Origin of the sequence: Thiomonas sp. FB-Cd (assembly GCF_000733775.1) — a bacterium.
In the GTDB taxonomy this organism is placed as follows: Bacteria; Pseudomonadota; Gammaproteobacteria; order Burkholderiales; family Burkholderiaceae_C; genus Thiomonas_A.
Genome location: NZ_JPOE01000002.1, coordinates 1,418,856 through 1,532,708 on the forward strand (window position 1 = coordinate 1,418,856; position 113,853 = coordinate 1,532,708).

108 protein-coding genes, 2 tRNA genes, 3 pseudogenes and 1 riboswitch (2 of these 114 running past the window's edge) are annotated in these 113,853 nt (G+C 63.4%); of the genes and pseudogenes, 60 read left to right on the forward strand and 53 right to left on the reverse strand.

Annotation, left to right across the window (positions count from 1 at the left end):
• Positions 1-127, reverse strand: partial view of a crotonase/enoyl-CoA hydratase family protein gene (locus CD04_RS0106920; RefSeq protein WP_051849237.1) — the 5' end (the start) only. It extends 686 nt beyond the left edge of the window; only the first 127 of its 813 coding nucleotides appear in the window; its start codon is at positions 125-127; its stop codon lies off the left edge, out of view.
• A 5-nt stretch (positions 128-132) separates the two neighbouring features.
• A complete protein-coding gene (locus tag CD04_RS0106925) occupies positions 133-1,935 on the reverse strand; it encodes a feruloyl-CoA synthase (RefSeq protein WP_031405349.1) in 1,803 nt (600 codons plus the stop codon).
• 114 nt (positions 1,936-2,049) lie between these two features.
• Here CD04_RS0106925 and CD04_RS21530 point away from each other — a divergent pair, with 114 nt between their 5' ends.
• On the forward strand, positions 2,050-2,694 hold the full coding sequence (locus tag CD04_RS21530; RefSeq protein ID WP_031405351.1) for a TetR/AcrR family transcriptional regulator: 645 nt from the start codon (positions 2,050-2,052) through the stop codon (positions 2,692-2,694).
• Here CD04_RS21530 and maiA read toward each other — a convergent pair.
• Both maiA and CD04_RS0106940 read right to left on the reverse strand, forming a co-directional pair.
• A complete protein-coding gene (maiA, locus tag CD04_RS0106935) occupies positions 2,682-3,323 on the reverse strand; it encodes a maleylacetoacetate isomerase (RefSeq protein ID WP_031405353.1) in 642 nt (213 codons plus the stop codon). The two genes, CD04_RS21530 and maiA, sit on opposite strands and share 13 nt — an antisense overlap.
• 4 nt (positions 3,324-3,327) lie before the next feature.
• Positions 3,328-4,038 carry a fumarylacetoacetate hydrolase family protein gene (locus CD04_RS0106940; protein ID WP_031405355.1) on the reverse strand — a complete coding sequence of 237 codons (711 nt, stop codon included), beginning with the start codon at positions 4,036-4,038 and terminating at the stop codon, positions 3,328-3,330.
• A gap of 133 nt (positions 4,039-4,171) precedes the next feature.
• On the opposite strand from CD04_RS0106940, the gene CD04_RS0106945 reads away from it, so the two are divergent.
• On the forward strand, positions 4,172-5,083 hold the full coding sequence (locus tag CD04_RS0106945) for a LysR family transcriptional regulator (RefSeq protein WP_031405357.1): 912 nt from the start codon (positions 4,172-4,174) through the stop codon (positions 5,081-5,083).
• A 241-nt stretch (positions 5,084-5,324) separates the two neighbouring features.
• Here the strand turns inward: CD04_RS0106945 and CD04_RS21535 are convergent, their stop codons facing one another.
• From CD04_RS21535 to CD04_RS24470, 4 genes are all read right to left on the reverse strand, one after another.
• The gene (locus CD04_RS21535; RefSeq protein WP_038167556.1) at positions 5,325-6,398 is read right to left on the reverse strand and encodes a copper resistance protein B; all 1,074 of its coding nucleotides are present in this window, start codon (positions 6,396-6,398) and stop codon (positions 5,325-5,327) included.
• Between the two features lie 10 nt (positions 6,399-6,408).
• Positions 6,409-8,130: a copper resistance system multicopper oxidase gene (locus CD04_RS0106955; RefSeq protein ID WP_031405361.1), complete on the reverse strand. Its 1,722-nt coding sequence runs from the start codon at positions 8,128-8,130 to the stop codon at positions 6,409-6,411.
• A 411-nt stretch (positions 8,131-8,541) separates the two neighbouring features.
• On the reverse strand, positions 8,542-9,456 hold the full coding sequence (locus CD04_RS21540; RefSeq protein ID WP_038167558.1) for an RNA-guided endonuclease TnpB family protein: 915 nt from the start codon (positions 9,454-9,456) through the stop codon (positions 8,542-8,544).
• A 60-nt stretch (positions 9,457-9,516) separates the two neighbouring features.
• Entirely contained in the window at positions 9,517-9,837 is a 321-nt protein-coding gene (locus tag CD04_RS24470; RefSeq protein WP_038167560.1) for a transposase, read from the reverse strand.
• Between CD04_RS24470 and CD04_RS23655 the strand changes: the two genes are divergently transcribed.
• On the forward strand, positions 9,836-10,012 hold the full coding sequence (locus tag CD04_RS23655; protein ID WP_156030148.1) for a hypothetical protein: 177 nt from the start codon (positions 9,836-9,838) through the stop codon (positions 10,010-10,012). The two genes, CD04_RS24470 and CD04_RS23655, sit on opposite strands and share 2 nt — an antisense overlap.
• Positions 10,013-10,017: 5 nt before the next feature.
• Here the strand turns inward: CD04_RS23655 and CD04_RS24475 are convergent, their stop codons facing one another.
• Together CD04_RS24475 and CD04_RS24480 are read right to left on the reverse strand one after the other, a co-directional pair.
• The gene (locus tag CD04_RS24475; protein ID WP_231480490.1) at positions 10,018-10,326 is read right to left on the reverse strand and encodes a hypothetical protein; all 309 of its coding nucleotides are present in this window, start codon (positions 10,324-10,326) and stop codon (positions 10,018-10,020) included.
• Positions 10,305-10,610, reverse strand: a complete 306-nt coding sequence (locus CD04_RS24480) for a hypothetical protein (protein ID WP_231480491.1) — start codon at positions 10,608-10,610, stop codon at positions 10,305-10,307. Before CD04_RS24480 ends, CD04_RS24475 begins: the two co-directional genes overlap by 22 nt.
• Positions 10,611-12,110: 1,500 nt before the next feature.
• Here CD04_RS24480 and CD04_RS21555 point away from each other — a divergent pair.
• Complete coding sequence (locus CD04_RS21555) at positions 12,111-12,317, forward strand: DUF3563 family protein (protein WP_038167562.1); 207 nt, start codon at positions 12,111-12,113, stop codon at positions 12,315-12,317.
• A gap of 275 nt (positions 12,318-12,592) precedes the next feature.
• On the opposite strand, the gene CD04_RS22520 is transcribed toward CD04_RS21555, so the two are convergent.
• Positions 12,593-12,952 carry a hypothetical protein gene (locus tag CD04_RS22520; RefSeq protein WP_156030150.1) on the reverse strand — a complete coding sequence of 120 codons (360 nt, stop codon included), beginning with the start codon at positions 12,950-12,952 and terminating at the stop codon, positions 12,593-12,595.
• Positions 12,953-13,357: 405 nt separating this feature from the next.
• Between CD04_RS22520 and CD04_RS0107005 the strand changes: the two genes are divergently transcribed.
• From CD04_RS0107005 to CD04_RS0107015, 3 genes are all read left to right on the forward strand, one after another.
• Complete coding sequence (locus CD04_RS0107005; protein WP_197033046.1) at positions 13,358-13,606, forward strand: AbrB/MazE/SpoVT family DNA-binding domain-containing protein; 249 nt, start codon at positions 13,358-13,360, stop codon at positions 13,604-13,606.
• The gene (locus CD04_RS0107010; protein ID WP_031405369.1) at positions 13,606-13,953 is read left to right on the forward strand and encodes a type II toxin-antitoxin system PemK/MazF family toxin; all 348 of its coding nucleotides are present in this window, start codon (positions 13,606-13,608) and stop codon (positions 13,951-13,953) included. Before CD04_RS0107005 ends, CD04_RS0107010 begins: the two co-directional genes overlap by 1 nt.
• A 71-nt stretch (positions 13,954-14,024) precedes the next feature.
• A complete protein-coding gene (locus tag CD04_RS0107015) occupies positions 14,025-14,282 on the forward strand; it encodes a YciI family protein (RefSeq protein WP_051849000.1) in 258 nt (85 codons plus the stop codon).
• On the opposite strand, the gene CD04_RS0107020 is transcribed toward CD04_RS0107015, so the two are convergent.
• The 13 genes from CD04_RS0107020 to CD04_RS0107090 all read right to left on the reverse strand — a co-directional run bounded on the left by CD04_RS0107020 (position 14,260) and on the right by CD04_RS0107090 (position 24,983).
• On the reverse strand, positions 14,260-15,546 hold the full coding sequence (locus CD04_RS0107020) for an RNA-guided endonuclease TnpB family protein (protein WP_031405371.1): 1,287 nt from the start codon (positions 15,544-15,546) through the stop codon (positions 14,260-14,262). The genes CD04_RS0107015 and CD04_RS0107020 overlap by 23 nt on opposite strands.
• Positions 15,547-15,852: 306 nt before the next feature.
• Positions 15,853-16,293 carry a hypothetical protein gene (locus CD04_RS0107025; protein WP_031405373.1) on the reverse strand — a complete coding sequence of 147 codons (441 nt, stop codon included), beginning with the start codon at positions 16,291-16,293 and terminating at the stop codon, positions 15,853-15,855.
• Between the two features lie 703 nt (positions 16,294-16,996).
• Positions 16,997-18,112, reverse strand: a complete 1,116-nt coding sequence (locus CD04_RS23090; protein ID WP_156030152.1) for an acyltransferase — start codon at positions 18,110-18,112, stop codon at positions 16,997-16,999.
• An 85-nt stretch (positions 18,113-18,197) separates the two neighbouring features.
• On the reverse strand, positions 18,198-18,740 hold the full coding sequence (locus CD04_RS0107040) for a hypothetical protein (protein ID WP_156030154.1): 543 nt from the start codon (positions 18,738-18,740) through the stop codon (positions 18,198-18,200).
• A 3-nt stretch (positions 18,741-18,743) separates the two neighbouring features.
• Positions 18,744-19,025 carry a hypothetical protein gene (locus CD04_RS0107045; RefSeq protein WP_031405376.1) on the reverse strand — a complete coding sequence of 94 codons (282 nt, stop codon included), beginning with the start codon at positions 19,023-19,025 and terminating at the stop codon, positions 18,744-18,746.
• Positions 19,022-19,516, reverse strand: coding sequence for a hypothetical protein (locus tag CD04_RS0107050; protein ID WP_156030156.1), 495 nt, complete (start codon positions 19,514-19,516; stop codon positions 19,022-19,024). The genes CD04_RS0107045 and CD04_RS0107050 overlap by 4 nt, the downstream gene beginning before the upstream one ends.
• Positions 19,517-19,524: 8 nt before the next feature.
• A complete protein-coding gene (locus tag CD04_RS0107055) occupies positions 19,525-19,905 on the reverse strand; it encodes a hypothetical protein (RefSeq protein WP_031405381.1) in 381 nt (126 codons plus the stop codon).
• Positions 19,902-22,067 carry a DUF3987 domain-containing protein gene (locus CD04_RS0107060; RefSeq protein ID WP_051849001.1) on the reverse strand — a complete coding sequence of 722 codons (2,166 nt, stop codon included), beginning with the start codon at positions 22,065-22,067 and terminating at the stop codon, positions 19,902-19,904. The genes CD04_RS0107055 and CD04_RS0107060 overlap by 4 nt, the downstream gene beginning before the upstream one ends.
• The gene (locus CD04_RS0107065; protein ID WP_081857842.1) at positions 22,058-22,390 is read right to left on the reverse strand and encodes a CHC2 zinc finger domain-containing protein; all 333 of its coding nucleotides are present in this window, start codon (positions 22,388-22,390) and stop codon (positions 22,058-22,060) included. Before CD04_RS0107065 ends, CD04_RS0107060 begins: the two co-directional genes overlap by 10 nt.
• A gap of 109 nt (positions 22,391-22,499) precedes the next feature.
• Positions 22,500-22,757, reverse strand: a complete 258-nt coding sequence (locus CD04_RS0107075; protein WP_031405387.1) for a hypothetical protein — start codon at positions 22,755-22,757, stop codon at positions 22,500-22,502.
• A 1-nt stretch (position 22,758) separates the two neighbouring features.
• Positions 22,759-22,998 carry a hypothetical protein gene (locus CD04_RS0107080; protein WP_051849238.1) on the reverse strand — a complete coding sequence of 80 codons (240 nt, stop codon included), beginning with the start codon at positions 22,996-22,998 and terminating at the stop codon, positions 22,759-22,761.
• 534 nt (positions 22,999-23,532) lie between these two features.
• Positions 23,533-24,585: a site-specific integrase gene (locus CD04_RS0107085; RefSeq protein ID WP_031405392.1), complete on the reverse strand. Its 1,053-nt coding sequence runs from the start codon at positions 24,583-24,585 to the stop codon at positions 23,533-23,535.
• A gap of 322 nt (positions 24,586-24,907) precedes the next feature.
• Positions 24,908-24,983 (reverse strand) — tRNA-Asn (locus CD04_RS0107090).
• A 244-nt stretch (positions 24,984-25,227) separates the two neighbouring features.
• Between CD04_RS0107090 and CD04_RS23660 the strand changes: the two genes are divergently transcribed.
• The 9 genes from CD04_RS23660 (at position 25,228) to CD04_RS0107135 (ending at position 30,956) form a co-directional block, all read left to right on the forward strand.
• Complete coding sequence (locus CD04_RS23660) at positions 25,228-25,380, forward strand: hypothetical protein (protein ID WP_156030158.1); 153 nt, start codon at positions 25,228-25,230, stop codon at positions 25,378-25,380.
• Positions 25,381-25,751: 371 nt separating this feature from the next.
• A complete protein-coding gene (locus CD04_RS0107100; RefSeq protein ID WP_031405393.1) occupies positions 25,752-26,327 on the forward strand; it encodes an RNA polymerase sigma factor in 576 nt (191 codons plus the stop codon).
• The gene (locus tag CD04_RS0107105; protein ID WP_038167569.1) at positions 26,314-26,745 is read left to right on the forward strand and encodes a DUF3619 family protein; all 432 of its coding nucleotides are present in this window, start codon (positions 26,314-26,316) and stop codon (positions 26,743-26,745) included. The genes CD04_RS0107100 and CD04_RS0107105 overlap by 14 nt, the downstream gene beginning before the upstream one ends.
• The gene (locus CD04_RS0107110; RefSeq protein WP_051849003.1) at positions 26,745-27,431 is read left to right on the forward strand and encodes a DUF3106 domain-containing protein; all 687 of its coding nucleotides are present in this window, start codon (positions 26,745-26,747) and stop codon (positions 27,429-27,431) included. The genes CD04_RS0107105 and CD04_RS0107110 overlap by 1 nt, the downstream gene beginning before the upstream one ends.
• Positions 27,432-27,483: 52 nt before the next feature.
• Positions 27,484-27,966: an RDD family protein gene (locus tag CD04_RS0107115; protein WP_031405399.1), complete on the forward strand. Its 483-nt coding sequence runs from the start codon at positions 27,484-27,486 to the stop codon at positions 27,964-27,966.
• Positions 27,967-28,038: 72 nt separating this feature from the next.
• The gene (locus tag CD04_RS0107120; RefSeq protein ID WP_081857843.1) at positions 28,039-28,971 is read left to right on the forward strand and encodes a UDP-2,3-diacylglucosamine diphosphatase; all 933 of its coding nucleotides are present in this window, start codon (positions 28,039-28,041) and stop codon (positions 28,969-28,971) included.
• Positions 28,959-29,981 (forward strand): glycosyltransferase family 1 protein, encoded by a 1,023-nt coding sequence (locus CD04_RS0107125; protein ID WP_031405403.1) that lies wholly within the window; start codon positions 28,959-28,961, stop codon positions 29,979-29,981. Before CD04_RS0107120 ends, CD04_RS0107125 begins: the two co-directional genes overlap by 13 nt.
• Complete coding sequence (locus tag CD04_RS0107130) at positions 29,978-30,358, forward strand: diacylglycerol kinase (RefSeq protein ID WP_031405405.1); 381 nt, start codon at positions 29,978-29,980, stop codon at positions 30,356-30,358. The genes CD04_RS0107125 and CD04_RS0107130 overlap by 4 nt, the downstream gene beginning before the upstream one ends.
• Positions 30,359-30,371: 13 nt before the next feature.
• Positions 30,372-30,956, forward strand: coding sequence for a TIGR00730 family Rossman fold protein (locus tag CD04_RS0107135; RefSeq protein ID WP_038167570.1), 585 nt, complete (start codon positions 30,372-30,374; stop codon positions 30,954-30,956).
• A 21-nt stretch (positions 30,957-30,977) separates the two neighbouring features.
• On the opposite strand, the gene CD04_RS0107140 is transcribed toward CD04_RS0107135, so the two are convergent.
• Together CD04_RS0107140 and CD04_RS0107145 are read right to left on the reverse strand one after the other, a co-directional pair.
• Positions 30,978-31,316, reverse strand: coding sequence for a P-II family nitrogen regulator (locus tag CD04_RS0107140; RefSeq protein ID WP_031405408.1), 339 nt, complete (start codon positions 31,314-31,316; stop codon positions 30,978-30,980).
• 53 nt (positions 31,317-31,369) lie between these two features.
• Positions 31,370-33,091: an NAD+ synthase gene (locus CD04_RS0107145; protein WP_051849004.1), complete on the reverse strand. Its 1,722-nt coding sequence runs from the start codon at positions 33,089-33,091 to the stop codon at positions 31,370-31,372.
• On the opposite strand from CD04_RS0107145, the gene CD04_RS0107150 reads away from it, so the two are divergent.
• Complete coding sequence (locus CD04_RS0107150) at positions 33,090-34,271, forward strand: GNAT family N-acetyltransferase (RefSeq protein WP_031405413.1); 1,182 nt, start codon at positions 33,090-33,092, stop codon at positions 34,269-34,271. The genes CD04_RS0107145 and CD04_RS0107150 overlap by 2 nt on opposite strands.
• Positions 34,272-34,302: 31 nt before the next feature.
• Here CD04_RS0107150 and CD04_RS0107155 read toward each other — a convergent pair whose 3' ends face one another.
• From CD04_RS0107155 to uvrB, 3 genes are all read right to left on the reverse strand, one after another.
• Positions 34,303-34,809 (reverse strand): low molecular weight protein-tyrosine-phosphatase, encoded by a 507-nt coding sequence (locus CD04_RS0107155; RefSeq protein WP_031405415.1) that lies wholly within the window; start codon positions 34,807-34,809, stop codon positions 34,303-34,305.
• Between the two features lie 278 nt (positions 34,810-35,087).
• Positions 35,088-36,320, reverse strand: a complete 1,233-nt coding sequence (locus CD04_RS0107160) for a PQQ-dependent sugar dehydrogenase (protein ID WP_038167573.1) — start codon at positions 36,318-36,320, stop codon at positions 35,088-35,090.
• Positions 36,321-36,349: 29 nt separating this feature from the next.
• Complete coding sequence (uvrB, locus tag CD04_RS0107165; protein ID WP_031405419.1) at positions 36,350-38,443, reverse strand: excinuclease ABC subunit UvrB; 2,094 nt, start codon at positions 38,441-38,443, stop codon at positions 36,350-36,352.
• Positions 38,444-38,627: 184 nt separating this feature from the next.
• On the opposite strand from uvrB, the gene CD04_RS0107170 reads away from it, so the two are divergent.
• The 5 genes from CD04_RS0107170 (at position 38,628) to CD04_RS0107190 (ending at position 43,629) form a co-directional block, all read left to right on the forward strand.
• Positions 38,628-39,833 (forward strand): amino acid aminotransferase, encoded by a 1,206-nt coding sequence (locus CD04_RS0107170; RefSeq protein WP_031405421.1) that lies wholly within the window; start codon positions 38,628-38,630, stop codon positions 39,831-39,833.
• A gap of 71 nt (positions 39,834-39,904) precedes the next feature.
• The gene (locus tag CD04_RS0107175) at positions 39,905-41,185 is read left to right on the forward strand and encodes a polyhydroxyalkanoate depolymerase (protein ID WP_031405422.1); all 1,281 of its coding nucleotides are present in this window, start codon (positions 39,905-39,907) and stop codon (positions 41,183-41,185) included.
• A gap of 54 nt (positions 41,186-41,239) precedes the next feature.
• A complete protein-coding gene (rsxB, locus tag CD04_RS0107180) occupies positions 41,240-41,944 on the forward strand; it encodes an electron transport complex subunit RsxB (protein WP_031405424.1) in 705 nt (234 codons plus the stop codon).
• Between the two features lie 57 nt (positions 41,945-42,001).
• Complete coding sequence (nth, locus tag CD04_RS0107185) at positions 42,002-42,646, forward strand: endonuclease III (RefSeq protein WP_031405426.1); 645 nt, start codon at positions 42,002-42,004, stop codon at positions 42,644-42,646.
• Between the two features lie 65 nt (positions 42,647-42,711).
• Positions 42,712-43,629, forward strand: a complete 918-nt coding sequence (locus CD04_RS0107190; protein WP_051849005.1) for a cobalamin-binding protein — start codon at positions 42,712-42,714, stop codon at positions 43,627-43,629.
• On the opposite strand, the gene CD04_RS0107195 is transcribed toward CD04_RS0107190, so the two are convergent.
• The 3 genes from CD04_RS0107195 to CD04_RS0107205 are packed head-to-tail and all read right to left on the reverse strand — an operon-like array spanning position 43,618 to position 47,339.
• Complete coding sequence (locus CD04_RS0107195) at positions 43,618-44,358, reverse strand: ABC transporter ATP-binding protein (RefSeq protein WP_038167575.1); 741 nt, start codon at positions 44,356-44,358, stop codon at positions 43,618-43,620. The two genes, CD04_RS0107190 and CD04_RS0107195, sit on opposite strands and share 12 nt — an antisense overlap.
• Positions 44,355-45,335, reverse strand: a complete 981-nt coding sequence (locus CD04_RS0107200) for an iron chelate uptake ABC transporter family permease subunit (RefSeq protein ID WP_081857844.1) — start codon at positions 45,333-45,335, stop codon at positions 44,355-44,357. The genes CD04_RS0107195 and CD04_RS0107200 overlap by 4 nt, the downstream gene beginning before the upstream one ends.
• A 39-nt stretch (positions 45,336-45,374) precedes the next feature.
• Positions 45,375-47,339 (reverse strand): TonB-dependent receptor domain-containing protein, encoded by a 1,965-nt coding sequence (locus CD04_RS0107205; protein WP_231480492.1) that lies wholly within the window; start codon positions 47,337-47,339, stop codon positions 45,375-45,377.
• A gap of 151 nt (positions 47,340-47,490) precedes the next feature.
• Positions 47,491-47,730, reverse strand: a riboswitch (cobalamin riboswitch).
• 25 nt (positions 47,731-47,755) lie between these two features.
• Between CD04_RS0107205 and CD04_RS21565 the strand changes: the two genes are divergently transcribed.
• The 4 genes from CD04_RS21565 to CD04_RS0107225 all read left to right on the forward strand — a co-directional run bounded on the left by CD04_RS21565 (position 47,756) and on the right by CD04_RS0107225 (position 50,083).
• Positions 47,756-48,025, forward strand: coding sequence for a cell division protein ZapB (locus tag CD04_RS21565; RefSeq protein WP_231480493.1), 270 nt, complete (start codon positions 47,756-47,758; stop codon positions 48,023-48,025).
• A 40-nt stretch (positions 48,026-48,065) separates the two neighbouring features.
• Positions 48,066-48,389: a cell division protein ZapA gene (locus CD04_RS0107215; RefSeq protein ID WP_038167579.1), complete on the forward strand. Its 324-nt coding sequence runs from the start codon at positions 48,066-48,068 to the stop codon at positions 48,387-48,389.
• Positions 48,390-48,675: 286 nt separating this feature from the next.
• A complete protein-coding gene (locus CD04_RS0107220; protein WP_031405439.1) occupies positions 48,676-49,509 on the forward strand; it encodes a sulfite exporter TauE/SafE family protein in 834 nt (277 codons plus the stop codon).
• A complete protein-coding gene (locus CD04_RS0107225; RefSeq protein WP_156030162.1) occupies positions 49,499-50,083 on the forward strand; it encodes a putative toxin-antitoxin system toxin component, PIN family in 585 nt (194 codons plus the stop codon). Before CD04_RS0107220 ends, CD04_RS0107225 begins: the two co-directional genes overlap by 11 nt.
• Here CD04_RS0107225 and lgt read toward each other — a convergent pair.
• Positions 49,994-50,815 carry a prolipoprotein diacylglyceryl transferase gene (lgt, locus tag CD04_RS0107230; protein ID WP_031405442.1) on the reverse strand — a complete coding sequence of 274 codons (822 nt, stop codon included), beginning with the start codon at positions 50,813-50,815 and terminating at the stop codon, positions 49,994-49,996. The genes CD04_RS0107225 and lgt overlap by 90 nt on opposite strands.
• A gap of 146 nt (positions 50,816-50,961) precedes the next feature.
• Between lgt and ilvD the strand changes: the two genes are divergently transcribed.
• Positions 50,962-52,647, forward strand: coding sequence for a dihydroxy-acid dehydratase (gene ilvD, locus CD04_RS0107235; RefSeq protein WP_031405445.1), 1,686 nt, complete (start codon positions 50,962-50,964; stop codon positions 52,645-52,647).
• Between the two features lie 78 nt (positions 52,648-52,725).
• On the opposite strand, the gene clpA is transcribed toward ilvD, so the two are convergent.
• The 6 genes from clpA to CD04_RS0107265 all read right to left on the reverse strand — a co-directional run bounded on the left by clpA (position 52,726) and on the right by CD04_RS0107265 (position 61,737).
• The gene (gene clpA, locus CD04_RS0107240; protein ID WP_031405447.1) at positions 52,726-55,023 is read right to left on the reverse strand and encodes an ATP-dependent Clp protease ATP-binding subunit ClpA; all 2,298 of its coding nucleotides are present in this window, start codon (positions 55,021-55,023) and stop codon (positions 52,726-52,728) included.
• Positions 55,024-55,032: 9 nt separating this feature from the next.
• Positions 55,033-55,362, reverse strand: a complete 330-nt coding sequence (clpS, locus tag CD04_RS0107245) for an ATP-dependent Clp protease adapter ClpS (protein WP_031405448.1) — start codon at positions 55,360-55,362, stop codon at positions 55,033-55,035.
• A gap of 285 nt (positions 55,363-55,647) precedes the next feature.
• A complete protein-coding gene (locus CD04_RS0107250; RefSeq protein WP_031405450.1) occupies positions 55,648-57,330 on the reverse strand; it encodes an electron transfer flavoprotein-ubiquinone oxidoreductase in 1,683 nt (560 codons plus the stop codon).
• Positions 57,331-57,362: 32 nt separating this feature from the next.
• Positions 57,363-58,565 (reverse strand): 3-oxoadipyl-CoA thiolase, encoded by a 1,203-nt coding sequence (gene pcaF, locus CD04_RS0107255; protein WP_031405452.1) that lies wholly within the window; start codon positions 58,563-58,565, stop codon positions 57,363-57,365.
• A gap of 17 nt (positions 58,566-58,582) precedes the next feature.
• Positions 58,583-60,625 carry a 3-hydroxyacyl-CoA dehydrogenase NAD-binding domain-containing protein gene (locus CD04_RS0107260; RefSeq protein WP_031405454.1) on the reverse strand — a complete coding sequence of 681 codons (2,043 nt, stop codon included), beginning with the start codon at positions 60,623-60,625 and terminating at the stop codon, positions 58,583-58,585.
• A 23-nt stretch (positions 60,626-60,648) separates the two neighbouring features.
• A complete protein-coding gene (locus tag CD04_RS0107265) occupies positions 60,649-61,737 on the reverse strand; it encodes a zinc-binding dehydrogenase (RefSeq protein ID WP_369792781.1) in 1,089 nt (362 codons plus the stop codon).
• 104 nt (positions 61,738-61,841) lie between these two features.
• Here CD04_RS0107265 and CD04_RS0107270 point away from each other — a divergent pair, with 104 nt between their 5' ends.
• The gene (locus CD04_RS0107270; protein WP_031405457.1) at positions 61,842-62,360 is read left to right on the forward strand and encodes a MarR family winged helix-turn-helix transcriptional regulator; all 519 of its coding nucleotides are present in this window, start codon (positions 61,842-61,844) and stop codon (positions 62,358-62,360) included.
• 306 nt (positions 62,361-62,666) lie between these two features.
• On the opposite strand, the gene CD04_RS0107275 is transcribed toward CD04_RS0107270, so the two are convergent.
• The 8 genes and pseudogenes from CD04_RS0107275 to CD04_RS21580 all read right to left on the reverse strand — a co-directional run bounded on the left by CD04_RS0107275 (position 62,667) and on the right by CD04_RS21580 (position 72,314).
• Complete coding sequence (locus CD04_RS0107275) at positions 62,667-63,599, reverse strand: electron transfer flavoprotein subunit alpha/FixB family protein (RefSeq protein WP_031405458.1); 933 nt, start codon at positions 63,597-63,599, stop codon at positions 62,667-62,669.
• A 34-nt stretch (positions 63,600-63,633) separates the two neighbouring features.
• On the reverse strand, positions 63,634-64,383 hold the full coding sequence (locus CD04_RS0107280; protein ID WP_031405459.1) for an electron transfer flavoprotein subunit beta/FixA family protein: 750 nt from the start codon (positions 64,381-64,383) through the stop codon (positions 63,634-63,636).
• A gap of 14 nt (positions 64,384-64,397) precedes the next feature.
• Entirely contained in the window at positions 64,398-65,591 is a 1,194-nt protein-coding gene (locus CD04_RS0107285; RefSeq protein WP_031405460.1) for an acyl-CoA dehydrogenase, read from the reverse strand.
• 48 nt (positions 65,592-65,639) lie between these two features.
• Complete coding sequence (locus CD04_RS0107290; RefSeq protein WP_031405463.1) at positions 65,640-66,800, reverse strand: acyl-CoA dehydrogenase family protein; 1,161 nt, start codon at positions 66,798-66,800, stop codon at positions 65,640-65,642.
• A gap of 141 nt (positions 66,801-66,941) precedes the next feature.
• Positions 66,942-68,921 (reverse strand): AMP-binding protein, encoded by a 1,980-nt coding sequence (locus CD04_RS0107295; protein ID WP_031405465.1) that lies wholly within the window; start codon positions 68,919-68,921, stop codon positions 66,942-66,944.
• Positions 68,922-68,944: 23 nt separating this feature from the next.
• A pseudogene (gene badI / locus CD04_RS21570) lies at positions 68,945-69,726 on the reverse strand (2-ketocyclohexanecarboxyl-CoA hydrolase).
• A 40-nt stretch (positions 69,727-69,766) separates the two neighbouring features.
• A pseudogene (gene badH, locus CD04_RS21575) lies at positions 69,767-70,533 on the reverse strand (2-hydroxycyclohexanecarboxyl-CoA dehydrogenase).
• Positions 70,534-71,045: 512 nt separating this feature from the next.
• Positions 71,046-72,314, reverse strand: coding sequence for an RNA-guided endonuclease TnpB family protein (locus CD04_RS21580; RefSeq protein ID WP_038167583.1), 1,269 nt, complete (start codon positions 72,312-72,314; stop codon positions 71,046-71,048).
• A gap of 91 nt (positions 72,315-72,405) precedes the next feature.
• Here CD04_RS21580 and tnpA point away from each other — a divergent pair, with 91 nt between their 5' ends.
• Positions 72,406-72,975, forward strand: a complete 570-nt coding sequence (gene tnpA / locus CD04_RS23095; RefSeq protein ID WP_255333630.1) for an IS200/IS605 family transposase — start codon at positions 72,406-72,408, stop codon at positions 72,973-72,975.
• 56 nt (positions 72,976-73,031) lie between these two features.
• Here the strand turns inward: tnpA and icd are convergent, their stop codons facing one another.
• Positions 73,032-74,285, reverse strand: a complete 1,254-nt coding sequence (gene icd / locus CD04_RS0107320; protein WP_031405469.1) for an NADP-dependent isocitrate dehydrogenase — start codon at positions 74,283-74,285, stop codon at positions 73,032-73,034.
• A gap of 256 nt (positions 74,286-74,541) precedes the next feature.
• On the opposite strand from icd, the gene CD04_RS0107325 reads away from it, so the two are divergent.
• Both CD04_RS0107325 and CD04_RS0107330 read left to right on the forward strand, forming a co-directional pair.
• Positions 74,542-74,757, forward strand: a complete 216-nt coding sequence (locus CD04_RS0107325) for a hypothetical protein (RefSeq protein WP_031405471.1) — start codon at positions 74,542-74,544, stop codon at positions 74,755-74,757.
• A gap of 161 nt (positions 74,758-74,918) precedes the next feature.
• Positions 74,919-75,386: a DUF192 domain-containing protein gene (locus tag CD04_RS0107330; RefSeq protein ID WP_031405472.1), complete on the forward strand. Its 468-nt coding sequence runs from the start codon at positions 74,919-74,921 to the stop codon at positions 75,384-75,386.
• Between the two features lie 346 nt (positions 75,387-75,732).
• Here the strand turns inward: CD04_RS0107330 and CD04_RS24485 are convergent, their stop codons facing one another.
• Both CD04_RS24485 and xseA read right to left on the reverse strand, forming a co-directional pair.
• Positions 75,733-76,317 carry a superoxide dismutase gene (locus tag CD04_RS24485; RefSeq protein ID WP_031405474.1) on the reverse strand — a complete coding sequence of 195 codons (585 nt, stop codon included), beginning with the start codon at positions 76,315-76,317 and terminating at the stop codon, positions 75,733-75,735.
• A 45-nt stretch (positions 76,318-76,362) separates the two neighbouring features.
• Positions 76,363-77,751 (reverse strand): exodeoxyribonuclease VII large subunit, encoded by a 1,389-nt coding sequence (gene xseA, locus CD04_RS0107340; protein ID WP_051849006.1) that lies wholly within the window; start codon positions 77,749-77,751, stop codon positions 76,363-76,365.
• A 405-nt stretch (positions 77,752-78,156) separates the two neighbouring features.
• Between xseA and CD04_RS0107350 the strand changes: the two genes are divergently transcribed.
• From CD04_RS0107350 to CD04_RS0107455, 21 genes are all read left to right on the forward strand, one after another.
• Positions 78,157-78,792, forward strand: coding sequence for a MotA/TolQ/ExbB proton channel family protein (locus CD04_RS0107350; RefSeq protein WP_038168101.1), 636 nt, complete (start codon positions 78,157-78,159; stop codon positions 78,790-78,792).
• Positions 78,793-78,810: 18 nt separating this feature from the next.
• The gene (locus CD04_RS0107355) at positions 78,811-79,230 is read left to right on the forward strand and encodes a biopolymer transporter ExbD (RefSeq protein ID WP_031405479.1); all 420 of its coding nucleotides are present in this window, start codon (positions 78,811-78,813) and stop codon (positions 79,228-79,230) included.
• Positions 79,231-79,328: 98 nt separating this feature from the next.
• Positions 79,329-80,330 carry a tetraacyldisaccharide 4'-kinase gene (gene lpxK, locus CD04_RS0107360; RefSeq protein ID WP_369792822.1) on the forward strand — a complete coding sequence of 334 codons (1,002 nt, stop codon included), beginning with the start codon at positions 79,329-79,331 and terminating at the stop codon, positions 80,328-80,330.
• A complete protein-coding gene (locus CD04_RS0107365; RefSeq protein WP_031405484.1) occupies positions 80,311-80,535 on the forward strand; it encodes a Trm112 family protein in 225 nt (74 codons plus the stop codon). The genes lpxK and CD04_RS0107365 overlap by 20 nt, the downstream gene beginning before the upstream one ends.
• Entirely contained in the window at positions 80,532-81,341 is an 810-nt protein-coding gene (gene kdsB / locus CD04_RS0107370; RefSeq protein WP_031405486.1) for a 3-deoxy-manno-octulosonate cytidylyltransferase, read from the forward strand. The genes CD04_RS0107365 and kdsB overlap by 4 nt, the downstream gene beginning before the upstream one ends.
• A gap of 142 nt (positions 81,342-81,483) precedes the next feature.
• A complete protein-coding gene (gene adk / locus CD04_RS0107375; RefSeq protein ID WP_031405488.1) occupies positions 81,484-82,137 on the forward strand; it encodes an adenylate kinase in 654 nt (217 codons plus the stop codon).
• A gap of 41 nt (positions 82,138-82,178) precedes the next feature.
• The gene (locus CD04_RS0107380) at positions 82,179-82,937 is read left to right on the forward strand and encodes a 3-hydroxyacyl-CoA dehydrogenase (RefSeq protein ID WP_031405490.1); all 759 of its coding nucleotides are present in this window, start codon (positions 82,179-82,181) and stop codon (positions 82,935-82,937) included.
• A gap of 50 nt (positions 82,938-82,987) precedes the next feature.
• The gene (gene dnaG / locus CD04_RS0107385; protein WP_081857846.1) at positions 82,988-84,514 is read left to right on the forward strand and encodes a DNA primase; all 1,527 of its coding nucleotides are present in this window, start codon (positions 82,988-82,990) and stop codon (positions 84,512-84,514) included.
• Positions 84,514-84,852, forward strand: coding sequence for a hypothetical protein (locus CD04_RS23100; RefSeq protein ID WP_031405493.1), 339 nt, complete (start codon positions 84,514-84,516; stop codon positions 84,850-84,852). Before dnaG ends, CD04_RS23100 begins: the two co-directional genes overlap by 1 nt.
• Positions 84,853-85,055: 203 nt before the next feature.
• A complete protein-coding gene (gene rpoD, locus CD04_RS0107395) occupies positions 85,056-87,350 on the forward strand; it encodes an RNA polymerase sigma factor RpoD (protein WP_197033050.1) in 2,295 nt (764 codons plus the stop codon).
• A gap of 290 nt (positions 87,351-87,640) precedes the next feature.
• Positions 87,641-88,555, forward strand: a complete 915-nt coding sequence (locus CD04_RS0107400) for an adenylate/guanylate cyclase domain-containing protein (RefSeq protein WP_031405496.1) — start codon at positions 87,641-87,643, stop codon at positions 88,553-88,555.
• A 15-nt stretch (positions 88,556-88,570) separates the two neighbouring features.
• Positions 88,571-89,668 carry a ferrochelatase gene (hemH, locus tag CD04_RS0107405; RefSeq protein ID WP_031405499.1) on the forward strand — a complete coding sequence of 366 codons (1,098 nt, stop codon included), beginning with the start codon at positions 88,571-88,573 and terminating at the stop codon, positions 89,666-89,668.
• A 322-nt stretch (positions 89,669-89,990) separates the two neighbouring features.
• Entirely contained in the window at positions 89,991-91,748 is a 1,758-nt protein-coding gene (locus CD04_RS0107410) for a glycosyltransferase family 39 protein (protein ID WP_051849240.1), read from the forward strand.
• 77 nt (positions 91,749-91,825) lie between these two features.
• Complete coding sequence (gene grpE / locus CD04_RS0107415; protein WP_051849007.1) at positions 91,826-92,392, forward strand: nucleotide exchange factor GrpE; 567 nt, start codon at positions 91,826-91,828, stop codon at positions 92,390-92,392.
• 105 nt (positions 92,393-92,497) lie between these two features.
• Complete coding sequence (gene dnaK, locus CD04_RS0107420) at positions 92,498-94,429, forward strand: molecular chaperone DnaK (protein WP_031405505.1); 1,932 nt, start codon at positions 92,498-92,500, stop codon at positions 94,427-94,429.
• 75 nt (positions 94,430-94,504) lie between these two features.
• A complete protein-coding gene (dnaJ, locus tag CD04_RS0107425; protein ID WP_031405507.1) occupies positions 94,505-95,623 on the forward strand; it encodes a molecular chaperone DnaJ in 1,119 nt (372 codons plus the stop codon).
• A gap of 62 nt (positions 95,624-95,685) precedes the next feature.
• Positions 95,686-96,790 (forward strand): peptide chain release factor 2 gene (prfB, locus tag CD04_RS0107435; protein ID WP_156030168.1). Its coding sequence is split into 2 segments (ribosomal slippage): positions 95,686-95,766 and positions 95,768-96,790, totalling 1,104 coding nucleotides; the frame shifts between segments, so codons are not numbered across the junction.
• A gap of 52 nt (positions 96,791-96,842) precedes the next feature.
• Positions 96,843-99,494 (forward strand): aminopeptidase N, encoded by a 2,652-nt coding sequence (gene pepN, locus CD04_RS0107440; protein WP_031405510.1) that lies wholly within the window; start codon positions 96,843-96,845, stop codon positions 99,492-99,494.
• Positions 99,495-99,524: 30 nt separating this feature from the next.
• A complete protein-coding gene (locus tag CD04_RS0107445; protein WP_031405512.1) occupies positions 99,525-100,538 on the forward strand; it encodes a class 1 fructose-bisphosphatase in 1,014 nt (337 codons plus the stop codon).
• Between the two features lie 89 nt (positions 100,539-100,627).
• Positions 100,628-100,703: transfer RNA gene (locus CD04_RS0107450), tRNA-Thr, on the forward strand.
• A gap of 213 nt (positions 100,704-100,916) precedes the next feature.
• The gene (locus CD04_RS0107455) at positions 100,917-101,894 is read left to right on the forward strand and encodes a serine/threonine protein kinase (RefSeq protein WP_031405514.1); all 978 of its coding nucleotides are present in this window, start codon (positions 100,917-100,919) and stop codon (positions 101,892-101,894) included.
• Positions 101,895-101,994: 100 nt separating this feature from the next.
• Here CD04_RS0107455 and CD04_RS0107460 read toward each other — a convergent pair whose 3' ends face one another.
• Positions 101,995-102,306 carry a hypothetical protein gene (locus tag CD04_RS0107460; RefSeq protein ID WP_231480496.1) on the reverse strand — a complete coding sequence of 104 codons (312 nt, stop codon included), beginning with the start codon at positions 102,304-102,306 and terminating at the stop codon, positions 101,995-101,997.
• Positions 102,294-103,265 (reverse strand): annotated as a pseudogene (locus CD04_RS21585) (RNA-guided endonuclease InsQ/TnpB family protein); the annotation flags it as partial. The pseudogene CD04_RS21585 and the gene CD04_RS0107460, both read right to left, overlap by 13 nt.
• A 386-nt stretch (positions 103,266-103,651) precedes the next feature.
• On the opposite strand from CD04_RS21585, the gene CD04_RS0107470 reads away from it, so the two are divergent.
• Genes CD04_RS0107470 through CD04_RS0107500 form a run of 7 tightly spaced genes read left to right on the forward strand, consistent with a single transcriptional unit; the run spans position 103,652 to position 111,005 of the window.
• The gene (locus CD04_RS0107470) at positions 103,652-105,520 is read left to right on the forward strand and encodes a glycosyltransferase family 39 protein (RefSeq protein WP_231480497.1); all 1,869 of its coding nucleotides are present in this window, start codon (positions 103,652-103,654) and stop codon (positions 105,518-105,520) included.
• Entirely contained in the window at positions 105,517-105,888 is a 372-nt protein-coding gene (locus CD04_RS0107475) for an SMR family transporter (RefSeq protein WP_031405521.1), read from the forward strand. The genes CD04_RS0107470 and CD04_RS0107475 overlap by 4 nt, the downstream gene beginning before the upstream one ends.
• A 10-nt stretch (positions 105,889-105,898) precedes the next feature.
• Entirely contained in the window at positions 105,899-107,035 is a 1,137-nt protein-coding gene (locus CD04_RS0107480) for a DegT/DnrJ/EryC1/StrS aminotransferase family protein (RefSeq protein ID WP_031405523.1), read from the forward strand.
• Positions 107,032-108,063 carry a glycosyltransferase gene (locus tag CD04_RS0107485; RefSeq protein WP_038167587.1) on the forward strand — a complete coding sequence of 344 codons (1,032 nt, stop codon included), beginning with the start codon at positions 107,032-107,034 and terminating at the stop codon, positions 108,061-108,063. Before CD04_RS0107480 ends, CD04_RS0107485 begins: the two co-directional genes overlap by 4 nt.
• A 6-nt stretch (positions 108,064-108,069) precedes the next feature.
• Positions 108,070-108,999, forward strand: a complete 930-nt coding sequence (locus CD04_RS0107490; protein WP_031405527.1) for a formyltransferase — start codon at positions 108,070-108,072, stop codon at positions 108,997-108,999.
• Positions 108,996-110,051 carry a bifunctional UDP-4-keto-pentose/UDP-xylose synthase gene (locus tag CD04_RS0107495; RefSeq protein ID WP_051849009.1) on the forward strand — a complete coding sequence of 352 codons (1,056 nt, stop codon included), beginning with the start codon at positions 108,996-108,998 and terminating at the stop codon, positions 110,049-110,051. The genes CD04_RS0107490 and CD04_RS0107495 overlap by 4 nt, the downstream gene beginning before the upstream one ends.
• Before the next feature lie 27 nt (positions 110,052-110,078).
• On the forward strand, positions 110,079-111,005 hold the full coding sequence (locus CD04_RS0107500; RefSeq protein WP_051849010.1) for a polysaccharide deacetylase family protein: 927 nt from the start codon (positions 110,079-110,081) through the stop codon (positions 111,003-111,005).
• Between the two features lie 93 nt (positions 111,006-111,098).
• Here CD04_RS0107500 and acs read toward each other — a convergent pair whose 3' ends face one another.
• Entirely contained in the window at positions 111,099-113,081 is a 1,983-nt protein-coding gene (gene acs / locus CD04_RS0107505; protein ID WP_031405532.1) for an acetate--CoA ligase, read from the reverse strand.
• 213 nt (positions 113,082-113,294) lie between these two features.
• On the opposite strand from acs, the gene CD04_RS0107510 reads away from it, so the two are divergent.
• Positions 113,295-113,853, forward strand: partial view of a YqhA family protein gene (locus tag CD04_RS0107510; RefSeq protein ID WP_031405534.1) — the 5' portion only. It continues 107 nt past the right edge of the window; 559 of the gene's 666 nt are visible here — the first part of the coding sequence; the start codon lies at positions 113,295-113,297; its stop codon lies beyond the right edge, outside the window.

Genomic DNA, 113,853 nt, shown 5'->3' on the forward strand with positions numbered 1-113,853 from the left:
CATCGCTCACCGAATTGCGCTTGGCCGGGCGGTTCAGCCGTACGTGCAAAAGCGCCCCGCGGCGCTCCACCCGTAGCAGGTCAAGGGTGGCGAACACGCCACCTGCGGGTTGAAAGTCTTTGAACATCGTCATCATTCCGGAAAGATGGTTTCGGGACAGTCGGCATAGAGCGCATCGACCAGAGCGCTGCGCGCCCTGAGCACCGCGCCTTGGTTGATGTATCCCTTGTCGGTGATTTCGCCAGCTGCGCTGTTGGGCGGCTCGTCGAGCACGAGTGCGCGGGTGGGTGTTTGCGACGAGCCGCCACCCTGCTCCTCAAGGCAACGCAACACCGCTGCCACCTTGGCGCGCAACTCGCCCGGTGGCAGCGCCGCGGCCTGCGCCGACGGGAAAATGAAAAGCCCGACTTCGCTGCGGTCGTGGCCGGTGATGACAACGTCCTGCGCCCAGGGCGCCAGCGCCGACACCAGCCGCACCCGAAGGGTGCCAACCGACACCCAAGTGCCGGAGTTGAGCTTGAAATCCTCCGCGACCCGGCCATCAAACACGATGCCCTGCTCGGCATGCTCCGGGTCGGCCAGATAGCCCGCGTCGCCGATGCAGTAGTAGCCCTCGGCGTCGAAGGCCTGGGCGGTGAGCTGCGGCGCATCGCGGTAGCCGGGAAAGATGTTGACGCCGCGCACGCGCATTTCCAGCTTTTCGCCGTTGGGCACGAACTTCACTTCCACCCCCGGCAGGGGCAGGCCGATGTTGCCGGCCTTCTCCAGCCACCAGTGCGCGCTGGTGATGGCCGGCGACGTCTCGGTGGAGCCCCAGGAGGTGGTGAGCCAGATGGGCTCGCCGCGAATGCGCAGGGCCAGTGCCTGTAACCGGTCCCAGGTGGATTGCGGGATGCCCGCACCGGCATAAAACACGCCGCGCAGCCGCGAGAAAAAGGCTTGCGCCAGCTTGTCGTCGCCCTCCAGGAAGGGCAGCAACATGTCCACCCCGCGCGGCACGTTGAAGTGGATGGTCGGGCGCACCTCGCAGAGGTTGCGCACCGAGCGCTCGATCTGCCCCGGCAGCGGACGCCCGTCATCGATCGCGAGGAACCCGCCGTTGCGCAGCACCATGTTCAGATTGTTGTTCGCGCCAAAGGTGTGGCTCCACGGCAACCAGTCAGCCAGCACCGGCTTCTCCTCGTCGAGGAAGCGCCACACCTGCGCGATCATCTGCTGGTTGGCGCAGAGCATGCGATGGGTGTTGATCACCACCTTGGGATGGCCCGTGGAGCCGGAGGTCAGCAGGTACTTGGCGTGGGTGTCGGGGGTGATCGCGTTGAACGCGTCCATCACAGCCGGACCCTCTGCCGTCTGCGCGAGGCTTTCAAAACGCAGCGCGCCGGGGTAGGAATCCGCCCCGTGGCTGAACACCACCACGGCATGCTGCCCGGAACTGGCGAGGGCCGGGCCGTAGACCGCGGCGTCGGAGGCATAGATCAGCGCTGCCCCCAGGGTGTTGAGGATGCCGTGAATCTTGGAGTAGTTGCCGTCCTTGACCATGCGGCAGTAGGCGCTCGACACGGTGCACACCGCGCGGCCGATATGCATGCCGGCCAGCAGCAGGAGCAGGTGGTCCAGCGCGTTGTCTGACAGCACCACGATCGGTGCCTGTGGCGCGAGCTTGAGGCCGAGCAGGCTCTGCGCGATGCGCCCCACCCGCTCGCGCGTCTGCGCCCAGGTCAGGGTGCGCCAGCCGCCGTCCGGTGCGCGTTCAGCGAACGCAAACGCGTCTGGCGTGTCGCGCGCCCATGTTTCGAGCCATTCGCCGATGCAGCGCGCATAGGGCCGCAGCGGTTGGGGCGAGCGCAACACGAAGCTACCGTCATCGAATTGCACCCGCACCACGCGCTGCGGCGCCAGCCCCAGGCGGCTGGCTTGGACCATCGCGTCCATTCATCCCTCCATGTATTCGACCATACACATACACATGTGTATGGTCGAATACTAAGCCTACAATGGCGCTCTAAAATCAGTGCAAACCCGGGTGCCAGAGCATAGGCCCACCGCATGCCAGCCACCACCACAACCCGCCAGCGTCCCCCTCCGCGCTCCAGCAAGGACACGGCTCGCCGCGACACGCTGACGCCCCAGCGATGGATCGAGGCGGCCACCGAGGTGTTGGTCGATCGCGGTATCGACAACGTGCGTGTGGATGTTCTGGCCACCGAACTGTCGGTGACACGCGGCAGTTTCTACTGGCATTTCCGCGACCGGGAGGACCTGCTGCGTCAGGTTCTGCAAAGCTGGCGCGGCAGTGCGACCGAGCAACTCACTGCCCGGTTGCAGCGGACGAGCGGCGATCCAAAGGCCCAGTTGCGCGACGTGCTCTCCCTGCCCTTTCGCGGCCGTGCCGCGGTCCGCGCCGCGCGCATCGAACTCGCCCTGCGTGCATGGGCACGGCACGATGTGATTGCCCGCCAGGCGGTGGATGAGGCGGATGCCAGCCGCATCGACTTCATCAGCCACTTGATCGAGTCGATCGGTTTCGCGCAACCCGAGGCGCGGCAGCGCGCCTTCCTGCTCTACAGCTACCTCATCGCCGAGTCACAGCTTGGCCCGGTGGGTACCGTTGCCGAGCGGGCAGCACGGCGACGCTTTGTCGAATGCCTGCTGCAGGAGCCGCTCACGCCGGCTGCCAGTCAGCCCACGTAGTCGGGCTGCCGCACTGGCGCAGCGGCTTGGAAGGCCTTATGCATGCTGCAGTGCGCCGCCACTGCGCGCAACGTCGGGTAGGGTTCCAGATCGCACTTCATGCGCTCGGCGTTGGCGATCTGCGGCACCAGACAAATGTCTGCCAGGGTCGGGGCGTCACCGAAGCAGTATGGGCCTCGGCCATGACGTACAAGTTGCGCCTCGGCTGCGCGCAGGCCCTCGGCGATCCAGTGCGCATACCAGCGGTTCCTGGCCGTCTCGTCCGCACCCAGCTCCTCCTGCAGATAGCGCAACACCCGCAGGTTGTTGATGGGGTGGATGTCGCAGGCGATGCCATGGGCGAATTCCAGCACGCGGGCACGGATCGTCGCCTCAGCCGGGATCAGCTGCGGCTGCGGATGGGTCTGGTCCAGATAGTCGATGATGGCCAGCGACTGGGTCAGCTCGAAGCCATCATCGTCGCGCAGCAGCGGCACACCGGCGGATGGATTGAGCGCCATGTAGGCCGCGCTGCGCTGTTCGCGCCCGCGCAGGTTGACCGGCAGCACCTCGAAGGCCAGGCCCTTGAGCTCCAGGGCAATGCGGACCCGGTAGGAGGTCGAGCTGTTGAAAAAGCTGTAGAGCTGCAACGCATCACTCCTTCGCCGTGATGCGAACCTTCAGGCTGCCCAGAGCGTCGATGCGGCCCTCCATCAGGTCGCCCGGCACCACAGCACCAACGCCCTCGGGCGTGCCCGTGAAGATCAGGTCGCCCGGCTGGAGTTCAAAGTAGCGCGACAGATAGGCGATGGTTTCCGGCACCGACCAGATCAGCTGGGCGATGCTGCTGTCCTGCCGGGTTTCCCCGTTGACGGTGAGGTCGATGCGAGCCTGCGCCAGCGCACCCATGTTGCCGGCAGCCGGATGGATCGGCCCCATCGGCGCGCTCGCGTCGTAAGCCTTGCCAATCTCCCAAGGCCGGCCTGCCTTGCGCATGTCAAGCTGCAGGTCGCGCCGGGTCATGTCCAGGCCCACGGCATAGCCGAACACATGCTCCAGTGCCTTGTCCTCCGGAATGTCGCGCCCACCCTTGCCGATGGCTGCAACCAGTTCGATCTCGTGATGCAGGTTCTGGGTCATTGCCGGATACGGTGAATCGAGCGTCTGCCCCTCCGCAACCGGCACCACCGCGTCGGCCGGCTTGCAGAAGAAGAACGGCGGCTCGCGGTCGGGGTCGAAGCCCATCTCGCGGGCGTGCGCGGCGTAGTTGCGCCCAACGCAATACACGCGGTGTACCGGGAATTGCGCATCACGGCCAACGACAGGCACGCCGACCGGCGGCGGCGGGGCAAAGACAAAATCCATGAAGTTCTCCTTTGGGTGTGCGGAATGCGGCAACACGCGCGGCGTGCCAAACGGGTCAATTATCCGACCGCATCCATTTCAATAACAATAAAATATTTGCATCACCCATATCGACTTGAATATACCTTGAGCGATGGACTGGACCGAACGCCTGCGGCCACGGCAACTTCGCCTGCTTGACGTGCTGGGCCAAACCCACAATCTGAGCCACGCGGCCGACCGCCTGCACACCACGCAGCCCGCGCTGTCGAAGCAACTCAAGGAGCTTGAGGACGCTGTGGGTCTGCCGCTTTTCGCCCGCCATGCCCGCGGCCTGCGACCGACCGCCTACGGCGAGGCGTTGCTGGTGCATGCTCGACGCATCCTGGCGCAGATCGACCGGGCCGGCGCCGAGATGGCCGCCCTTCGTGCCGGAAGCGCCGGGCGGGTCGTGCTTGGCGCCTCTGGGGCGGCCGTGTCGGACACCGCACCGCGTGCGGTGCTGGCGCTGCTCGCGCGCATGCCGCAGGCACGCGTGCGGTTGGTGGAAGGCACCATGGACCAACTCGTTGGACAACTGCTGCAAGGCACCCTGGACGTGGTCATCGGCCGCTCAGCGCCCGAGTTGCACGAACCCGGCCTGCAGACCGAGACGCTGTACAGCGAGCCGCTGCACTTTGTCGCAAGGCCCGGCCACTCGCTGTTTGCGGGCGAGCCGAACTGGCCCGCCGTGCTCGCCTGCCGCTGGATCGTGTGGCCTCGCGGCACCCCCATCCGCGAAGCGCTGGAGGCAGCCTTGGCCGCCGCGGACCAGCAACTGCCAGAGAATTGCGTGGAGTCGAATTCCCTCAGCGCCAACCTCGCCCTGCTGGCCGACAGCGACATGATCGGCACCGCTTCGCACCGTGCGGCGCGGCGCTTTGAGCAGGCGGGTGCGCTGCGCATCCTGCCACTGACGCTGCACAGTGCGGGCTCGGTGGCCATGATGTGGCGGCAAGACGTGGGGCAGCCACGGGCCCTTCAAAACATGCTGAACTGCCTGCGCGAGGTGGCCGCCGCGAGCTGAACCCTTCCGGGATCAGCAGCCAGCGGGGATTTCTCGACTTGCCTGCGTCGGCGCCGCGGGCCACTCACGATGTGAGCGCTGGCGGCTCGTCGCGCAGCCAGGCGCTTGCCTTGGCAATGAACTGCGCGCCGGGCTGGACTGGTAAGGGGAATGCGCGCGCATGTGTTCAATCGACAAAGGATGTCTGTGGCATCCGCGCAATCCTTTCCCGCCAAGAATGCCGAGCTTGGCATGCATCTGGTCAGAACCAAAAATGCAGGCCGACGACGACGTCGGTCGTGCTTTTGCGCTCGCCCGCTGCCCGTGCGAAGTCGGCGGTGCGGCCGAAGCGGCCGCTCCACTCCACCCCGATGTAGGGTGCGAACTGGCGCGAAAATTCGTAGCGCAGGCGCAGCCCCGCGGTGGCGTCGGAAAGCCCGCTGCCAAGGCTCCGCTCGGGATCGTCCTTTCCGTACACGTTCACCTCTGCCCGGGGCTGCAGCACCCAGCGCTGGGTGAGCAGCAGCTCATAACTGGAAGCCAGGCGCAAGGCGCTGCGGCCCTGATCGCCGACATAGGCGGTGGCCTCGATGTCGAACCAATAGGGGGCAATCCCCTGCACGCCGAAGGCTAGCCAGTTGCGGTCGGGGCCACCGCCGTTGTCGTGGCGTACGCCGGTCTGCAGGTCCCAGTAAGGTGCGATGGCGTGACCCCACAAGAGTTCGGTGCGCGCGTCCTGCACACGACCCTGGGAGGCCTGCCCCTCGGCCTTGAGCACCAGACGATTGAAATCGCGCCCGAACCAGGCCTGCACGTCGTACGCCGTCCAGTTGCCGGCGTCGTGGCCGTAAGCCCGCTCCAGGCGGTCCACGAGCACCGAGCCGAAGGTCTCCCGGTCCGCCAGGCGCGGGGGTTTGACCCCGGACGGGATATACGGGCCGGTGGTGAGCGTGTAGCCGCCAGAATAGGCATCAGCGCTGCGCGGGCTGACGGCGGCCGCGGGCGCGGGCGACCCCATGCCCGGCATCTCCGCCATGCCCTTTTGCGAGTCCGGCTTCGCGGGACTCGTCCCCGGCACCGCCGTCGCCCCCATTCCCTGCATCGTCATGCCAGGCGCCGACATCGATGGCACGGGAGCCTTGCCTGCGTCAACTGGCGCGGATGCTCCGGCCGACGGCATGCTCATGCCATGCATATCCGTCTCTGGCAGCGAGGGTGCCGGCGCCGAAGCCGCGGGCATTGGCATGTCCATGCCCGGCATGTTCATCGCCTGTCCCCAAGCCGGGAACGCAGCAGCGACGGCCGCGCCGAAAATCGTGATCTTGATTGCGTGCATGGTCGTTTCCTCAAACCACCAGGATTTCGCGGAACATGCCCGCATCCATGTGCATCATCAGGTGGCAATGCCACGCCCAGCGCCCCACGGCATCGGCGCTGACGCGGTAGCTCACTTGCTGCGCCGGTTGCACGGGCACGGTGTGCTTGCGCACGAGGAACTTGCCGTCGGCGTCCTCCACCTCGCTCCACATGCCGTGCATGTGCATCGGGTGGGTCATCATGGTGTCGTTGACCAGGGTCACGCGCAGGCGCTCGCCGTGGTGGAACAGCACCGGGGTCGACTCGCCGAAGCTCACGCCGTCGATCGACCAGACATAGCGGCTCATGTTGCCGGTTAGGTGGAACTCCAGGGTGCGACTTGGTTCGCGCGCATCGAGCGGGCCACCCACGGTGTGCAGGTCGGCCAGAGTGAGCACGCGCCGCCCGTTGCCGCGCAGGCCGACGCCGGGATCGTCAAGGCTGGTGCGCGGATGGTCCACGCGCGCATCCACCCCGGGCCCGTACTCGGTCGGCGCATGACGCACCGCAGGCGCGCCGCCCATGTCCATGCCGGTCATGCCCGGCATGGAAGACATGTCGTCGCCCATCATGTCGCTCATGCGCAGGTTCTGGCGCGCATCCAGAGCCGGCACAGGGGCGGCCAACCCGGGACGCGCGGCCAGGGTTCCGCGCGCATAGCCGGTGCGGTCCATGCTCTGCGCGAAAATCGTGTACGCATCGTCCTGCGGGCGAACTACGGCGTCGTAGGTCTCCCCCGGGCCGAAGCGGAACTCGTGCACCGTCACCGGCTCGACGTCCTGGCCGTCGGCGGCCACGACCGTAAGCTTCAGACCCGGAATGCGCACGTCGTAGAAGGTGTCGCCCGAGCCGTTGATGAAGCGCAGGCGCGCCGTCTTGCCCGGCTCGATCGGCGCAGTCCAGTTGCCTGCCGGGGTCGTGCCATTCATCAAGTAGCTCAACGTCGCGCCGGAAAGATCCGACAGGTCGCCCCAGCTCATGCGCATGCGCTGCCACATCGCACGCTTGTCCAGTGCGGCGCGCAGGCCATTGCGCTCGACATCGCGAAAAAAGTCCACCGCGGTAGGTTGGTGGTAGTTGTCGAAATCGCTGCTGTCCTTGAGCTTGGCCAGCACGCGCATGGGATCCGCATCCATCCAGTCGGACAGCAGCACCACGTGGTCGCTGTCGGCCTGCACGGAGTGGCCGCGCGCGGGGTCGATGATGATCGCCCCGTACATGCCCGTCTGTTCCTGCATCCCCGAGTGCGAGTGGTACCAGAAGGTGCCCGCCTGGCGGACCTGAAAGCGGTAGACGAACGTTTCGCCCGGAGGGATTCCGGCGAAGCTCAGGCCGGGCACGCCATCCATCTGAAACGGCACGAGCATGCCGTGCCAGTGGATGGACGTGCTGTGCGGCATGCGGTTGGTCACGCGCAGGGTGACCGTGTCACCCTCCTTCCAGCGCAGCGTGGGGCCGGGAATGGAGCCGTTGATGGTGGTGGCCATGCGCGGCCGGCCGGTGAAATTCACCGGGGTTTCGGCCACCACCAGATCGAATTCAGTGCCGCGCAGTTCGGGGGCGGTCCCGGTGCGCGTGCGCCGGGACGGGCCCTGGGCGCGTGCCGCCAGCGGCGGCAGCCCGAGCAGCACGCCACCGGCGGCCAGCCCCTGCATGAAGCGGCGCCGCGCCATGCGGTGCGGGACGAGTAAGTCTGGGGAGGTGTGTTGCATGGATTCCTCTTGCCTTCCAGGAAATGGCCGCGCAGCCGGGACGAACTGCGTGAACCGTCGGGTGATGGGGCGCCCCATCACGAGCAACGCATGCTAAAAATGGCATGCTTTCCGGGGCATGACCGAAAAATGACGCTTCTGTCATCTTCGTCTCATGCCACGCCGGCCTGAACTCGCCAAAAGCGATAGATAGGCCGGCTTGACCGCTCAGGCTCAGGCGTTGGCGCGTCGTTCTGTGATCGTTGCCGGCGGCAAGCACAGGTCGGAGTCCTTGCAGGCTTGCACGCGCACCTGCACTTGCACACCCTGCAGGAGCGCGAGACCGCGCAGGCCAACACGCGTGCCGTCTTTGTAGACCCCGATGGTCCTCCCGCCGACGCGCAAGCCAGTGTTCTATGAACTCTCCCCCCACTAAACTGCTTGTGCGGTTGTCGTGGGGGTTTCGCGGGTCACAGACTTGGACTTGCCACGTTGCCGTGGCAGAGGTTTCGGCCTCGCCGCCACGCCCGTTCCAGGCGTGTTCGCGTCGACGAGCACCACCAACGCGCTGTTTTGGTCGCGTTGCATGACATGCCCGCAGTGCGGGCATGTCATGCATGCGCTCTGCGAGCGTCTTGGGCACGATCTCCCAACACGCCGAGCAGCGCTGCGACGGTTTGAGTTGGCGCGTGTTGGCGTGTTGCTCAGGTGCAGGCGCGTACCAGCTTCTTCCGCTTTGTACGCGAGCATCGGATGCGCCATGCCGAACCCTGCCGAGAGGTTCTCCCGGTTGAGTCCGGCCTTTTGCCGCACGCGACGGCCCGGTGTCTCCACCGTGCCCTTCGCGCTGCGGCTCATGTTCTTGGGTGCGAGTTCTTCGGTCGCCAGCACCGCGCATTGCCGCACCATCCTGGTCGTTTCCTTGTGCACGAAGTCCCGGCGCAGGTTGCCGATGCGATCATGCAGCCGGGCGATGGCACTGCCAAGCCGCTTGTGCCGAATGGAGCCCCGGCGCTTGCGTGCGCGCTGACGTTGCAGCGCGGCAAGGCGCGGCAGTTCCTCGCGCACCCAGCGCGGGTTGTCGATGTTCCGTCCATCATCGAACGTCGCCCAGTCGGTGACGCCGAAGTCCACGCCACGGCGTAGATCATCGGTGCGCTGCCGCGCGCAGGCTTCTTCGGGCACGCGCAGCGTCACCGACACGAACCACTGACCGTTCCTGCGCGTGAGGGTGATGTCGTTAGGCTTCGCGTCAGCGCCGAAGCGATGCTGCCCACGCGCCCGGATGGACATGGCGGATGGACCACTGCCAAGCCGCAGCGTGGCGCCGCGGTGGCCGTTCTGCATGAGCTTCCAGCCAGCCGGGTCGGGGTATGAGAAGCCGGAGAACCGCTTGGCCGCTTTGAATCACGGGAATCCAGGCGTTTGACCAGCGTTGACCCGGCGAAAGAACGACTGGAAGGCGAGATCCAGCCGCCGCAGCGTCTGCTGCAGCGCGTGGCTACCGAGTTCCATGAACTCGGGGCGATCGGCCTTGATCGCGGGCAGCGCGTTTTGCTGCTCGTAGTAACTGATGGACTTCTTGGCTTTGCGCCAGGCGTCGATGCGCTCTTCGAGCGCCGCGTTGTACAGCTCGCAGTGCAGTCGCGTCCACGCATCCAGCTGCGCCATCTGCGCCATCTGCACGGCATTGGGATACAGCTTGAGCGTGACTTTGCGCCGTTGCATGCTGGTATTTTATCCAGCTAAAGACGGGGCAACAAGCGCAAACTGCCCGCTTGACCCCTTCCTGCCCGGACGGCTTCGCCTGAGTGACGCTGAGCGTCAGGCCGGGCGAGGAACGGGAATGCGCGGGCATGTGTTCATCGACAACGCCGAGCTGACGGCGGTCGACACGTACTAGCTCTACTACTTCACGCTGGCGAGGATTTCCTTGAGCTGCTGTGAGTCTGGCGGCCCCACCATCATCATCGCGTCGCCCTGCTTGTTGCGGTAGAGCAAGGTGGGCACACCCGGAGACTTTGTGGCTTCGAGCAAGGCATTGTTGGCATTGAGAATGGCGCTGCTGCTGGGCGACACCTTGGTCGTCGGAGTGATGCCGCCACCTTTTCCGTTGGAACCTTTGCCATAGGTGTTCTCGTTCTCGTAGAACGCCGCAAGGCGGTTGGGCGCCTGCAGAATGGCGGCCCCCTTGGTCACGCTGGTGGGGGTGAGCACGGCCACCGGCACCCAGCGGAATTCGAGACCATCCTTTCGACCGCAGAGCGCAGCGCGGTGTACAGCTCATGGCAATACGGGCAGTTGGCGTCGAAGAAGATGTACAGCACACGCGCCCCCTTGCCTTCGGTAATGGCTGTGGCCTTCCCCATATTGGCGAGCACCTTCACGGCATCGGGATTTTGCGTTTGCTGCGCAATGGCCGGTGGAGCAATGCCGACGAGGCTGGCGCCAAGGGCAGCGGCGCATGCGGCGCGCAACAGGGTGCGTCGATAGGGATCCATCGGTGTAGTTCCTCGTTGTCAGAAAGCCATTTGCACCGCAGTATGCCGCAAGCCTTGGGGGTTTGCTCGGCGCCGGCCTCGGTCGTGCATCCCATTGACGCGGTCTTGGCCCGGCCGAGGCATGGCTGTCATAGCGGCAGCTTCATGCTCCGCCTTTTCTTCGACCATCGTGACGTTGCCGCAGTTCGATAGCAGCGCTCGAGGATTCGCAGCATGAACTGACCCAAACCGCGGGCGCAATGCCCGCAGACCTCGCTTACGGACTGCACGACAGGAGTCGTGCGTCCGCACAAGATGAGGTCAACATGAAAAGCCCCAGGCTTGTGGACTGAGGCTTCGAATCGTGGCTCCCCGACCTGGGCTCGAACCAGGGACCTGCGGATCGACGCGCTGCGCCCCCCGATCCCAGCCTGCTCCAAGCTCATACCTGATTTGGAAAAGACTGCCAGGCCTCGGCGCCCCACGCGCGACAGGGTGGGGCTTCGCCTGAAAAAAGGGCGACCCAGCGGGCCGCCCAGGAACAAATTTTCACGTGCAGAACCTATCGCGTCCAGCGCGCGTTATCAGTGCAGCGCCACCGCCCCCGCCCCCTTCACCGCCCCAACCGGCGCCTGGTAGTCGAGGAAGGTCAGGCCAATCCAGCTCTCGGTGTGTTGCATGCACGTCGAGCAAGAATCGCTTGAAGTCCAGGCTTGGCTCATCACAGGCATCAGGGATGAGTGCCCGCAGCTGCGGGTTCGCACAGAACCGCGCGAACTCTCTCTCGATGACCACGTCTTCTGGCTCCGTAATGGTCGCGAAGTCGCGCATAGTGATGTCGCCAGTGAGCAAGCGGACGGTGATGGGCGGGATGCCGAGGTATCGAGCTGCCTTTGCGACGAACGATTGGTCGCGGAGCAGTTAGGGCGCTTGGCCGCGCTCGAGCATTCGCAGCTCCCGAGCGCTCACACCGAGCTCCTCCGCCAGCCTCCCTGCGCTGTGAAGGCGAAGACGCGCATCATCGAGCAGCCAAGCGAGGAGCGGGCCTCCGGGATGTCGGTAGCGCCTGCGCATTCGTGCCGAAGGTGCTTCGGACCGTTCTGCGGCCTGGTCAAGCGCGGCCAACGCCGAATCTTCGCGGTCTGTCGTCATAAGTGTCCTAGGGAATGCACGAAAAGTCATGCACCTCGTGTAGCGACCGCTCTCCAGCGGTCGGTCATCACGGGACGTCCTCGAAACCAAAATTTGGGCGGTGGGAACCGTGCACCTGGCTTGGCGAACCTGGCTTTGGTGCCTGCCGCCGAGACAACGCAATCGTCCCAAATACGCCGCGCAATGGTGCAACGCGACAATTTGTGAGGCTAACGCTCGCACTGACATTCCAAGGCGATGGCGGCATCCCGATGCTGCAATTGCTGCAAAGCAACACCGGCAGTGTGGATTCTTGAATCCTGACGAGAACCTGCTAGATTAGGGTTAACCCTAGTTTCAACGAGAGGCTCCTCACAAGGGAGACACATCATGAGCACGCTCACACAATTTCTGAACAAGATTTTTCCAGGCCTCGAGTCGCAAGAGGAACTGAACGAGGATTACCTCGCGCAGTCTGTCGACACGGCAGACCTTGAGCGCCGCATGCACGACATCGAATACAGCGGCATCGAGGATGCGCCTTTCCCCCTGAGCACGTCAGTGCCCGGTGCTTCAGGCTGGAGGCCGATGTGGTAACCAGCGGCGCTCCTGACTGTGCGCCAGCTTTCGGCGCGGAGCGGGCATTGGGCGTCGCGAGCGCTTGCGACCCGACGCCCTTCGTTTCCGCGGCCAAAACGCTGCTGCGCGTGCCGTTTGATGCGATGCGTGAGCACTACGCGAGCGCGGTTCGAGCAGGACTCATCGAGTGCTCCCAGATTGCCTCAGCGAATTTTGAGCGCAAGCTGGCCGCCTTGGAGCGCGCAACGCTTGGGCCTTGGGCGCGGCGGGTTTGAGTTTCACCATGCGCGGTCTTAACGGCCGCGGCGTTTGACGAATCCTCGCTCCTGCAGGGTTCTGAGCAAGCTGCCCTCGGCTTCGCCTTGGACGGCGTCAAAGAGCTGCGCCCAGAGCCTGTACGCGCGTGTGTTGCGCACCCCTTCGGCGGGCGCTTTGCCATAGCGCCCATTCGCCACTGCCTGAGTGGCGCTACGAACCGCCGACAGCGCCTCGGCCAGCGGGTCAGGTGCCGTTGCAGATTCAGCCGCCTGAGGATTTCCCGTAACGCGTAACCGCCCCACCGCCTCCATCAGTCGCTCAGCGGTTACGGCGGTTACAGGCTGCTCGCCACTGCGCTCAGCAGCCTCCGCGACCAGCCGCTGCGCTTCAACCAAGCGCCATCCAGGGTCGCGCTCCCGTCGCTCTTCGTCTCGTCGCTGCCGTTCCGCTGCATCCCTTGCTGGCGCGCAAATCCTGGCATCAACAAAGGCGCGCTCGTCCTCCGAGAGTTTAGGGAGACTGCGGACGGTGAGGGGACGGAGGAGTAACGAACGCGGTTTTTTGTGATTGTGAGCCACCCTGCGGGGTGGCTCAATTTCTTGAGTCGATGTCATCGGTGAACCGCTCCCAAAATTCCTTCGGCGCGGAAAGAATTGAGCAGGACCCTCTCGACACGATTTCACACGCCCAGACCAATGGCTCCGCCAGTCAACGTACCGCACGCCAAGCGACCGGACAATGTCCTACTGGAATAACATATAAAGTGCTACTAAAATAGCACTTCCGCAGAATAGGAGGCGATGATGCTTCAGACCCTACGCAAAGCCGGCGGCTCTCTCGTGATGACTGTGCCCAAGGCGTTTATCGACCAAAATGGACTGGGTGACGGGTCCCAGGTGGAGCTCCATCTCCTGGGCAAGAAGATGACCGTGGAAGCGCCGACCCGCCCGCGTTACAAGCTGGCCGACTTGATGGCTGAGATGCCAGAGGGACTGCCGCGTGTCACAGGTTGGGATGAGATGCCCTCGGTTGGACTGGAGAGTGGCTGATGGCGTATCTGCCGAACCGTGGCGACATCGTGCACCTCGATTTCGACCCATCTTCCGGTCGAGAGATGAACGGCCCGCACTTCGGCCTTATCCTGAGCGGCAAGGTCTTCAACCAGCAAGGTCTGGCGATGATTTGCCCGATTTCGCAAGGGGCGGCTGCAGTGGCGCGCACCTATGGAACGGTCGTCACCTTGATGGGCACGGGAACGGATACCCAAGGTGCGATTCACTGTCATCAACTCAAGTCGCTGGACTGGCGGGCGCGGAATGCGCGCTTCAAGGAAAGCGTGCCTCAGTTCATCATTGAAGAAGTCCAAGCCCGAGTCGAAGCCATCCTGTTTGACTGACGGCCATGGCTACGGGATGGGGACTTCCGGGGGCGCAAGCACAAAATCAACGCACCGCGTGAACAGAGGAAATGCTCTTCGCCGTCATCCTCCACGACAAACCGGGCCAAGGCGCGCTGAGGGCCGAGCTACTGCCCCAGGATCTCGAGTGGCTGGACCATCACTCCACCGAGATAATCGGTGCTGGCTCATTGCGGCATGAGCCCGGAGACGTCCCGCTTGGCGGGCTTTGGCTCGTCGAGGCCGAACACAAAGAGCAGGTCGTTGCACTCCTGCAATCAGACCCGTTTATGAACTCTCCCGCCACTAAACCGCTTGCGCGGTTGTAGTGGGGGTTTCGCGGGTCACAGACTTGGACTTGCCCTGTTGCCGGGGCAGAGGTTTGGGTCTCGCCGCCACGCCCGTCCCAGGCGTGTGTTGCGTATTGAATGCGTCGATGAGCACCACCAACGCGCTGTTGCGGTCGCGCGGGGCCGTGTGCCCGCACGGGCACACATGCATGCGTTGGCTCAGCGTCTTGGGCACAATCTCCCAGCACGCCGCGCAGCGCTGCGACGGTTTGAGCTGGCGCGTGTTGCTCAGATGCAGTCGCGTACCAGCTTCTTCCGCTTTGTACGCCAGCATCGGATGCGCCATGCCGAACGCGGCCGAGAGGATCTCCCGGTTGAGTCCGGCCTTTTGCCGCACGCGACGGCCCGGTGCATCCACCGTGCCGCGTGCGCTGCGGCTCATGGTCTTCGGGGCCAATTGCTCGGTCGCCAGGACGGCGCATTGCCGCACCAGCTTGGTTGTTTCCTTGTGCACGAAGTCCCGGCGCCGATTGCCGATACGCTCGTGCAGCCGGGCGATGCGACGCCCGAGCCGTTTGAAGCGCAACGATCCGTTCTTCTTCCTGCCGCGCTGCCGCTGCAGCGCGGCAAGGCGCGGCAGTTCCTCGCGCAGCCAGCGCGGGTTATCGATGGTCCGTCCATCATCGAACGTCGCCCAGTCGTTGATCCCGAAATCCACCCCGCGGCGCTGATCGCCCGTGCGCTGCCGCGCACAGGCCGACTCGGGCACGCGCAGCGTCACCGACACGAACCACCCATCACCTTTGCGCGTGAGGGTGATGTCGTTGGGTTTGGCCTCAACCCCAAAGCGGTGACGCCCGCGCGCCCGGATAGACAGGGCCGCATCGCCGCTTCCCAACCGAAGCGTGGCACCACGGCCGCCGTGCTGCATGAGCTTCCAGCCAGCCGGGTCGCGATAGGCAAAGCCCGAGAACCGCTTCGCGGCCTTGAACCGCGGGAATCCAGGCGTTTGACCAGCTTTGACCCGGCGAAAGAACGACTGGAAGGCGAGATCCAGCCGCCGCAGCGTCTGCTGCAAGGCATGACTGCCGAGCGCGATGAACTCAGGCCGATCCGCCTTGATCTGTGGCAGCGCGTTTTGCTGGTCGAAGTAGCTGATCGACTTGCCGGCCTTGTGCCAGGCGTCGATGCGCTCTTCCAGTGCCGCGTTGTACAACTCGCAGTGCAGCTGCGTCCACGCCTCCAGCCGCGCAGCTTGCGCGGCATTGGGATACAGCTTGAGCGTGACTTTGCGCCGTTGCATACTGGTATTTTATCCAGCCTGGAGAGGAACAACAAGCGAAAACCGCCCGCTTGATCCCCTCCTGCCCGGACGGCTTCGCCTGAGCGACGCTGTGCGTCGGGCCGGGCGAGGAAGGGGAATGCGCGGGCATTTGTTCATCTCGGGCCTGCGGGCGTCATACGACGTGTTGCACTGGTCGAAGGCATTCCCGGACCGTAGAGTGCCAGTCTGACCAAGTGTCGGTGTGCCGCCCAACTCCGACTGATTGCCCCTGCTTACACCCAGGGCGAGTGAAGCCCCTCACTGCCGAAGCAGGAGGGGCTCGAATCAACCTTGTTGCCTGCGCACCTTGAGCATCGCACCGTCGCGCGCAATCTGCGCGTGCATAGCCGCCATCTGATTGGCAACATCCCGTGCATTCAGCTCATCTGCGAGCAATTTCCGCCCCGTCGCCTTCTCGTACATCTTGACCACGCAGTACTTCGACTGCGCTGACGCGGACCGCAGCTGAGCTGTCAGCATGCCGGACCATTCCGGGTCATTGGCGATGTACTGGATCGCCGGCTCCAGCATCTTGGCACCGAACCGGCCCATTTCAAAAAAATCGTCCGGCTTCAACCGCCCCGCCATCATCAAAACTGCCAGCCGCGGCACGCGTAAATAGACCGCGCACGCTCCGGCAAAGTCATCAGAAATCTGGTCAACCTTGCGCAACCCGGACATCAGCAAATTGATATACGGATAGCTGTAGCCCAGCGCCTCGGCCACCCGTGGCGCTGTGGCCCGCGCGCGACATCGCGCGACGCCCGGCGACCGGATGGCACTGACAGAGTCACTGACATCCACCCGGCGTCGGGCCTGAAAAGCATCAAGGCCTGACAGCTTGCGCTGTAAGGCCTTGATTTTACTCTGGTTTTCTTGGCTCCCCGACCTGGGCTCGAACCAGGGACCTGCGGATTAACAGTTCCCCGAATGCTATATTTGGCAGCACATCGCAACACGAAACAATAGGAAAATCCGGCACATAGGCGATTCTCTGTTTTGTGGCGTGCTGTGGATAACTGCCATTTTTTGCCCCTGAGTGTCCCGCCAGTGTCCCGCAGCTCGGCGGCTTCGCTTGGATCGCCATTGCACGGGCGATTGAGGAGAGGTTGAAAGGCCGCGTCGGAAACCCCGCGCTGACTCCAATTAGGGAAAAATTTCCACAATTGGACACTGGCAGGTCCCGCGACCTCGCTGTCGAGAAGTCCGGCTTTGGCTCGAGCAAAACCTACGAGGCAGCCAACCGCGCCGTGGACACGCTTCCTGCGACGCTGGTAAACGCCTTGGATGATGGGCGGCTCGATTGCATGGGGTTGGTTTCCCCAGCAGCCCGATAGCTGGCGCATCAATGCGTTGGTGCTGCGGGGCGAACTTGCCAATGTCACATCCGTCGCCGCTGGTCTTAGCGTATGACTCAAGTTCGGCGAAATCAGGCTGGCTCGACGACAGTCTCTCCAGCAGGCGAACTCTCTTCTTTGCGTTCAGATGTCCGAAACCCAAAGTGGCGTTTGATCTTGAGAAACGGCAACTCGATAAAACGAAAGGAGAACATCGCTGAAAGATATGAAAAAACAAAAATCGCGGCATCAAGAGCAATAACTTGCGGGCGCCCGTGCGCAGACACATGTGCCTTGGCTAAAAGAAGAATCGGGTAATGCCAAAGATACCAACCGTACGATATCCGTCCTGTATAAACGAGAAGTTTTAACGATAAAAATCGTTTGATCCATGAATCGCCTTGAAGTGCAATGACGATCCACGCCGCAAAAAATGCAGCAATGCTGAGTCCTATCGTCTCTGTAAATCGTGCATCGTAGGGCAATAAAAGGAAAATCGCAAGGATGGCGATCGCTGGAACAGTGACCGTTTTTCTTGCTAGTTCTTTGACGTTAGTCCAGGGCATAAAGGCTATAAAACATCCCATGAGCAAGCCATCGGAATGTGTATCAAAGCCGTTGTAGGTTCGCTCTGCGCTTGCGCCGGAAATAGCAAGAAGCGATCTCCACGCAATAATGGAAATGATTCCAATAAATAAAAATCGTTTTGAATTTTTATTTCTCAGAAATAAAAATAATAATGGCCAAAGAAGATAAAATTGCTCTTCCATTGATAAAGACCATGTATGCCCTAGGAGCCCTTCTGAAAACCAGCCAAATGCTCGGTTCCAATTCATCAGATAAAAGCCCGAAAGCACGGCTGCACGAAGGTAATCTACCCTGTGCGCAGGGTTCGGGGAAGCGATCGCTACAGCAACTTGAAATGCCAGCAAGCAAACGAGCGCAGGTGCGAGTCGCAAAAGACGCCGAAGGTAAAAATTGCGAAAATTTATTGTCCCTTGTTGAGACTCTTCATCGATTAGAAGGCTTGTAATTAAATAGCCGCTAAGAACGAAAAAAATATCAACTCCCGCCCACCCGCCGGGTACATAAGTGTTAGATATGTGAAAAAGTACGACGGCAAGGATGGCGATCGCCCTTAACCCATCAAGAGATGGCTCATATTTCATAATGTTCAATGCACGATTTGGTTTTTGAGTTGTAGGCAAGTCTACCTTGGGTACACTTGCCTTTGGCGTCCGGTATCAGCGTCTCCGCCTGGATCACCAGACCTTGCGCATCATGCGACGGCCTTTAGGGAGTGACAAAACTCACTCGGCCTGAATTTCCGGCGAGCTGGCGCATCAGATCGCTGGCGCTGGTGAGCAATTCTGGGTCCGGCTCCACGTCCTTAGCGGTCAGCACTCGCGCATGGCTGGACAGCTCTGCGCCGACTCCGCGCAGCAGCTCGTCAGGGTCAAGGCCGATGCTGGCGCAGGCGTCGGCGTAGGCGATCCAATACGCCTTGATGCTGGCGGCGACTTCCTCGATGCGCTCGGTCAGGCGGTCGAACTCGTCGGGGTCGCACTCGTCGCCAGTGGTCATGTGGACCAGCAACCCCAGGTGCGCGACGTAGCGGATAACCTCCGGCTCGATCAGCAGCGCGGCATGCAGCGCCATGCGCTCGGCGCAGTTCAGCAGCCTGCGGAACTCCAGATCGTGCGCGCGGTAGGTATGCACCGGGGCGGTGTCGCCCAGGCGGTCGGCCTCGGCTTCGTCGCGCCGACCCAGTGCCGCGATCATGGCGACGACGCGCTGCTGCGGCGTCAGGGTCGAATACATCTTGTCGGTCAGCATGGGTCAGTCCTTCGTCAGTTGCGCCCGTAGAGCGCGCTCCAGCGCCTCGGTGCGCTGCTCCAGCTCGCGGGTCTCGAAGATGCGGACCATCTGACCCAGGACGTAGGCAAACTTGGTGCCGTCCGAAGGGTCCAGGCTGCCGTCGCGCATGTCGTTGTAGACCCGGCCCAGCTCTAGCCGGATGTCGTCGATGGAGTGCAGGCGGACACGATCACGCCGGGGGGTAGGGTCCAGCACCTCGCCAGTAACGACGCGCAGCGCGGCGGTTTTCGGTTTCGTGCTCATGTCGTCGTCCTCCCTTGCAACGCGAGCAATAGAGCCTCGGCGCGGCCATCGTCTTTGACGCGGGTCAGGTGGTCGGCGGCGCCGGGGATCAGCCGCTTGCAGATCGCAACCGATGCCCTCTTGTCGGCGCCTGCGGGTATCCCTGCACGACGCTTCCAGACTGCCGGCTGGATCAGGTCATGCGGCAACCCGAGCGCGGCCAGCACGGCGGTAATGCTGCCGAAGGTGTGCCCGAATGAGAATGCGCCGGTCGGCCCCTCGCCAAGACGTGCGCCGACCCTCTCCGCCATCGTGAACGCGGGTAGATGCTGGCGCAGGATGCCCGCGAGCGCAGCGGCGTCGATCTGCCGGCGCCCGGTCGTCGTCGGCAGTGTCGGCATGTCGTAGACCGCGATGAACTCGCCGCCGTCGCCGATGAATCCCACGGCGCCAGCCAGGCCGGGGTCGATTCCACAGATTACGGCCATGATTGATTTCCAGTTGATTAACAATCAAGTTTTCAAGCGGCGGCGCGCTGGATCGTCTCGACGGCCTGCCGCTCGGCCTCGATGTCGTCCTCGATGTCCGGCCACGGTGCGGCACGCTCGACTGGCCACGCCTGCGCATAGCTCCGGGGCTTAGGGATCGGCGCGACGGTCAGCAGTAGCGTTAGCCCTCGGGCGGTGACGACAGCCCAGGTCGCCGAGCTGGTCGCCGTGGTCAGGCGCCACGCGGACCAGTCCACCCCCTGCGCCGATCCATCGCCGTGCGCGGCCAGTAGTGCGGCCAGGTCGTCGCCGTTATTCGCTGGCACTGTTGCGACTGCGACTGTTGCGACTTTTGCGACCGTTGGCGCAGGGGATCGCGCCACGCCTTGGCGGATCAGGTCGGACAGGCTCACGATTCGCCCTCCTTGCGACTGCGACTGTTGCGACTTTCCCCTGCGTCGGTCGCATGGGTCGCAAGAGTCGCAGTCGCATGGCCTAGCAGTTGCGGATTCAGCTCGATGGTTCGCCGGTTGCCTTCTTTGACGACGCGAACCCGATCCAGCCCTGTGAGCGCGTGCAGTGCGGCATCCAGGGTCGCGCCGTCGCGCAGCGGCCCGCACCGCTGAGCCGTCTTTCTCGAAACCTCGCGCGTCGCATGCTGCGTGCAGTAGGCCAGCACCCAAGCATCCAGCCGCGCGGCGTCGGCGACATCCGGGGATAGTGAAAACTCCCCAAGGAAGCGGCGCGCTTCGCTCAGGTGCCATGCAACGATGCGCGCGGCGCCGTTGAAAGCTTCCAGGGAGACAGCGCCGGGCGTGCCCTCGAACACATGGAACAGCAGCGCCAAGCGCGCCGCGTTGTCCGCCGTCTTGGATGCCACGTCGCGCACATCGGACAGTTCACCCCCGATGCACAGCATGCCCTCGATTCCATCATGAAAGGCCCGCCACGCCTCGAATGCGTCCGGCGCGAACCCGAGTAGGACAGGCTCCAGCTCGCCCGCGTCGTTCATCGGCAGCGCGGCCCGAAGAATCTCTGCCATGCGCCGGTTGAAGGTTGCCAGTGCCGGCCACTGCTCGGGTGCAGCTTGGAAAAAGCGCGTGCCCTGCGTCGATGCCGGCCATGCGACCAGGAAGCGGGCAAGGAACCCGATCCCACGCGCAAGGCCAGCAGTGCGGTCGAAGAATTGCCGTAGGGTCAGCTCTTGCACTTGCAGCGCCATCGTCAGCCGAGCGCCGCGTACCGTGAACGATCCGCCCTCCTTGCGTCGATCAATCGGAATGTCTCGACCGTCCCACAGTTGATTCAGGATCGAGAAATTGCGGGTCATGCTCTCGGCGCCCATGCCATGCGATCCGAGTACGGTTCCGGCCTCGGAGCTGATAACGGCGGCGGTCGGCCACGCCTTGGACAGTCCCCAGGTCAGCGCCTCGGGGGTGGCGTCGCCGTACAGCAGTCGGGGAACTCGGGGCGGCTGCGGCTCGTCGTTGACCAGATCGCGCAGCTTCGCGGCCAGGTCGGCGGCGGATTTCCCATTGCGCGCGGCGGTTCGGATTGCATCCTGTAGGCCGGATTTCTCGGCCTCCCATGCGGCCATCTCCGACTTGTACGCCTTGATCGCCGGCTTCGCGGCCTCGACCTGCTCAGCCTCGAAGTCGCGCAGCGCCTTGGTAAAAAATCCGTCCGCCGTGGTCTTGCGCTCGCCGGATTCCGCGATGGTCAGCATGAACAGCGAACACGGCCCCGTCAGCCGGTCGGCGCGCTTGATGTCGTGCAGCCCTTGCACAGCCACACTCACAGCCGACAGCGCGGCGGATGCGACCAGTGGAAGCGGCGCGCGGGTGAACCCTTGCACCTCTTGGACTGCGGCCAGGATTCGCGCCGGCAGCGCGTCCAGGGGGTAGTCGTCCGGCTGCACCTCGGCGACCAGTTCCTGCGGCTCCGGCCACTGGTCGGCGACCTCGGACTGGATCACGGGCAGCGCCAGCACATGCTCGGCAGTGGCCTCGGGATGCGCCTCCAGCCATTCCGCTGCGTCGCCCTTCGGGGGTAGATTCAGCCTCACCACGTCGATGATGCGAACCTCGGCAGCGATGCCTTGCAGCTTGGCGGCGACGGTCTGCGCGTACTTGGCGCCTGCGGCGTCGAAGTCCGGCCAGATCAGCACGCGCCGGCCTTGCAGCGGCGCCCAGTCGGCGGTGTCTGCGCTGCTGGCGCCGCCCGATGTGGTGGCGATGACGCCCAGCTTCACAAGCGCATCGGCGGCCTTCTCCCCCTCTGTCACGATCACCGCAGCATCGGGGTTTTGCGCCAGATCGTGCAAGCGATACAGCGGCTTGCCGGTCGGCGGCGCAGGCGGCTCGCTCAAGTTGTATTCGCCGGCAGCGTTGCGCACCATCGGTCGAATCCATTTCGGCTCGCTCGGATGTTCGGCACGGATGCGCCAGTAAATCGGCTCGCCGCTGGCGCTGGTGTATTCGTGCAGCCCGGTCGGCTTGAACCCTTTGCGCAGCACAGGCGCGGCCAGGCGGCGCGCGGCCTGTTGCGGGGTCTCGATGCGGTCGATTACTTCCATGCGACCCCCTCGACCCAGCAGCCCAAGCGCCGGCAGGCATCACGGAAACTGAGACCATCGCGGCGGCGCAGGAAGGCGATCAGGTCCGATCCGCCCTCGCCACAGGCCATGCACCTGTACGCGCCGGTGTGCACGTTCACGCGCAGGCTCGGGCGCTTGTCGCCGTGGAAGGGGCACAGCGCATCGCGCCAGGTGCCGGCGCCCTTGAGCGAATCCAACTCGTCGCCGTAGAACTCGGCAGGGCTTGGCAGCCGGGCGCGGTCCAGGTGCCCGAGCGGATTGCGCTGCTGGCGCTGGGGTGAGTAATGGCGCGCGGGCATCATGGCCGGACCCCGAGCAACAGCGCCACGTCTGCGGCAAGCAAGCCGATGCAAAGCCCGATGTACACGGGCAGCGCCAGCCGGTTGATGACGGCATACAGGCGGGCGCGCATTACTTGCTCCCGGCGATGTTGCGTGCCCCACCCTGCGAAACCCACTCGCGGAATTTTGGCAGGTCGATCAGGATCTTTCGACCGAAGCGACAGAGAATCCCGGTCCTTTCAAGCTCCTCGCCACGGTGAAAAATGAGGTGCCGCAGACCGCCTTGTGTGAGTGCTGGTTCATGCTTAGGCATATCGCCCACTGTGACAAAACGCGCAGACAGGTGCGAGCCGTCCTCGCCAACCGGCGATGCGATGGGGTGGCTCATGTCAGACCTCCCCGTTCAGCAGTTTTTGAAGATCAGCAACGGCCCAATGCAGGCGGCCATTAATTCGGATCGGCGTGATGGGGCCTGAGCCTTCGCAAGCCCAGCGTCGAAGGGTTTGCGGCTGTCGCCCTAGAGCCTGCGCAGCTTCAGGCGTCGGCAGAATTTTCGCCAAGGTGTCGCGCAGTTGGGAGACGTGGTGTGGTGTGATGCGCGTGGGGCGCTGATGCGGCTTGTCGTTCATGGTGGCATTTCCAATCAAAAAGATCGTCAATGCCGAAGCCTGTGTGCGGCGAAAATCTCGCTTATTGCGTAGGGGCGTCTAAATTTTCTTGACGCTTTGTTCGCAAGTCGCATACGCTACACACTGCATTAGGTTTTCCTAATGCGTTCCCAGGCACTCAAATCTGGAAACAGGGGCTCCGGCTCCGGCATCGCCTCCACAGTTGACGCTGCGGGGGCGATGTTTTTTGTGCTGCTCAAAAGCACAGCACAACACACTGTATCTAGCGTTGAGGTGCAAAGCAAGACCCCATAGCTAGTTCACATCTTGTGCGCAGTGCATCCATCTAAAACAACAGACAGGCGAAGAATACAGCGCCAATGCGGAACAACTTTGCACGCGCGGCAAGAAAAGCAAACTATGCCCGAGAGGTGCGCGTTTGCGGCCTGTTTAATGTCGCCATGCAACTCGTCAAACGCCATCCTGAACCGGCGAACGGGTCAGCGATTCGCCACTGCGGAGCTGGCAATAAGTGCAGGCAATTTATGCCACGCCTCACCCCTGAAAGTATTTGGCGGCCATGCGTTCCGCGACTGATGCCACATGGTCATGCGACAAATGGCTGTATCGCTTGACCATCGCAAGCGTCTTGTGTCCGAGAATCTCCGCGATTTCGGCCAGACTCGCGCCACTCATTGCGAGATAGGACGCGGCGGTATGTCTGAGGTCGTGCCAGTGAAAATCTGTGATGCCTGCACGCTGCAATGCGGTCTCCCACGGCGTGCGCAGGTCGATGGGATTCTTCGGATTCTTGGCGGGGAAAATCAGATCGGTGTCGATCCTGCGCACGCGCGCTTGCAGCACGGCGATTGCTGGCGCTGCTAAGGGCAGTGCGCGCCGTTCGCCGTTTTTGGTTTTTTGAAGGATCAGCACGCGCCGCTGTAGATCAACCTGCGCCCACGTCGCGCTCATGATTTCGGCCTGACGTGCGCCGGTGGTCAGGGCCAGGATCACGGCAGGGTAGAGGTCTGCGCTGTTCGATTCCTTGCAGGCGGCCAGCAGCGCCTCGCGTTCGGTGTCGCTGAGATAGCGCACGCGCCCGCCGGGTAACTTCGGCTTGCTCACGCGCTTCATGGGGGAGACCTCGATCAGCTCCCACTCACGCTCACACAGCGCCAGCACGCGGGACAGGGCCTGCCTGTATTGGCCAAGCGTTGCCGCGCTGCGCGGCTTGTGGGTGCGCTCGCTGGGCGTCGATGCCAAGGTGTGCATGGCCTCGTTGATGCGCGCCGGGGTCACATCTGCGAGCGTGTATGCACCCAGCGACTGAGACCAAAAATCGAGATAGCGCAGGCGGTCAGCTTTCCCGTTCATGCTGGGCAGCTTCTCGCGCTTGAAGCGGTCGATCACATCGGCCAAGGTGGTGCGCCGGGCTTCGGTGCCTGCGAAGTGACGGCCCTCACGGATTGCGGCCTCAGTTTGCTGCGCCCAGCGTCTTGCATCGGTCAACCGCTCGAATGTTGCCGTCTGCGCAGGCTTGCCCTTCAAGCGAACCTTCACCCGGTAAGTGGTGCCTTGTTCGTTTTCGCGCTTCTCGATGCTCGCCATGATTACCGCCTTGTGTTGCTGTGGTTCACAGCGTACAAAAGGACGCGATAAAAGGCAACATCTAATAGTCTATCCGTTGCTCTGCACGATAAATCACAATAAAAACAACGTCTTGCTGTCCGCTACTTTTGATGCGGGACACTACGGGGGCAGTTGCTCGGAAAAATGGGGCAGTGGCAGGCGGAAAAAAGCCGGGATCAGGTCTTCACCCTCCCGGCTCTTGTGCTGCGCTTTGTTGCGTGCTTTTGTCTCTGAGTGCCCCGCCAGTGTCCCAGAAAGCACAAAGCCCACCGGTAAAAGTGGGCTAAGTGGTTGAATCTATTGGCTCCCCGACCTGGGCTCGAACCAGGGACCTGCGGATTAACAGTCCGTCGCTCTACCGACTGAGCTATCGGGGAATAGCCTGTCAGTATATCCTTGTTTTTTCATCTCGCGCAAGCACTCCGAGGCGATTCGCGTCTTAAGGAGGCGTTAGGCGCCGACTCTGAAAGCTGCTGCCAATTCATAAAGTGTGGCACGACCTCGAAAACGGCGGAGCAACACCAACGTCTCACCCAGCGCGCACCGCAGTGCACAAAAAGCCTTCCCAAAGTAGAATTAGGGTATTCCCTAATTCCGAAGGGACAAACTTAGCGCTCCATCATGAACATCCTAAAAGTCCTTCTGAACTACATTTTCGGCAGCCGTAATGACGATTCGGAGGAAGTCAAACGCCTCGCGGTGCGCGCAACGAGCCTCTCCGAATTGGAGCGCATGCTCCAAGACTGGGAGCGGCGCGCCGTGCGGCCTCTCTGAAACCAGGGGGTTTCTCCCCCTATCAAACGGCTGGTTCGCTTCGCCGCAGCCGCAACGAGGCTCCATGCCCAAAGCGTGGGGCCGTTTTTTTGCCCTATACACGGGTGAGCATTGCGCATTCACACGCCCTGACTGTGAGTGCGACCTCGACCCTCAAGGGCATTGCGCTTGTTGCGCAGTTTGGAATGGGCGCGGCGTCGTCCGACGCACTGCCCCGAAATGGCACACACCCTCCTTCCAGCCCAGCTGCGAGGCCAGCCCGAATCAAGCTAAGCTTGACCTACGCCTGCTCAGCTGGACTGGGTGTGCAAGCGACGCCTCGGCATAATTAGGGGCTTGCTCCACTTTGCTCTACCGGCAATCCATCGGCTGTGGCCACAGAAAAAGAACTTTCGGATTTTTTGCGCAGCGTCGAAAAGCGTGCATTCAAGCGCGCGCAATTCGCAACCCAAAGCACAGATGCGGCTCTGGACGTGGTGCAGGACTCCATGATCCGTCTTGCCGAGAAGTATGCGGACCATGACCCCGCCGAGTGGCCCATGCTGTTCCAGCGTATCCTGACCAACGCCCTCCTCGATTGGCACCGCAGACACAAGGTGCGCTCGACGTGGATGAGCAATCTTTCGGACTTCCAGAGCAGCGCAGAAGGCGACGACTTTGATCTGCTGGAAACGCTGGCACTTGAGGCGGGCTCGGAGCATCTCGAAGGCCCTGATCAGCAGATGGAGCGGTCCCAGACCTTGGCCATTCTCGATGTCGAAATCCAGAAACTTCCTGATCGTCAACGCGAAGCTTTCCTCATGCGTTATTGGGAAGGGCTGGACGTTGCTGAGACAGCGGCGGCGATGGAGTGTTCAGAAGGTAGTGTAAAAACGCATTGTTCCCGCGCTACGCACGCTCTAGCCAAGGCGCTTAAGGCACAGGGTTTTGATCATGAACACAGATAACAACAAACTGAGATTAAGGGCGGCGGAGGCGCGTTTCGGCTATCAAGTCGCAGCGCGCTTGACTGAAGACACCGAGCATTTGCCCGACGAGGTGGTACAGCGGCTCAAAGGCATTCGGCATATGGTGGTGGACCGCCAGCGCGCGCGGCGCCAAGCCTTGGCGCGTTCGCCGGTGCTGATCCATGGGCATACCGCCACCCTTGGAGGGCCCGGGGAGTCTTCGTCCTGGCGGCTGCGTCTGGGACTGCTGCTTGCCATTCCGACGTTACTGTTTGGCTTGTATGCGCTGCAGCATTACCAGCAAGAACGCTTCGTGCGGAAGATCGCCGACATCGACACCGCACTGCTTCTCGACAATCTGCCCCCGCAGGCCTACGTCGACCCGGGGTTTACCAACTACCTGCAGCAGGGCGGCTGATGACGACGCTACGCGGTCGCCGCTCAAGTTCGGTCTCGTTCATCCTGCGCTTGCTGTTCGCCACAATCTTGCTCGCCATGGCATCCACGCGCGTGGATGCCACCGAGCCCACGCATTCGCTGCCTTCCTGGGAGCAACTCAGTCCCATGCAGAAGGAGGCATTGGGTCCGCTACAGGCTGAGTGGCCGCATTTCGATGCGGACAGGAAACGCAAATGGCTCAACATCGCCTCACGCTATCCAGCCATGAGCGTGCCGCAACGCGCGACCTTGCATCACCGCATGGCCGAATGGGTACAGATGACTCCGCAGCAGCGCCGCCTCGCCCGGGAGAATTTTCTGGCAACCGGCAAGGCCCCGCTCGACACGCGAAAAAAAGCCTGGGAGCGCTACCAAAAGCTCCCAGAAGCTCGCAAGCACGAACTGGCACGCGAGGCCAAGAGTCCGCCCCACGCGCCAGGCCATGTCGGACGCTACGAATCCGAGCAGCGCCTGAAGCGGCCTGCTGCGCCGCTTCACTCTGCGCCTGCGGGCTCGCCCCAAGCCGGCAAAGCCTTGCCCAACGTGACCGTGCCAGCTCCTTTGACCGCGAAACCTGCTGTGGCGCCTCGCCTGGCATCGGCGGCCTCTCGCCAGGGCGTTGCCCCTGCGCCAGCCGCCGCTGCGTCGGCCAGCGTCCATCCCTGAGCCGTTGCCTTGGCGCCAGACTTTCGATGAGGCGCCGCGCGCTGCACCGGCCATGACGATACAGGCACCCACCTTGTTTCGCAGACTGGCGGCGCTGCTCTATGAGTCCGTCGTGCTGTTCGGTGTGCTGTGGGTGGCGGCCCTGATCTATGGGCTGCTCGTTGACCAGCGCAGTGGCATCATGGACCGGCATGGTCTGCAAGCGTCTGCCTTCCTCGCCTTGGCCGCGTATTTCATCGGCTTCTGGACAATCGGGGGGCAAACCGTCGCGATGCGCGCGTGGCGCCTGCGCGTTGTCGACGCAAACGGCTTGCCCCTTTCGCTGTGGCGCGCCGTGTTGCGCTTCGCGCTCGGGTGGCTTTGGGTGCTGCCCCCTCTTGCCGTCGCGTGGGCGCTGGGGTTGGAGCACGCGGCGGCGCTCCTGATGCTTGTCGCATGGATCGCGCTGTGGGCGACAGCCTCGCAGCTGCGCGCTGATCGGCAGTTCTGGCATGACGTGTGGGCAGGCACGCGGTTGATTGACACGCTAGCCTGATCTTCCCCCGCGCGACCGATGACGCCTCCGCAGCGTCATCCTCCTGTCACAAGCTGGCGCTGCAATGACACTATGCAGACCAGCGGACTCACCAGCTCAGCCCCTCACGCCGCCCTCCTCGCTCAGGCGCTGGCGCCACCAAGCGAGCATGACGCGGTCGATGATGTCCACGCGCCACACCAGTTCCGGACCTTGTGGCTCTCGGATATCCACCTCGGCACGCGGGACTGCAAAGCGAAAGCTCTGCTGGAGCTCTTGCGTCATTGCCACGCGGGAACCATCTATCTGGTGGGGGACATCATTGACGGCTGGCAGTTGCGAAAGGGCTGGTATTGGCCACAGGCGCACAACGACGTGGTGCAAAAGCTCTTGCGCAAGACACGCAAAGGTTGCCGGGTCGTGTTCATCCCTGGCAATCACGACGAATTTGCCCGCCACTACTCGGGGCTGCACTTCGGTGGTGTGGAGGTGCAATCCGACGCTGTGCACGTCACCGCGGACGGGACCCGGCTTTGGATCGTGCATGGCGATTGGTTCGACGGCGTGGTGATGCACGCAAAGTGGCTGGCCCACCTGGGCGACGCCCTGTACGTGTTCACCCTCAAGCTCAACCGCTGGCTCAACCATGTGCGCCATCGCATGGGGTTTTCCTATTGGTCACTGTCGCAGTACCTCAAAGGCAAGGTGAAAAACGCCGTGCGCTTCATCTCCAGCTTCGAGCAACTGCTGGCTGAGGAAGCGGCCCGGCGCGGATGCGAGGGCGTGGTGTGCGGGCATATCCACCGCGCCGAGCTGCGCCGCATCGGTCGCACCATCTATGCCAATTGCGGAGATTGGGTCGAAAGCCTCACGGCCGTGGCCGAGCAAGACGATGGAAACCTGCAGTTGCTGATGTGGAAATCGGCGACGGCCAGCCCACAGGTGCTGGCCGAACTGCGTCCAGCCAGCACGGTGGCCGCCACTCAAAGCGCAGCCATGGAGGGCACTGTGTCATGCGCATCCTGATCGTGACAGACGCGTGGAGCCCACAGGTCAATGGTGTGGTGCGCACGCTCAAAACCACCATTGAGCAGCTTCGCGCGCAAGGCGAAGAGGTCGCGGTCATTGAACCCAGTCTGTTTCGCACGGTGTCGTGTCCGACCTACCCGGAAATCCGCTTGAGCTGGCGTCCCTACCGCAGTTTGATCCAGCGCCTTACCGCGTTCAGCCCGGACGTTGTGCATATTGCCACTGAAGGCCCGTTGGGCTTGGCCGCGCGGCGCGCTGCGCTGAGGCTCGACATTCCCCTGACGACGGCCTATCACACCCGGTTTCCGGAATACGTCAAGGCACGCTTCGCCATTCCTCTCGCCTGGACCTATGCCTACTTGCGCTGGTTTCACAACGCCGCGAGCGTCACGCTTGTGCCAACGCTCGTCGTTCGCAGTGACCTGACCGCGCGCGGATTGTCACGCCTGGCGATCTGGTCGCGAGGCGTGGACGCGCACGTGTTCTACCCACGCGCTGGCCAGCGCCTGGAAGGCGACCCGCCCGTTTTCCTATACGTGGGCCGCGTGGCTGTCGAGAAGAACATCGATGCCTTTCTCGAGCTCGATCTGCCTGGCACCAAATGGGTCGTCGGTGAAGGCCCGGAGCTCCCGCGCATTCAGCGCCAGTATCCGGACGTGCGCTTTCTTGGCGTGCTCACGCAGGACAAGCTTGCCGAGGTGTATTCGGGGGCCGACGTCTTCGTCTTCCCCAGCCGCACGGATACGTTCGGTCTGGTGCTGATTGAGGCACTGGCGTGCGGCTGTCCGGTCGCTGCGTATCCGGTCACCGGCCCCGTGGACGTGATCGGCGATGCCCCGGCCGGGGTCCTCGATGAAGACCTGCGCGCCGCCTGCCTGCGCGCGCTGCGCATCCCTCGCCAGAACGCCGTGGCCCATGCCCGACAGTTCACGTGGCAGCGCGCCACCAGCCAGTTCATCCAACATCTGCGACGTGCCGCGGATCGCCCCAACCCGCAACCCGATTGACCCCCCACCCCTACAAGAACAAGACCGGGCTGGCGCGCCTGGTCCAGGCCCTGCGCAACTCAACCAGTGGCATGCGCGCTGCATGGCGCACCGAGTCAGCCTTCCGGCAGGAGGGGACCTTGATCCTGGCACTTGTCCCTTTGGCCTTCTGGCTGGGGCACGATGGCATGCAGCGCGCAGCGCTGGCTGGGTCGGCGCTGCTCGTGCCGGTGGTGGAGTTGCTCAATACCGCAATCGAATACACGGTGGACCGCGTATCGCTGGAGCCCCATGAACTGAGCAAAACCGCGAAAGACATGGGTAGTGCCGCAGTCTTGCTAACCTTGGTGCTTTGCGCCGTCGTGTGGTTGGCTATCCTGCTGCCACGCCTTGCCTGAAAGTCCAGTCAACATGCATGCTGTTTGCGTCTATTGCGGCTCCAGCGCCGGAACCGATCCCCTCTATGCCCAGGCCGCCGTGGCCACGGGTCACGCCATCGCCTCACGCGCCATGACGCTGATCTATGGTGGCGGTAGCGTCGGGTTGATGAATGTCACAGCGGATGCCGCGCTGGCGTCTGGCGGGCGCGTGGTGGGGGTGATCACCGAACTCCTGATGGAGCGCGAGGTCGGCCACATGGGCCTCAGCGAGTTGCATATCGTGGAGAACATGCACCAGCGCAAGAAGATGATGGCCGACTATGCCGATGCCTTCATCGCCCTGCCGGGCGGGCTGGGCACCCTGGAGGAATTGTTCGAGGTCTGGACTTGGCGCCAACTCGGCTATCACAACAAGCCGATCGGGCTGCTCAACGTGCAGGGGTATTACGACCCGTTGCTGGACTTTCTCGCCCAAAGCCACGAGCAGGGTTTCGTACGAACGGAGGTCCTTGCCCCGCTTGTTGTCGACACCGACCCCGCCCGGCTTCTGGAACGCATGGCGGGCAGCCAAGTCATGCAGGATGACCCGTGGTGGCGCATGCGAGAAGCAATCTGATGGTGTTGCCGCAGGTGCCGCTCAGACGGCCGCCTCACCCGTTTCGCTGGTGCGGATGCGGATGACCTGTTCAATGCTGGTGACAAAAATCTTGCCGTCGCCGATCTTTCCGGTGCGCGCCGCTTTGACAATGGCATCGATCGCGGGTTCGACTTCGCCTTCCTTGACGACGACCTCGATTTTCACTTTCGGCAGGAAGTCCACCACGTACTCCGCCCCCCGGTACAGCTCGGTGTGACCCTTTTGCCGGCCGAAACCCTTGACCTCAGTCACGGTCAGGCCCGTCACGCCCACCTCGGCAAGTGCCTCACGCACTTCGTCGAGTTTAAACGGCTTGATAATGGCGGTGATCTGTTTCATGGATGTCCTCGTCGCAGTCGTTGATGGATTTCGTTTCGGTCTTCGCTCCGAGCTTAACCGATCCGGCCTGCATCCTGCTGACCCTGCGGCGCCACCGCCGACACGCTTTCGAGCCAGTGTGACGTGATGGGGTAGCGCCAGTCGCGCCCAAACGCCCGGTGTGTGATGCGCACCCCGGGCGGGGCCTGCCGGCGCTTGTATTCATTCATCTTGATCAGACGCAGAACTTGCGCCACGGCATCAGCGGGAAGCCCCGCGGCGAGCATCTCCTGCGGGCTTTGATCGTTCTCCATATAGCGCTCCAGAATCGCGTCGAGCAGCGCATACGGCGGAAGACTGTCCTGGTCGGTCTGGTCCGGGCGCAGTTCGGCCGAGGGTGGCCGGGTGATGATGCGCTCGGGAATCACAGGCGCCAGCCCTTGTTGCGCGGCCACCGCGTTACGCCAGCTCGCCAGTTCCCAGACCAGCGTCTTACGCACGTCCTTGATCACGGCGAAGCCTCCGGCCATGTCGCCATACAGCGTGGCGTAACCGGTCGCCATCTCGCTTTTGTTACCCGTCGTCAGCACCATCCAGCCGGTGTTGTTCGAAAGCGCCATCATCAGCGTGCCCCGGATGCGCGCCTGCAGGTTCTCCTCCGTTGTATCGTCCTTGCGCACAGTCAGCAGCGGATGCAGCGTCGTGCGGAAGGCGTCGAACATCGGCGTGATCGGCATCTCGTCGTATCGCACACCCAGGCCTTGCGCCATTTCCCGGGCATCAATCCAGGAAATGTCTGCGGTATATGGCGAGGGCATCATGACTGTGCGCACGCGTTGTGGCCCCAGGGCGTCCACGGCGATGGCCAACACCAGGGCCGAGTCCACCCCGCCGGACAAACCGATCAGCACGCCAGGAAATCCGTTCTTCTGCACGTAATCGCGCGTGCCGGTCACGAGCGCGCCCCAGGCCTGAGCGTGCAGGCACTGCACGGTCGCCAAGCTCCCCGGCTGGGGCAAGCCGGCGTCGTCGAGGGTAACGCTCAACAGCGCCTCATCGAACTGCGGTGCACGCGCCTGGACGCGACCGTCTGCGTCCATCACGAAGGATCCGCCGTCAAACACCAGCTCGTCCTGCCCACCAACACCATGGGCGAATGCCAAGGCCATGCCGGTTTCTTGACAACGTGTGCGCATGATGGCCTCGCGCTCGCCGCTTTTGCCCAAATGGAACGGCGATGCGTTCAGTACAAGCAGGACCTGCGCACCGGCCTCGCGTGCCCGACGCGGGGCTTCCGCAAACCAGGCGTCCTCGCAAATGTTCACGCCGAAGCGCACGCCGCCGGCCTCAAACACCACCGGCTCGCCAGCACGCGCGAAATAGCGCCTCTCGTCGAACACCTGGTAGTTGGGCAGCTCGAGCTTGCCGTAGGTGGCCTCGACATGCCCGCGGCGCAGCACGGAAGCGGCATTCCAGCGCAGCGGTTGCTGCGTGGATGGCGTGCGGACATCGGCCTGATGACCGGGCACGTGAGGGTGCCCCACGACGACGGTCAAATCCGGATACTGCGCCAGGCTATGCGCCAGCTGGTGCAATGCAGCATTGCAAGCCTGTAAAAAGGCGGGGCGCAAGAGCAAATCCTCGGGCGGATAGCCGGTCAGCGCAAGCTCCGGGGTGAGCAACACGGTTGCACCCTGGGCATGCGCACGATCTGCCATGGCCACGATGGCCTTGCAGTTGCCGGCCAAGTCGCCCACGGTACCGTTGAACTGAGCAATAGCGATGGATAGGGACATGGAAGAGGATTTTCGCATTGAGATGGTCCAAGGCATCGCCAAGGTCGTTGGCGCCGAGTGGGACGCACTGGTTGCGGCCACGCCCGACAGTACGGTTTTTCAGCGTCATGCGTGGCTGGCAGCCCTCGAGACGCACGGCTGCGCGACCGCGCAGACGGGGTGGCAGCCGCTGGTCCTGCAGCTGCGTGACCCCCAGGGCCGGCTCGCCGCTGCGTGCATGCTGTATGCCAAAAGCCATTCGATGGGCGAGTATGTTTTTGACTGGGCCTGGGCCGACGCCTACGCGCGCCACGGCCTGCACTACTACCCCAAATTGCTGTCGGCCACGCCTTTTACGCCCGTCACGGGCGCACGGCTGCTGGGACGTGACACGCCCGCGCGAAGGGCCCTCTTGCAAGCGATGCTTGATCTGGCCCGCCACGGTGGTCTGTCCTCGCTTCATCTGCTGTTCCTGACGGATGCCGAGCGTGAGCTGTGCGCCGAGGCCGGATTGCTGCTGCGGCACGCCGTGCAATTCCACTGGCATGAGGCCGCCCCACCCTGGCCGGATTTCGGCGCCTTTCTCGGTTCGATGAGCCACGACAAGCGCAAGAAGGTGCGGCAGGAACGACGCAAGGTGGTTGAAGCCGGGGTGCGCTTTCGGCGCCTGACCGGTTACGACGCCACACCCGAAGACTGGGCGCACTTCGCGCGCTGTTACGACGCGACCTATGCTGCGCATGGCTCGCCACCATATTTGAACCTGAGCTTTTTCCGCGCCATCGGCGAGCAGCTGCCCGATCACGTGCTGCTTTTGATTGCCGAGCAGGCCGGGCAAGACATCGCCGCCTCGCTCATCCTTCTCGATCCTGAACAGCGCCGTGCGTATGGGCGCTACTGGGGCGCGCTGCGCCACGTTCCCAATCTGCACTTTGAGGCGTGCTACTACCAGCCAATCGAGTTTTGCATCGAGCGCGGATATACAGTCTTCGAAGGTGGCGCCCAAGGCGCGCACAAGATGGCCCGCGGCCTGCTGCCGGTAACCTGCACCTCGGCGCACTGGCTTGCGGATGCACGCTTTCACACGGCCATCGACGAGTACCTGCAGAGGGAAAATCTGGCAATCGATTCGCAACTGGACGAACTGCGCGAGCATGCCCCGTTCCGGGGTCAGACCGCTTTGAAGGCGACAGCCACTTGATGCCTGGCGCCGAGCCGTCACCGCTGCAGCCTCAGGTGGGCTCGCTTTGCGCGTCACGTTCGCGCAAGCGTTGCTGCACGTGAGCCAGCAGACCCTGGCTGGCCCTTTCCACCAAGTCCAGCACGCGCTCAAACCCGTCCGCACCGCTGTAGTACGGGTCGGGCACCACCGCGCTCCCGGCATCAGGCGCGAAGCTCATGAACAGGCGCAGCTTGTGGAGGTGTTCATTCGGGCAGAGCTGCTCAAGCAGCGCAAGGTTGTCCCAGTCCATCGCCAAGACCAAGTCGAACGTTTCAAAATCCGCATCGCAAACCTGGCGCGCGCGCTGGCGACTCAGGTCGTAGCCACGCGTGCGAGCATGGCGTTGGCTGCGCGCATCCGGCTGCTCGCCGACATGGTATGCGTGGGTCCCGGCCGAGTCGACCCGCACCTCCGAGCCTAGCCCGGCCTGTGCAACCAACGCCTCGAAGACGCCTTCGGCCGTGGGTGAACGGCAGATATTGCCCATGCAGCAGAACAACACGCAAAATTGGCTCATGCAAAGTCGAATGGTTAATTTTGACATCCTCCCCGGCTTAAAGGACGGGGATTCCTACGGCGCTCATCCCGGATTTGAGACGGAATGAGTCGCTTCGGCGGGTTCCTGCTGCTGTCGGCATTGCTGCACCACTCACTTCACAGGCGATTCGGGCGTGTCTCGCCCTTGATTGCAGGATAAATATACAGCATCCAGAGAACCAATCACAAGCCCCACAAGAATGCCCGTGGCATCCGCACTATCCTTCCCCGCCCTGAACGGCGCTTGTCGCGCGCCGGTCAGGTGTGGATGCGCACGATTCGCCCGACTTCATCGTCGGTCAGCAGGTAAAGCGCACCATCGGGGCCCTGCCGCACATCGCGGATGCGTTCACCGAGTTCCGCGAATAGGGCTTCGCGTGCGACGAGGCCATCGCCGTCCAGGCTCAAGCGCCACAGCGCGCGTCCGGCAAGCGCACCGATAAACAGGTTACCCCTCCACTGGGGGAACAGCGCTCCAGTGTAAAACGCCATGCCGCTGGGGGCGATGGGCGCGGGCGCCCAGTACGTGAGGGGCTGCTCCAGCCCGGGCGCCGCCGTCTGCCCGCCCACCGGAATGCACGCTCCCACGGGCGCGCGCTCCTCGCACCCGTAGGAGACGCGCGGCCAGCCGAAGTTGCGCCCGGCGCGCGTGATGTTCACCTCGTCCCCTCCTTGCGGGCCATGTTCGCTCGTCCAGAGCTCGCCACTTGCCGGGTGCACGGCCGCACCCTGCACATTGCAATGGCCCAAGCTCCAGATTTCGGCTGCGGCGCCCGCCTGCCCGACGAAGGGGTTATCCGGGGGCACGCTGCCGTCACTGCGGATGCGGACCACCTTCCCCAGGTGATTGGCCAGGTTCTGTGCATCCTCGCGCCTGCTCAGGCGCTCGCCGAGCGTGACAAACAGCGTGCCGTCAGGAGCAAAGGTCAGGCGCGAACCGAAATGCGCAGTGCTGTCGACCTTGGGAACTTGCCGAAACAGCACCTGCACCTCGCTTAGCGCCGAGCCGTCCGGACTCAACACTCCGCGCGCCACCGCCGTGCCGTTGCGCCCGACATCCACACCCGTGCCTGCTTCCGCATAGCTCCAATACACCAGCCGGTTGAGGGAAAAATTGGGGTCAAGCGCCACATCGAGCAGCCCCCCTTCCCCGCGCGCATCCACAGCTGGCAGACCCGAGACCGGCGCGGACAACTGACCATCCATGCCCACCAGGCGCATTCGCCCGGGCCGCTCGGTGACCAACGCCGTGCCGTCGGGGAGAAAAGCCAGGCTCCAGGGATGGACCAGGTCGCGCGCGTAGGTGGTGGCAAGGGGACGAGGCGCAGGCTGCGCTGGCGAGGGCTGCGAGGCCGAAACAACGGGCACGTTGCCCCACACGACCACGACGTAGCCGCCACCGCACGAGCACAGCACGCCACACCCAGCGGCTGCACTCAGCGCGGCCAGGACACGCCTGCGTGATGGGGGCAAATCTGCATGGGTGGCCATGGCGCGCCTTCGCTCGATACTCTGTGGACCTAACCCGTCTGCGCGTCCAGATCGTGGTCGTCACCCGCTCCGAACACTCGGCGACGCAACTCGGCCAGCCGATCACGCGCCCGTGCCGCTTGCTCGAACTCGAGATTGCGGGCATGTTCGAGCATGCGCTTTTCAAGCTGCCGAATTTCGCGCGCCACGTCTTTTTCGTCAAGTGACTCAAACCGGGCCTGCTCCTGCTCGGCACGGGCTTGCGAGCGCGCGCTGCTGCCCGACTGATCGTACACACCATCGATGAGCTCGCGCACCCGCTTGACGATGCTGCGCGGCGTGATGCCGTGAGTCGTGTTGTGGGCAATCTGCTTGGCCCGACGCCGTTCGGTTTCGTCGATGGCCCGCCGCATGGATTCCGTGACGACGTCGGCGTACAAGATGGCCTTGCCATTGAGGTTGCGCGCCGCGCGGCCTATGGTTTGGATGAGCGAGCGCTCCGAGCGCAGAAAGCCCTCCTTGTCGGCGTCCAGGATGGCCACCAGCGACACCTCGGGAATATCCAGACCCTCGCGCAAAAGATTGATGCCCACCAGCACGTCGAACTGACCGAGGCGCAAGTCACGCAAAATTTCCACGCGTTCCACGGTGTCGATGTCCGAGTGCAGATACCGCACCTTGACCCCGTTGTCGGACAGGTATTCGGTGAGCTGCTCGGCCATGCGCTTGGTCAGCGTGGTGACCAGCACACGCTCGGCCACGCTCACGCGCAGGCGGATCTCGCCCAACAGGTCATCCACCTGGGCCGTGGCGGGTCGCACTTCGATCTCGGGATCCACGAGCCCCGTAGGACGCACCAACTGTTCCACCACGTCCGACGCATGCTCGCGCTCGTAGGCCGCCGGCGTGGCCGAAACGAAGACGACTTGACGCATCTTGCGCTCGAACTCGGCAAACTTCAGCGGACGATTGTCCAGCGCTGAAGGCAGACGAAAGCCGTAATCCACCAGTGTCTGTTTGCGCGCTCGATCGCCGTTGTACATGCCGTTGAATTGGCCAATCAGCACATGGCTCTCGTCGAGGAACATCAAGGCATCCGGTGGAAGGTAATCCACCAGGGTGGACGGCGGCTCTCCCGGCGCCGAACCCGAGAGGTGGCGCGTGTAGTTCTCGATGCCCTTGCAGTGACCGATCTCGGTGAGCATCTCCAGGTCAAAGCGCGTGCGCTGCTCCAGGCGCTGGGCCTCGACCAGCTTCCCGGCACCCGCCAGCTCCTTCAATCGCGTCTTGAGCTCGGCCTCGATGGTTGCGGTGGCGGCCAGCACGCGTGCCTTCGGCGTGACATAGTGGCTGCTGGGGTAAACGGTGAAGCGCGGAATCTTTTGCCGCGTGATGCCGGTGAGTGGATCGAACAACGTGAGGGACTCGATTTCATCGTCGAAGAGTTCCACGCGGATCGCCAGCTCGGCATGTTCGGCGGGGAAGATGTCGATCTGATCGCCGCGCACGCGAAACACCCCGCGCGTGAACTCCACGTCGTTGCGCTTGTATTGCATGCGGACGAGCTGCGCGATGATGTCGCGCTGCCCCATCCGGTCGCCCACGCGCATAGTCATGATCATCGCGTGGTAGTCAGCCGGATTGCCAATGCCATAGATTGCACTGACGGTGGCCACGATCACCACGTCGCGCCGCTCCAGCAGGCTTTTCGTCGCGGACAGGCGCATCTGCTCGATGTGCTCGTTGATCGCGCTGTCCTTTTCGATGAACAAGTCGCGCTGGGGCACATAGGCCTCGGGCTGGTAGTAGTCGTAGTAGCTGACGAAGTATTCCACGGCATTTTTCGGAAAGAACTCCCGAAATTCGCTGTAAAGCTGCGCCGCCAACGTTTTGTTCGGCGCAAAGATGATGGCTGGGCGTCCAAGCCGGGCAATGACATTGGCCATGGTGAAGGTCTTGCCCGAGCCGGTCACGCCCAGCAGGGTCTGAAAGCTCAGACCATCCCGCAGCCCCTCCTCCAGCTTGGCGATCGCCTCAGGCTGGTCCCCCGCCGGCGCATAGGGCTGGTTCAGCTGGAAAGGCGAGTCGTCGAAACGCACCAGATTTTGCGGTTGGACAGGTTCGACAATGGCAAGACTGGGCATGGCGTGCTTCAAAGTGGGGGCTTGCAACGTTGCGCATCCCCGACATGGGTGGGGTCGGAACGGGCTTGGGCGTCGCATGCAGCCTAAAATCGGAAATTCCGGCCAACGCGGCACATTGCGAACCACAAGTTCACATTTTGCGCCCGGCGGCCTCCGAGACATCCATCCTTTTCAACATACACCCATGAGCGCATCGCTTTTTGCCCGTGTCGACTTGGCTCCGCGCGACCCGATCCTGGGCCTGAATGAACAGTTCCAGGCCGACCCCAACCCCAACAAAGTCAACCTGGGTGTGGGCGTGTATACCGATGAAAACGGCAAATTGCCGCTGCTCGCATGCGTGAAGGAAGCGGAAAACCTGCTGTCCGAAAGCCCCAAGCCGCGCAACTACTTGCCCATCGACGGAATCCCGGCCTATGACCAGGCTGTGCAGTCCCTTGTCTTCGGCACCCAGAGCGAGGCGCTCAAGGCCAAGCGCGTGGTTACCGCGCAAGCCCTGGGCGGCACCGGCGGGCTGAAACTCGGCGCTGACTTCCTCAAGCGGCTCAACCCCGCAGCGCGGGTGCTGATTTCAGACCCGAGTTGGGAAAACCACCGCGCCTTGTTCGAGGCTGCGGGCTTTGACGTCGGCACCTACCCGTACTACGACGCAACCAACCGCGGCATCGCCTTTGATGCCATGCTGGCCGCGCTGAACCAGGCGTCCCCCGGCACCATCGTGGTGTTGCATGCGTGCTGCCATAACCCCACCGGTTACGACCTCACGGCCGCCCAGTGGACGCAGGTCATTGCCGCACTGGCGGCGCGTGACCTGGTGCCTTTCCTGGACATGGCATACCAGGGATTTGGCGAAGGCATCGCCGAAGACGGCGCAGTGATTCAACAGTTCGTCGCAAGCGGGATGGACTTTTTCGTCTCCACCTCGTTTTCCAAGAGCTTTTCGCTCTACGGTGAGCGTGTCGGGGCCCTCAGCATCGTATGCGCCAGCCAGGATGAAGCCGTGCGCGTCCTGTCCCAACTCAAGCGTGTCATCCGGACCAACTACTCCAACCCGCCCACCCATGGCGCCCAAGTGGTCGCCATGGTGCTGTCCACTCCGGCTCTGCGCGCGCAATGGGAACAGGAACTGGCGAGCATGCGCGAGCGCATCCGTAGCATGCGCGTGGCGCTTGTGGACCGTCTCCAGGCGCAAGGCGTGAAGGCGGACCTGGGATTCATCACCCGTCAAAAGGGAATGTTCAGCTATTCCGGCCTCAACGCCGAGCAGATGGAAAAGCTGCGCGCCGAGCATGGCATTTACGGCGTGAGCACCGGGCGCATCTGCGTGGCAGCCTTGAACTCCCACAACATCGACTATGTCGCCAAAGCCATGGCTGCGGCAATGCAATAAAGAAAAGAGCGCTGCGCCGCGCGTGAACGACTGCGCCGGCGTAAAATTGCTGCATTGCACAAGGAGCAACCATGGTTTACGACTGGTACGAATCGCAACGGGCGATGCTGAGTCCACTTGCTGAATTTGCGCAAGCGGCCTCGAAGTTTTATACCAATCCTCTGTGGCCCCTGTCGCAGACCCCGACAGCACAGCGCATGTCGGCGAGCTACGAGCTCATGCACCGACTGCTCAAGAGCTACGAGAAGCCGTCGTTCGATATCACGTCCGTGCAGATTGACGGGCGCGAAGTGGCCATCCAGGAGCGGGTGGCGGTGAGCAAGCCGTTTTGCCGCCTGCTGCGCTTCAAGCGCTTCAGCGACGACCCGAAAATCCTCGATCGCCTGAAAACCGAACCGACGGTGTTGATCGTGGCCCCCCTGTCGGGCCACCACGCCACGCTATTGCGCGACACCGTGCGCACGATGCTGCAAGATCACAAGGTGTTTATTACCGACTGGGTTGATGCACGCATGGTGCCCACCGAACAGGGCTCGTTCTCGCTGGACGACTATGTCGCTTATATCCAGGAGTTCATCCGCCATATCGGACCGGATGTGCACGTAATCTCGGTCTGTCAGCCAACCGTACCGGTGCTCGCCGCCATTTCGTTGATGGCCTCGGCGGGTGAGCCGACGCCGCGCACCATGGTGATGATGGGCGGACCCATCGATGCGCGCAAATCACCGACGGCGGTCAACAACCTGGCGATGAACAAGAGCCATGAGTGGTTTGAGTCCAACGTCATCTACCGCGTGCCCGTGAACTACCCTGGCGCTGGACGCCGCGTCTACCCCGGCTTTTTGCAGCACACCGGGTTCATCGCGATGAACCCCGACAGGCACATGAAATCGCATTACGACTTTTTCCTGGACCTGGTGCGCGGTGACGACGATGACGCCGATGCCCACCGGCGTTTCTATGACGAGTACAACGCCGTCCTGGACATGGATGCCGACTATTACCTGGACACGATCCACCTGGTGTTCCAGGAGTTCGCGCTGGTCACGGGTACGTGGACCGTCAATGGCGAGCTCGTGCGCCCGCAAGATATCCATTCCACGGCGCTGATGACGATCGAAGGCGAGCTCGACGACATTTCAGGCGCCGGCCAGACGCAGGCCGCGCACGATCTGTGCACGGGCATCCCGGCCGAGGATCGCACGCATTACACGGTCCCCGGCGCCGGTCACTATGGCATCTTTGCCGGCCGCCGATGGCGTGAGCTGGCCTATCCGCGTGTACGGGACTTCATCGCTGCGCATCGGGCAGGCGCCGGGCGCAGCGCAGCGCCACGCCGCCGCACGGCCTGACGCGGTGACCGGAGGCGATTCGGGCTGCAGGCTCGCGGTCTGAGAGCTTTGCGCATGTCCAGTCCGAGCCTCTCCCCGTCACAAGCTCGCCTGGCCGAGCGCGTCGACGCCGCGCTGCCGCAAACCCAGTGCACCCGCTGCGGCTTCCCGGATTGCCGCGCCTATGCGGAAGCGATTGCCACGGGCCAGGCGAAGATCAACCAATGCCCCCCTGGCGGGGCTGAAGGCGTCGTGCGACTGGGCGCCATCACCCGTCTCCCCGTCGAGCCGCTGAATCCGGCCAACGGGCTCGAATTGCCGCGCCGTGTTGCGGTGATCGACGAGGCCTGGTGCATCGGTTGCACGCTTTGCATCCAGGCCTGCCCCGTGGATGCCATTGCCGGGGCGGCAAAGCGCATGCACACCGTGCTTGCCGATTGGTGCACAGGGTGCGAGCTCTGCCTTGCACCCTGTCCAACCGACTGCATCAGTCTGCTGCCCTTGCCCGAGGCGGATCATGCCGACAAAACGGGTTGGGCCGCCTGGAGCACGCAACAAGCCGACGATGCACGGCGCCGTTATGCAGCACGCAAAGCCCGCCTGGAGCGCGTCGCCAGCGAGCGTGCACAGCGCCTGCGCGACAAGGCCTTGGGCCGCCCGGGCCCACCCGAAGACAAGACCGACTCCGCTGCTGGCGCCTTGGAGCAGCAGCGCAAACAATCCATGATCGCCGAAGCGCTCGAGCGCGCGCGCCTGCGCCAGGCAAGTCGCCCACGCTGACAGGACGCAGTCCGTGTGACTGCGGTCAATCGGGATTCCCAGCGACAATTCCGCATCATGAACAAAGCCGACATCGAGACCCTGTTCGCCCGGCTCCAGGCGGCGAACCCCCATCCCCGCAGCGAGCTGCACTATCGCAATGCGTTTGAGCTGCTCGTCGCTGTGGTCCTGTCCGCGCAGGCGACCGACGTGAGCGTCAACAAGGCCACCCAGGGGTTGTTCGCCGCGGCCCCGACCCCACAGGGCATGGTGGCGCTGGGGGAGGACGGGGTCGCCGAGAAAATCCGCACAATCGGCCTGTACCGAACCAAGGCCAGGAACGTTGTCGGCCTCAGTCGCATCCTGGTCGAGCAGCACGGTGGGCATGTTCCAGCCTCGCGCGAAGCGCTCGAAGCCCTGCCTGGCGTGGGGCGCAAGACGGCCAACGTGGTGCTCAATGTTGCCTTCGGCCAGCCAACTTTGGCGGTGGACACGCACATCTTCCGCGTCGCCAACCGCTTGGGCCTGGCGCGCGGCAAGACCCCGCTCGAGGTCGAGACCAAGCTGTTGAAGGTGGTACCGGAACCTTTTCGCCACGATGCCCACCATTGGCTGATCCTCCATGGGCGCTATGTCTGCAAGGCCCGCAAACCGGACTGCTGGCGCTGCGCACTTGCCGACCTGTGCCCCTACAAGCCCAAGACACCCCAGCCGAAAGCATGATGCGAAGCTCCCAAGCCATGCGCAGTGCATCCGGGCCCCGGTCCCGATCCGATCCCAGGCGACCGTTGCCCCTGTACCGGCTCGGCCTGTGCGCCCGACTGCTGGTGTTGGCCGCCTGCACCCTCGCACAGGCCGCGCAAGCCGCAATCGTGGTACGCGACGACGGCGGACATCGGGTCGCGCTCTCCCATCCGGCGCGACGCATCGTTGCGTTATCCCCGCAATTGGTGGAGCTGGCCGACGCGGCCGGTGCGGGCCGGGAGCTGATCGCATCCATTCGCGGAGCCGACTGGCCGGAAGCAGCCAAGTCCCTGCCGCGCGTGGGCGATGCGTTCGCCATCAATCTGGAAGCCGTCGTCGCGCTCAAACCTGATCTGATCCTTGCCTGGCGATCGGGAACACCACCGCGTCAGGTCGATGCCCTGCAGCGCCTGGGCGTTCCCGTGTACTGGAGCCAGACTGACAGTCTGCAGGGAATTGCCTCGACTGTGCAGCGCATCGGCGAACTCGCGGGCACCATGCCCACCGCAGCGCGTTGGGCACGCGCCTTTGATGCGCGCCTGGCTGTCCAGCGCGCGCGCTATGCGCATCAGCCACCGGTGCGCGTGTTCTACCAGGTGTGGCCCGATCCGCTGATGACGGTGGGCGGTCCGCAACTCCTCAACCAGGTCATTACGCTGTGCGGGGGCGTCAATCCGTTCGCCACCCTACCGGTTCTGGCGCCGAGCGTCAGCCGCGAGGCGGTGATCGCAGCCGATCCGCAACTCATCGTCGCAGCCAGCCGCAACCGGGCTGCGCTCGACGCGTGGATGCAGTACGGGCAAATCAGCGCCGTGCGCCACCGCCAGCTGCTGTTGCTTGACCCGCACCTGCTGCCGCGCATGGGCGCGCGCGTGCTTGATGGCGTGGCGCAGCTGTGCGCGGCCATCGCGCACACTCGGCAGGTTGACGGCCAATCGGCACCGGCATCGTCAAAGCGGTAGCCACAATGGCGGCCCGTCGGGGCGCTCCACGCGCGTCCAGCCGCACCGGTAAAGCCGCTCGAGTGTTTGTGCATTGAGGACTTCAGCAACCGGCCCAGCGACCCACTGCCCGCCCGGCACCAATCCCAGCACATGGGTGGCCAGGTGCGCCACCCAGTTCACATCGTGCGCCGCGAACACGACGGCTTGCGCGCCGAGTTCACCAAGCAAACGGGCGACCAAACCTTGATGCGCAGGATCCTGGAAGCTCACCGGCTCATCCAGCAGCAGGACAGGGGCGCGCTGCGCCAGCACTTGGGCCAGCGCCACGCGCTGGCGCTCGCCGGCTGACAGCGCAAGCACGTGGCGGTGCGCCAGATGGCTGGCGTCTACCCGCTGCAGCCAGGCCAAGGCCGACTGCTCGTCGGCGCTGGCCTGCGCCAGCATCACGGCATGCAGCACGGCGATGCCGAAGCGGTCGCGTGGCTGGCTCGGCAGGAAGGCGCGCTCGCGCGCCAACTCCCGCGGCGAATGCGCAGCCAGCGCCCGACCTTGCAGCGTCACCGGCAAGGGCTCTGTGCCCAGACCCGCCATGTGCCGCAACAGCGTGGACTTGCCCGCGCCGTTGCGCCCCAACAAAGCCCAGCGCTCGCCACTTCTCACGCTCAGGCTGAGTTGGCGCAAAAGCAGACGGCGGCCGATGCGCAGGTCCAGGCGATCGACCGCAAGGGCCGCGGCAGTCGCACTCATCGCGGTTGCCGCACCAGAAGCACGATAAACACCGGAGCGCCAATGAGCGCCGTGATGGCCCCCACCGGAAGCTCATAGGGCATGGCAACGCCGCGCGCCAGCGCGTCAGCCGCAAGCACCAGGGCGCCGCCCAGCATGGGCACGGCCCAGCTTTGCTGGCGCATGCGCACCACACCGAACATCCGCAGTACATGGGGCACGACAAGACCCACAAAACCGACGGCCCCGGCTTCAGCCACGGCAGCACCCGTGGCCAGGGCGGCCAGAAGGACCAAGCCAAGGCGCAGGCGATGCACAGGCTCGCCGAGCAACCAGGCATGCTCGCTCCCCAATGCCAGCCGATCCAGGGCACGCGTCCACAGGCCCAGTGCGCCTGCCAGCACAAGCGCAAGCGGGCAAAGCCAGGCGCCAAATCGCGCGCCTGCCAGATCCCCCACCAGCCAGAACACGGCCCCCCGCAGGCTTTGGTCAGGCACCAGCGCCAGAAGCAGCGTGGAGGCGGCGCCGAATACGGCCGAGAGCATGGCGCCAATGAGGATAAGCTGGGCCGGGGCTTCGTCGTCGGGGCTGGCCAAGGCGCGGCGGCCGAGGAGCATCAACAGACCCAGCGCCAACAGCGCTCCGCCCACGCTACCCAGCCACAGCAGGCCGCCGAACCACACCAGCATCGCAATGGCACCCATACCCGCTCCGGCAGAGGCGCCGAGCACATACGGATCGGCCAATGGGTTGCGCAACACAAGCTGCATGGCCAGGCCCGCCTCGGCAAGCAAGGCGCCGGCGCCGGCGCCGGCCAGCACGCGCGGAATGCGCAACTGCTCGATGATGGCCCAGTTCCAGCCCCCTGCCCCGACGCTCAACCCCAGGACAATCGAGGCGCCGAGAGCCGCCGCCATCACGGCCAGCAACAACCCGTCGCGCGGCTCGATATGGCGCGCGACCAGTTGCGGGGCTTGGTCAATGGCGGGAGCGGACATGCGTGAGGGCCACGGTCGGTTGCACAGTCGGTTGATCGGTCACAAACCCAGCGGGTGCCAAGTCAGACCCACGAATACCCCAAAGGGTTCACGGTTGTAGCCGTAAACCATCTGGTATTTCTTGTCGAACAGATTCTGCACCCGCGCGTTCCAGCTCCACTGCGCCGTGATGGCGCCGCTGACCGTCAGATCAACGGTGGTGTAACTGCCGAGGACGGCATCGGTGGCCGGGTATGCGCCGTAGTTCTTGTCCATGCGGGGCCCGCTGTAATGCACGGCAGCACCAAGCAGCAGACTGCCCATGGCGTGATTGATCGCCACATTCGCCAAGCTGCGGGCGCGGCGCTGCAGCGTTGGATGACCGGGCTTGGTCAGGTCAACCGGCTGCTGCAAGGTGAGATTCGCGTCATACGCCCAGTTGTTCCAGCTCCCACGCCCCGTCAGCTCCAGCCCGCGCGTACGGCTGCGCGCGACGTTCTGAAAGGCACCACCCAAATATTGCCACTGGTCGGTTGCCTGGGTCTGGAACAGCGTGGCGCGCCAGACGTTCGGACCTCGGGACCATTGCAGACCGCCTTCTGCCGAATGCGCTTTCTCGGGGCGCAGATCCGGATTGCCTCCGTTGCCGATGTCGTAAAGGTAGCCCAAAGGCGGCGCGTTGAACGCCGTGGAATAGCTGGCAATCGCTTTGAACCCACCCCCAAGCTCGCGCCCATATCCCAGGTAGCCGGTGTTCTGGCCAGAATAGCCCTCGATGCTGTCGTGGCGCACGTTGAACTGCAGCGCATTGCCATCGAACGATCCATTCAAGCCGGCGAACAGCGCCTTTGCAGTGCGCGTCCGGTCCAGCGAGCCCGCGTAGCCGTATCCGTAGTCATAGCGACCGGTGATGCCCTGATGCTGGACTTGCAGACCGCCGGTCGCCGTCCAGCCCTTGCCCAGCTGCACGACGTTGCGCCACGACAATTGATCCACACGGGTCCGGTAGTCGCTGGTGAACGAGCCCGCGTTGGCGTTGGTTGTGGTCTGCTGGCTGAGATCCAGGTGGGACAACCAGTTCGGGTTGATCTGGTTGTCACTGAAAAGCTGACCAAGCTCCTGTCGCACTTGGCCCGCATTCTCGGTGTTGTCGTAGGTATAGCGGCCTTCGCTGCTGAATGCGCGCAGTCCCATACGCTGGCCCGCAGCCCATTCCTGCACGACGCTGCCATGCGCGGTCGTATTGCGGTATCCATCAGCCTGATTGGGCAGTCCTGACTGGCTCGGATTTTGCGAAGGAATGCCCTGCGAGGTGTAGCGGCTGACCCCCGCCTGCAGCGCCGTCTTGCCGATCTGCCCACTTGCGTCGGCCGAGGTCGTCGTCGTATCACGGCTTCCCACCGTGACCGACACGGATCCTTGGGGCTTGCGGCTGCCCTCGCGCGTTGTGATGAGCACCACGCCACCAATGGCGCCCGAGCCATAGATGGCCGAGACATTGCCGCGGATGATTTCGATGCGCTGAATCTGATCGGTAGTGAGATTGTTGAGATAGGCCACGCCGGTGGAGTCCTGCGCATTCAGCGGCACACCGTCAAGCAGCACGAGCACGTCGGGCCCACTGAAGCCGCGCACGTACACGTTGCCGCTTTGCCCCGGTCCTCCGTTGGACGTGACCTGCACACCGGCAACCTGCTGCAAAAGAGTGGTGAGGTTCTGCGCTGCGTAGTCCTCGATCTGCTCCCGGGTGATGACGCTTACGCTGGGCAAAGCAGTGGACAGGGGCTGCGGGTAGCCGGTGGCGGACACCACCACCGGGGGCAGCAAGGGGGCGTTGCCCGGCGCCAGCTGTGCGTGAGCCGCAGCGCACGACAGCGCTGCAGGCAGGAACAGGACGACCTGGGCGGCCCGCGAGGGCATGGCTGCGCGCCAGGCGCCGAAGTGGGCCGCGGCGCAGCGGGGTTGCGAAATGCACGCCGGAGCCTGGGCCGATGCGGGCGTGGACGAAAAACGGGCGGTTTTCATGGGATTGCATTGGATCGATGGCGGCTTCCGCGCTCCCCCGCACGGTTGACCGAAACCGAAAACCGCATCGCCCCTGACCGCAAGCCACGCGAGCCCGAGCTGCGCGGCTTCAGGCAACTCGGGCACCTCACCTGCCTCACCCCGGGCAGCGCTACGGTTTTCGCCTGTTGGCCGGTATCCGGGCTGGCGGATCTCCCCCATGCGCCTTCCCAGCATCCTTGCGGATAACCAGTGGCTCCATGCATGGGGGCGGCAGGCTCGCGCCTGCATCCACACACCGTTGCGGGGGCAGCACAGGTTGCGATGACACCTCGAGGTGCACACCACCCTGTTTCCCGTTTAACTGCGCGACATGACACGCCGCGCAAGCACCAACCCCCCTATCGTATTGAATTCCGCCGGCTTACCCTCGCGCCATGGCTAGAATCAATCGCATGGATCCCGCAACGTCCGCCACCGACTTAACCGCCCAGTTCGACGATCTTGCCGACAAGGTCGATCGTCTGGCCCTGCGCCATGCCGAGCTCAAGCGCACCAATGCACTGCTTCAGGAGCGCATACGGCAGCTTGAGGCGGAGCGCGACAGCCTGCGCATTCGCCTCACCGAGGCGCGCACCCGGGTTGACCACCTGCTGGCGCGCCTTGACCCGCCGGATGCGCTGGCCACGCCCGATCACCCCGCCTGAGCCGGATTGCCGGCCTGGGCCCACTTTGCGAGACACCACCGTGAGCAGCGCGACGCTTGAAGTGACCATCATGGGCCAAAGCTACGTCCTGGCCTGCCCCGAGGGCGAGCAGGACGCGTTACGTGAAGCCGTGGCCGAGGTGGATCGGGAGATGTGCAGCATCCGTGATTTGGGAAAGATCCGTGCACGTGAACGCATCGCGGTTCTCGCGGCTCTCAATCTTGCTCACGCCAAGCGCCTGGCCGCCGCTGGCGTTCCAGCGTCGGCGCCGGGCGAATCCGCGGTGGCCGACCTGCCTGTGCGGCTGCGGCAGTTGCAGCAAAAACTTGACGCCGCACTCGACAGCGACGGCCAGTTGCTCTGAGCCCAGACCGCGCAGCCAGCACGCTTGCGCGGTCGCCCCTACAATCGCCGCTGTCTGCCTGGCCTCGCCGATCAGGCATTTCTTGAACCGATGCGCTTTGCCTCGGGCTTGGAAGATCCCACATGGGCGCGCAGTGTCTCGCGCAGACGCTCCCGAAGTGTGGTGACCTTGCCCACCTGTCCCAACAGGGTTCAGGGATCAATGGTCGGCAGGGTTCGGGCAGACACCTCATTGCGCGCGCAGGTGCACGACCACCTGGCCTCCTCATACAGATCCCCCGAACGATATGCCTTGGCCGTTCCTGCTTGAACTGATGGTGCTCGGTTGCTTTACCGGGTTCATGGCCGGCCTGCTGGGCATTGGTGGCGGCATGCTCCTCGTGCCATTTCTCACCTTGATGTTCACGCGCGAGCACTTCGGCGCGGATCTCATCGTGCATATGGCGATCGCCACCTCGTTGACCACCATCCTCTTCACTTCGGCGTCGAGCGTGCGCGCGCACCACCGGCGCGGCGCCGTGCGCTGGGGTATTGCGGTGTGGATGGGCGCAGGCGCGGTGCTTGGCACCTTCATCGGAGCCCAAGTCGCCGGACTGCTCAAATCGGGCTGGCTTGCAATGTTCTTCGCCGTGTTCGTCGGCCTTTCGGCGCTGCGCATGCTGCTGTCGGGCCACACCCCAACTGCGGAAGTCCCTGAGTCGCTCCCGCCCAGGCCGGCTTTGATGGGAGCCGGCAGTCTCATTGGTTTCATCTCCTCGCTGGTCGGCGCAGGCGGAGGCTTTCTCACCGTACCGTTTCTGAGCTGGCGCGGCGTGCACATGCGCAATGCCGTTGCCACCAGTGCCGCGATGGGTTTTCCCATTGCGGCTGGCGGCCTGGTCGGGTATGTCCTGGCCGGCCAGCATGCCTCGGGGCTGCCGCCCTACTCGCTCGGCTTCGTGTATCTGCCGGCGCTCTTTGCTTGCGCAGCCACCAGCGTGCTGATGGCACCGGTGGGGGCAAGCGTCGCGCATCGACTGCACGTGCGGGCCCTGCGACGCGTGTTTGCCGTCCTGCTGCTGGGTTTGGCCAGCTACATGCTGTGGAAAGGCGTGCATGCCTTGAGCTGGATTGCCCATTGACACCCTGAGGCACAACGCCGGCATTGCGCCGATGGACGGCGACGCACCCATGTGGGTGCTGGACACCAACGTCGTGCTCGACTGGCTGGTGTTTGACGACCCCGCCATGCAGCAGGCTTCGACCAGGCTGAAAAGCGGCCGAGCGCTTTGGCTGGCCACGGATGCGATGCGTGAGGAAGCCCTGGAAGTCGCTGCGCGACCGGTATTCGCCAAGCGCGGCGGAGCCGCCGACTTGTGCGCGAGGATTGCCGCCGCCTATCGCGACCATGCGCGCATGCTGCATCCGGCCGGGTGCGCGAGCCTGCGATGCGCGGACCCGGACGATCAGCTATTCGTCGACCTGGCTTTGGAGCACGCTGCAGAACTCCTGCTCACGCGGGACCGGGCGCTGCTTGCCCTTGCGGCTGCAGCGCGCACCCGAGGGCTGTCCATTGCAAGGCCCCAGGATGTGCCGTGGGTGCTGCAGCGGCAGGCCCAAACCGTCTCAGGCAGCCATGCCTTTGCTCAGGCGCGAGGCGCGGCGCTCGGCCCAGACGATCATGGCGACACCCAATACGATCAACGGCAGCGATAGCAACTGCCCCATGGTGAGCCCGAACCAGAGATAGCCGAGAAAGGCATCCGGCTGACGGAAAAATTCCGCGGTGAAACGCGCAAGCCCATAACCCAGCGCAAAGCAGCCCGCGATATAGCCGCGAGGACGCTCCTTGCGCGACAGCCACCACAGCACCGCGAACAGGAGAATGCCCTCGAGGAACATTTCATAGAGCTCCGACGGGAAACGTGGCACCATGCTCCCCGACTCGGGGTAGATCATCGCACCAGGCCACCAGGCAGGCGCCTGCCGGCCCCACAATTCGCCGTTGATGAAGTTGCCGATGCGACCGAAGGCCAGCCCTGGCGGCACCAGCGGGGAGACAAAGTCCATGAGGTCCAACCACGAAACCTTTCGCGTCCACGCAAACCAACCGGCAGCGGCCATCACGCCCAGCAGTCCGCCGTGAAAGGACATTCCCCCATCCCAGACCGCGACGATCTGCGCCGGGTGACCCAGGTAATAGTCGGGCTGGTAGAACAGCACATAACCGATGCGTCCCCCAAGGATGACGCCCAGCACCCCGGCAAACAGCAGATCCTCGATGTCCCGCGAAGTCCAGCCATAGCGGGCGTAGGGTTGGTCCTTCAGGCGCCGTTTGGCAAGCAGCCAGAAGCTGAGGAATCCCAGCAGGTACATGATGCCGTACCAGTGGACCTCAATCGGCCCCAGCTTGAGGGCAATGGGGTTGAAATCGGGATGAATTAGCATGGAAGCGAAGTGTACGGGTGTTGTTTGACTGCCCATCGAAAGGGCCGCCGCGCTAGCTGATACGACAGCTTCAGACGGCACCGGTTCACCCCATTTTCGTTTCGTTTCAGCCTGCGAGCTTTCGCACTGCCATTTCTGCCATTTCCATGACCGACAAACTCCGTTCTGCCCACATCACCGAAGGTGTTGCCCGTGCGCCCAACCGCTCGATGTTTTACGCGATGGGCTACAAAAAGGCCGATTTTGCACACCCGATGATTGGTATCGCCAATGCGCACTCCACCATCACACCATGCAACTCCGGCTTACAAAAGCTTGCCGATGCAGCCATTGAGGGGGTCCGCGCGGCCGGCGGCAACCCCCAAGTGTTTGGCACCCCGACCATTGCCGACGGCATGTCCATGGGCACCGAGGGCATGAAATACTCGCTGGTGTCTCGCGAGGTGATCGCCGACTGCGTGGAAACCTGTGTCCAGGGCCAGTGGATGGACGGCGTGCTGACGATCGGTGGCTGTGACAAGAACATGCCGGGCGCGATGATTGGCATGCTGCGTTGCAATGTGCCGGGCATCTTTGTCTATGGCGGCACCATCCTGCCCGGGCACTACAAGGGCAAGGATCTGAATATTGTCTCCGTCTTCGAAGCCGTGGGCGAATTTTCTGCCGGTCGCATGAGTCAGGTGGATTTCGATGCCATCGAGCAATGCTCGGTGCCCACCAGTGGGTCGTGCGGGGGCATGTACACGGCCAACACGATGTCCGGTGCCATTGAGGCCATGGGCATGTCGCTGCCCTACTCGTCGACGATGGCGAATGTGCACGAGGAAAAGGTGCAATCAGCCAGCGACTCGGCGCGAACCCTGCTGGCCGCTGTGCGGGCTGGTCTCAAGCCACGCGACATTGTCACCCGCGAGGCACTGGAAAACGCGGTGGCGGTCGTGATGGCCACGGGCGGATCGACCAACGCCGTGCTGCATCTGTTGGCGATTGCACACGCGGCCGAGGTGCCGTTTTCGATCGATGACTTCGAGACCATCCGCAAACGCACTCCTGTCTTGTGCGACATGAAGCCCTCGGGGCAATACGTGGCCACGGACCTGCATCGCGCTGGCGGCATCCCCCAAGTGATGAAAATCCTGCTGAACGCCGGCCTCATTCATGGCGACTGCATGACCATTACCGGCAAAACAGTGGCCGAGAATCTTGCCGATGTGCCGGCTGAGCCGCGTGCCGACCAAAATGTGATCCGCCCTTTCACCAATCCCATGTACGCGCACGGCCATCTGGCCATCCTCAAAGGCAACCTTGCACCCGAGGGCTGCGTGGCCAAGATCACCGGTTTGAAGAACCCGAGCATGACCGGCCCGGCGCGGGTCTTCGACGACGAGCAAAGCGCGTTGGAGGCCATCCTGGCCAATCAGATCAAGGCTGGCGACATCATGGTGCTGCGCTACCTCGGCCCCAAGGGCGGCCCGGGCATGCCTGAGATGCTGGCGCCAACGTCCGCCCTGGTCGGAGCGGGTTTGGGCGAATCGGTGGGACTGATCACCGACGGACGCTTTTCGGGTGGGACCTGGGGCATGGTGGTCGGCCACGTGGCTCCCGAAGCCATGGTCGGCGGTGATATCGCTTTGATCCAGGAAGGCGACAGCATCACCATCGATGCCCCGACCCTGACACTGAACCTGAACGTGCCGGAGGCGGAAATCGCCCGCCGTCGAGCTTCCTGGACACCTCCGCAGACACGTTACAAGCGTGGCGTTCTGGCCAAGTTCGCCAAACTGGCCGGCACGGCATCCAAGGGCGCCGTGTTGGACGCCGATCTGGGGTGAGGAAACCGCCGCGCGCGTAAGCGACAAAAAGAAGGCACCCCGCGCGGGGGTGCCCATGTCAGGGTCGCCGCCCCAGCCTTATGCCTGCGCATCCTCCGCTTCGCGCTTGCGAGGCTTTGGCTCGGGCTCGGCAATGTCCAGACGCACCTTGCCCGACTCGTCAATATCCACCGTGACCCGCCCTCCGTCCACCAGACGACCAAACAGGAGTTCGTCGGCAAGGGCACGGCGGATCGTGTCCTGAATCAGCCGTTGCATCGGGCGCGCGCCCATCAGCGGGTCGAAGCCCTCGGCTGCGAGGTGCTTGCGCAGCTTGTCCGTGAACGTTGCCTCCACCCGCTTCTCGGCCAATTGGGACTCGAGTTGCAGCAGGAATTTGTCGACGACGCGCAGGATGATGGATTCGTCCAGCGGCCGGAAACTGATGATGGCATCCAGCCTGTTGCGGAACTCCGGCGAGAACATGCGCTTGATGTCAACCATTTCATCGCCGCGCTCGCGCTTGGACGTGAAGCCCATGGTGCCTTTTTGCATGGTTTCGGCCCCCGCATTGGTCGTCATGATGAGAATGACGTTGCGGAAATCGGCCTTGCGTCCGTTGTTGTCGGTCAGCGTGCCGTTGTCCATGACCTGAAGCAGCACGTTGTAGACGTCCGGGTGGGCTTTCTCGATCTCGTCAAGCAGCAGGACGGCATGCGGCTTTTTCGAAATCGCCTCGGTAAGCAGCCCGCCCTGATCGAATCCGACGTAGCCCGGAGGCGCACCGATCAGGCGCGAGACGGTGTGACGCTCCATGTATTCGGACATGTCGAAGCGCACCAGCTCGATGCCGAGCACGAACGCCAACTGCCGCGCCACCTCCGTCTTGCCAACCCCGGTTGGCCCGCTGAACAGGAAGGACCCGATGGGCTTGTCTGGCTTGCCCAGACCCGATCGCGTCATTTTGATCGCCGCCGCGAGCGCGCCGATGGCATCTTCTTGACCGAACACCACGTTCTTCAGGTCACGCTCAAGGTTCTTCAGCTTGGAGCGGTCGTCCGTGGTCACACTGTGCACTGGCACCCGGGCGATCTTGGACACGATGTCCTCGATCTCACCTTTGCCGATGGTCTTCTTCTGCTTGCTCTTGGGCAGGATGCGCTGGGCTGCACCGGCCTCATCGATCACGTCGATTGCCTTGTCTGGCAGGTGGCGGTCATTGATGTATTTGGCCGAAAGCTCCGCTGCGGCAGCGAGCGCACCGGCGCCGTATTTGACGCCATGATGCTCCTCGAAGCGCGACTTCAGACCCTTGAGGATTTCCACCGTCTGCTCCACGCTGGGTTCGACCACGTCGATCTTCTGGAACCGGCGCGACAGCGCCGCATCCTTCTCAAAGATGCCACGGTATTCGTTGAACGTGGTGGCGCCGATGCAGCGCAACTGGCCGGACGTCAATGCCGGTTTGAGCAGGTTGGATGCATCCAGCGTGCCGCCAGAAGCCGCCCCCGCGCCGATGAGCGTGTGGATCTCGTCGATGAACAGGATGGAATGCGGCATCTCCTTGATCTGCTTGATCACGGCTTTGATGCGCTGCTCGAAATCGCCCCGGTATTTGGTCCCGGCCAGCAGCGCGCCCATGTCGAGCGAGTACACGACGCCGTGCTCCAGCACGGATGGCACCTGACCCTGCACGATGCGCCACGCCAAACCCTCGGCGATTGCCGTCTTTCCCACCCCGGCCTCACCGACCAGCAGAGGATTGTTCTTGCGCCGACGACACAACACCTGGATGACGCGCTCGACCTCGGCCTCGCGGCCGATCAGCGGGTCGATCCGCCCATCGCGCGCCAACTGGTTGAGGTTTTGCGTGAACTGATCCAAAGGCGTGTCCTTGCCCTCTTTGTCCTCCTCGTCGCCCGCGCTGCCACCCACCGGCTTGGCTTGCTCAACCGGATCGGTCTTGCGGATTCCGTGCGAAAGGTAATTCACCACGTCCAGCCGGGTCACGCCCTGCTGGTGGAGGTAGTACACGGCGTGCGAATCCTTCTCGCTGAAGATTGCCACCAGCACGTTGGCACCCGTCACTTCCTTCTTGCCATTGGAGGACGACTGCACGTGCATGATTGCACGCTGGATGACGCGTTGAAAGCCAAGGGTCGGCTGGGTATCCACGTCGTCGGTGCCAGGCACCACGGGCGTGTTTTCCTTGACAAAGGCGGACAGACTCTTGCGCAGATCGTCGATATTGGCCGAGCAGGCACGCAACACCTCGGCCGCCGAGGGGTTGTCCAGCAACGCGAGCAGCAAATGCTCGACCGTGATGAACTCGTGCCGCTGCTGGCGCGCCTCAACAAAGGCCATATGCAAACTGACTTCCAGTTCCTGGGCAATCATGACACTCTCCTAAATGGCCTCCATCACACACTGCAAGGGGTGACCGGCCTGGCGCGCCGCCGACATCACCTGCTCGACCTTGGTTGCTGCAACATCCTTCGCATACACACCGCAAACCGCACGACCGTGCTGATGCACCTTGAGCATGATCTGTGTGGCGGTTTCACGGTCCTTGCGGAAAAACTCCTGAATGACGAACACCACGAACTCCATCGGCGTGAAATCGTCGTTCAGCATGACCACCTGATACAGCGGCGGCGGCTTGAGCTTTTGCTCCTGGCGCTCGACGACAGCCGCAGAACCAGGGTCGGAACCGGAGATTTTGCGTGGAATGGACATGATCGAATTCTAAGTTTTCGACTGAGCCTTCGCTGGTCTATGGGCATCCTCCAATTGTGATCAGATTACACCTTTCAGGTTCCAAAACCTTACCACCCCGCAAATTTGTTGCGTAATCCCCCCAGCGCCGGGCTGGGCCCCCATTTTCACCGTACCACGCACGAAAGGAAGCCGCACGGCGTGCGGCATTGGCAATGTCGACGCCGCCGGTTGATCGACATGGAGCGCGGCTCTGCGCCATCCCCGATGCCGAGCAAGCACGGGTTAAGGCGCTATCTCTGGCGCTCACATGCCCGCATAGTTCGGCCCGCCGCCGCCTTCGGGTGTGACCCAGGCGATGTTCTGCGTCGGGTCCTTGATGTCGCAGGTTTTGCAGTGCACGCAGTTCTGCGCGTTGATGACGAGCTGATCTGCGCCATCCTTGTTGACGAACTCATACACGCCAGCCGGGCAGTAGCGGCTCTCGGGACCGGCGTACCTGGCCAGATTGATCCTGACCGGCACGCTAGCGTCTTTCAGCGTCAGGTGCGCCGGCTGCTGCTCTTCGTGGTTGGTGTTGGACACAAACACGCTGGAGAGTCGGTCGAAGCTGATCACGCCGTCGGGCTTGGGATAGGCGATCTGCGGCATCTCGGCCGCCGGACGCAGCGTGGTGTGGTCCTTGGTGGTGTTGTGCAGCGTCCAGGGCGGGCTGCGCACGCCCACCTTGGGCAGGAACCAGTGCTCCACGCCCGTCATCAGCTTGCCCATGAACGGGCTCTTCTTGAACCAGTTTTTGAAGTTGCGGTACGTCCAGAGCTCGTCGTACAACCAGCTCGTCTTGAAGCGCTCGGGAAAGGCCGTGAGCTCGTCGCCGCCGCGGCCGGCCGTCACCGCTTCAAACGCGGCTTCGGCGCACAGCATGCCGCTCTTGATGGCCGCGTGGCTGCCCTTGATGCGGGCGGCGTTCAGGAAGCCGGCATCGCAACCGACCAGCGCGCCGCCGGGGAACACCAGCTTGGGCAGTGCCTGGGGCGTGCCGTTGTTCAGTGCGCGGGCGCCGTAGCCCAGGCGCTTGCCGCCTTCAATGTGCGCCTTGATGCTCGGGTGCGTTTTCCAGCGCTGCATCTCCTCGAACGGGCTGAGCCAGGGGTTCGGGTACGCCAGGCCCACGACCATGCCCAGCGTGACCTTGTTGCCTTCCATGTGGTACAGGAAACCCCCGCCGAAGGTGCTGTCGTCCATCGGCCAACCGGCGGTGTGCACCACAAGGCCGGGTTTGGCCTTGTCAGCCGGCACTTCCCAGAGCTCCTTGATGCCGATGGCGAAGGTCTGGGCGTCCTTGCCCTCGTCCAGTTTGAATTTCGCGATCAGCTGTTTGCCCAGATGGCCGCGCGCACCTTCGGCGAACACGGTGTACCTGGCGTGCAGCTCCATGCCGATCTGGAAGTTATCCCCCGGCTCGCCGTCCTTGCCCACCCCCAGGTTTCCGGTGGCGACCCCTTTGACCGCGCCCTCCTCGCTGTAGAGCACCTCGGCGGCGGGGAAGCCGGGGAAGATCTCCACGCCCAGGCCTTCGGCCTGGTCTGCGAGCCACTTGGTCACGGCGCCAAGGCTGATGACGTGGCAACCCTTATTGTGGAAGTTGCGCGGCATCAGCCATTCCGGGGTGCGGGTCGCACCGGTCTCGCGAAGCACCAACAGGGTGTCGCCTGTCACGGGCTGCAGCAACGGTGCACCGCGTTCCTTCCAGTCCGGGAAGAGTTCGGTGATCGCCCTAGGGTCCATGACCGCGCCGCTGAGAATGTGGGCACCCGGTTCGGAGCCCTTTTCCAGAACGCAGACGCTGAGCTCGCTGCCTTGGTCGGCAGCGAGCTGTTTCAGGCGGATGGCGGTGGCCAGCCCGGCAGGGCCACCACCCACAACGACCACGTCGTATGCCATCACTTCGCGCGGGCCGTAGGTGCTGAGGATCGCTTCTGGGCTCATCAAGATTCCTTGTAACGGGACGTCGGTAAGTTTCACACGCGCTCAATGACGACGGCGATGCCCTGCCCCACCCCGATGCACATGGTGCACAACGCGTAGCGTCCGCCGGTTGCGTGCAGGCGGTTGGCGGCGGTGGTCACCAGGCGCGCACCGCTGGCGCCCAGCGGGTGGCCCAAGGCGATGGCGCCGCCCCAGGCGTTCACGCGCTGGTCGTCGTCATTCAGCCCCAGCATTCTGAGCACCGCCAGCCCTTGTGCGGCAAAAGCCTCGTTGAGTTCGATCACGTCGAGTTGCTCCAGCTTCAAGCCGGTGAGCGCCAGCACTTTCTGCGTCGCCGGTGCCGGGCCGATGCCCATGATGCGCGGCGCCACCCCAGCCGTCGCCATGCCCAGGATGCGAGCCTTGGGGGTAAGGCCGTGCTTTGTGCAAGCCGCCTCGTCGGCCAGAAGCAGCGCGCAGGCGCCATCGTTCACGCCACTGGCATTGCCCGCCGTCACCGTGCCTTCGGGTCGCACCACGCCCTTGAGCTTGGCCAGCGCCTCCAGGCTGGTCTCGCGAGGGTGTTCGTCCTTGTCGACAATCAAGGCTTCGCCCTTCTTTTGCGCAACGCTCACCGGGCAGATCTCGCGCGCCAGATGCCCCGCCTTCTGTGCAGCCACGGCCTTCTTCTGGCTCGACAAGGCCATGCGGTCCTGGGCTTCGCGTTCGATCTTGTAATCCGTGGCGACGTTCTCGGCGGTCTCGGGCATGGAGTCGACCCCGTATTTCTCCTTCATCAGCTTGTTGATGAAGCGCCAGCCGATGGTGGTGTCGTACACGGCACTGGCGCGGCTGAAGGCGCTCTCGGCCTTGGGCATGACGAAGGGCGCGCGGCTCATGCTCTCCACACCGCCGGCGATCATGAGGGTGGCTTCACCGGACTTGATGGCACGCGCGGCCGTGCCCACCGCGTCCAGGCTGGATCCGCACAGGCGGTTGATGGTGCTGCCGGGCACCGCGGGGGGCAGGCCGGCGAGCAAGCTGGCCATGTGGGCTACGTTGCGGTTGTCTTCGCCGGCCTGGTTGGCGCAGCCGTAGAGAACGTCGGTCACCGCACCCCAGTCCACGCCGGGGTTGCGCGCCATCAGGGCCTTGAGCGGGATGGCGGCCAGATCGTCGGTTCGCACCGAGCTCAGGGCGCCGCCGTAGCGGCCAAAGGGGGTGCGGATCGCGTCGCAGATGAAGGCGTAGGGCATCGTAGTCTCCGAAAGCATCAGGGGTTGAGCATGGGTGTGAGGTCGGCCAGCCGGAAGCCGTGGCCCGATGTGGCGGCCAGGCGTTGCAGGTCCTGTTCAAGGCGCGCGCGGTCCTGCTGGCGGGCCCAGAAGACGGGGCCGCCCTCCCAACGCGGGAAACCGTAGCCCTGCACCAGCACCACATCGATGTCGCTCGCGCGCTGGGCAACGCCTTCGGCCAGCAGCAACGCCGCCTCATTGACCATGGCCAGCAAGGCGCGGCGCTGGATCTCGGCGGGTTCAAGCGGCCGGCGTATCAGGCCGCGCTGTGCCGAGGCTGCTTCGATGATCCCGCGCACTGTGGCGTCGGTGGTCTTGCCCTGGCGGCCATCGGCATAGGTGTAGTACCCCGCACCCGTCTTGCGGCCCAGGCGGCCCAACTCGCACAGATGGTCCAGGATGGCGACGTAGCGCTCGCGCGGGTCGCGCGTGGCGGCTTGGGCCTTGCGCATGCGCCAGGCAATGTCCAGGCCCGAGAGGTCGGCCACGCTAAATGGGCCCATCGCGAAGCCAAAGCCCTGCAGGGCCTGGTCCACGTCTTCCGGCCAGGCGCCATCTTCGAGCATGAATTCGCACTGCTTGCGATAGGCGTTGTAGACGCGGTTGCCGATGAAGCCGAAGGCATTGCCGCACAGAACTGGCAACTTGCGCAGTTGCTTGCCAAAAGCCATCCCGGTGGCCAGCACATCGGGCGCGGTCTGTGCGCCACGCACCACCTCCAGCAGCTTCATCACGTTGGCCGGGCTGAAGAAATGCAGTCCGAGAACGTCCTGCGGGCGGGCGGTGGCACGGGCAATGGCATCCACATCGAGGTACGACGTGTTGGTGGCCAGCACCGCGCCCACACGCGCGTGGGCGTCGATCGTACGGAACACGTCCAGCTTGACGGCGAGGTCCTCGAACACCGCCTCGATGACGAGGTCGGCGCGGGCGAGCTGCGTCCAATCGGTGCTCGGCTGCAGGCGCGCCTGGCGGGCGGCGGCGGCGTTGGCCTGAAGTTTGCCCGCAGCCACACGGCCCTGGTAGTAGTCCGCCACCCTCTGGCGACCGCGCTCCAGCGCAGCCTCGTCCTGCTCCAGCAGCACGACGGACAGTCCCGCGTCGAGCGCAGCAATGGCGATGCCCGTGCCCATGGTGCCGGCGCCGATGATGGCCACGGTCTGCACGCCGCGCGGCGTCGCCTGCACGTCGGCGGGCAGGCGCACCGCGTCCCGTTCGGCAAAAAACTGGTGCCGAAGCGCATGCGCTTCGGCGGAGCCGCGCAACTGCTGGAACACGGCTCGCTCGCGAGCCAGGCCTTCGGCGAACGGCAGACGCGCGGCGTCCCTAAGCGCTTCGATGGCGGCCACCACGGCCGGCCGACCCTTGCCCGCGCGCAGGGCCGCCTGCTCGGCCTGCTCGATCGCGGCCGCTTCCTCGGCGGGCACAGACTCTTCGCTGATGCGGCACTTGCCCGCAAGCTGGCGCGCCAGCGCCACGGCGTTGGCCTGCAACTCGGTCGCCACCACCTCGTCCACCAGGCGCAGGTCGCGTGCCGTGTCGGCCGTAATGCGCTCCCCGCTACAGACCATCTGGATCGCTCGCACCCAACCGGTGCGGCGCGGCAGGCGCTGCGTGCCGCCCGCACCGGGAATGATGCCCAGTGTGACCTCCGGCAGCCCCAGCACCGTGCCAGCGAGCGCGATGCGCGCATCGCAGGCCAAGGCGAGTTCGAGGCCGCCGCCCAGCGCAGCGCCGTGCAGCGCCGCCACCACCGGCTTGGCACAGCCTTCAATGGCGGCCAGCACGTCCGGCAGTTGCGGCTCGTGCAACGGCTGGCCGAATTCGCGCAGATCCGAGCCGGCCACGAAAGTGCTCCCGGCGCCGATGATGACGCCTGCGCGCAGCGTGGGCTCGGCTGCGAGCTGCGCGATCGCGTCCTTCAGTCCCTGGCGCACGCCAAGCGATCCCGCGTTGATGGGCGGGTTGTTGATTTCGATCAGCAGCACGTCGCCAATCGCTTCGGTATGAACTTGGGTCATGGAGGAATCCAGTGTGGGAAAACTCAATCGATGCGCAAAACCACCTTGCCGAACTGCGCACCCGACTCCAGGCGGTTCAGCGCGGCGTGAACCTGGCCGAGTGCATACTCGCTGTCGATCACGGGTTGGAGGGCGGTGCGCTGCACGAAGTCGAGCAGGTCGCGGAGCTCGTCGAAGTCGCCCAGCGTGGAGCCGAGGATCTGCAACTGGCGGATGAAGATGCGACGCAGGTCGGCCGGCGGCTGATCGCCTGTGGTGGCACCGCAGGTCACCAGCCGTCCGCCGCGCACCAGCGACTTCATGGCCGACGACCACACGCGGGCGCCCACGTTCTCGAACACCACGTCCACGCCACGCCCGCCGGTGGCGGCCATGACGGCCTTGGCGACGTCCTGCGTCTGGCCGTTGATCGTATGGTCTGCACCCAGGGCACGGGCCCGTTCAAGCTTGGCGTCGTCGCGCGAGGTCACGATCACCCGCGCCCCGGTGCGCTTGGCCAGCTGCAGCGCCGCCAGCGACACGCCGCCGCCAATGCCGAACACCAGCACGGTCTCCCAGGGCTTGAGCTGCGCCTTGGTGAACAACATGCGCCACGCCGTCAGATGGTTGACGCCAAGCGCAGCCGCCTGGGCAAACGACAGGCCTGCCGGCATGGGAAACACGTTGCTGGCCGGCACGCTCACGTACTGGGCAAAGGTGCCGTCTCGGTGCTCACCGAGCAGGCTCATGTGCAGGCACAGCACCCCCTCGCCGCGCTGGCAGAACTCACAGCGGCCGCAGGTAATGCCCGGGTGCAGCACCACGGACTGTCCGGGCTGGAGCAGCCGCTCGCCGGCGTCCACCGCTTCGACCGTGCCGGCGCCATCCAGGCCCATGATCTGCGGGAGTCGGTGGGTGATGCCCGCGCCACTGTCGCGCATGTAAAGGTCCACCCGGTTGATGGTGGCCGCCTGCATGCGCACCAACACATGGCCGGGATGTCGCATTGGCAGGGGGCGCGGCCCAACCCTCACCACCTCGTTGCCACCGTGGCCATGAATTGATGCGGCCATCATGCTCATGGGATTATTTTTCCAAGAAAGCGCTCGCTGCGTCCCACCAGCTGCGCGCATGAGTCGATCGGCTTGACAACTTCAGTTTTCACAACGATAGTACGACAACATATTGACTTGAATAGAATTTCTTGCAGGCAAGGACAATCAGCGCGAAGTCACTCATGAATCCTTCTAAATCCAACATCGCCCGCATGGAGCTGGCCAATCGGCTGTTCTTTCGCCTGTATCAATGCGCGAATTTATTGCATAAGACTGGATCGCGGGCGGTGGAAAGCGAAGGCCTGACCACACAACAATGGGCGGTGTTGGGGGCCCTGTCGCGCGAAGAGGCGCAAGAGGGCATGGGAGTGAACGAGCTGGCTCGCTACCTGATGGTCAGTCGCCAAAACCTCACAGGGGTCATTGGGCGCATGGAACGCGATGGTCACATTCGCATGGAGACCAGTGCGAAAGACCGCCGCTCCCGCCTGATCAAGATGACCGATTCGGGACGTGTGGTCTGGTTGGTGAAGGCACAGCCCAAAATTCACGCCTACTATGAACAAGCCTTGGCAGAATTTTCGATGGGCGACATTACCCACACCTTGCACTACCTGTTGAAGCTGCTGGAGAACATGCGGCGTCTGGATCAAGGCGTTGACGCCGAGACCTGGGTAGCCGATGAGAGTGCTGCCGCGTGACGCCTTGACCCGGGAATTCACATCGAGGACCAACCGTTGCCTGGTGGCGATCCAACCTGCCATCACGAACGCAAGAACGTGGCCGCTCCTGCATAGCGCAACAACGGCCACAGACATCGATCCCGGCCGATTGTGTTCGCTCGCCGGCTCCGGCGCATCATGGGACATCGTGACCCAGCCCACGTGGTTGGGGACAACCAGCACATGGTCCACATTCGCATCCAGCACGAACGGCGCACCGGATGCACAAGTGCTCCCGGGCTGCGTGGATCAGAACGTGCATCACGACAGCTGGCCCGTTGGTGCTCAGAGGGACTGGACCAGTTCCGGCACCGCAACGAACAGATCAGCCGCAAGGCCGTAGTCGGCCACCGCGAAAATTGGCGCCTCAGCATCCTTGTTGACCGCCACGATCACCCGGGAGTCCTTCATGCCGGCCAGATGCTGGATCGCACCGGAAATGCCGCAGGCCACGTAGAGCTGCGGCGCCACGATCTTGCCGGTCTGGCCAACTTGCCAGTCGTTGGGCGCGTAGCCCGCGTCCACCGCAGCACGGCTGGCGCCCAGCGCGGCCCCCAGCTTGTCGGCCAGCGGGGTCAAGACTTCGCTGAATTTCTCGGCGCTGCCCAGTGCGCGGCCACCGCTGACGACAATCTTGGCGCCGGTCAGTTCGGGGCGCTCGGTCTTGGCAATTTCGCTGCCAAGGAACGTGCTCTTGCCGCTGTCGGCGGCGGCAGTGACGGTTTGCACCGCAGCACTGCCACCGCATGCAGCCGCCGCCTCAAAGCCGGTCCCGCGCACGGTGATCACCTTGATGGCATCGGCGCTTTGTACGGTGGCGATGGCGTTGCCGGCATAGATGGCACGCTCGAAGGTGTCCGCGGCGATCACTTTGATGACGTCGCTGATCTGGCCCACGTCCAGTTTGGCGGCCACGCGCGGAGCGATGTTTTTGCCGCTTGCCGTGGCGGGGAACAGGATGTGGGTGTAATTCGGTGCGATGGCCAGAACCTGCGCGGCGATGTTTTCGGCCAGCGCATGGGCGAGGGATTCGGCGTCGGCGTGGATCACCTTCGATACCCCGGCGATCTGGGCGGCAGCCGCCGCAGCGGCGGCGGCGTTGTATCCGGCGATCAGCACGTGCACCTCACCACCGCATTGGGCAGCGGCGGCGACGGCGTTGAGGGTGGCGCCCTTGATGGTGGCGTTGTCGTGTTCGGCGATGACGAGTGCGGTCATGTTCTGTGTTCCAGTGTTCGGTCGGGTTTCCGGCTCAGATGACTTTTGCCTCGTTTTTCAGCTTCTCGACCAAGGCAGCCACGTCGCCCACCATGACGCCGGCCGTGCGCTTGGGGGGTTCGGTGACTTTCAGGGTTTTGATGTGCGCAGTCACGTCCACACCAAGGTCTTCAGGCTTGACGGTGTCCAGCGGCTTCTTCTTGGCCTTCATGATGTTCGGCAGCGTCACATAGCGCGGCTCATTCAGGCGCAAGTCGGTGGTGACGATGGCCGGCAGGGAAAGCCTGAGGGTTTCCAGGCCGCCGTCGACTTCGCGCGTCACATTGACTGCGCCTTCGGCCACCTCGACCTTTGAGGCGAACGTGCCCTGCGGCAGATCGGCCAGCGCGGCCAGCATCTGGCCGGTCTGGTTGCAGTCGTCGTCGATGGCCTGCTTGCCTAGGATCACGAGACCAGGCTGTTCCTTGTCCACCACAGCGTTGAGCAGTTTGGCCACGGCCAGGGGCTGGAGCTCTTCGGCGGTCTCCACCAGGATGGCGCGGTCGGCACCGATGGCCATGGCCGTGCGCAGCGTTTCCTGGCACTGCGCCACGCCGCAGGAGACAACGATGACCTCGGTGGCCACGCCTTTTTCCTTCAGGCGCACGGCTTCTTCCACCGCAATCTCGTCAAACGGATTCATGCTCATCTTGAGGTTGGCCAAGTCCATGCCGGACTGGTCGGCCTTCACGCGCACCTTGACGTTGTAGTCCACCACGCGCTTGACGGGAACGATGATTTTCATGATCGCGGCGCCCGTCAGTTCGCAAACGCCGCGATGCCCGTGATTGCACGCCCCAGGATCAGCGCGTGCACGTCGTGTGTGCCTTCGTAGGTGTTCACCACCTCCAGGTTCACCAGGTGGCGCGCAACGCCAAACTCGTCGCTGATGCCGTTGCCCCCCATCATGTCGCGCGCAAGGCGGGCGATGTCCAGCGCCTTGCCACAGCTGTTGCGCTTGAGGATGCTGGTGATCTCCACCGCGGCGGTGCCTTCGTCCTTCATGCGGCCCAGGCGCAAGCAGCCCTGCAGGCCCAGGCTGATCTCGGTCAGCATGTCGGCCAGCTTCTTCTGGATGAGCTGGTTGGCGGCCAGCGGGCGGCCGAACTGCTTGCGGTCCAGCACGTACTGGCGGGCGCGGAAGTAGCAGTCCTCGGCTGCGCCCAACGCCCCCCAGGCAATGCCGAAGCGCGCGCTGTTGAGGCAGGTGAACGGGCCCTTCAAGCCGCGCACATCGGGAAAGGCATTTTCTTCCGGCACGAAGACCTCGTCCATGACGATTTCGCCGGTGATGCTGGTGCGCAGGCCGACCTTGCCATGGACTGCCGGGGCGCTCAGCCCCTTCCAGCCCTTTTCAAGGATGAAACCGCGGATCTGGCCCCCGTCGTCCTTGGCCCAGACCACGAACACGTCGGCGATGGGACTGTTGGTGATCCACATTTTGGCGCCACTCAGGCTGTAGCCGCCGTCCACCTTCCTGGCGCGTGTGATCATGCCGCCGGGGTCGCTGCCGTGGTTGGGTTCGGTCAGACCGAAGCAGCCGATCCACTCGCCTGTGGCGAGCTTGGGCAGGTACTTCCGCTTCTGCGCCTCAGTGCCGAATTCGTTGATGGGCACCATGACCAGTGAGCTCTGAACACTCATCATGCTGCGGTAGCCGGAGTCCACGCGCTCGACTTCGCGCGCGACCAGGCCATAGCAGACGTAGTTCAGCCCGGCGCCGCCGTACTGCTCGGGAATGGTGGGCCCCAGCAGGCCGAGCTCGCCCATCTCGCGGAAGATGGATGCATCGGTGCTCTCGTTGCGGAACGCCAGCTGCGCGCGCGGCAGGAGCTTTTCCTGGGCGTAGGCACGGGCGGCGTCCTGCACCTGGCGTTCGTCATCGGTGAGCTGCGCGCTGAGGTGAAAGGGATCTTCCCAGCTGAAGGTTGCGTGGGTGGACTTGGTCGACATGGAGTGTCCTTGGTTAACGTTTGGAGAGACGCAGGCTGTGGGCTGCCATCAATCGGCGCGCAGAAGCTCCCGACCGATGATGAGTTGCTGGACTTGCGTGGTGCCTTCGTACAGACGCAGCAGGCGCGCATCGCGGTAGAAGCGCTCCACCGGGTATTCGTTAATGTATCCGGCGCCGCCGTGAATCTGCACGCCGCGGTCGGCCACGCGGCCCACCATCTCGGTGGCAAAGAGCTTGGCGCAGGATACGCGCATCGAGACGTCCGGATCGGACACATGCGCCGGCTTGCCATCGAAGCGCTGAGCGACGTCTTTCACCAGCGACCAGCCCGCCAGCAGCTCAGCTTGACTGTCGGCAAGCATGGCCTGGATCAGCTGGAACTGCCCAATCGCTTTGCCGAACTGCTTGCGCTCACGTGCATAGCGCCGTGATTCGTCCAGGATGCGCGACGCCATGCCGCACGACACCGCTGCAATGTTGAGGCGGCCGCGGTCCAGCACCTTCATCGCCGTCTTGAAACCCTGCCCCGGCACACCGCCGATGATGCTGGTCACGGGCACGCGCACGCTCTCCAGGATTACGTCGCAGGTCTTGGTGCCGCGCTGGCCCATCTTCTTGTCGTTCTTGCCAAGCTTGAGGCCAGGGGTGTGGGCCGGCACGATGAAGGACGACACCCCGCTCGCACCGGATCCGCCGGTGCGAGCCATCAGCGTGAAGGCGCCGGCGCGCGGCGCGTTGGTGATGTAGCGCTTGGTCCCGTTGAGCACGTAGTGGTCACCGTCGAGCTCAGCCCGTGTCTTGAGCGAGGCCGCGTCGGTGCCAGCGTCTGGCTCGGTGAGTGCAAACGACATGATCAGTTCACCACTGGCCACCTTGGGCAGGTACTCGGCCTTCTGCTCGGGCGTGCCGTCCATCAAGATGCCTTGCGAGCCAATGCCGATGTTGGTGCCGAACACCGAGCGGAAGGCGGCTGCGGTGCGTCCGAGCTCGTAATTCACCACCACCTCCTGGCTCACCGACAGGCCGATGCCGCCGTACTCCTCGGGCACGGTCAGGCCGAACAGGCCCATTTCCTTCATGTCGTCGATGATGTCGGCCGGCACGTCGTCGTGCTCTTCGAGGTAGTTTTCCGCTGGCACCAGTCGCTCGCGCACGAAGCGCTGGATGGTGTGCAGCAGGATGTCAAAGGATTCGGCGTCGAGTGCCATGATGGATCTCTTGATTGCTTTGCGAAATGGGAACCCTGAATGGTGGTCGACCAGGACAGGCTCAGGGTGTTGCCAATGGCGCACTGGCCAAGGCACGCGGCGACGGACGCCCGGCCGACCTCGGGAGGCGCGTCGTATGCATCACGTTGTCCCCTGCGCCATGTACGCCGCGCGAATGGCCTCGACGGATTCCGGGTTCACCAGCGTGCTCAGGTCGCCCGAGTCCTCTCCGAGCCATGCGGTACGGACGAGGCGGCGCATCACTTTCATGTTGCGAGTGCGTGGCAGGTCGCCAACGAAGACCACTTGGGCTGGCCGAAATGCCCCGCCCAGCCCTTCGGCCACGGCGGCAGAAAGGATTTTGGCTGCTCCATCCACCTCGATACCGGGGCGCGGCACGCAAACGCAGACCACCGCAGTACCTTTGACGGCATGCGGCACGCCGATCGCTGCCGCGTCGAGCACGAGGCCGGTCGCCATCAGCAGCGCCTCGATTTCGAAGGGACCGGTGCGCTTGCCAGCGATCTTGAGCGTGTCGTCAGAGCGGCCGTGCACATACCACATGCCGTCAGCGTCGCGGCTGGCGAAGTCGCCGTGCACCCACAGGTTGGGCAGGCGTGACCAGTAGCTTTGAAGGTAGCGTTCCCGGTCGTGCCACAAACCACGCGTGAGCCCGATGCTGGGGCTGCGCATCACCAGCTCGCCCATCACATTGGGACCGACGCTGTTGCCTTCGGCATCGACCACGTCGGCGCCGGTGCCCGGCACCGGTCCAGCAAAGGCACAGGGCTTGAGCGGATGAATCACCGTGCCCGTCAGGATGCCGCCAATCTCGGTTCCTCCGGAATAGTTGAGCAGCGGGACTCGCCGCCGTCCCACCTGCTCGAAGGTCCACTGCCAGGCTTCGGGAGTCCAGGGTTCGCCGGTGGAGACAATGACACGCAGCGATGTGAGATCAATGTCTCGGATGGCGTCATCCCCAAGCGACATCGACAGCCGTGCCACAGTGGGTGCGAGACCGAGGTAGGTAACGCGATGACGCTCAATGACGCGCCACAGGCGATCAGGCTGCGGGAAATTGGGGGCACCCTCTGCCAGCACCACCGTGGCACCGACCTGCAGCCCGCCGAAGACGAGGATCGGACCGACCAGCCAACCCATGTCCGACATCCACAAGAAGCGGTCTTCGGGCTTGAGATCCATGCAGATCGAAAGATCCAGCGCCGTCTTGACCGGGAAACCGCAATGCGTATGCACGACGCCCTTCGGCTTGCCGCTGGTGCCTGATGTAAATATCAGCAGGAACGGATCGTCGGCTGGCATGTGTTCCGTTGGCACGGCCGTGCAGTCCTCAGGCGCGCCGGCGGCGAGCTCATGCCACCAGTGATCACGTGCGTATGTCCATCCATGCTTGGTGGCGAGATGGCTCAGGACCACGACGTGACGCACGCCGGGACAATGGAGCAGCGCCTCGTCGGCGATCGCCTTGGCGCCGACCGGCTTGCCACGCCGCAAGGAGCCGTCGACCGTGATCAGCGCCTTGGCCTGGCCATCATTCAGGCGCTGCGCGATGGCGTCGGCGCCAAAGCCCGAAAACATGGGAAGCACAATACCGCCGATTTTTGCGACCGCAAGCATCGCGGCCGCAGCCTGGGGCAAGTTTGGCATGTACATGCCAATCACATCACCACGTCCCAACCCCAGGTTGCGCAGACCCCAACTGAGGCGGCATGTCTCGCGATCGATGTCGGCAAAAGTCCAGGTGGTCACGACGCCGTCTTCACCTTCCCAGACCAGCGCCGGTTGTGTGTAGCGCGCCGTGTCGCGTCGCCGGTCGATGCAGTTGAGCACCACGTTGGTCGTGCCACCCACGCACCAGTGTGCAAAGGCAAGCCCCTCGCTAAGGTCCAGGATCTGCTCGTAGGGTCGCTGGAATCGATAGTCGAGGAAGCGGATCAGCGCGTCATGAAACCACGCCGGATCGGCGCTGGCGCGTTCATTGAGCGCCTCGAAACTTTCAACCCCGAGCGCACGCATGAAGCGTGTGAGGTTGGCATGTTCCACAGTACTGCGGTCGGGCCACCACACAGCGCCTGACGAATTGGGGGCATCGACTTGCATGGCTCGGGCTCCGGTCGAATGAATTACTTCGCGTATTTGCGGAAATCCGGCTTGCGTTTTTCTTTCAGCGCATTGACACCTTCGCGGGACTCTTCCGTGTCGTAGTACAGCTTGAGCGCGTACATGCCCAGGCCTGCGATCCCGCTCTGGTGCGCGGTGTCGGCGTTGAAGCTGCGCTTGGCAATGGCCAGCGCCGTGGGACTGCGCTCGCAAATCTCCTCGCCCCACTTCTGCACCTCCGCATCGAGCTGCTCGTGCGGCACGCACACGTTGGCCAGCCCCATCGCCACAGCCTGCGCACCGCTGTAGCGCCGGTTCAGGTACCAGATCTCGCGCGCCTTCTTCTCGCCCACCACGCGCGCCAGAAAAGCCGTCCCGTAGCCCGGATCCACCGACCCCATCTTCGGGCCCACCTGGCCAAAAATCGCCTTCTCCGAACAAATCGTCAGGTCGCAGATCGTGCACAGCACATTGCCCCCGCCAATGGCAAAGCCCTGCACCCGCGCAATCACCGGCTTGGGCACATCGCGAATGGCCGTGTGCAGCTCCTCCATCGGCAGCCCGATGGTGCCGCGCCCGTCGTAGTTGCCGTTGTGGGCCGACTGGTCGCCGCCGGTGCAAAACGCCCGGTCCCCGCCCCCGCCAGCACAATGGCCCCCACCCCCTTGTCATACCCCGCCTTGTTCAGCGCCCGGATGATCTCGTCGCAGGTCTGGCCTCGAAACGAGTTCATCTTCTCCGGCCGGTTGATCGTGATCCAGGCCACGCCGTTGCGCACGTCGTACAGGATGTCTTCAAAATTCATGTCTGGCTCCTTGAATGTTCGCTGAAAATCGGCCTCGGAATCAGCCGTGCATGGTCAGGCCGCCCGACACGCTGATGACCTGACCGGTGATGAAACTGGCATCATCGCTGCCGAAAAACGCAATGGCGCTGGCCAGATCGTCGGGCTGGCCCAGCCGCCCCAGCGGAATGGCGCTGCGGAACGCCTCCAGCAGCTTGGCGGGGTCCCGCGCCCCTTCGGCCACACCGGCCAGCAAGGCGGTGTCCGTTGGCCCGGGCACACCACGTTGACCGTGATGCCCTGGCGCGCGTGCTCACGCGCCAGCGTCTTCGACAGCGCCACCAGCCCGCCCTTGCACGCCGCGTACACCGCCTCCCCCGACGAACCCCCGCGCCCAGCGTCCGACGCAATGTTCACAATGCGCCCGTACCTGCGCTCGGCCATGCCCGGCAGCACCGCGTGCAGCATGTGCAGCGCCCCAATCAGGTTGATCCCAATCAGCTTGTCCCACTCCGCCGGCTGCGTCTTGATGAACGGCTTGAACACGTCCCAGCCCGCGTTGTTCACCAGCACCCCGATCGGCCCCAACGCCGCTTCGGCCCCGCCCACCGCGGCGTCCACCTCGACGCGCCGCGTGATGTCGCACCCGAACGCCTGCGCCGCACCACCTTCGGCCCGGATCGCCTCCGCCACCTTCTGCGCCGCCTCCAGGTTCACGTCAAACACCGCAACCTTCGCACCCTCCTGCGCAAAGCGCCGGCTCGCCGCCCCGCCGATCCCGCCTCCGCCACCCGTCACGATCACGGTTTTTCCATTCAGATTACGCATTCCAGCTCCTTTGAACTCTCAAGGCAGCCTCTCGGCTGGCATTTCCAAAACGCTTACTAAGACAATATGTTGTCTTAGTTTAGGGCGGAGCACAGGAGGCGTCAAACAAAAAAAATGCCAGTAATATAGGTGTTTTCCCTTACTTCGACCCAAACTTTTTTCGTCGAACGACGTGAAGACCAATTTTGGGCTTTAACGATTTGTGACAATCTCTTTGCTTTTTTAGAGCATGGGTCGGCGCCTTCGCCTTGCTGTACCCAAGGCCGGGCCAGAGGGGTGTTCGAGGTTCCGGCATCGATGGATGTCACCGTTGAGGCGGGACGGGGGGTTCGCCTGGGAATCGCTTGCGCATGGCTCGGCTCGACGCGCAATGGCGCCCTGGCCAAATCGAGGCTCAGTGCCGCATCTTGTGCGGGGCCTGGGGTCAAACCAAGGGATTCCGCACCGACAAGGAAGGCTCCGCGGGCATCAGGACAACGCCGGCGCCATCATGCGGGCCGGCGCGGCGTGGATCAAGTCCTCGCGCACTCGGAACGGGAGCGCGATCGAAAACGCACGATGCCCTTCGGTCCAATGAACTCTCCCGCCATTAAAACGCTTGCGCGGTTGTCGTGGGGGTTTCGCGGGTCACAGACTTCGACTTGCCACGTTGCCGTGGCCGAGGTTTGGGTCTCGCCGCCACGCTCGTCCCAGGCGTGTTGTGCGCGTCGATGAGCACCACCAACGCGCTGTTTTGGTCGCGACGGTTTGAGCTGGCGCGTGTTGCTCAGATGCAGCCGCGTACCAGTTTCTTCCGCTTTGTACGCGAGCATCGGATGCGCCATGCCGAACCCCGCCGAGAGGATCTCCCGGTTGAGTCCGGCCTTTTGCCGCACGCGCCGGCCCGGTGCATCCACCGTGCCCTTCGCGCTGCGGCTCATGGTCTTCGGGGCCAATTGCTCAGTCGCCAGGACGGCGCATTGCCGTACCAGCTTGGTTGTTTCCTTGTGCACGAAGTCCCGGCGCAGGTTGCCGATGCGATCATGCAGCCGCGCCACGCGCTGGCTCAATCGCTTGTATCGGATCGACCCCTTGCGCTTGCGTGCGCGCTGGCGTTGCAGCGCGGCAAGGCGCGGCAGTTCCTCGCGCATCCAGCGCGGGTTCGCAATCGTCTGTCCGTCGTCGAACGTTGCCCAATCGTTGATGCCGAAGTCCACGCCTCGGCGCTGATCATCGGTGCGCTGCCGCGCGCACGCTTCTTCGGGCACGCGCAGCGTCACCGACACGAACCACTGATCGTTCCTGCGCGTGAGGGTGATGTCGTCAGGCTTCGCGTCAGCGCCGAAGCGATGCTGCCCACGCGCCCGGATTGACATGGCACTGCTGTCGCTGCCAAGCCGCAGCGTGGCGCCGCGGTGGCCGTTTTGCAGCAGCTTCCATCCCGCCGGGTCGGGGTAGGCAAAGCCGGAGAACCGCTTGGCGGCCTTGAACCGCGGGAAGCCGGGCGTTTGACCAGCGTTGACCCGGCGAAAGAACGACTGGAAGGCGAGATCCAGCCGCCGCAGCGTCTGCTGCAGCGCGTGGCTGCCGAGTTCGTTGAGCTCGGGTCGATCGGCCTTGATCTGCGGCAATGCGTTCTGCTGCGCGTAATCGCTGATGGATTTGCCCGCCTTGCCCCAGGCGTCGATGCGCTCTTCGATCGCCGCGTTGTACAACTCGCAGTGCAGCCGCGTCCACGCCTTAAGCCGCCCAGCTTGCGCCGCATTGGGGTCGAGCTTGAACGTGACTTTGCGCCGTTGCATGCTGCTAGACTCACAAAAAAAACGTTAAGGCGCAATCATGCACGATGCGAATTCGTCGAGCTCACATGCTGTTTAAAGCATTAAGCTACACATCGTTTTTGTGACCAAGTACCGACGCAAGACGCTCACACCAGAATTGCTCGGCTACTTGCGCGGCGCGTTCGTCGACTGCCTTGCGGCGTGGCGATGCCATCTCATCGAGTTCGGCGGCGAGAGCGACCATGTGCACTTGCTGATCGACATCCATCCGGCGCTGAACATTTCGGTGTTGATCAACAACCTCAAGACCGCCAGCGCACGTCGCGCTCGGATCCGATTCGCGCAGCATCTCAGCGCGTTCTACTCCAAGCCGCTGTTCTGGCACCGCGCCTACTACGTGGGCAGCGTGGGGGGGGTGCGACCCTTGAGACCGTCCGCGCCTACGTGGACGCGCAGGGCACCGTCGAGCATGCGCGCAAGTCCGAAGCAAAAAGAAGAAAACCGCCCGCTTGACCCGCCCCTGCCCGGTCGGCTTCGCCTATGTGACGCTGCGCGTCAGCCCGGGCGAGGAAGGGGAATGCGCGAGCATGTGTTCAACCAGGGTCGAAACGGCCCGCGATCGCGCCCATGCAGAACGCGCTCAGTCTGGACGGAAGTAAGGCCGTCCAGCTCGGGTCTGTGACGTGGGACACCCCCGCGACAACGCCGCGCGTTGAGAGGCGGGAGCGTTCGTCCTTGCTACATATGGTCGATCATCACCTGCCCGAACCCTGAGCACGACACCTGGGTTGCGCCCGGCATCAAGCGGGCGAAGTCATACGTGACATGTTTGGACTGAATGGCGCGTTCCATCGCCGCGACGATGCAGTCGGCTGCCTCCACCCACCCCATGTGGCGCAGCATCATCTCGGCGGAAAGAATCTCTGAACCCGGGTTGACATAGTCCTTGCCGGCATATTTTGGCGCCGTGCCATGTGTGGCCTCGAACATTGCTACCGTATCCGACAGATTCGCACCCGGCGCAATGCCGATGCCCCCCACTTGGGCAGCCAACGCGTCGGAGATGTAGTCACCATTGAGGTTGAGCGTCGCGATCACGTCGTATTCGGCCGGCCGCAGGATGATCTGCTGCAAAAAGGCGTCGGCGATCATGTCCTTGACAACGATCTCTTGCCCTGTCTTCGGGTTCTTGAAGCTGCACCACGGCCCGCCATCCACGGGCTGCGCGCCAAATTCACGCTGCGCAAGGGCGTAGCCCCAGTCACGGAACCCACCCTCGGTGAATTTCATGATGTTGCCCTTGTGCACGAGCGTCACCGACTTGCGCCCATTGTCAATGGCATACTGAATCGCCTTGCGCACCAAGCGCTCGGTCCCTTCGCGTGAGACGGGCTTGATCCCGATCCCCGAGGTCGCCGGAAACCGGATTTTCTTCACCCCCATGTCGCGGATCAGAAAATCGATGATCTTCTTTGCCCCTTCGGACTCGGCCTGCCACTCAATCCCGGCGTAAATGTCTTCCGAATTCTCCCGGAAGATCACCATGTCGACCTTTTCCGGCTCCTTCACCGGCGAAGGCACCCCCTGGAAATAGCGCACGGGTCGCAGGCACACATACAGGTCGAGTTCCTGTCGAAGTGCGACATTGAGCGAGCGGATCCCACCGCCCACGGGCGTGGTCAGCGGCCCCTTGATCGACACGACGAAATCCTTCAGCGCGTGCATGGTTTCTTCAGGCAACCACACATCGGGACCATACACGCGCGTGGCCTTTTCGCCAGCGTAGATCTCCATCCAGGAGATCTTGCGCTTGCCGCCGTAGGCTTTGGCAACGGCCGCATCCACCACCTTCAGCATCACGGGGGTGATATCGGCGCCTGTGCCGTCTCCTTCGATAAAGGGGATGATCGGGTGGTCCGGCACGCTGATCGACTGATCGGCCGCAACGGTGATGCGCTGCCCTTCGGCGGGCACGCGAATGTGTTGGTACATGTGGATCTCCGGGGTTTGAACCGTGCCATTCTAGACCGCCTGCGCGAAATTGACGATGTCTTTTATAAGACATAAGACTGATCCAAGTCATGATTTCTGCCGTGCCACACAACTCCGGCCCCGCCAGTGCGGCTGGTTGCGCGCATCCGATAAGCGTGCCCAAAGCGTGCGAAGCGCGTCAACCGAAATTCGGGCAGCCGCGTTACAGGAAGCGATCCTCTCGGATCACATTCAAATTCACAATGAAAGGTTAGTCATGAAGAAGATTCTCGCCGCCGTGTTCGCCATGTTCTTCGCCTCCGCCGTGATGGCCCAGGCTGCCCCCGAAGCCTCCAAGCCTGCCGCGGCTGCTAAGCCTGCCGCGCACAAGGTTGTGAAGCATCACAAGAAGATCGAGCACAAGAAGCGCGTCGAAAAGAAGATGGAAAAGAAGGTTGAGAAGAAGGCCGAAGCAGCTCCCGCCGCCAAGTAATCAACCCTCGGTCTAGCGGTCCAGGGCGGGCGCGTTCCAGCCCGGACATCACGAGGCGCCTTCGGGCGCCTCGTTGCATTTGCGTCGAGGCGTTCTGTCGCCTCCGCCGCATTTGCCCGATAATTCGAGCGCGTTTCTGGCATGCCCACTCCTATCCCCTCATGAATCTGCGACCCGCTCCCGTGTGGCGCATCGTGCTGACGGTCGTGCTGACTGCGGCAGCGCCTTTTTCCCATGCGCAACTCGCTGTGCTTCCGCAGACCACGCTGCAAGCCGGCATGCACCTCATCCAGGCCGAAGTGGCCAGGACGTCCGAAGAGCGCGAAACCGGCCTCATGTTTCGCCGCGAACTCAGCGGCAACCATGGCATGCTCTTCGTCTTTGAGGACGATCGCCCAGTCTGCATGTGGATGAAAAACACATTGATTCCGCTGACCGTGGCGTTCATCGACGACCACGGCACCATCACGAACACCGCCGACATGCAGCCGCAAACCCTGGACAGCCACTGCGCGGTGCAAAACGTGCGATTCGCGCTTGAAATGCCCATCGGCTGGTTTGCCAAACGCGGCATCAAGCCTGGCTTCACACTGCGCGGCGCGCCGTTCGGCAGCACCGCCGCGAAATAGCCGGCAAAAAAAGCGCACGACGGAACCGCGCCGCGCGCCTTGCCCTAGCCTTTGCTTGCTTGACGTCTCTTCGCTCTTGGCCTGCGGCCAGCGCTTGCGCACGAAAGACACCGATGCCTACGGCGCTCGCCCCGGCATCGAGCCGCGATGAGCCGCTTCGGTGGGGTCGCGCTGCTGGGGGCCTGGCGACTCCGCGTACTTCACAGGCGATTCGGGCGAGTGCCACCCTCAAAATACAGGGCAAACAGGCGGCATCAACCAAACAGAGCGCAAAGGGCAAAGGCCCGCCTTTGCCCTTTGCGCGATCCCTTCCTGCCCGGAACGGCGGGGCTTGTCCCGCATCCAGTCAGGCGAAGTTACTCTGCGCGAAGGACCAGTTAACCAAGTGATTCAGGTAGGTTGAGACGAAGTCCGGGCGGCGATTGCGAAAGTCGATGTAATAGGCATGCTCCCACACATCCACGGTCAACAGCGGCTTGTCGGCCGTCGTCAGTGGCGTCGCGCCATTGCTGGTATTGACGATGTCCACCGACCCATCGTGCTTCTTCACGAGCCACGTCCAGCCCGAGCCGAAATTTCCCACCGCTGACTTTTGAAACGCCTCCTTGAAGGCCGCAAAGCCACCCCATTTGGCGTTGATGGCAGCCAGCAACGCTCCGCTGGGCTCGCCGCCGCCCTTGGGGCTCAGGCAATGCCAGAAAAACGTGTGATTCCAGACTTGGGCCGCATTGTTGAAAACGCCGCCGGCCGGTGCCTTGCGGATGATCTCTTCCAGACTCAGCGGTTCAAATTCCGTGCCCTTGATCAAGTTGTTCAGGTTTGTGACGTATGCCTGATGGTGCTTGCCGTGGTGATACTCCAGGGTTTCGCGCGACATGTGCGGCGCCAGCGCATCCAGGGTAAACGGCAGTGCGGGGAGTTGGTGTTCCATGGGATGGCCTTCCTTTCTTGAACGAAGCGATTCGAACCGACGATTCTAGGAACTTTCGCCCGGCCCGGTTTGCCGTGTGGCCGCCAGCGGATGCTCGACGATTGCAGCCGAGCGCACCGCAAGGCGCGCCGCCGATCCAGCCGTCGCCAACACCAGCTCTTGTCCGGCCTGCACCTCGCTGGCCTCCTGCACGAGTGCACCCCCCGCATGCCACACGAGGCAATAACCCCGCTGCAATGTCGCCGCGGGGTCAAGCAGAGTCAAACGCTCCCGCAGTCCATCAAGCCTGCCTGCATCGCGGTGAATACGCTGCACGATCGCCTGGCTGAGGCGTCGCTCGATCTCGGCGAACTGGAGCTGGCGTCTCGCCAGCCCTTGCATGGGAAGGCTTGCGAGCCGCCGCGACACATGCTCGAGCGACTGCATGCGCTGCGCCAGCGCAGCGCGCACGATGCTCTGCATACGCGCCTGCACGTCGCGCAGGTGCAACGCAGCAGCGTGCATCATGCGTTGCGGCGTGGGCAGTCGCAGTTGCAGCCGGTCCAGCGTCTGCTGTTCGCGTGCCAGCCGCCTTTGCCAAGCCTGCTGCAACGCACGCGCCTGGCTGGCGACCTGCTGGCGCAGGTCGGCCCAAGCCGGTGCACACAGTTCGGCTGCCGCCGTGGGCGTGGTGGCACGCCTGTCGGCCACAAAGTCGGCAATGGTGAAGTCGGTCTCATGACCCACTCCGCTGATCACCGGAATCGGGCTGGCTGCCAGCGCGCGCGCCAGCGCCTCGTCATTAAAGGCCCAGAGGTCTTCCATCGCGCCGCCCCCGCGCACGAGCAGCAGCACGTCCACTTCGCGCCGCATCCCAGCCGTGTGCACGGCCCGCGCCAGTTCCAGAGCAGCACCGGTGCCCTGAACTGAAGCGGGGTAAATGACCACACGCACCTGCGGACTGCGCCGCGCAAGCGTCGCCAGCACATCCTGCAAAGCTGCCGCCTGCGGCGAGGTCACGATACCCACTACATGCGGGTGCGCGGGCAGCACGCGTTTGCGCGCAGGATCGAACAGCCCCTCGGCCTCCAACTTGCCCTTCAGGCGAAGGAACTGCTCCAGCAAGGCGCCCTGTCCGGCTGCACGCAAGGACTCAACCGTGAGTTGCAGATCACCCCGAGGCTCATAGATGCCGACCGCCGCCCTCACCTCGACGCGCTGGCCGTCACGCACATCAAAGTTCACCAGGGCCGCACGCTGGCGAAACATCACACACTTCAGCTGCGCGGCCTCGTCGCGCAAAGAAAAATAGCAATGGCCGCTCGCTGCGCGGGTGAAACCGCTGATCTCACCCTGCACGGTGACGACGCCGAAGCGCGCGAACAAGGTATCGGCAAGCGCCCGCGCCAAGCTGCTGACGCTCCACGCTTCGGTCTGGCCAGGCTCAATCCGCACGATGCAAAACCGATTCTGGCTGTTGAGTCAATCGAAAATGTCCACATTTCGCCGGCGTCCGTGGCACGGTGCCACTCGGATGGCAGAAATCGCGCAAAATCATTTTATGTCGTTGATTTATCATGCTTTTTTTGTGTTCAAAAAACAGTCACATTAATTCCAAGCCTTGGAATTCGGCCTTCTGGGGCAAATTCCCCGGGGTTGCGCACATTGTTATCCACAATTTTCCGGGATAACTCGAAGGCCCCGACCCAAGCATGCAACCAGCGGTCAGCCAGCAGGCCTCGCGGCCCCCGCGTCTGTGCTGCGCGGCACAACGTGGACTTCGCAAAGATACCCTTGGCCACGGTTTACCATGCAGGCCTCCAACCACCCATTCACTTTCCCGACGTCGAGGTTCCCATCTTGCTGAGCATCGTCGAAGCCGCAGGCTGGCCGATCTGGCCGCTGATTGCCTGTTCCATCACCGCGCTGGCAATCATCCTTGAGCGCCTGTCCACATTGCGAACCGCCAGAGTCATCCCGCCGCGTCTCCTGGATGAGGCCATGGCGGTGTCTTCGTCCACTGTGCCCACGCCCGACACCATTGACAAGCTGGAGCTCAATTCTCCCTTGGGTGCAGTGCTGGCCGCAGGGTTTCGCGCCGTGCGCAGGCCGCACGCCAGCATGGAGAGCCTGCGCGAGGACATGGAAAACAGTGGACGGGCAGTCATGCATCGGCTCGCGCGCTACCTGAATGCCCTCGGCACGGTGGCCTCGGCTGCGCCACTCCTCGGGCTGCTGGGCACTGTTGTGGGCCTCATCGAGATCTTCGGCTCGCAAACCGGAAGCAGCACCAATCCCACTTTGCTGGCCCATGGCATTTCTGTGGCGCTGTACAACACCGCCTTCGGTCTGATCATTGCCGTGCCGTCGCTAATGTTCTATCGCTATTTCCGGGGTCGCGTTGACGATTTCGGCATCGAACTCGAACAGGCTGCCAGGCGCCTGGCCACGCACCTTCAGCCTCAGGTTGAAGGTGCTTCGCCTGCCCGCGCTTGATCCTTCCGTGACCGCACGATGAATTTCCAGCGCCCCCGCCCCGACGATCCGGAAATCAACCTCATTCCATTGATCGACGTGTTGTTGGTGATCCTGATTTTTCTGATGATCACCACCACATATTCGAAGTACACCGAACTGAAAATCAACCTGCCCACCGCTGACGCGCCCAAGGCCCGACCGTACACGCATGAGGTTGTGGTCGGTGTGGCTGCCGATGGCACGTATGCGGTCAACGGGCGCATCCTGCCCACGCGCAGCGTGAACGACATCGTGACCGCACTGGCCCAGGCGGCCAAGGGCAATGCGAACACGATGGTGGTGATCAGCGCCGACGCGCAAAGCACGCAGCAGTCGGTGATCAACGTGATGGAAGCCGCACGCCTTGCGGGACTGAGTCAACTCACCTTCGCCACGCAACGCTCATCGGGCTCGTGAAATCCGCCACCGGTTTGCCGGATCCCGCATCGCATCCTGCCGCCTTCCAAAGTCAGCACGGCAACGCTGGCTGGCCGGCTTGGTGGACGCGCCGGTCCTTGCCCGCCATTGCACTGCTGCCGCTGGCATGCGTGTTCGGCGTGCTGGGCGCGGTGCGGCGATTGGCCTACCGTCAAGGGTGGTTGCCGCACTGGCGCGCATCGATTCCGGTGATCGTGGTGGGCAATGTCACAGTGGGCGGCACGGGGAAGACTCCGCTGGTTCTGGCGATCGCCCGCAGCCTGCGCGCGGCGGGCTGGAAGCCTGGCATCGTGTCACGCGGTCACGGCCGCAGCAAGCATGCGCCGGACCCGCTGCATGTGCTACCCAACGGCGATGCAACCCAGAGCGGGGACGAGCCGCTGCTGCTGGCGCGGCTGTCGGAATGCCCCGTCTGGGTGGGCCGCAACCGGCCGCGTGCCGCACAGGCCCTGCTGCGGGCGAATCCCCAGGTTGATGTCTTGCTCAGCGACGATGGCCTGCAACACTTGGGACTTGCGCGGGATGTCGAGCTCGTCGTGGTTGACGCGCGTGGCGCCGGCAATGGCTGGCTGTTGCCGGCCGGTCCCTTGCGCGAAAGCTGGAATCGGCCGCGTGCTGCAACCCTGGGGCCGCCCGACGTGCTGCAGCGTGTGCGCGCAGAGGCACCGCGATTTGCGATTGGCAGGCACCTTGGAGCCGTACGCAATCTCGAAAGTGGCGAGCATCTTACGCTCGACGCATTCCTCCAGCGTTGCGGCGGACTTGGCGTAGCTGCCGCAGCGGGCATTGGAAATCCCGAGCAGTTTTTTGCCATGCTCCGCCAGGCAGGGGTGCATCTGGCGCACACGCTGGCTTTGCCGGATCATCACCGCTACGAACGCGATCCCTTTGCCGCGATGACCGCTGCAGCGATTCTCATGACGGAAAAGGACGCCCTAAAATGCAACGCTTCAGTCATGCCGCTTGAGCGCCTGTGGGCCATCGGACTGGAACTGGACATCGACCCCGCATTCTTCCCCTGGCTGCAAGCGCAATTGCGTACGCGTACGGAACGCCCCCATGGACTCACGTCTGCTTGACCTGCTGGTTTGCCCCATTTGCAAGGGCCCGCTTGAGTACGAGCGCGCCGCGCAGGAACTCCTTTGCCCGCGCGACCGTCTTGCCTTTCCGATTCGCGACGGAATTCCAGTCATGTTGGTGGAACAGGCACGCGACACGGATGCCCGCGCTGAAGTCCCGTCTGGCGAAGCGCCAACACCCACGGCCAGCGGCACGGAACCCTGACGGTGACAGGCTTCACCGTCCTGATCCCTGCGCGCCGCGCCTCCACCCGTCTGCCCGCCAAGCCGCTGGCTGACATCGCGGGCCTGCCCATGGTGGTCCACGTGGCGCGCCGCGCTGCGCAAAGCGGTGCCCGGCTCGTGGCGGTGGCCACCGACGACGCCGACATCGCCCATGCCTGCGCCGATCACGGGGTGCAAGCGCTCCTCACGGGCGCCGAACATGCCAGTGGCACCGACCGCATTGCCGAAGCTGCCGCTGGGCTCGCCCTGCCCGAGTCGGAGGTGGTGATCAACGTCCAAGGCGATGAGCCGCTGATCGACCCCGCCCTGATTCGCGCCTGTGCGCAAGCCCTTGCCGATGACCCGCAGGCTGACATTGCCACCGCCGCGCACCCGATCACCGACGCCGCCGAAGTGTTCAACCCGAACGTGGTGAAGGTGGTGCTTGATGCGAGGCACTACGCCTTGCTGTTCTCCCGCGCACCCATTCCCTGGCGGCGTGATGCCTTCGCGCGGCTGAGCCCGGCTGGCGCCCATGGCGCAGCGGCGAGCCTACCCTCCTCGATTTCGGCGCTGCCCTTCTTGCGCCATGTTGGACTCTATGCCTACCGGGCTGCGACCCTCAAGCGATTCACTCAACTGCCGTCGTGCCCGCTGGAACAGGACGAAGCCCTGGAGCAGTTGCGGGCGCTCTGGCATGGCTGGCGCATCGCCGTGCTGACGCTGAAGACGCCGCCGGCTGCAGGGGTCGACACGCCTGAAGATTTGACGCGGGTGCGGCGACTGCTTGGGCACCCCGGCGCCTAGCGTCGAGGTGCGATGCGCCCGGGTTGCCGGGGCGTTCGCAGGCCGGCCCAGGAAGGTTTGTCAGGCCGGTGGCGCAGTGCCCGTGCTATTCTGAAATGTGTATTGCAATCCCTCGTTCCAACCACAAAATACGGGAGTTTCCATGCGTTTAATCTTGCTGGGCGCACCCGGCGCTGGCAAAGGTACGCAGGCCGCCAGCATCTGCGCCCGCCACGGTATTCCGCAAATCTCAACCGGCGACATGCTGCGCGCCGCGGTCAAGGCCGGCACGCCCCTCGGGCTCAAGGCCAAGGCGGTGATGGATTCCGGCGCACTTGTGTCCGATGACATCATCATCGGTCTGGTGCGCGACCGCCTGCAGCAGCCTGACTGTGAGCGAGGCTTTCTTTTCGACGGCTTTCCACGCACGATCGCGCAGGCCGATGCGCTCAAGTCCGCGGGTGTGGCCATCGACTACGTTGTCGATTTTGACGTGCCCGACGAGGACATCGTCGAGCGGCTCAGCGGGCGCCGGGTACACCCGGCCTCGGGACGCGTTTACCACGTCAAGTACAACCCGCCGAAGGTCCCCGGCAAGGATGACGTGACCGGCGAGGATCTGGTGCTGCGCGATGACGACCGCGAGGAAACCGTGCGCAAGCGCCTGGCCGTCTATCACACGCAAACACGTCCGCTGGTGGACTACTACATGCGCTGGACGCAAACCGGAGACCCCGCCGCGCCCAAGCTGCGCAAAATTTCCGGCGTCGGGTCGGTGGATGACGTCACCCAGCGCATCATCGCCGCGCTGAACTGATTCACGAATCATACGAATCACGTCCCAATCCGGAGCACCGCATGCAAATCGCGCACCACGTTTTCATCATCACCGGCGCCGCCTCGGGCCTCGGAGCGGCCACTGCTCGACGCCTGAGCGCAGCTGGCGCTCACATCGTCCTGGCCGACGTCCAGGATGATGCGGGCCAGGCCCTCGCGAAAGAGCTGGACGGCCGCTTCGTGCATTGCGACGTCACACGCGAAGCCGACGCCATGCTGGCCGTCGCCCAAGCGCAAGAGCTGGGGACGCTGCGCGGCTTGGTCAACTGCGCTGGCGTGGGGCCCGCGTCGCGAACCCTAGGCAAAGACGGCCCTCATTCGCTTGAAACGTTCGCGCGGACGGTGAATATCAACCTGGTTGGCAGCTTCAACATGGCACGACTGGCCGCCGCTGCCATCGCCGCACAGAAGCCGCTGGCCGACGGGGAACGCGGGATCATCATCCACACTGCCTCAGTGGCTGCCTACGACGGCCAGATCGGTCAAACGGCGTACGCAGCATCGAAGGCCGGGCTGGTTGGGATGACGTTGCCGATGGCGCGCGACTTGGCCCGCGACGGCATTCGCGTCATGACGATCGCCCCCGGCATTTTTGAGACACCCATGCTCATGGGCATGCCCGAGTCGGTGCGCACCGCGCTTGGCGCCGCCGTACCCTTCCCTTCCCGGCTTGGCCGCCCCGATGAATACGCCATGCTGGTGGAGGCCATTGTCACCAACCCCATGCTCAATGGGGAAACGATCCGGCTGGACGGCGCCATCCGCATGCCGCCGAAATAGGGACAACACAGGCGCTGCGCCGCAATGCGGCGTGCCTTCAGCCATCGGCCATGTCCCTGATTCCTCAAGAATTCATCCAGGAGCTCCTCGGCCGCACGGATATCGTCGACGTCGTCGGACGTTCGGTCCAGTTAAAGAAGGCCGGGACGAACTACAAGGGGTTGTGCCCCTTCCACGCCGAAAAGTCCCCATCCTTCACGGTCAGCCCGAGCAAGCAGTTCTATCACTGCTTTGGCTGCGGCGCGCACGGGACCGCCGTGGGCTTCCTCATGGATCACCTGGCGCTGAGTTTTCCCGATGCGGTGCGCGAACTGGCCTCGCAAGCGGGAATGACCGTTCCCGAGACACCGCAAGACCCGCGACATGCGCAGCAGACACGCGAGCAGCGCAGCCTCAAGCTCAACCTGCGGGAGGTGCTCGAGCAGGCCAACCAGTTCTACCGCAACCAGTTGCGCGCCACACCTCGCGCTGTGGCTTATCTGAAAGGGCGAGGGCTGAGCGGAAAGATTGCCGGTCAATTTGGCTTGGGCTACGCACCTGATGACTGGCAGGGCCTGGCGCGCGTGTTTCCGAATTATGACGCCGACACCCTGATCCAGGCTGGCCTGGTGGTCGCGCGCGATGCACAGGGCGAAACCCTCGAGCCCGGCTCGCTGGAGGGGCGAGCCGTGGCGCGCCGGTATGACCGCCTGCGCGACCGCATTACCTTCCCCATCCGCAACGCGCAAGGCGAGCTCATCGGCTTTGGCGGGCGCATCCTGGACCGTGGCGAACCCAAATATCTCAACTCCCCCGAAACCCCACTGTTCCACAAAGGCGAGGAGCTGTACGGTCTGTTTGAGGGCCGCGCCGCCATTCAACGCCAGGGGTATGTGCTGGTGGTCGAGGGCTATTTGGACGTGATCGCCCTGGCCCAGCACGGGGTTGGCAATGCCGTGGCCACGCTCGGCACCGCCTGCACCACCGAGCATGTCAGAAAGCTGTTCCGGCACTGCGGCCAGATCGTCTTCAGCTTCGACGGGGACGCGGCGGGCCAAAAGGCTGCTGCGCGGGCCTTGGAAACGGCGTTGCCAGCGCTGGGCGATGAACGCTCGGTGAAATTCCTGTTCCTGCCCCCTGAGCATGACCCGGATACGTTCGTGCGCACGTTTGGTGCCGATGCGTTCGAACGCGAAGTCGGACGTGCGCAGCCGCTCTCCGTTTTTCTTCTCGACACCTTGGCCGACGGGCTGGCGCTAGCCACTGCCGAGGGTCGGGCCCAAGCCATCGCCCGCGCCCGGCCGCTGATCGCATTGCTGGCCGATTCGACCCTCAAATCGCAAATCGTGGGCGAATTTGCCAAGCGCCTGCAGACGCCGTTGACGGAGCTGCGACAGGCACTCGCGCTGCCGGGCGGGCGCCATGCCAGCGTGCACGCGGGACCTGCGCCCCCGCCCAAGGCCGAGCGAGTGGCGGAGCCTCGCGTGCCGCGCGTCTGTCGGGCCTGCGCACCGACCACGCGCGCACGGCCATGCGCATTTTGCTCACGCATCCGGGCCTGTGGGCCAGTCTCAGCGCATCGCAGCACGAGCTTCTGATGCAGGACGGCAGCTCCACGCGGCAGCTGGCGAACTGGCTTGAAGCCCGACTGGACGCTTTTCCCGATATCAGCGCCTCGGCTTTGTGGGAAGGGCTGCGCGTGGACGGCCTGTTGGAGGCTGCACAGGCCCTGGGCTCAGGCGACTTGCTCGACATGGAGGCTGATGACTTGCAGCAAGACCTGCTTGGCGCAATCTTCAGTATCGAACTGGCTTGGGTCAAGCAGCGACAGCAGGAACTTACGCACACGGGATTGATCGATGAACAGGCGAAGCTTGAATATTTGAGCCTGTCGTCCCGGCTCGTCGAACTCAGCCAGAAACTTCCCCGGCTCTGATCCGCGCGGCGCCGCTGGCAGTGGAAAAGATAGTGCCGCCGGGCTTGATTTTTGACGCGCCGGACTATAATTAAATGTTTTCCCGCAAAAAACCACTTGAAGCGCAGCGCGATGCGCTTCGGTGATATGCCGGCGGCGGCTAATGGCAGGGTTTGCTGCTGCAGTCCAGACAGCGGGCGATGATTTCTACGAGGAGCCTCAAGATGACCAAATCCAAGTCTGATCCTTCAAAAACCAAGGCGCAGGCATCCTCGAAAACCGCTGCCAGCGTCAAATCTGCACCCGTGACCGCCAAGGACCCCACACCGTCCGCATCCAAATCGCCATCTATGCCCACCAAGAAAACTCCTGCTGTTGCCTCGAAGTCCGCTGCCGCCAAACCTGAGGAAAAGGCAGTGAAGTCCAGTGGGCAGAGCCCCGAGGCCGCTAAAGCGGCCGCGCGTGCCGCTGCCAAGCTCGCTGCGGCCAAGCAGGAAGCCAAAGCCGCCAAGACGCAGAAAAACCTGCCAGCGGACGATTTTCGCGCCACGATGCCCGACGATGGTGACGATAGCGCAATGCCTTCGGCGCCGATGCCCCGCGGCCGGCGCCCGTCGCGCGCCAAGGAAAAGCAGTTGCTCAAGGAGTTCGGCTATGACGACTCCAATGTGACCGAAGAAGAATTGGCCCGTCGGCGCCAGCGCCTGAAAAACCTGATCAAACTGGGCAAGACACGCGGCTTCCTGACGTACGGCGAAATCAACGACCATCTGCCCGACAATTTGGCCGACCCGGACCTGCTCGAAACCATCATCAGCATGCTCAATGACATGGGCATCGCGGTGTACGAACAGGCGCCCGACGCACAGACCTTGCTACTCAACCAGCATGGGCCCACCGCTTCGAGCGAAGAAGAAGCCGAAGAGGAAGCCGAGGCTGCGCTGTCGTCGGTCGATTCGGAATTCGGTCGCACGACGGACCCTGTGCGCATGTACATGCGTGAAATGGGCACCGTGCAACTGCTCACGCGTGAGGGCGAGATCGTCATTGCCAAACGCATTGAGGAAGGCCTGCGCAAAATGATGCTGGCGATTTCCGCATCCCCTGCAACCGTGGCCGAGATCCTGGCCATGGCTGCGCGTATCGCCAACAACCAGTTGCCGGTTGACGAGGTGGTGGATGGCATGGTGTCGGACGACGAGTCCGACGATTACGTGGCCGAGGAAGATGTCGACTTTGCGTTGGCCGATGAGGCCGAGGAAGATGACGAGGAAGCCGCAGCAGCTGCCAGCTCGGTCAAGCTCGAAGAGCTCAAGGCCAAGGCACTCGAACGCTTCGCCGACGTGCATGACGCCTTCATGAAGATGCGCCGCGCCTACGACAAGGATGGCTATAAGTCGGCGTCCTACCTCAAGGCGCAGGACCAGATTTCGAAGAATCTGATGGAGGTGCGCTTTACCGCGCGCACGGTGGAAAAGCTATGCGACCTTTTGCGCAGCCAGGTCGACGAAGTGCGCCGCCACGAACGCGAGATCCGCCGCATTGTGGTGGACCGCTGCGGCATGCCGCAGGAAGAGTTCATCAAGACGTTCCCTGGGCATCAGCTGGATTTGAACTGGGCTGAGAAACTCGCCGCCTCGACCAAGCCGTATGGTCCGATTCTGGCCCGGAATCTCCCTTCGATTCAGGAATTGCAGCAGCGCCTGATCGATACCCAGACTCGCGTCGTCGTCCCTTTGGAAGACTTCAAGTCGATCAATGCCCAGATGAGCCGTGGCGAGCAGGAAGCGCGCGAGGCCAAGCGCGAGATGATCGAGGCCAACTTGCGTCTGGTGATTTCCATTGCAAAGAAATACACCAATCGTGGCCTGCAGTTCCTTGACCTGATCCAGGAAGGCAACGTCGGCCTGATGAAAGCGGTCGACAAATTCGAATATCGGCGCGGCTACAAATTTTCGACCTACGCAACTTGGTGGATTCGCCAGGCGATCACCCGGTCGATCGCTGACCAGGCGCGGACCATCCGTATTCCGGTCCACATGATCGAGACCATCAACAAGGTCAACCGGATCTCGCGCCAGTACCTTCAGGAAACCGGCACCGAACCCGACGCAGCCATGCTTGCCGAGAAGATGGAGATGCCTGAAGACAAGGTTCGCAAGATCATGAAGATCGCCAAGGAACCGATTTCGATGGAAACCCCTATTGGCGATGACGACGACTCGCATTTGGGCGATTTCATCGAGGACACGGGCATGCTGGCGCCCACTGACGCTGCGCTCCAGGCCAGCCTTCGCGATGTGGTCAAGGACATCCTCGACTCCCTCACGCCGCGTGAAGCCAAAGTGCTGCGCATGCGCTTTGGTATCGAAATGGCCAACGACCACACGCTGGAAGAGGTTGGCAAGCAGTTTGATGTAACGCGCGAGCGCATCCGCCAGATCGAAGCCAAGGCGCTACGCAAACTCAAGCACCCAACGCGGTCGGACAAACTGCGCAGCTTCCTTGACTCCCTTTGAGCAGCCACAATGCTCGCGAAACAGGCACACAGCGCTTAGGTGCCAGCTCTTGACAAGGCCACAGCCGCCGCTGTGGCCTTGTGCTTGGCAGACCCGGCGTTGAACATGTGCCCGCGCACAGCCCTTCCTCGCCCGACTCGCGCAGCGCCGTTGCCGGACGGCGCGGGCCAGCACTGTGTTTTTGCGCGTGCTTGAACCCACACGTGGAGGCAATGCACGACTGGCGCAGGCCCGGCGGTGCCCTCGCTCGGGTATGCGAGCTCTTGCCAACTCACGTTAGACTGGCATATATGTCGAATTTGCGCAAACCCGTCACACGTACTGTCGTATTTGCCGACGTGGTCGGCAGTACCGGCCTTTACAAGTCGCTGGGCGATGCAACGGCGGCCAAGCTCATGACCAGTGTCACGCAGGCCATGTCTTCTGCGGTAAGCAGCCATCGTGGCCATGTCGTGAAAACTCTGGGTGATGGCGTACTCGCCGTATTCGACAACAATGCCGACGCCGTCAACGCCTGCACGGATGTACAGCAAACCCTGGCCCTCTGGGGACACTCCGGCCAGACACCCATTTCCGTGCCTCTGAAGATCGGCCTGTCTCGCGGCCCTGTGGTCCTGACCCCCGGTGACTGCTTCGGCGATGCCGTGAATGCTGCCGCTCGCCTGTCGGACTCCGCCGGAGGCGGGCAGATTCTTGTCAGCGACGCGGTGATGGAAGGTCTGCCGCTGGAACTGCTTGCGCGCCTTCGCAGCCTGGGCGCCATTTTCCTTCGCGGCTATGACGTGCCGGTGCCGGTACACCAGATCGAATGGGATGCATCGTGGCAGAACAGTCAGACCCTGCCGCACCAACCCACTGTCATCACGGCTCTCACCCAGCGCCTTAACCTGTGCTGGCTGGATGCCTCGCAGGATTTCAGTCCGGAACAAAGCCCCATCCACATCGGCCGCACTCCGGCTGCCGAATTCCCGGTCAATGACGTCCGCGTGTCGCGGCAACACGCGCGCATTGAGTGGCGCGGGAGCTATTTCATGCTCACCGACTTGTCCAGTAACGGTACCTGGGTGCGCTACAACGCCCAGGACAACGTGTTGGCTCTGCGTCGCAACGAATGTGTGCTGCACGGCCAAGGCGAGATCTGCCTTGGTGCCAAACCCAACGACCCGACTGCGCCCACAGTGCTGTTTCAGCTTCACGATTCCTAATTGCGGCTTGCGTCGATGACCGCTCCCCCCGCAGACCGACAATACGTCCATGGCACGGCCCCGCGTGTGGCCGTGCTGCTGCTCAATCTGGGCACACCCGATGCCCCCACGGCGCCAGCCTTGCGTCGCTATCTGCGCGAATTCCTGAGCGACCGGCGCGTGGTCGAAATCCCCCGTGCCATCTGGTTGCCGTTGCTCAACGGGATCATCCTTCCGCTGCGCGCACCCAAATCCGCTGCGAAATACGCAAGCATCTGGCAAACCCAAGGCTCGCCGCTGGCCACCGGCACTGCCGCGCTTGCGGCAAGCGTGCAAGCCACCCTAGGCGCTCGCGGCCACCACGTCCTGGTGCGCCACGCCATGCGCTATGGCAACCCGTCGACCGCCACGGTTCTTGACGAATTGCATGCGCAAGGCGTGACGCGACTTCTTGCCGTGCCGCTGTACCCGCAATACAGCGCGGCCACCACCGCATCGTCCCTGGACGCCGTGATGGCTTGGCTCAGCCGCGTGCGGCGGCAACCTGAGTTGCGTACCGTGCGTCATTTCGCCGATGACCCGGAATACATTAATGCGCTGGCCACGAGCATCCGTGCCCATTGGACAGAGCACGGCCAGCCCGAGCGGCTCGTCATGAGCTTTCACGGCATGCCACAGCGCACCCTGAAGCTTGGCGACCCCTACCATTGCGAGTGTCAGAAAACCGCGCGCCTGTTGGCCCAAGCCCTGGAGCTCAATGCGCAGCGCTATGTGGTGACCTTTCAGTCCCGTTTCGGCAAGCAGCCGTGGCTTCAGCCGTATACCGAGCCCACGCTGCGGGACCTGGCCAAAGCCGGTGTCAAGCGTGTGGATACCGTTTGCCCGGGGTTCGCAGTGGACTGCCTTGAAACCCTGGAAGAAATCGCGATGGAGGGCAAGCAAGCGTTCTTGTCGAGCGGGGGCAACGAATACCACTACATCCCCTGCCTGAACGCCGATGCGCATTGGGCCGAGGCTTTCACCAACCTGCTCGAATCCCACCTGCAAGGCTGGCCCTCGCGTCAGGTGCCCGACACGACACAGCTTGCCGCCAGCCGCGAGCGCGCCCGCGCCATGGGTGCCGCGAACATCTGAGGCTGGTTTTGCGGCCGCGACTCCGGCGCTACGACTGGCCGCACGCGCTCCCGCCACCGCAAGAGCAGGCGCTGAGACCCGGCCTGGGCCGCGGTCAACGATTGGCGCTTCGTACCTCAACACCCTGAGCGGCGGGGTTTCGTGCTGCTGCAGATGACTCATCGATGTCCGGGAGATCCCAGCCTCAGACCCGGGACGAGTCCGTGGGCTCAGACGGCGCATCGGCGGGTCCACCTACAATGCGCGCCTTGTTTCCCCATGGGTTTTGCTCGCAGATTCGTCGGATGATGCCGGCCGTTGCGGCGGCCTGCCCTGCGATTCCGTGCCTACTCCATTCTTACGCAACGCTCCCGACTGGCTGCTCGATGCCCTGGTGCTTCTGATTGCAGCCATCTGCCTGTTCTGGGGCTTGGGCGGGCCACCCATCCGCGACAACAACGAGGCCCTGTATGCCGACATTGCATGGGCCATGGCGCGAGGTGGTTCATGGATCATCCCGCATCTGGACGGGGTGCCCTATATCGAAAAGCCCCCATTGCTGTACTGGCTCATGGCGGCGGTGTTCAAGCTATTCGGCGTGGGCGCGTGGCAAGCCCGCCTACCCGACGCGCTCGCTGCCTGGCTCACCAGTGCCGGCTGCATTGCCTACGGCCGCCATCTTCGAGCACCGATCGCAGGGCGTTTCGCCGCGTTGGTGACTGGCACCGCACTCGGCTTCGTGCTGATCGCGCGCACGATCTTGTTCGACCCCCTGATGCTGCTGTTCTGGCTGAGCGCCTTTGCCCTGGTCGTGCTGGCCGTGCACGAGCGCAGGCGTGCCTGGCTGCGCGCGGCCGCCATTCCCCTGGCACTGGCGACGCTCACCAAAGGCCCGGAAGCCCTTCTTCTTCTGGGTCTTATCGCCTTGCTGCAGCTGGTCCTGGCCCCCGGCTCCTGGCAGCGTGCGGCGCTGCTGCGCTTTTACCTCGACCCATGGGCGATCGCACTATTCGTGCTGGTGGCCGCGCCATGGCATCTGGCTGCGGTGCACACGCAACCCGGTTTCGCCTGGTTCTACTTCGTCAACGAGACCGTCATGCGCTTCTTGGGCAAGCGCATTCCGGACGACTTCCACACCGGGCCCTGGTGGTATTACGGTCCCAAGCTGTTGATCGGCTTTTTGCAGTGGACCCCCGTTTTGGCAGTCCTGGCTTGGCGCGGCCCCGCCGTGCGCGGAGGCAGCGCGCTCACAGCCTCGGCACGCTGGACGCGCAATGCAGCAGCCGTGCTGACGGTGTTCTTTTCCATGGCGGGCAACAAGGGGGCGTATTACCTGTTGCCGGTCGTCCCCCTTGTGGCCTGGTGGCTGGCCGTGAAGCTGCAGAGCGCTTCGGACGAAGGCACCCTGGCGGACCTGCAGCCATGGCTGGGCGCGGGCGCCGCCCTGTTCGGCCTGAGCGCATTTGCGCTTTGGCTCGGATCATGGACACCGGAGCTGCACAGCCACCTCTTGCGCATCGGTTTGCCGCCTGCGCAGTTCGCTGCAATACCGCACCTCATCATTGGGACTGCCGCGCTTGCCCTTCTGGGCGCCGGCATCCTGGCGGCCAGGCGCCTTGAGTTGGGCCTGCTGATCTTCGGGCTCGCTGCGATTGTCATGGTGAATTTCGCCACCGATCTTGCCATCGCAAAGACATCGGACACCTCCCAGAAGAATGTGGCGGCAGCCATCCGCGCCGCCATGCCCGGCGGGGCGGAGCTGTTCTCCTGGCAGACCTTCGAGGATCACGACGCCTCCCTGCTTATCTACGGCTTTCGCCCGCTACGCGTCATCGACAGCACAAGCTCGGATCTGTGGTTCGGATGCCACCATGCGTTGCAAGGCTCGCCGTGCGTAAGCCCCTTGGCGCTCGTTCAGGCACGCGCCGAAGGCCGCGCCGTGGCCATCTGGGTTCCGCGCAACCGTCTAGCCGGTTTTCTTGAAACCGGCCTCGCCGTGGGGCTACAAGCCATGGACTTCAAGGACAGCGTGGTGTTCTACGGCCAACGGGCGCGGGGGTCGCAGGCGCCTTTGCCAAAAAATCCCCCTGCCCTGCCTTGAATTAGGCGCGCGCGACCCAAAATGGAGCCGGTAACGCTGTTTTGGTATTGAAAATCCCTCCGACAATTCACGGTCCCATGAGTCAAACCGAACAACAATCCATTCCCGAACCAGGCCAGGTCGATCCGATGTCCAACGAGCAGAGCTCGGCCCCGGATGCACTCGAGCAAGCGCTCAAAGTGGCGCAAGATGAGCTCGATGCGTTGAAAGACCAGTTCCTTCGTGCGAAAGCCGAGGCCGAAAACACCCGGCGGCGAGCCGAGGAAGAAACCGCCAAGGCGCGCAAGTTTGCGGTGGAAAGCATGGCGCAGGAGCTGCTCCCGGTCAAAGACAGTCTTGAGGCGGCCATGGCGGACGAAAGCGGCAGCATCGAGGCAATCAAGAAGGGTGTCGACCTTACCCTCAGCCAGCTTCGCGGGGCGTTCGAGCGCAGCCGGATCCAGGAAATCGCACCCGCCGTGGGCGATCGTTTCGATCCGACGCGCCATCAAGCCATCGCATCCGTGCCAGCGCAGCAGCCGGCGAACACCATCGTCAGCGTGCTGCAAAAAGGATATGTGATCGCCGAACGCACGCTGCGCCCGGCGCTGGTGACCGTTGCCGCGGTTGATGCCGCGGCAACGGGTGATAAGCCAGAGGCTTGAATCCGGCATAACCACCTGCATTTATAGAGAAATTCGGGCTTATGACCGCGCAAGTGCGGTGACCCGGCCAGCCTCAGACGGCATCAACAACTAACGGAGTTCAACATGGCAAAAATCATTGGCATCGACCTCGGCACCACCAACTCCTGCGTCGCGGTGATGGAGGGTGGCACGCCGAAGGTCATTGAAAATAGCGAGGGCGCGCGCACCACGCCGTCCATCGTCGCCTACATGGAAGACGGCGAGATCCTGGTGGGCGCTCCAGCCAAGCGCCAAGCCGTCACCAATCCAAAGAACACGCTGTACGCAGTCAAGCGACTCATCGGGCGCAAGTTCGAAGAGCCGGAAGTGCAGAAGGACATCGGCCTGATGCCATACAACATCGTCAAGGCAGACAACGGCGATGCTTGGGTGGATGTGCGTGGCAAGAAGCTTGCCCCCCCGCAGATTTCCGCTGAAGTGCTGCGGAAGATGAAAAAGACGGCGGAGGACTACCTCGGCGAGCCCGTCACCGAGGCCGTGATCACGGTCCCGGCGTATTTCAACGACAGCCAGCGCCAAGCGACAAAAGATGCCGGACGCATCGCCGGCCTCGATGTCAAGCGCATCATCAACGAGCCGACTGCCGCGGCATTGGCATTCGGCTTGGACAAGGCCAGCAGAGGGGACCGCAAGATCGCGGTGTATGACCTCGGTGGCGGCACCTTCGATATCTCGATCATCGAAATCGCCGACGTCGAAGGCGAGAAGCAGTTCGAAGTGTTGTCCACCAACGGCGACACGTTCCTCGGTGGCGAGGACTTCGACCAGCGCATCATGGACTACATCGTGGCCGAGTTCAAGAAGGAATCGGGCGTGGATCTGTCCAAAGACGTGCTTGCGCTTCAGCGTCTCAAGGATGCGGCCGAGAAAGCCAAGATCGAGCTTTCCAGCAGCCAACAGACCGAAATCAACCTGCCTTACATCACGGCCGACGCCAGCGGGCCCAAGCATCTGAGCCTGAAGCTCACGCGCGCCAAGCTTGAAGCCTTGGTGGAGGAACTGATTGAACGCACCATCGAGCCCTGCCGCAAGGCCATCAAGGATGCCGGCGTGAAGATCGACGACATCTCCGATGTCATCCTCGTGGGGGGCATGACGCGCATGCCCAAGGTGCAGGACAAGGTCAAGGACTTTTTCGGCAAGGAACCCCGCAAGGATGTGAACCCGGACGAGGCCGTGGCGGTGGGCGCTGCGATTCAGGGTTCGGTACTGGCAGGCGACCGCAAGGACGTGCTGCTGCTCGACGTCTCCCCGCTGTCCTTGGGCATCGAAACCCTGGGCGGCGTGATGACGCCCATGATCAAGCGCAACACGACCATCCCGACCAAGCACACCCAGGTGTACTCCACGGCCGACGACAATCAGCCTGCCGTGACCATCAAGGTTTACCAGGGTGAACGCGAACTGGCGTCGGGGAACAAGCTGCTTGGCGAGTTCAACCTCGAGGGCATTCCACCCGCACCCCGAGGGCTGCCCCAGATCGAAGTGACCTTTGACGTCGATGCAAACGGCATCCTGCACGTCAGCGCCAAGGACAAGGGGACGGGCAAGGAAAACAAGATCACGATCAAAGCCAACTCAGGCCTGTCGGAAGACGAAGTCCAGCGCATGGTGCGTGACGCCGAGGCAAATGCCGCCGAGGACCATAAGAAGCGTGAGCTCGTTGATGCGCGTAACCAGGCCGATGCCGCAGCGCATAGCGTGCGCAAGTCCCTGGCTGAACATGGCGACAAGGTCGAGGCAAGCGAAAAGGCAGCCATCGAGGCCGCACTGAAGGACGTGGAAGAGGCCATCAAGGGCGAGGACAAGGCTGATGTGGAAGCCAAGACCGAGGCCCTGATGCGCGTCAGCCAGAAGCTCGGCGAGAAGATGTACGCACAAGAGCAGGCTGCTGCGGCGTCGGCCGGTGCAGCGGGGGGCACCTCGGCAGGCGGCGCGGGCGACGACACGGTCGTCGACGCCGAGTTCAAGGAAGTCAAGGACGGCAAGGCCTGATCGGCCTGCACTCCGATTGTGGGGAGGGTTTAATCACCCTCCCTTTTTGCGTTTTCGAACTGGATCGTTTCAAGCATGGCCAAGCGCGACTTTTACGACACTCTGGGCGTCTCCCGCGACGCTGACGAAGACACACTGAAGAAGGCCTACCGCAAACTGGCCATGAAGTACCACCCGGACCGAACCCAGGGCGATAAGGCGGCGGAGGAGAAGTTCAAGGAAGCCAAGCTGGCCTATGAGACCCTGTGCGACCCGCAAAAGCGTGCGGCCTACGACCGCTATGGCCACGCAGGGGTTGATCCGTCGGCAGGCATGGGCGGCGGCGCTGCGGGCGGGTTCGCCGATTTCGGCAATATTTTTGAGGAGATTTTTGGGGGTGGCGCACGGCAGCGCGGCGGTGCTCAGCAGGTCTACCGTGGCTCCGACCTGAGCTACTCGCTGACCTTGACGCTGGAAGAAGCGGCCATGGGCTGCGCCAAGTCACTGCGCATACCGTCCTGGGATACGTGCGATGCCTGTGCTGGCAGCGGCGCCAAGCCCGGCACAAAACCCAAGACCTGCCCCACCTGTCACGGCAGCGGCGCCACGACCCAACGCATGGGTCCGTTCGCGATGCAGCACACCTGTTCCACTTGCGGGGGCACCGGCAAGATCATCCCGGAACCCTGCCCGACATGCCACGGCCAAGGCCGCATTCAGCGCCAGAAAACACTGGAGGTGAATATTCCGGCTGGGATCGACACCGGCATGCGCATCCGGTCCAGCGGCAATGGCGAGCCCGGCGTGAACGGCGGGCCTTCGGGCGATCTGTACGTCGAAATCCAGATCAAGCCCCACGCCCTGTTTGAGCGCGACGGCGATGACCTGCATTGCAAGATTCCGGTGAGCATGACAGCCGCCGCGCTCGGTTCGCGCATCGAGGTGCCGACGCTGGCCGGCGTTGCCGAGATCGATCTGCCTGAAGGTACGCAGTCGGGCAAGACCCTGCGCCTGCGGGGCAAGGGCATCAAGGGTCTTCACTCCGGTCACCCGGGGGATCTGTACTGCCACATTGAGGTGGAGACGCCTGTGCGCCTGAGCGAGGAGCAGCGACGCCTGCTGGAGCAACTTGACGAATCTTTCAAGCGCGGGGGTGACCGCCACTCGCCTGCCGGCAAGACATGGGCCGACAAGGTGCGCGCGTTTTTTAAATAGGCAGGTGCTCGCGGGTGCGACAATCTGCGGCTTCGCCTCTTTTCACCGAACCACGATCAGCCATGGAAGCCGAACAACTCAACGCCCTGTCCTCCCTTCTGCGCGACCTGTCCGAGCGCACACGGCTGCTTCGGGGGTATCTTTGACTACGCTGCCAAGGCTGCACGTCTGAGGGAAGTCAGCGCCGCGCTCGAGGACCCCAAGGTCTGGGACGATCCCAAGCGGGCGCAGGAACTGGGCAAGGAGAACCGTGGCTTGGAGGCCGTGGTTCTGGAGATCGACCGCATCGAGCGCGAGCTTGCCGACCAGCACGAACTGTTTGATCTGTCCCGCGAGGAAAACGACGACGCGACCCTGCAGTCCATCGAGGCTGATGCACAGGCCACCGCCAAACGCGTGGAGGACATGGAGTTTCGTCGCATGTTCTCCAATCCGATGGACGCGGGCAACTGCTTCATCGATATCCAGGCGGGCGCGGGCGGCACTGAAGCCTGCGATTGGGCTTCCATGCTGCTGCGGCAATACCTGCGCTACTGTGAGCGCCAAGGCTTCAAGGTTGACGTGCTGGAAGAGTCGTCGGGTGACGTCGCCGGGGTCAAGAGTGCATCCATCAAGGTCGAAGGTGACTACGCCTACGGCAAGCTGCGCACCGAGACGGGCGTGCACCGGCTCGTGCGCAAGAGCCCGTTCGACTCCTCAGGTGGACGCCACACGAGCTTTGCCAGCGTGTTCGTTTATCCCGAGGTCGATGATTCGATCGAGATCGACATCAACCCTGCCGACGTGCGCATCGACACCTTCCGCGCCAGTGGAGCCGGTGGCCAGCACATCAACAAGACCGACTCTGCCGTGCGCATCACCCACGTTCCCACCGGGATCGTCGTGCAATGCCAGAATGACCGCTCGCAGCACAAGAACCGCGCCGAAGCCTGGTCGATGCTGCGTTCGCGCCTTTTCGAGCACGAGCTGCGAAAACGCCAGGCCGAGCAGCAAAAGCTGGAGGACAGCAAGAGCGACGTGGGCTGGGGCCACCAGATTCGCTCCTACGTGCTGGATCAGAGCCGCATCAAGGATCTACGCACAGGGGTAGAAATGTCGAACACACAAAAAGTGCTCGACGGCGACCTCGACGAATTCATCTCCGCCAGCCTGAAGCAAGGGCTCTAGGCCTTGCCCGGGATCTGGCCCTCCCAGACGATGCTTCACTCCGATGACCACCATGCGCACAGACCAAGCCCCCGTGATCTCCCGGCTGCAATACGCCAAGCCGGCCTATGCCGTCGACCAGGTCACCCTGGAATTCGATCTCGACCCCGACCGCACCCGCGTGAAAAGCCGCATGCAGGTGCGCCGCAACGCTGATGCAGCACTGGACGCGCCGCTGCTGCTCGACGGCGAAGACATCAATCTGCAATCGCTCATGGTCGATGGCAAGCCATGGGTTTATGCAACCACGGAGACCGGTATCCGCCTGGAGAAGGTTCCAGATGCCTTCGAACTCAACATTGTCAACATCTGCTCCCCACGCGCCAACACACGCCTTTCGGGTCTTTATCTGTCGGGGAATGCGTTTTTCACCCAGTGCGAGGCTGAAGGCTTTCGCCGCATCACCTACTGGCCCGACCGGCCCGATGTGATGAGCCGCTTCACCGTGGTGCTGCGCGCCGATAAGACGCACTACCCGGTGCTGTTGTCGAACGGAAATCTCAAGAGCCAGCGTCCGCTCGACGACGGCCGACTGGAAGCCGTGTGGGAAGACCCCTTCCCGAAGCCCTGCTACCTGTTCGCCCTCGTAGCCGGTCGCTTGGTCTGCCGCGAACAGCGCATGACAAGCCGAGACGGCCGCGAGCATCTCCTGCAGGTCTATGTGCGCGAGGGAGACCTGGACAAGACCGAGCATGCCATGCGCTCGCTGGTTCACGCCGCAGCCTGGGACGAGCAGCGATTCGCCCTGAGTCTGGACCTTGACCGCTTCATGATCGTTGCCGTCAGTGACTTCAACATGGGCGCGATGGAGAACAAGGGACTGAACGTCTTCAACACCAAGTACGTGCTGGCCAATCCCTCCACGGCCACAGATGCCGATTTCCAGAACATTGAGTCGGTGGTGGGCCATGAATACTTCCACAACTGGACCGGCAACCGCGTCACTTGCCGCGATTGGTTCCAACTCAGCCTGAAGGAAGGCCTCACCGTATTCCGCGACCAGGAATTTAGCCAGGATCTTGCCGCGGCCAGCGGCGGCGAGTCGGCCCGCGCGGTCAAACGCATCGAGGATGTGCGCGCCCTTCGTGCGGTGCAGTTCCCCGAAGATGCCGGCCCCATGGCGCATCCGGTGCGGCCCGACAGTTACGTGGCGATCGACAATTTCTACACGCCGACCGTCTACGAGAAAGGCGCTGAGGTCGTGCGCATGATGCACACCCTGGTGGGCCGCGAAGGCTTTGCCGCGGGCATGAAGCTTTACTTCGCGCGCCACGATGGCCAAGCCGTGACGTGCGACGATTTCCTGGCCGCGATGGCCGACGCCAATCCGGCCACGGCGTTGAGTGGCCATCGCACCCAGTTCGGGTTGTGGTACGCGCAAGCCGGTACGCCACACGTGCGCGCGACTGGCCACTACGACGCTGACACACGAACGTACACGGTCTCGCTCAGCCAGATGACCCCGCCAACGCCCGGGCAAAATGAAAAGCAGGCTCAGGTCATTCCCGTGCGCATCGGGCTGGTAGCCAGCGACGGCCGTGCCCTGACCTTCCGCGCGCACGGTGCCCACACCGCCCAGAGTGACTGCCTGCTGGTGTTGACGCAGCCCGAGCAAACGTTCGTGCTTCACGATGTGGACGCAGAACCCATCCCGTCGCTGCTTCGAGGATTTTCCGCACCGGTCATCCTGGATGATGAACTCAGCGATGCCGACCGACTGGTCCTGCTGGCATACGACACGGATGCATTCAATCGCTGGGAATCGGCACAGCGCTTGGCGCTCGCCCGCCTGCTGCCCGCCTTACGCGAGGGCGATCTCAAGGTGGATGCCCCTTACTTGGACGCGCTGCGCGCCGTGCTGCGTGAAGTCCGACTGGACCCCGCGTTCAAGGAGCTCACGCTCACGCTCCCCAGCGAAGGCTTTATTGCCGAACAGCTCACCGAGATTGATCCGCCGCGCATCCACAAAACGCGGCAGGCTTTGCGCCTGGCACTGGCGCAGCAACTCCTGCCCGACTGGGAACACCTTTGGCAGTTGCTTGGCACCACCGAGGGCTACAGCCCGGATTTCGCCGGGTCTGGACGGCGCGGCTTGCGCAACTTGGCTCTTACCCAGCTCTGCCTGACGGGCGATGCCCAGTGGCAGGGCCGCGCGTACCAGCGCGTCAAGGACGCCGACAACATGACCGATCGCTTCGACGCGCTTGCCGCGCTGGTCGGGAGTCGTGCACCGCTGGCGCAAGCCGCCCTGGAGCGATTTGCAGCGCTGTTTGCAAACGAGCCGCTGGTGATCGATAAATGGTTTGCTCTGCAGGCGACAACCCCCGGGGCCGACGTGGAGCATATTCGCGAGCTGATGCGGCACCCCGACTTCAACATCCGCAATCCCAACCGCGCGCGCAGCCTGATCGCCACGTTTTGCCAGGGCAATCCCGGATCCTTCCACCGCAGCGATGGCGCGGGCTACGCCTTCTGGGCCGAACAGGTGCGCGCTCTGGACGCGATCAATCCCCAGGTCGCCGCCCGGCTGGCGCGCGCCATGGACCGCTGGCGCAAGCTGGCAGAGCCCTACGCCCGCGCTGCCGAGCCCGTCATGCGAGAGCTGGCCTCGTATTCCGCTCTATCGGCCGACACGCGCGAGATTTTGGGCAAAGCACTGGCCTGAAGAGCGCCAAGGTCAACCAGGGAGACCATGATGTCCGACAACACGATCAGCCTGTCGCGCTGGCTCATTGAGCAAGAACGCACCTACGGCCATATTCCGGGCTCATTGCGCCTGCTCATCGAGCAAGTGGCACGCGCCTGCAAACGCATCAGCCGCGCGGTGAACAAGGGGGCCAGCACCGGCATCCTGGGCAGCGCTGGAAGCGAGAACGTGCAGGGCGAGGTGCAAAAGCAACTCGACGTGATCGCCAACGACGTGCTGCTCGAGGCCAACGAATGGGGTGGGCACTTGGCCGCGATGGCATCGGAGGAACTCGAGCGCATCCACGTCATCCCTCACCGTTACCCGCGTGGCGAGTACCTCTTGATGTTCGACCCGCTGGACGGGTCGAGCAACATCGAGGTCAACGTCACGATTGGCACCATCTTTTCCGTGCTGCACCTCGCTGATGGCGTGAGCGAAGTCGGCCCCGAGCACTTCCTGCAGGCGGGGCGCCAGCAGGTGGCCGCCGGCTATTGCACGTATGGGCCGCAGACCAGCCTGGTCCTGACGCTCGGCCATGGTGTGTCGGTGTTCACCCTGGATAGCGAGCAGGGCAGCTTTGTGCTCACCCAGAGCAGCCTGCGCATTCCCGCATTGACACAGGAGTTTTCCATCAACATGTCGAACATGCGCCACTGGGCAGCGCCCGTGCGGCGTTACATCGACGAGTGCCTGGCGGGCCAGGACGGTCCTCGTGGCAAGAATTTCAACATGCGCTGGGTCGGCAGCATGGTGGCCGATGTCCACCGCGTCCTTCAACGCGGCGGTGTGTTCCTCTACCCCTGGGACAAGCGCGAGCCGGAACGCGCGGGCAAGCTGCGCCTTTTGTACGAGGCCAATCCCATGGCATTTCTGGTGGAACAGGCTGGCGGCATGGCCATTGCAGGGACGGAGCGCATCCTCGACATTCAGCCCGAGACCCTGCACCAACGCGCCGCTGTGATCCTGGGAAGCAACGAAGAAGTTGCACTTTTGCAGCGCTACCACCGCGAGGCCAGCTAACACGCACCGTGCAGCCGATCGTGACATGGCGCTGGCACCCCCGAGGCATCGACGCGCTTCACAGATCGGTTAAGATTGCCGGTTTCGTCGCCGGTGTAGCTCAGTTGGTAGAGCAGCTCATTCGTAATGAGAAGGTCGAGGGTTCGATTCCTTTCACCGGCACCAAGAATAGCCAGCACTTAGCCCAGCCTAGCCGCTGGGCTTTTTGCTTATGGGGCGCCGACTCCAGGCATCTGTGGGCAAAGCAGAACTACAAAGTTCTGCAATGGAGTGTTGATATCGGCATTCGGGCCAGTGAGGATCTCAACATGTTCACCGCGAAGCGCGCACTCTGCCCGCCCACCCCAACCGTCTAGCGCTCCTGTGGTAAGAACAAACATGACCCGCGACCCCTCTTATGCCGACCTGACACCCGACTGCGTACTCAACGCGATCGACAGCCTCGGAATGCGTTGCGATGGCAGGCTGCTGCAGTTGAACAGTTTCGAGAACCGCGTCTACCAAGTCGGGCTCGAGGACGGCAGCCAACGCATCGCCAAGTTCTATCGGCCAGGCCGTTGGAGCGATGCGGCCATCCTCGAAGAGCACGCATTCACCTGTGAGCTCGCTGAGCGGGAGATTCCCGCCGTACCACCGCTGTCGCTCGGCGGCCAAACGCTTCATCATCGCGAAGGCCATCGCTTCGCGCTGTTCCCAAGGCAGGGCGGCAGACCCCCTGAGCTCGAGCGAGAGGACACACTCGAATGGCTGGGGCGTTTCCTCGGCCGCATCCATGCGGTCGGTGCAAGCTGCGCGTACGAGGCACGCCCCGCTCTCGACATCCAGAGCTTCGGCATCGAACCGCGCAATTTCCTCGCTGCCGGCGATTGGCTGCCCGAGGAATTGCACCCAGTCTGGACGAGCGTCGCCGACCAGGCGCTCGATGGCGTACGTCGCGCCTACCAGCGTGCCGGCGACGTCCGGACGCTGCGGCTGCACGGCGACTGCCATCCCGGCAACATCCAATGGACCGACGATGGCCCGCATTTCGTCGACTTCGACGACAGTCGCACCGGGCCTGCGGTCCAGGATTTGTGGATGCTGATGTCTGGCGACAACGTGGACATGCGTCGCCAGCTCTCGGCGCTGCTGCGAGGCTACGAGGTGTTTTGCGAATTCGATGACCGCGAACTGCATCTGGTCGAGGCGCTGCGCACGCTACGTCTGATCCACTACAGCGCCTGGATCGCCCGCCGCTGGCACGACCCCGCCTTCCCCGCTGCATTTCCTTGGTTTGGCAGCGCCCGCTACTGGCAGGACCGCATCCTGGAGCTGCGCGAGCAAGTGGCGCTGATGCAGGAGCCGCCGCTCATCTGAGCTTCGACCCTGGCAGGCGACCCCAGTCCGAATGGCGCCCCACCAGGCGCTGCGTGGCGCCGGCCGAAAGGCATACGCCTGCTTGACACGCCGGCTTGCTTCAGAATCTGCCCAAAGCGGACTCCCCGAAGCCTTGCAGCGGCCCCAGTGGGTTCGTCGTCGACTGCACCTCGGAGATGTCCGGTTGGCCGCTCCAGATCTTGTACACGACGCGATCGTCCACCACGAGCATTAGCATCTTGAATCGCCAGCCGCTGGTGATGGTCCGTCGCCGAAAATCGAGAAAGTCGAGCCAGAAGCTTCCAACCCGCTTGTGATCAACATGGCTCTGTTGACCTCCTCCCCGCCCCTGGCCTGGGGCCACCGCTTGCGCGGGAAGGGCGGAGATTCCTACGGCGCTCAGGTGCGGCATTGAGCCGCTCCTGAGTCGCTTCGGTGGGTTCCTGCTGCTGGCGGCATTGCTGCACCGCTCACTTCACAGGCGATCCGGGCTGCGGTTTCCCGCCCAGCGCAAGCGTGCGCCATGTCCGTCCCTTCGTCTCGCAGTTTTTGCATCCCGCGAGCAAGGATGTTGAGCGCGCCGACAACATCGGCATGATTCGCGTAGCCATACGCGCCGCACTTGAACTGCGCCTGCGTGCGGCGATTGTCGGCCGCGATATGGCTGCAGCATGGGCAGGTGCGGCTCGTGTTGTGCGGTGGCACGGCCATGAGATGGCCGCCGCTCCACCGGACCTTGTAGTCCAGTTGGCGGCGGAACTCGAACCAGCCTTGATCGAGGATGGATTTGTTGAGTCCGCGCTTGGCCCGGACATTCGTGCCCGGCTTCCCGGTTGTGCCTGCTGCGGACCTGGACATGTTCCTCACCTGCAAGTCCTCGATACACACCATCGCGTGGTTTTGGCTGATCGTGGTCGTGGCCTTGTGCAGGGCGTCGCCTCAGGCATTGCCGATCCTCTGGTGGAGTTTTGTGACTTTGGCCTTCGCCTTCCTCCAGTTCTTGCTGAACTTCACCTTGCGGCTCATCGCCCGCTGGTACCGCGCAAGCCGCACCGCGTGCGTCCTGAAACTGTTCAGCGGTGGCAGAAACGCACCGTCGCTGAACGTGGCAAATCGGGCAATGCCCACGTCGATCCCGATGGCGCGGGTGGCGCTCGGGATGGGCTGCTCAACCTCACGCTCGGTCTGGATCGAGATGAACCACGTGCCGCCGCTGCTGGACACCGTGACATTGCGCACCGCACCGAGAACGTCCCGGCTGTTGCGATAGCGCAGCCACCCCAGCTTGGGCACAAAGATGCGACTGTTACCCGGATCGAGCTTGATCTGTTTCGGGTCGGGATAGCGCAAGCTGTCGTGCTGGCCCTTCTTGGCGACGATTTCATCGTAACAAGAAATGACGGTGCAACAGGCGGTCTGTTCGGCCAATTGATGCAGATTCATCGCTGCCGATTGCGCGTTCGTTCCTCGCAGGGCTGCTGCCCGTTTCACCCAACCAGTTCGCCATCGACCGCATCAGCTATGGGTGCGACGCAACGCATCTCACCTGCCCCCGCTGCTGAGCGCATGGCACGACCCAACTCCGGCGCGCCTTAGAATCTCCCAATACCAACTTCAATATCAAGCGGGTAGGCGCCGAGAGCGATTCAGCGCCTACCGCTTGAGAACACCGGGGATCCAATCATGAAAACGAAGCCCGGCGTTCGATTCGGTCGAGCGTATTGAAGTTTCGATGCGCCAATTGGTTATTTGTTCTCATGCAACGTTTTCGCGCTGCTTCGATGCCTTTGTCCGGCGCCACGAACGGCCATCATCCAGCAGCCTGTGCCGTGATACCCGACTCCCCCACGCAAGATCCCATCCCCTCCCCCCGTGCGCTTCTCGCCTTGGCGGCGCTGGTTGCGGTGCTTTGGTTCGGGGTGCTCGGTTATCGCGACCTGGTCCCGACGGACGAAGGTCGTTATGCGGAGATTCCCCGCGAGATGGTGCAGACGGGTGAATGGGTCACGCCAAGGCTCGACGGATTCAAGTACTTCGAGAAACCCGCCCTGCAATACTGGGCCACTGCTGCTGCCTATGAGGCCTTCGGGCTGGGGGAGTGGCAGGCTCGGCTGTGGACGGGTTTGACCGGTTTTCTCACCATCATCTTCACGTGGTTCGCTGGCCGGGCGCTATTTGGTGCGCGCGCTGGACTGTATGCGGGTGCGATCCTGGCCAGCTGCGTGTACTGGGTGGGGTTGGGGCATATCAACACGCTCGACATGGGTGTGTCGGCCTTCCTGGCTGGAAGTCTGTTTGCCTTCTTGCTGGCCCAGCGCACCGGCGCCACAGCGGCACAGACGCGTTGGTGGATGTGGGCCTGCTGGGCGCAGATGGGCCTGGCCATGCTCTCCAAAGGACTGATCGGTGTAGCGTTTCCGGGCTCAACTCTGATCCTCTACACATTGCTCACCCGCGATTGGGCCTTATGGAAGCGACTGCAACTGCTGCCTGGATTGTTGATCTTCCTGGCGGTTGCTGCGCCTTGGTACGTCTGGGTCCAGGTGCGCAATCCCGAATTTTTCAACTATTTCTTTATCTACCAGCAGTTCACCCGATTTCTCACGCCCGATCTGCAACGGCCCGGCCCCTGGTATTACTTCATCCCCATTTTGCTGCTTGGAATCCTGCCTTGGCTGGGAGGGCTATGGCCGAGCTTGCGATATGGCGTGACGCACCCCTTTGGGACCGTACGCGCCGATCGCCCGGTTGCAACGCAGGAGCCTTTGCGCGTCAATTGGGTGCTGCTGATCTGGTCGGTTTTCATTTTTGCCTTCTTCAGCGCCTCGCACTCCAAGCTTCCGTCCTACATCCTTCCCGTCTTTCCCGCGCTGGCCCTGCTCATGGGTGGGTACTTCGCGCACGCGCCTCGAAGTGCACTACGGCGGCAGTTCGCCTTTTTCGCCTTGCTTTCGGCCGGTGCGATCGTCGGATTCACGCAGCTCTGGCGTGCGGGCAATGCCACCACGCCAAGCGCCCTTTACCAACAGTACGGCTGGTGGCTGGAGGTCACGGCCGCCCTGGGTCTGGTGTCGTCCGTGCTGGCTTGGAACTGGGAAAAGGCCGGGCGCCGAGCCGCCGCGGTGCTTGTTCTGGCGTGCGGCATGGTCTTGGGGCTTACCGTTGCAACGCAGGCTTTTCAGATCCTCGGACGCACCGCCTCGACCAAAGACGTGGTGCAGGCGATCCGCCCTTGGCTGCACCCTGGCCAGCCCTTCTACACCGTGGGTACGTACGACCAGACCCTGCCGTTCTATCTCAAGCGTACCGTCACCGTGGTGGCCTACGAGGGTGAGCTGCATTTCGGCATCACCGAACAGCCGCAGCTCTGGGTGCCGACCGTGGCCGATTTCGCGAAACGCTGGCGGCGCGATCATCGACCTCTGGCCTTCATGCCCGTCGACCAGCTCGCGGCGATGCGTGCGACAGGCCTGCCGCTGGTGGTCATCGAGAAGACGTCGCGCTACGCGGTGATCGCCAAACCCGGTGAGGACTACGGCGCAGCCGCGCAGGCGGCCACCACCCGGCTGCCTGCGGCGTGGAATGCGCACAGCGCCGGCCCGATGCAGCGCGAGGTCACGCCATGAGCGCCGTCGCCTTTGCATTGGTGTTGACCGGCGTGCTGCTCAATGCCGCCGCGCAGTTGCTGATCAAGGCCGGAGCCGAGACCGCTGGACGGTTTTCCTTCACCCTGTCCAACATCTGGCACGCAGGACTGCACTTCGCCCTGCAATGGCAGATTCTCCTGGGATTGGTTTGCTATGCGGTGTCGGTGGTCGTGTGGATCTTGGCGCTCACGCGCGTTCAAGTATCCATGGCCTACCCCATGCTGTCGCTCGGCTACGTGGTCACGGCCTTTGCCGCTTGGTGGCTATTTGGCGAGGCACTCACCATGCAAAAGCTTCTCGGCATCGCCATCATCATCGTGGGCGTGATCCTTGTCGCCCGCACCTGAGCTCCCTGCAATGAACACAACCGATTTTCTACCGCTCACTCGCCCCGATATCGACGAGGACACCATTGCAGGCGTTGTTGAGGTATTGCGCTCGGGCTGGATCACCACAGGGCCCTGGAACACCAAGTTTGAACAGTCACTATCGGAGTATTTCGGTGGGCGGCAGGTGCGCACCTTTAACTCCGGCACCGTCACGATGGAGGTGGCCCTACGCATGCTGGGGGTGGGACCGGGCGACGAGGTCATCACCACGCCGCTGTCCTGGGTGGCCACGGCCAATGTGGTGCTTGCGGTCGGCGCCACGCCGGTATTCGTTGACATCGACCCCATCACCCGCAACATTGACACCGCCGGCATCGAAGCGGCCATCACGCCCCGGACCAAGGTCATTCTTCCCGTGCATCTGGCGGGGCTGCCCTGCGATCTGGATGCCATCTTCACCCTTGCGCAGCGGCACGGTCTTCGCGTCCTGGAGGACGCTGCGCAGGCCATTGGAAGCACCTGGCGCACGAGACGCATCGGAAGCTTCGGCGATTATTCCTCGTTCAGTTTCCATCCGAACAAGAATGCAACCAGCATTGAAGGAGGCTGCCTCGTGCTTCCGCCGGATGCCGACCCTGGGCTGGTGGAGCGGCTGCGCCTGCAAGGGGTGCGCCGTTTCGGCTTGGATGGCATGGACGTGGACGTGCTGGGTTCCAAGGCAAACCTCACCGACGTGGCTGCGCGCGTGGGCTTTGGACAAATGCAACGGGTCGACGGTTTCAACCGCCGCCGCACCGCGCTGGCACAAGCGTATTTTGCGCTGCTCGACGCGTTCGGCCTGCCGGCACGTGGCGTACAACTGCCGGTGCGTGATTTCGAAAGCAGCAACTGGCATATGTTCCAGATCGTGTTGCCTGCAGAGGTGCAGCGCGCCGCGGTGATGCAAGCCCTCAAAGACCGCGGCATCGGCACTGGCGTGCACTACCCGCCCATCCATTTGTTCACCATGTACCGCAAGCTCGGTTTCGAGCCCGGCCAGTTCCCACATGCGGAGCGCGTGGGAACTGGCATCCTCACGCTTCCCCTCTTTCCGGCGATGCGCGATGCCGACATCGCCCGTGTTGCCGAAGCGCTGTCGACAGTGCTGCGAGAATTCGGCCTATGACTAGCAGCCTTGCCCCCTCCCCGACACTCTCGGTCGTGATTCCCGTGTACAACGAGGAAGCCGGCCTGCCGGCGCTGTTTGCGCGCCTGTATCCGGCGCTTGACGCCCTTGGCGAGCGCTACGAGGTGATTTTCGTCAACGACGGTAGCCGAGACCGTTCCAGCGCGATGCTGGCGGCGCAGCAAAAGCTGCGCCCGGATGTCACACGTGCCATCCTGTTCAACGGCAATTATGGCCAGCACATGGCCATCCTGGCTGGCTTTGAGCACACGCGCGGCGATATCGTGGTGACGCTCGACGCCGATCTGCAAAATCCGCCCGAGGAGATTGCCAAGCTGGTGGCCAAGATGCGCGAAGGCTACGACTATGTTGGAACCATCCGGCGTCAGCGGCAGGACAGCTGGTTTCGGCGTCACGCCAGCCTCGCGATGAACGGGCTGCGCGAGAAAATCACGCACGTGCAGATGACTGACCAAGGCTGCATGCTGCGCGCCTATGGCCGCGATGTTGTGGACACCATCAATCGTTGCAGCGAGGTCAACACCTTTGTGCCCGCCCTGGCCTATACGTTTTCACTGCGGCCGACGGAAATCGAAGTGATGCACGAGGAGCGTGCCGCAGGCGAGTCCAAGTACTCAGTGTTCAAGCTCATCCGGCTGAACTTCGATCTCGTCACTGGCTTTTCGCTCATGCCCCTGCAGTTCATGTCCTTTCTGGGCATCGGCCTGGCTCTGGCCTCGGGTGCGCTGTTCCTGCTGTTGATGGTTGATCGCATCCTGTTCGGCTCACAGGTGCAGGGGGTGTTTACGCTCTTTGCCATTACCTTCTGCCTGCTGGGCGTGCTCTTGTTCAGCATTGGATTGCTTGGCGAATATATCGGGCGCATCTACGAACAGGTGCGCGGTCGCCCACGCTACGTCGTGCAGGCCATCTTGGACGACACGGCAGGCAGTCAGCGCGCTGTGGCTCCAGAGCCCGCCAGCGCGCTGACCCGCGACGCGGCGCATCAGTCCATCGCCCACCGCTAGGCACCCATGCGCGCTGTCGTTTTTGCTTACCACAACGTCGGTGTCCGCTGCCTGCGCACCCTCTTGGCACGCGGCATGCAGGTCGACCTCGTCGTCACCCATCCCGATGATCCGGCTGAGGCCCAGTGGTTCGACAGCGTCGCAGCCGTGGCGCGCGAGCATGGCATTTTGGTGGAGTTCGTGGACCAAACCATTGCGCCCGCAGTGCTGGAGCGCGTCAAGCGACTTGAGCCGGATTATGTCTTTTCCTTTTACTTCCGACGCATGCTGCCGGTTGAATTGCTGCAAGCGGCGCGGGTCGCTGCGCTGAACATGCACGGCTCGCTGCTGCCCAAGTACCGAGGCCGAGCCCCGGTGAACTGGGCGGTGCTCCACGGCGAAGCCGAAACCGGAGCCACGCTGCACATCATGCAGGCCAAGCCCGATGCGGGCGACATCGTGGCTCAGCAGGCTGTGCCGATCCTGCCCGATGACACGGCAAAGGACGTCTTCGACAAGGTGACGGTTGCCGCCGAAATTGCCCTATGGGGTGTGCTGCCCCAATTGCAACGCGGCGTGGTACCGCGCCAGCGCAACGATCTGGCCCAGGGCAGCTACTTCGGCGGACGCAAGCCTGAGGACGGATGCATCGACTGGCATCGGCACGCGCAAGCCATCTACAACCTCATCCGGGCAGTCGCCCCGCCCTACCCTGGTGCGTTTTTCAGCGTCTCTGGCCATCGCCTCATTGTCGCGCGCGCGCGCCTGGCGCAGCCAGAGATTGCCGCACTGCTGCCCGCAGCCAGCACGCTCGGGCTCCATGTGGCTGGCGGCCACGCCCTCGGCAAGAGCGGTGACGGCGGCATTGTCCATCTGCTTGAACTCTGGGACGCAAACCAGCCAGGCATCGCCTTGAACACCCGACAGATTTCGGAACTCGCAGGACACACCCCATGAAAAAAATCCTCATCCTCGGCGTCAACGGCTTCATTGGCCATCACCTGTCCAAGCGCATCCTCGCGACCACCGATTGGGAGGTCTACGGGATGGACATGAATACCGACCGTATCGAAGACGTTCTGGGAAGCCCGCGCTTCAAGTTCTTCGAAGGCGACATCACCATCAACAAGGAGTGGATCGAATACCACGTGCGCAAATGCGACGTGATCCTTCCGCTGGTGGCCATTGCCACGCCGGCCACGTACGTGAAGGCGCCGCTGAAGGTATTCGAGCTGGATTTCGAGGCCAATCTGCCGATCGTGCGCGCAGCGGTCAAACACGGCAAGCGTCTTGTTTTTCCGTCCACGTCCGAGGTCTACGGCATGTGCACCGACGCCGAATTCGATCCCGATCACTCCCCATTGATCTATGGACCGATCAACAAGCCGCGCTGGATCTATGCCTGTTCCAAGCAGCTGATGGATCGTGTCATTGCCGGTTATGGCCAGCAGGAAGGCTTGGACTACACGCTGTTTCGCCCATTCAACTGGATCGGCGCCGGGCTGGATACCATTCATTCGGCCAAGGAAGGCAGCTCGCGGGTCGTCACCCAGTTCCTTGGGCATATCGTGCGTGGCGAAAACATCAGCCTGGTCGACGGGGGGCAGCAAAAACGTGCGTTCACGGATATCGATGACGGCATCGATGCGCTCATGCGCGTCATCGAAAATCCCGGCGGCGTGGCCGCAGGCAAGATTTACAACATCGGCAACCCTGCAAACAACTATTCGGTCCGTGATTTGGCCCAGCGCATGCTGCGTCTGGCTGCCGAATTCCCCGAATATGCCGAATCTGCCCGCAAGGTGGAACTGGTTGAGACCAGCTCCGGCGCCTACTACGGCACGGGCTATCAGGATGTGCAGAGCCGTGTGCCCAAAATCACCAACACGATGCAAGATCTCGATTGGTCTCCGAAGACCGATATGGACACCGCACTGCGAAAAATCTTCCAAGCCTATCGCGGCCAGATCGCGCAGGCTCGCGCCCTGATGGACGAAGCCGGAAACTGACACGCCCTTCAAACTCCACGGCACGCCATGCCCTTTCTCGCTCTCAAGGTCGACGTCGACACGCTGCGCGGCACCCAGGAAGGTGTGCCCACCTTGCTGCGCCTGCTCTCGCGGCACAAATTGCGCGCAAGCTTCCTGTTCAGCCTCGGTCCCGACCACACGGGGCGCGCGCTCAAGCGCGTGTTCCGCCCCGGATTTCTAGCCAAGGTGCGGCGCACATCCGTGACCAGCCATTACGGACTCAAGACATTGCTTTACGGCACCCTTTTGCCGGGGCCGGATATCGGGCGCCTGGCGGCCGAACCGATGCGAGCGACCTATCGCGCTGGACATGAAGCCGGTGTGCACACCTGGGACCACATCCTTTGGCAAGACTACGTGGCCGGCAAGGGTCCCGAATGGACACGCAAGCAGATGCGCCTGGCCGTGGACCGCTTTGGCGAGATTTTTGGCCGTAAGCCCCTCGTACACGGAGCGGCCGGCTGGCAGATGAACGACTCCGCCTACATGCTCGAGCGCGAGCTCGGATTCACCCTTGCTTCCGACGGCCGCGGCAAGACGCCCTACATGCCGCTCGTCAATGGTCGCCCTGTCGGGGTCCCGCAACTGCCCACCACCCTGCCCACGTTGGACGAGCTCATCGGCGTGGACGACATCACATCGGCGAATGTTGCCAAACGTATCCTTGAACGATCGCTCGATGGACGGGACCACGTGTACACGCTGCATGCCGAACTCGAAGGCGGCCAGCTTGCGCCCGTGTTCGATGATCTGCTTGCGGGCTGGACCGCAGCCGGTCTTCGGATCGGCAGCCTGTCCGACTATGCCGCGACGCTGGATCTGAATGCCCTGCCGCACAAGGCCGTCGGCTTGGGCGCTATCCCTGGGCGCAGCGGCACCTTGGCGGTGCCTCTGTGCACGGACACGGAGGCCGGCCAAACGGCGAACCGCTGAGGCGGGAACGGCGCTTTCCCCGCGCGCCATCCACGCAAACATGCACCCCGTGAGCCCTCCCCCGCAAAGGGGAGGACGGGGGCCCAATCGGCGTCAGTGGTTGCGGGCGAGTTGCTCCAGGATTGCCGGATTTTCCAGGGTTGAGGTGTCCTGGGTGATGGTCTCCCCCTTGGCCAAGGTGCGCAGCAGCCGGCGCATGATCTTGCCGGAGCGGGTCTTGGGCAGGTTGTCACCAAAACGAATGTCTTTGGGCTTGGCGATGGGGCCGATCTCCTTGCCCACGTGATTGCGCAATTCGTGCGCAATCTGCAAAGCCTCCTCGCCAACCGGGACGGGCCGCTTGAGCACGACGAATGCGCAAACTGCCTCGCCCGTGAGTTCGTCCGGACGCCCCACCACGGCGGCTTCGGCCACCAGCGGATGTGACACCAGCGCGGACTCGATTTCCATCGTGCCCATGCGGTGCCCCGACACGTTGAGCACGTCGTCGATACGGCCGGTTATGGTGAAGTATCCCGTGTGCGCATCGCGGATGGCGCCGTCGCCTGCAAGGTAATAGCCTTGCAGCTCTTCCGGGTAGTAGCTCTTCTTGAAACGCTCGGGGTCTCCATAAATGGTGCGGATCATGGCCGGCCAAGGCTTCTTGATCACAAGAATGCCACCCGTACCCCATGGCAGATCGTGCCCGGTCTCGTCCACCACTTCCGCAAAGATGCCCGGCAGCGGCAAGGTACAGGACCCTGGCACCATCGGCGTAGCCCCGGGCAGCGGGCTCATCATGTGCCCACCGGTCTCCGTCTGCCACCACGTGTCGACAATGGGGCAGCGCCCGCCACCGATGTGCTCGTAGTACCACTCCCAGGCCGCAGGATTGATCGGCTCGCCCACGGTGCCAAGAATGCGCAGCGAATCCAGCTTGTAGTTGCGCGGATGGGCCGCCGCGTTCGTCTCGGCTGCCTTGATCAGCGAGCGGATCGCCGTGGGCGCCGTGTAGAAGACCGTCACCTTGTGATTCTGGATCATTTTCCAGAAGCGCCCGGCATCAGGATAGGTTGGCACGCCCTCGAACACCACTTCGGTGGCGCCGCAAGCCAGTGGACCATAGGTGATGTAGCTGTGACCGGTGACCCAGCCAATGTCTGCCGTGCACCAGAACAGGTCGTCGTCACGAATATCGAAGGTCCACAACATCGTGAGCTGCGTCCACAACAGATAACCCGCGGTCGAGTGCTGAACGCCTTTGGGTTTGCCCGTGGATCCCGATGTGTACAGCAGGAACAGTGGATGCTCAGCCTCCACCCACTCGGGCGGGCAATCCGCGCTCTGCCCTTCCACCAGTTCATGCATCCACAGGTCGCCCTTCGCATTGAACGCTACATTGCCGCCGGTGCGCCGATACACAACCACGTTGCGCACGGTGTCGCAGCCGCCGAGACCCAGCGCCTCGTCGACGATAGCCTTCAGGGGCAACGACTTGCCGCCGCGTCGCTGCTCATCGGCCGTGATCACCAGCACGGCACCTGCATCCTCAATGCGGTCGCGAAGCGATTGTGCGGAAAACCCGCCGAACACGACAGAGTGCGTGGCACCGATGCGGGCACAAGCCTGCATCGCGATCACCCCCTCCACGGACATGGGCATATAGATGATCACGCGATCACCCTTTTTCACACCCAGACTCTTGAGCGCGTTGGCAAACTTCGCCGTGCGCTCCAGCAACTCAGCGTAACTCACACGGGTGACGGCGCCGTCGTCAGCCTCAAACACGATGGCAGTCTTACTGCCCTTGCCCGCCAGCACATGCCGGTCCAGGCAGTTGTAGGACACATTGAGCCGGCCATCGGCAAACCATTTGAAGAACGGCGCTCCGCTGGAATCCAGCGTCTGGGTGAACGGCTTGTGCCAGTGCAGGTGCTCACGCGCCAAGCGCGCCCAGAATCCTTCAAAGTCGCCTTCCGCCTCCGCCACCAGTTTGCGATAGGCATCCATGCCTGAAATGCGCGCTCGCTGGACGGCCTCTGGCGAGGGGTAATAGGTCTTCAGGACGTGATGCTCGGGGGCTTGTTGTTCGGTCATGGTTGTCTCCAGGTTTGCCAGACTGCGTCAACTTGTCGGGGCCATGGCCGCTGAATTTTGCGGCACACCCGCCCTTACTTATTGTGTTTGTTCGAGATTGTGTATCGCCTGCTCTTACACGCCCCTGACGCTGCAAGGCTTGGAAAGACTCGATCGCCCGAAAATTCGACCTACTTACAATCATTCACGACTTCGTAACGGCCGGACAACGCCATGACCCAACCCAATGCACGCAGTGGACCGCCGATGATTCCGCGGCTCCTGTTCATGAGCCGGTGGCTCCAGCTTCCGCTGTATCTGGGACTCATCCTGGCGCTTGGGGTGTACGTCTTCCATTTCTGGAAGGAGCTGGTCGATCTGACCGGCGCCGCCATGGGAAACCAGGCCGCGCTCCAGCACCTGCTTGAAGCCGTTGCGGTGCGCAATCCGCTTCCACCCGAGGGGGCCCTGGCTGTTGCGTCCGCCCACGCCGCAGCCCCCAAACTCACCGAGACGACCATCATGCTGGTCGTGCTCAGCCTGATCGATGTGGTGATGATTGCCAACTTGCTGATCATGGTCATCGTCGGCGGCTACGAGACCTTTGTTTCACGCATGTATCTGGAAGGCCATCCCGACCACCCGGAGTGGTTGTCACACGTGAATGCATCCGTGCTCAAGGTCAAGCTGGCCATGGCCATCATCGGAATCTCGTCGATCCACCTGCTGCGGACATTCATCAATGCCGACGCCTACAGCGTCAAGGCATTGGTGGCCCAAACCACGATTCACC

Coding starts and splice junctions, on each gene's coding strand:
- CD04_RS0106945 (WP_031405357.1), top strand. CDS start 4,172: ATGGACTGGACCGAACGCCTGCGGCCACGGCAACTTCGCCTGCTTGAC.
- CD04_RS0107175 (WP_031405422.1), top strand. CDS start 39,905: ATGGTTTACGACTGGTACGAATCGCAACGGGCGATGCTGAGTCCACTT.
- CD04_RS0107470 (WP_231480497.1), top strand. CDS start 103,652: ATGCAACGTTTTCGCGCTGCTTCGATGCCTTTGTCCGGCGCCACGAAC.
- CD04_RS0107085 (WP_031405392.1), bottom strand. CDS start 24,585: ATGGCGAGCATCGAGAAGCGCGAAAACGAACAAGGCACCACTTACCGG.
- nth (WP_031405426.1), top strand. CDS start 42,002: ATGAACAAAGCCGACATCGAGACCCTGTTCGCCCGGCTCCAGGCGGCG.
- CD04_RS0107015 (WP_051849000.1), top strand. CDS start 14,025: ATGCTCTTCGCCGTCATCCTCCACGACAAACCGGGCCAAGGCGCGCTG.
- CD04_RS0107145 (WP_051849004.1), bottom strand. CDS start 33,091: ATGTCCCTATCCATCGCTATTGCTCAGTTCAACGGTACCGTGGGCGAC.
- CD04_RS0107280 (WP_031405459.1), bottom strand. CDS start 64,383: ATGAAAATCATCGTTCCCGTCAAGCGCGTGGTGGACTACAACGTCAAG.
- CD04_RS24470 (WP_038167560.1), bottom strand. CDS start 9,837: ATGCAACGGCGCAAAGTCACGCTCAAGCTGTATCCCAATGCCGTGCAG.
- CD04_RS0107110 (WP_051849003.1), top strand. CDS start 26,745: ATGACGACGCTACGCGGTCGCCGCTCAAGTTCGGTCTCGTTCATCCTG.
- CD04_RS0107275 (WP_031405458.1), bottom strand. CDS start 63,599: ATGACCGCACTCGTCATCGCCGAACACGACAACGCCACCATCAAGGGC.
- CD04_RS0107005 (WP_197033046.1), top strand. CDS start 13,358: ATGATGCTTCAGACCCTACGCAAAGCCGGCGGCTCTCTCGTGATGACT.
- CD04_RS0107250 (WP_031405450.1), bottom strand. CDS start 57,330: ATGAGCCCAGAAGCGATCCTCAGCACCTACGGCCCGCGCGAAGTGATG.
- lgt (WP_031405442.1), bottom strand. CDS start 50,815: ATGCTAATTCATCCCGATTTCAACCCCATTGCCCTCAAGCTGGGGCCG.
- CD04_RS0107195 (WP_038167575.1), bottom strand. CDS start 44,358: ATGAGTGCGACTGCCGCGGCCCTTGCGGTCGATCGCCTGGACCTGCGC.
- clpS (WP_031405448.1), bottom strand. CDS start 55,362: ATGTCCATTCCACGCAAAATCTCCGGTTCCGACCCTGGTTCTGCGGCT.
- CD04_RS0107020 (WP_031405371.1), bottom strand. CDS start 15,546: ATGCAACGGCGCAAAGTCACGCTCAAGCTGTATCCCAATGCCGCGCAA.
- dnaJ (WP_031405507.1), top strand. CDS start 94,505: ATGGCCAAGCGCGACTTTTACGACACTCTGGGCGTCTCCCGCGACGCT.
- pcaF (WP_031405452.1), bottom strand. CDS start 58,565: ATGCCCTACGCCTTCATCTGCGACGCGATCCGCACCCCCTTTGGCCGC.
- CD04_RS23655 (WP_156030148.1), top strand. CDS start 9,836: ATGCTGGTATTTTATCCAGCTAAAGACGGGGCAACAAGCGCAAACTGC.
- CD04_RS0107200 (WP_081857844.1), bottom strand. CDS start 45,335: ATGTCCGCTCCCGCCATTGACCAAGCCCCGCAACTGGTCGCGCGCCAT.
- CD04_RS0107125 (WP_031405403.1), top strand. CDS start 28,959: ATGCGCATCCTGATCGTGACAGACGCGTGGAGCCCACAGGTCAATGGT.
- CD04_RS0107270 (WP_031405457.1), top strand. CDS start 61,842: ATGAATCCTTCTAAATCCAACATCGCCCGCATGGAGCTGGCCAATCGG.
- CD04_RS0107325 (WP_031405471.1), top strand. CDS start 74,542: ATGAAGAAGATTCTCGCCGCCGTGTTCGCCATGTTCTTCGCCTCCGCC.
- rpoD (WP_197033050.1), top strand. CDS start 85,056: ATGACCAAATCCAAGTCTGATCCTTCAAAAACCAAGGCGCAGGCATCC.
- ilvD (WP_031405445.1), top strand. CDS start 50,962: ATGACCGACAAACTCCGTTCTGCCCACATCACCGAAGGTGTTGCCCGT.
- CD04_RS0107260 (WP_031405454.1), bottom strand. CDS start 60,625: ATGACCCAAGTTCATACCGAAGCGATTGGCGACGTGCTGCTGATCGAA.
- icd (WP_031405469.1), bottom strand. CDS start 74,285: ATGTACCAACACATTCGCGTGCCCGCCGAAGGGCAGCGCATCACCGTT.
- CD04_RS0107445 (WP_031405512.1), top strand. CDS start 99,525: ATGTCCGACAACACGATCAGCCTGTCGCGCTGGCTCATTGAGCAAGAA.
- grpE (WP_051849007.1), top strand. CDS start 91,826: ATGAGTCAAACCGAACAACAATCCATTCCCGAACCAGGCCAGGTCGAT.
- CD04_RS0107480 (WP_031405523.1), top strand. CDS start 105,899: ATGAACACAACCGATTTTCTACCGCTCACTCGCCCCGATATCGACGAG.
- CD04_RS0107365 (WP_031405484.1), top strand. CDS start 80,311: ATGGACTCACGTCTGCTTGACCTGCTGGTTTGCCCCATTTGCAAGGGC.
- CD04_RS0107160 (WP_038167573.1), bottom strand. CDS start 36,320: ATGGCCACCCATGCAGATTTGCCCCCATCACGCAGGCGTGTCCTGGCC.
- CD04_RS0107065 (WP_081857842.1), bottom strand. CDS start 22,390: ATGATGCCCGCGCGCCATTACTCACCCCAGCGCCAGCAGCGCAATCCG.
- CD04_RS0107265 (WP_369792781.1), bottom strand. CDS start 61,737: ATGCGCGCAGCTGGTGGGACGCAGCGAGCGCTTTCTTGGAAAAATAAT.
- CD04_RS0107400 (WP_031405496.1), top strand. CDS start 87,641: ATGTCGAATTTGCGCAAACCCGTCACACGTACTGTCGTATTTGCCGAC.
- CD04_RS24480 (WP_231480491.1), bottom strand. CDS start 10,610: ATGGATCCCTATCGACGCACCCTGTTGCGCGCCGCATGCGCCGCTGCC.
- CD04_RS0107040 (WP_156030154.1), bottom strand. CDS start 18,740: ATGCTGACCGACAAGATGTATTCGACCCTGACGCCGCAGCAGCGCGTC.
- CD04_RS0107060 (WP_051849001.1), bottom strand. CDS start 22,067: ATGGAAGTAATCGACCGCATCGAGACCCCGCAACAGGCCGCGCGCCGC.
- CD04_RS0107115 (WP_031405399.1), top strand. CDS start 27,484: ATGACGATACAGGCACCCACCTTGTTTCGCAGACTGGCGGCGCTGCTC.
- CD04_RS0107490 (WP_031405527.1), top strand. CDS start 108,070: ATGCGCGCTGTCGTTTTTGCTTACCACAACGTCGGTGTCCGCTGCCTG.
- CD04_RS0106955 (WP_031405361.1), bottom strand. CDS start 8,130: ATGCAACACACCTCCCCAGACTTACTCGTCCCGCACCGCATGGCGCGG.
- CD04_RS0107330 (WP_031405472.1), top strand. CDS start 74,919: ATGAATCTGCGACCCGCTCCCGTGTGGCGCATCGTGCTGACGGTCGTG.
- CD04_RS21530 (WP_031405351.1), top strand. CDS start 2,050: ATGCCAGCCACCACCACAACCCGCCAGCGTCCCCCTCCGCGCTCCAGC.
- dnaK (WP_031405505.1), top strand. CDS start 92,498: ATGGCAAAAATCATTGGCATCGACCTCGGCACCACCAACTCCTGCGTC.
- dnaG (WP_081857846.1), top strand. CDS start 82,988: ATGTCCCTGATTCCTCAAGAATTCATCCAGGAGCTCCTCGGCCGCACG.
- CD04_RS0107010 (WP_031405369.1), top strand. CDS start 13,606: ATGGCGTATCTGCCGAACCGTGGCGACATCGTGCACCTCGATTTCGAC.
- CD04_RS0107500 (WP_051849010.1), top strand. CDS start 110,079: ATGCCCTTTCTCGCTCTCAAGGTCGACGTCGACACGCTGCGCGGCACC.
- CD04_RS23100 (WP_031405493.1), top strand. CDS start 84,514: ATGCAGGACGGCAGCTCCACGCGGCAGCTGGCGAACTGGCTTGAAGCC.
- CD04_RS0107290 (WP_031405463.1), bottom strand. CDS start 66,800: ATGGCACTCGACGCCGAATCCTTTGACATCCTGCTGCACACCATCCAG.
- CD04_RS0107135 (WP_038167570.1), top strand. CDS start 30,372: ATGCATGCTGTTTGCGTCTATTGCGGCTCCAGCGCCGGAACCGATCCC.
- CD04_RS0107485 (WP_038167587.1), top strand. CDS start 107,032: ATGACTAGCAGCCTTGCCCCCTCCCCGACACTCTCGGTCGTGATTCCC.
- CD04_RS21580 (WP_038167583.1), bottom strand. CDS start 72,314: ATGCAACGGCGCAAAGTCACGTTCAAGCTCGACCCCAATGCGGCGCAA.
- uvrB (WP_031405419.1), bottom strand. CDS start 38,443: ATGCCCAGTCTTGCCATTGTCGAACCTGTCCAACCGCAAAATCTGGTG.
- CD04_RS0106925 (WP_031405349.1), bottom strand. CDS start 1,935: ATGGACGCGATGGTCCAAGCCAGCCGCCTGGGGCTGGCGCCGCAGCGC.
- CD04_RS0107455 (WP_031405514.1), top strand. CDS start 100,917: ATGACCCGCGACCCCTCTTATGCCGACCTGACACCCGACTGCGTACTC.
- CD04_RS0107105 (WP_038167569.1), top strand. CDS start 26,314: ATGAACACAGATAACAACAAACTGAGATTAAGGGCGGCGGAGGCGCGT.
- CD04_RS0107495 (WP_051849009.1), top strand. CDS start 108,996: ATGAAAAAAATCCTCATCCTCGGCGTCAACGGCTTCATTGGCCATCAC.
- CD04_RS0107120 (WP_081857843.1), top strand. CDS start 28,039: ATGCAGACCAGCGGACTCACCAGCTCAGCCCCTCACGCCGCCCTCCTC.
- CD04_RS0106940 (WP_031405355.1), bottom strand. CDS start 4,038: ATGGATTTTGTCTTTGCCCCGCCGCCGCCGGTCGGCGTGCCTGTCGTT.
- pepN (WP_031405510.1), top strand. CDS start 96,843: ATGCGCACAGACCAAGCCCCCGTGATCTCCCGGCTGCAATACGCCAAG.
- rsxB (WP_031405424.1), top strand. CDS start 41,240: ATGTCCAGTCCGAGCCTCTCCCCGTCACAAGCTCGCCTGGCCGAGCGC.
- CD04_RS0107045 (WP_031405376.1), bottom strand. CDS start 19,025: ATGAGCACGAAACCGAAAACCGCCGCGCTGCGCGTCGTTACTGGCGAG.
- CD04_RS23660 (WP_156030158.1), top strand. CDS start 25,228: ATGAACATCCTAAAAGTCCTTCTGAACTACATTTTCGGCAGCCGTAAT.
- CD04_RS0107355 (WP_031405479.1), top strand. CDS start 78,811: ATGAATTTCCAGCGCCCCCGCCCCGACGATCCGGAAATCAACCTCATT.
- CD04_RS0107460 (WP_231480496.1), bottom strand. CDS start 102,306: ATGCCGCACCTGAGCGCCGTAGGAATCTCCGCCCTTCCCGCGCAAGCG.
- CD04_RS0107080 (WP_051849238.1), bottom strand. CDS start 22,998: ATGAACGACAAGCCGCATCAGCGCCCCACGCGCATCACACCACACCAC.
- CD04_RS21555 (WP_038167562.1), top strand. CDS start 12,111: ATGAGCACGCTCACACAATTTCTGAACAAGATTTTTCCAGGCCTCGAG.
- CD04_RS0107140 (WP_031405408.1), bottom strand. CDS start 31,316: ATGAAACAGATCACCGCCATTATCAAGCCGTTTAAACTCGACGAAGTG.
- clpA (WP_031405447.1), bottom strand. CDS start 55,023: ATGATTGCCCAGGAACTGGAAGTCAGTTTGCATATGGCCTTTGTTGAG.
- CD04_RS0107155 (WP_031405415.1), bottom strand. CDS start 34,809: ATGAGCCAATTTTGCGTGTTGTTCTGCTGCATGGGCAATATCTGCCGT.
- CD04_RS0107380 (WP_031405490.1), top strand. CDS start 82,179: ATGCAAATCGCGCACCACGTTTTCATCATCACCGGCGCCGCCTCGGGC.
- adk (WP_031405488.1), top strand. CDS start 81,484: ATGCGTTTAATCTTGCTGGGCGCACCCGGCGCTGGCAAAGGTACGCAG.
- acs (WP_031405532.1), bottom strand. CDS start 113,081: ATGACCGAACAACAAGCCCCCGAGCATCACGTCCTGAAGACCTATTAC.
- CD04_RS0107170 (WP_031405421.1), top strand. CDS start 38,628: ATGAGCGCATCGCTTTTTGCCCGTGTCGACTTGGCTCCGCGCGACCCG.
- CD04_RS0107205 (WP_231480492.1), bottom strand. CDS start 47,339: ATGAAAACCGCCCGTTTTTCGTCCACGCCCGCATCGGCCCAGGCTCCG.
- hemH (WP_031405499.1), top strand. CDS start 88,571: ATGACCGCTCCCCCCGCAGACCGACAATACGTCCATGGCACGGCCCCG.
- CD04_RS21565 (WP_231480493.1), top strand. CDS start 47,756: ATGGCTAGAATCAATCGCATGGATCCCGCAACGTCCGCCACCGACTTA.
- CD04_RS0107295 (WP_031405465.1), bottom strand. CDS start 68,921: ATGCAAGTCGATGCCCCCAATTCGTCAGGCGCTGTGTGGTGGCCCGAC.
- CD04_RS21535 (WP_038167556.1), bottom strand. CDS start 6,398: ATGCACGCAATCAAGATCACGATTTTCGGCGCGGCCGTCGCTGCTGCG.
- CD04_RS0107285 (WP_031405460.1), bottom strand. CDS start 65,591: ATGTCGACCAAGTCCACCCACGCAACCTTCAGCTGGGAAGATCCCTTT.
- CD04_RS0107220 (WP_031405439.1), top strand. CDS start 48,676: ATGCCTTGGCCGTTCCTGCTTGAACTGATGGTGCTCGGTTGCTTTACC.
- CD04_RS24485 (WP_031405474.1), bottom strand. CDS start 76,317: ATGGAACACCAACTCCCCGCACTGCCGTTTACCCTGGATGCGCTGGCG.
- CD04_RS0107075 (WP_031405387.1), bottom strand. CDS start 22,757: ATGAGCCACCCCATCGCATCGCCGGTTGGCGAGGACGGCTCGCACCTG.
- CD04_RS21540 (WP_038167558.1), bottom strand. CDS start 9,456: ATGCAGAACGGCCACCGCGGCGCCACGCTGCGGCTTGGCAGTGGTCCA.
- CD04_RS0107150 (WP_031405413.1), top strand. CDS start 33,090: ATGGAAGAGGATTTTCGCATTGAGATGGTCCAAGGCATCGCCAAGGTC.
- CD04_RS0107475 (WP_031405521.1), top strand. CDS start 105,517: ATGAGCGCCGTCGCCTTTGCATTGGTGTTGACCGGCGTGCTGCTCAAT.